The organism is Thalassospira sp. (genome assembly GCF_030690045.1).
In the GTDB taxonomy this organism is placed as follows: domain Bacteria; phylum Pseudomonadota; class Alphaproteobacteria; order Rhodospirillales; family Thalassospiraceae; genus Thalassospira.
The window spans coordinates 1-115,343 of sequence record NZ_JAUYHK010000016.1 but is presented as its reverse complement, the minus strand read 5'-3'; the positions used below and the strand labels follow the sequence as shown (position 1 = coordinate 115,343).

103 protein-coding genes, 1 tRNA gene and 2 riboswitches (1 of these 106 running past the window's edge) are annotated in these 115,343 nt (G+C 56.3%); of the genes, 59 read left to right on the top strand and 45 right to left on the bottom strand.

What is annotated here, in order from left to right; all coding sequences use genetic code 11:
* On the top strand, positions 1–1,330 hold the final stretch of the coding sequence (gene gltB, locus Q8O73_RS12190) for a glutamate synthase large subunit (protein WP_305558438.1). The gene continues 3,221 nt to the left of window position 1, outside the view; 1,330 of the gene's 4,551 nt are visible here — the last part of the coding sequence; the start codon falls outside the window, past its left edge; it ends in the stop codon at positions 1,328–1,330.
* Positions 1,331–1,444: 114 nt separating this feature from the next.
* Here the strand turns inward: gltB and Q8O73_RS12185 are convergent, their stop codons facing one another.
* From Q8O73_RS12185 to Q8O73_RS12170, 4 genes are all read right to left on the bottom strand, one after another.
* Entirely contained in the window at positions 1,445–1,681 is a 237-nt protein-coding gene (locus tag Q8O73_RS12185; RefSeq protein ID WP_305558437.1) for a hypothetical protein, read from the bottom strand.
* A gap of 125 nt (positions 1,682–1,806) precedes the next feature.
* The gene (locus Q8O73_RS12180) at positions 1,807–2,013 is read right to left on the bottom strand and encodes a hypothetical protein (RefSeq protein ID WP_305558436.1); all 207 of its coding nucleotides are present in this window, start codon (positions 2,011–2,013) and stop codon (positions 1,807–1,809) included.
* 130 nt (positions 2,014–2,143) lie between these two features.
* The gene (locus Q8O73_RS12175) at positions 2,144–4,501 is read right to left on the bottom strand and encodes an ATP-binding protein (RefSeq protein WP_305558435.1); all 2,358 of its coding nucleotides are present in this window, start codon (positions 4,499–4,501) and stop codon (positions 2,144–2,146) included.
* A 59-nt stretch (positions 4,502–4,560) separates the two neighbouring features.
* On the bottom strand, positions 4,561–6,465 hold the full coding sequence (locus Q8O73_RS12170) for an ABC transporter substrate-binding protein (RefSeq protein WP_305558434.1): 1,905 nt from the start codon (positions 6,463–6,465) through the stop codon (positions 4,561–4,563).
* A 221-nt stretch (positions 6,466–6,686) separates the two neighbouring features.
* Between Q8O73_RS12170 and Q8O73_RS12165 the strand changes: the two genes are divergently transcribed.
* The 4 genes from Q8O73_RS12165 to Q8O73_RS12150 all read left to right on the top strand — a co-directional run bounded on the left by Q8O73_RS12165 (position 6,687) and on the right by Q8O73_RS12150 (position 9,392).
* Entirely contained in the window at positions 6,687–7,904 is a 1,218-nt protein-coding gene (locus Q8O73_RS12165; RefSeq protein WP_305558433.1) for a hypothetical protein, read from the top strand.
* Positions 7,905–8,001: 97 nt separating this feature from the next.
* On the top strand, positions 8,002–8,226 hold the full coding sequence (locus tag Q8O73_RS12160) for a hypothetical protein (RefSeq protein ID WP_305558432.1): 225 nt from the start codon (positions 8,002–8,004) through the stop codon (positions 8,224–8,226).
* A gap of 50 nt (positions 8,227–8,276) precedes the next feature.
* Positions 8,277–8,642 (top strand): TraR/DksA family transcriptional regulator, encoded by a 366-nt coding sequence (locus Q8O73_RS12155; protein ID WP_305558431.1) that lies wholly within the window; start codon positions 8,277–8,279, stop codon positions 8,640–8,642.
* 39 nt (positions 8,643–8,681) lie between these two features.
* Positions 8,682–9,392, top strand: a complete 711-nt coding sequence (locus tag Q8O73_RS12150) for a hypothetical protein (protein ID WP_305558430.1) — start codon at positions 8,682–8,684, stop codon at positions 9,390–9,392.
* 11 nt (positions 9,393–9,403) lie between these two features.
* Here Q8O73_RS12150 and Q8O73_RS12145 read toward each other — a convergent pair whose 3' ends face one another.
* From Q8O73_RS12145 to Q8O73_RS12135, 3 genes are all read right to left on the bottom strand, one after another.
* Positions 9,404–10,051, bottom strand: a complete 648-nt coding sequence (locus tag Q8O73_RS12145; protein ID WP_305558429.1) for a Crp/Fnr family transcriptional regulator — start codon at positions 10,049–10,051, stop codon at positions 9,404–9,406.
* Positions 10,052–10,250: 199 nt separating this feature from the next.
* Positions 10,251–10,928 (bottom strand): response regulator transcription factor, encoded by a 678-nt coding sequence (locus Q8O73_RS12140; protein WP_305558428.1) that lies wholly within the window; start codon positions 10,926–10,928, stop codon positions 10,251–10,253.
* Between the two features lie 27 nt (positions 10,929–10,955).
* A complete protein-coding gene (locus Q8O73_RS12135; RefSeq protein ID WP_305558427.1) occupies positions 10,956–12,368 on the bottom strand; it encodes a cache domain-containing protein in 1,413 nt (470 codons plus the stop codon).
* 429 nt (positions 12,369–12,797) lie between these two features.
* Between Q8O73_RS12135 and Q8O73_RS12130 the strand changes: the two genes are divergently transcribed.
* The 4 genes from Q8O73_RS12130 to glcF all read left to right on the top strand — a co-directional run bounded on the left by Q8O73_RS12130 (position 12,798) and on the right by glcF (position 20,418).
* Positions 12,798–16,265 carry a pyruvate carboxylase gene (locus Q8O73_RS12130; RefSeq protein ID WP_305558426.1) on the top strand — a complete coding sequence of 1,156 codons (3,468 nt, stop codon included), beginning with the start codon at positions 12,798–12,800 and terminating at the stop codon, positions 16,263–16,265.
* 16 nt (positions 16,266–16,281) lie between these two features.
* Complete coding sequence (locus Q8O73_RS12125; RefSeq protein ID WP_305558983.1) at positions 16,282–17,766, top strand: FAD-linked oxidase C-terminal domain-containing protein; 1,485 nt, start codon at positions 16,282–16,284, stop codon at positions 17,764–17,766.
* Between the two features lie 95 nt (positions 17,767–17,861).
* Positions 17,862–19,097: an FAD-binding protein gene (locus Q8O73_RS12120; protein ID WP_305558425.1), complete on the top strand. Its 1,236-nt coding sequence runs from the start codon at positions 17,862–17,864 to the stop codon at positions 19,095–19,097.
* A gap of 1 nt (position 19,098) precedes the next feature.
* A complete protein-coding gene (glcF, locus tag Q8O73_RS12115; protein WP_305558424.1) occupies positions 19,099–20,418 on the top strand; it encodes a glycolate oxidase subunit GlcF in 1,320 nt (439 codons plus the stop codon).
* A gap of 23 nt (positions 20,419–20,441) precedes the next feature.
* Here glcF and Q8O73_RS12110 read toward each other — a convergent pair whose 3' ends face one another.
* Positions 20,442–20,735 carry a hypothetical protein gene (locus Q8O73_RS12110; protein ID WP_305558423.1) on the bottom strand — a complete coding sequence of 98 codons (294 nt, stop codon included), beginning with the start codon at positions 20,733–20,735 and terminating at the stop codon, positions 20,442–20,444.
* 368 nt (positions 20,736–21,103) lie between these two features.
* Between Q8O73_RS12110 and Q8O73_RS12105 the strand changes: the two genes are divergently transcribed.
* From Q8O73_RS12105 to phoB, 6 genes are all read left to right on the top strand, one after another.
* On the top strand, positions 21,104–22,132 hold the full coding sequence (locus Q8O73_RS12105) for a PstS family phosphate ABC transporter substrate-binding protein (protein ID WP_305558422.1): 1,029 nt from the start codon (positions 21,104–21,106) through the stop codon (positions 22,130–22,132).
* Between the two features lie 136 nt (positions 22,133–22,268).
* Positions 22,269–23,651 (top strand): phosphate ABC transporter permease subunit PstC, encoded by a 1,383-nt coding sequence (pstC, locus tag Q8O73_RS12100; RefSeq protein WP_305558421.1) that lies wholly within the window; start codon positions 22,269–22,271, stop codon positions 23,649–23,651.
* Complete coding sequence (gene pstA, locus Q8O73_RS12095; protein ID WP_305558420.1) at positions 23,644–24,990, top strand: phosphate ABC transporter permease PstA; 1,347 nt, start codon at positions 23,644–23,646, stop codon at positions 24,988–24,990. Before pstC ends, pstA begins: the two co-directional genes overlap by 8 nt.
* Position 24,991: 1 nt before the next feature.
* Complete coding sequence (gene pstB / locus Q8O73_RS12090) at positions 24,992–25,795, top strand: phosphate ABC transporter ATP-binding protein PstB (RefSeq protein ID WP_305558419.1); 804 nt, start codon at positions 24,992–24,994, stop codon at positions 25,793–25,795.
* Positions 25,796–25,818: 23 nt separating this feature from the next.
* Entirely contained in the window at positions 25,819–26,544 is a 726-nt protein-coding gene (phoU, locus tag Q8O73_RS12085; RefSeq protein ID WP_305558418.1) for a phosphate signaling complex protein PhoU, read from the top strand.
* A gap of 4 nt (positions 26,545–26,548) precedes the next feature.
* Entirely contained in the window at positions 26,549–27,244 is a 696-nt protein-coding gene (gene phoB, locus Q8O73_RS12080; protein ID WP_305558417.1) for a phosphate regulon transcriptional regulator PhoB, read from the top strand.
* A gap of 51 nt (positions 27,245–27,295) precedes the next feature.
* Here the strand turns inward: phoB and Q8O73_RS12075 are convergent, their stop codons facing one another.
* The gene (locus Q8O73_RS12075; protein WP_305558416.1) at positions 27,296–29,005 is read right to left on the bottom strand and encodes a cation:proton antiporter; all 1,710 of its coding nucleotides are present in this window, start codon (positions 29,003–29,005) and stop codon (positions 27,296–27,298) included.
* A gap of 293 nt (positions 29,006–29,298) precedes the next feature.
* Between Q8O73_RS12075 and Q8O73_RS12070 the strand changes: the two genes are divergently transcribed.
* From Q8O73_RS12070 to uvrC, 4 genes are all read left to right on the top strand, one after another.
* Positions 29,299–30,261, top strand: a complete 963-nt coding sequence (locus Q8O73_RS12070) for a calcium/sodium antiporter (protein ID WP_305558415.1) — start codon at positions 29,299–29,301, stop codon at positions 30,259–30,261.
* Between the two features lie 20 nt (positions 30,262–30,281).
* Positions 30,282–31,052: an SDR family oxidoreductase gene (locus tag Q8O73_RS12065; protein ID WP_305558414.1), complete on the top strand. Its 771-nt coding sequence runs from the start codon at positions 30,282–30,284 to the stop codon at positions 31,050–31,052.
* A 54-nt stretch (positions 31,053–31,106) separates the two neighbouring features.
* Positions 31,107–31,532: a dihydroneopterin aldolase gene (gene folB, locus Q8O73_RS12060; RefSeq protein WP_305558413.1), complete on the top strand. Its 426-nt coding sequence runs from the start codon at positions 31,107–31,109 to the stop codon at positions 31,530–31,532.
* A gap of 437 nt (positions 31,533–31,969) precedes the next feature.
* Positions 31,970–33,889, top strand: a complete 1,920-nt coding sequence (uvrC, locus tag Q8O73_RS12055; RefSeq protein WP_305558412.1) for an excinuclease ABC subunit UvrC — start codon at positions 31,970–31,972, stop codon at positions 33,887–33,889.
* 30 nt (positions 33,890–33,919) lie between these two features.
* Here the strand turns inward: uvrC and Q8O73_RS12050 are convergent, their stop codons facing one another.
* Both Q8O73_RS12050 and Q8O73_RS12045 read right to left on the bottom strand, forming a co-directional pair.
* Complete coding sequence (locus tag Q8O73_RS12050; protein WP_305558411.1) at positions 33,920–34,231, bottom strand: type II toxin-antitoxin system RelE/ParE family toxin; 312 nt, start codon at positions 34,229–34,231, stop codon at positions 33,920–33,922.
* Positions 34,224–34,457 (bottom strand): type II toxin-antitoxin system ParD family antitoxin, encoded by a 234-nt coding sequence (locus Q8O73_RS12045; protein WP_305558410.1) that lies wholly within the window; start codon positions 34,455–34,457, stop codon positions 34,224–34,226. Before Q8O73_RS12045 ends, Q8O73_RS12050 begins: the two co-directional genes overlap by 8 nt.
* Positions 34,458–34,601: 144 nt before the next feature.
* On the opposite strand from Q8O73_RS12045, the gene pgsA reads away from it, so the two are divergent.
* Both pgsA and Q8O73_RS12035 read left to right on the top strand, forming a co-directional pair.
* Entirely contained in the window at positions 34,602–35,153 is a 552-nt protein-coding gene (pgsA, locus tag Q8O73_RS12040; RefSeq protein ID WP_305558409.1) for a CDP-diacylglycerol--glycerol-3-phosphate 3-phosphatidyltransferase, read from the top strand.
* Positions 35,154–35,175: 22 nt separating this feature from the next.
* A complete protein-coding gene (locus Q8O73_RS12035; RefSeq protein WP_305558408.1) occupies positions 35,176–35,634 on the top strand; it encodes a molybdenum cofactor biosynthesis protein MoaE in 459 nt (152 codons plus the stop codon).
* Here the strand turns inward: Q8O73_RS12035 and Q8O73_RS12030 are convergent.
* From Q8O73_RS12030 to Q8O73_RS12015, 4 genes are all read right to left on the bottom strand, one after another.
* Positions 35,631–35,921 carry a hypothetical protein gene (locus Q8O73_RS12030; protein ID WP_305558407.1) on the bottom strand — a complete coding sequence of 97 codons (291 nt, stop codon included), beginning with the start codon at positions 35,919–35,921 and terminating at the stop codon, positions 35,631–35,633. The two genes, Q8O73_RS12035 and Q8O73_RS12030, sit on opposite strands and share 4 nt — an antisense overlap.
* Positions 35,918–36,778: a hypothetical protein gene (locus Q8O73_RS12025; protein ID WP_305558406.1), complete on the bottom strand. Its 861-nt coding sequence runs from the start codon at positions 36,776–36,778 to the stop codon at positions 35,918–35,920. The genes Q8O73_RS12030 and Q8O73_RS12025 overlap by 4 nt, the downstream gene beginning before the upstream one ends.
* Positions 36,779–36,843: 65 nt before the next feature.
* Positions 36,844–37,503 (bottom strand): methionine biosynthesis protein MetW, encoded by a 660-nt coding sequence (gene metW / locus Q8O73_RS12020; protein WP_305558405.1) that lies wholly within the window; start codon positions 37,501–37,503, stop codon positions 36,844–36,846.
* 4 nt (positions 37,504–37,507) lie between these two features.
* A complete protein-coding gene (locus Q8O73_RS12015) occupies positions 37,508–38,668 on the bottom strand; it encodes a homoserine O-acetyltransferase (RefSeq protein WP_305558404.1) in 1,161 nt (386 codons plus the stop codon).
* Positions 38,669–38,813: 145 nt separating this feature from the next.
* On the opposite strand from Q8O73_RS12015, the gene Q8O73_RS12010 reads away from it, so the two are divergent.
* From Q8O73_RS12010 to Q8O73_RS11985, 6 genes are all read left to right on the top strand, one after another.
* Positions 38,814–39,725 (top strand): chorismate mutase, encoded by a 912-nt coding sequence (locus tag Q8O73_RS12010; protein WP_305558403.1) that lies wholly within the window; start codon positions 38,814–38,816, stop codon positions 39,723–39,725.
* Between the two features lie 5 nt (positions 39,726–39,730).
* The gene (gene hisC / locus Q8O73_RS12005) at positions 39,731–40,828 is read left to right on the top strand and encodes a histidinol-phosphate transaminase (RefSeq protein ID WP_305558402.1); all 1,098 of its coding nucleotides are present in this window, start codon (positions 39,731–39,733) and stop codon (positions 40,826–40,828) included.
* A 1-nt stretch (position 40,829) separates the two neighbouring features.
* On the top strand, positions 40,830–41,825 hold the full coding sequence (locus Q8O73_RS12000; RefSeq protein WP_305558401.1) for a prephenate/arogenate dehydrogenase family protein: 996 nt from the start codon (positions 40,830–40,832) through the stop codon (positions 41,823–41,825).
* Between the two features lie 63 nt (positions 41,826–41,888).
* The gene (locus Q8O73_RS11995; RefSeq protein ID WP_305558982.1) at positions 41,889–42,770 is read left to right on the top strand and encodes a DMT family transporter; all 882 of its coding nucleotides are present in this window, start codon (positions 41,889–41,891) and stop codon (positions 42,768–42,770) included.
* 17 nt (positions 42,771–42,787) lie between these two features.
* Entirely contained in the window at positions 42,788–43,348 is a 561-nt protein-coding gene (locus Q8O73_RS11990; RefSeq protein ID WP_305558400.1) for a gamma-glutamylcyclotransferase, read from the top strand.
* A gap of 21 nt (positions 43,349–43,369) precedes the next feature.
* Positions 43,370–44,314, top strand: a complete 945-nt coding sequence (locus tag Q8O73_RS11985; RefSeq protein ID WP_305558399.1) for a DMT family transporter — start codon at positions 43,370–43,372, stop codon at positions 44,312–44,314.
* A gap of 39 nt (positions 44,315–44,353) precedes the next feature.
* Here Q8O73_RS11985 and Q8O73_RS11980 read toward each other — a convergent pair whose 3' ends face one another.
* From Q8O73_RS11980 to ftsE, 4 genes are all read right to left on the bottom strand, one after another.
* Complete coding sequence (locus Q8O73_RS11980; protein WP_305558398.1) at positions 44,354–45,142, bottom strand: 1-acyl-sn-glycerol-3-phosphate acyltransferase; 789 nt, start codon at positions 45,140–45,142, stop codon at positions 44,354–44,356.
* A gap of 101 nt (positions 45,143–45,243) precedes the next feature.
* Positions 45,244–45,972, bottom strand: a complete 729-nt coding sequence (locus Q8O73_RS11975) for a YdcF family protein (RefSeq protein WP_305558397.1) — start codon at positions 45,970–45,972, stop codon at positions 45,244–45,246.
* A gap of 113 nt (positions 45,973–46,085) precedes the next feature.
* A complete protein-coding gene (locus tag Q8O73_RS11970) occupies positions 46,086–46,988 on the bottom strand; it encodes an ABC transporter permease (protein ID WP_305558396.1) in 903 nt (300 codons plus the stop codon).
* 20 nt (positions 46,989–47,008) lie between these two features.
* Entirely contained in the window at positions 47,009–47,692 is a 684-nt protein-coding gene (gene ftsE / locus Q8O73_RS11965) for a cell division ATP-binding protein FtsE (protein ID WP_305558395.1), read from the bottom strand.
* Between the two features lie 206 nt (positions 47,693–47,898).
* Here ftsE and Q8O73_RS11960 point away from each other — a divergent pair, with 206 nt between their 5' ends.
* A complete protein-coding gene (locus tag Q8O73_RS11960) occupies positions 47,899–48,717 on the top strand; it encodes a DUF3426 domain-containing protein (protein WP_305558394.1) in 819 nt (272 codons plus the stop codon).
* Positions 48,718–48,803: 86 nt separating this feature from the next.
* On the opposite strand, the gene Q8O73_RS11955 is transcribed toward Q8O73_RS11960, so the two are convergent.
* From Q8O73_RS11955 to argH, 4 genes are all read right to left on the bottom strand, one after another.
* The gene (locus Q8O73_RS11955) at positions 48,804–51,227 is read right to left on the bottom strand and encodes a DUF4175 domain-containing protein (protein ID WP_305558393.1); all 2,424 of its coding nucleotides are present in this window, start codon (positions 51,225–51,227) and stop codon (positions 48,804–48,806) included.
* Positions 51,228–51,344: 117 nt separating this feature from the next.
* On the bottom strand, positions 51,345–52,610 hold the full coding sequence (gene lysA / locus Q8O73_RS11950; protein WP_305558392.1) for a diaminopimelate decarboxylase: 1,266 nt from the start codon (positions 52,608–52,610) through the stop codon (positions 51,345–51,347).
* A complete protein-coding gene (locus Q8O73_RS11945; protein WP_305558391.1) occupies positions 52,607–52,750 on the bottom strand; it encodes a lipoprotein in 144 nt (47 codons plus the stop codon). The genes lysA and Q8O73_RS11945 overlap by 4 nt, the downstream gene beginning before the upstream one ends.
* Positions 52,747–54,162, bottom strand: a complete 1,416-nt coding sequence (gene argH / locus Q8O73_RS11940) for an argininosuccinate lyase (protein WP_305558390.1) — start codon at positions 54,160–54,162, stop codon at positions 52,747–52,749. Before argH ends, Q8O73_RS11945 begins: the two co-directional genes overlap by 4 nt.
* 38 nt (positions 54,163–54,200) lie before the next feature.
* On the opposite strand from argH, the gene Q8O73_RS11935 reads away from it, so the two are divergent.
* Positions 54,201–54,758: a TlpA disulfide reductase family protein gene (locus Q8O73_RS11935; protein WP_305558389.1), complete on the top strand. Its 558-nt coding sequence runs from the start codon at positions 54,201–54,203 to the stop codon at positions 54,756–54,758.
* A gap of 7 nt (positions 54,759–54,765) precedes the next feature.
* Here the strand turns inward: Q8O73_RS11935 and rbsK are convergent, their stop codons facing one another.
* The 7 genes from rbsK to Q8O73_RS11900 all read right to left on the bottom strand — a co-directional run bounded on the left by rbsK (position 54,766) and on the right by Q8O73_RS11900 (position 60,970).
* A complete protein-coding gene (gene rbsK, locus Q8O73_RS11930; RefSeq protein WP_305558388.1) occupies positions 54,766–55,692 on the bottom strand; it encodes a ribokinase in 927 nt (308 codons plus the stop codon).
* Positions 55,693–55,771: 79 nt separating this feature from the next.
* Positions 55,772–57,259: a xylulokinase gene (gene xylB, locus Q8O73_RS11925; protein ID WP_305558387.1), complete on the bottom strand. Its 1,488-nt coding sequence runs from the start codon at positions 57,257–57,259 to the stop codon at positions 55,772–55,774.
* A 112-nt stretch (positions 57,260–57,371) separates the two neighbouring features.
* Positions 57,372–58,259, bottom strand: a complete 888-nt coding sequence (locus Q8O73_RS11920; protein ID WP_305558386.1) for a 3-hydroxybutyryl-CoA dehydrogenase — start codon at positions 58,257–58,259, stop codon at positions 57,372–57,374.
* 44 nt (positions 58,260–58,303) lie between these two features.
* Positions 58,304–59,239, bottom strand: coding sequence for an electron transfer flavoprotein subunit alpha/FixB family protein (locus Q8O73_RS11915; protein ID WP_305558385.1), 936 nt, complete (start codon positions 59,237–59,239; stop codon positions 58,304–58,306).
* Positions 59,240–59,254: 15 nt separating this feature from the next.
* A complete protein-coding gene (locus Q8O73_RS11910) occupies positions 59,255–60,004 on the bottom strand; it encodes an electron transfer flavoprotein subunit beta/FixA family protein (protein ID WP_305558384.1) in 750 nt (249 codons plus the stop codon).
* 192 nt (positions 60,005–60,196) lie between these two features.
* Positions 60,197–60,775 (bottom strand): cob(I)yrinic acid a,c-diamide adenosyltransferase, encoded by a 579-nt coding sequence (locus tag Q8O73_RS11905; protein ID WP_305558383.1) that lies wholly within the window; start codon positions 60,773–60,775, stop codon positions 60,197–60,199.
* A complete protein-coding gene (locus Q8O73_RS11900; protein ID WP_305558382.1) occupies positions 60,776–60,970 on the bottom strand; it encodes a twin transmembrane helix small protein in 195 nt (64 codons plus the stop codon). It abuts the gene before it with no gap.
* A gap of 250 nt (positions 60,971–61,220) precedes the next feature.
* Here Q8O73_RS11900 and Q8O73_RS11895 point away from each other — a divergent pair, with 250 nt between their 5' ends.
* Complete coding sequence (locus Q8O73_RS11895; RefSeq protein ID WP_305558381.1) at positions 61,221–61,925, top strand: glutathione binding-like protein; 705 nt, start codon at positions 61,221–61,223, stop codon at positions 61,923–61,925.
* 15 nt (positions 61,926–61,940) lie between these two features.
* Here Q8O73_RS11895 and Q8O73_RS11890 read toward each other — a convergent pair whose 3' ends face one another.
* Positions 61,941–63,899 (bottom strand): sigma 54-interacting transcriptional regulator, encoded by a 1,959-nt coding sequence (locus Q8O73_RS11890; RefSeq protein WP_305558380.1) that lies wholly within the window; start codon positions 63,897–63,899, stop codon positions 61,941–61,943.
* A 219-nt stretch (positions 63,900–64,118) separates the two neighbouring features.
* Here Q8O73_RS11890 and Q8O73_RS11885 point away from each other — a divergent pair, with 219 nt between their 5' ends.
* The 6 genes from Q8O73_RS11885 (at position 64,119) to Q8O73_RS11860 (ending at position 70,606) form a co-directional block, all read left to right on the top strand.
* A complete protein-coding gene (locus Q8O73_RS11885) occupies positions 64,119–65,552 on the top strand; it encodes a CmpA/NrtA family ABC transporter substrate-binding protein (RefSeq protein ID WP_305558379.1) in 1,434 nt (477 codons plus the stop codon).
* Complete coding sequence (gene ntrB, locus Q8O73_RS11880; RefSeq protein WP_305558378.1) at positions 65,552–66,382, top strand: nitrate ABC transporter permease; 831 nt, start codon at positions 65,552–65,554, stop codon at positions 66,380–66,382. The genes Q8O73_RS11885 and ntrB overlap by 1 nt, the downstream gene beginning before the upstream one ends.
* A gap of 11 nt (positions 66,383–66,393) precedes the next feature.
* The gene (locus tag Q8O73_RS11875; protein ID WP_305558377.1) at positions 66,394–67,314 is read left to right on the top strand and encodes an ABC transporter ATP-binding protein; all 921 of its coding nucleotides are present in this window, start codon (positions 66,394–66,396) and stop codon (positions 67,312–67,314) included.
* Between the two features lie 37 nt (positions 67,315–67,351).
* A complete protein-coding gene (gene cynS / locus Q8O73_RS11870) occupies positions 67,352–67,792 on the top strand; it encodes a cyanase (protein ID WP_305558376.1) in 441 nt (146 codons plus the stop codon).
* 147 nt (positions 67,793–67,939) lie between these two features.
* Positions 67,940–69,106, top strand: coding sequence for an adenosylhomocysteinase (locus tag Q8O73_RS11865; protein ID WP_305558375.1), 1,167 nt, complete (start codon positions 67,940–67,942; stop codon positions 69,104–69,106).
* Between the two features lie 165 nt (positions 69,107–69,271).
* On the top strand, positions 69,272–70,606 hold the full coding sequence (locus Q8O73_RS11860; RefSeq protein WP_305558374.1) for a ferric reductase-like transmembrane domain-containing protein: 1,335 nt from the start codon (positions 69,272–69,274) through the stop codon (positions 70,604–70,606).
* A 69-nt stretch (positions 70,607–70,675) separates the two neighbouring features.
* Here the strand turns inward: Q8O73_RS11860 and Q8O73_RS11855 are convergent, their stop codons facing one another.
* From Q8O73_RS11855 to ccrA, 3 genes are all read right to left on the bottom strand, one after another.
* Positions 70,676–72,757: a methyl-accepting chemotaxis protein gene (locus tag Q8O73_RS11855; protein WP_305558373.1), complete on the bottom strand. Its 2,082-nt coding sequence runs from the start codon at positions 72,755–72,757 to the stop codon at positions 70,676–70,678.
* Positions 72,758–72,952: 195 nt separating this feature from the next.
* On the bottom strand, positions 72,953–74,641 hold the full coding sequence (locus Q8O73_RS11850; RefSeq protein WP_305558372.1) for an acyl-CoA dehydrogenase family protein: 1,689 nt from the start codon (positions 74,639–74,641) through the stop codon (positions 72,953–72,955).
* 100 nt (positions 74,642–74,741) lie between these two features.
* Positions 74,742–76,022 (bottom strand): crotonyl-CoA carboxylase/reductase, encoded by a 1,281-nt coding sequence (gene ccrA / locus Q8O73_RS11845; protein ID WP_305558371.1) that lies wholly within the window; start codon positions 76,020–76,022, stop codon positions 74,742–74,744.
* A gap of 260 nt (positions 76,023–76,282) precedes the next feature.
* Here ccrA and Q8O73_RS11840 point away from each other — a divergent pair, with 260 nt between their 5' ends.
* Positions 76,283–78,337 (top strand): protein meaA, encoded by a 2,055-nt coding sequence (locus Q8O73_RS11840; RefSeq protein WP_305558370.1) that lies wholly within the window; start codon positions 76,283–76,285, stop codon positions 78,335–78,337.
* A 2-nt stretch (positions 78,338–78,339) separates the two neighbouring features.
* Here the strand turns inward: Q8O73_RS11840 and Q8O73_RS11835 are convergent, their stop codons facing one another.
* The 4 genes from Q8O73_RS11835 to ispH all read right to left on the bottom strand — a co-directional run bounded on the left by Q8O73_RS11835 (position 78,340) and on the right by ispH (position 83,440).
* On the bottom strand, positions 78,340–80,739 hold the full coding sequence (locus Q8O73_RS11835; protein WP_305558369.1) for a bifunctional diguanylate cyclase/phosphodiesterase: 2,400 nt from the start codon (positions 80,737–80,739) through the stop codon (positions 78,340–78,342).
* A 312-nt stretch (positions 80,740–81,051) separates the two neighbouring features.
* Positions 81,052–81,495 (bottom strand): ribonuclease HI, encoded by a 444-nt coding sequence (gene rnhA / locus Q8O73_RS11830; protein WP_305558368.1) that lies wholly within the window; start codon positions 81,493–81,495, stop codon positions 81,052–81,054.
* Positions 81,496–81,507: 12 nt separating this feature from the next.
* Positions 81,508–82,476, bottom strand: a complete 969-nt coding sequence (locus tag Q8O73_RS11825; protein WP_305558367.1) for a homoserine kinase — start codon at positions 82,474–82,476, stop codon at positions 81,508–81,510.
* A gap of 16 nt (positions 82,477–82,492) precedes the next feature.
* Positions 82,493–83,440 carry a 4-hydroxy-3-methylbut-2-enyl diphosphate reductase gene (gene ispH, locus Q8O73_RS11820; protein WP_305558366.1) on the bottom strand — a complete coding sequence of 316 codons (948 nt, stop codon included), beginning with the start codon at positions 83,438–83,440 and terminating at the stop codon, positions 82,493–82,495.
* A gap of 204 nt (positions 83,441–83,644) precedes the next feature.
* On the opposite strand from ispH, the gene Q8O73_RS11815 reads away from it, so the two are divergent.
* The 7 genes from Q8O73_RS11815 (at position 83,645) to Q8O73_RS11785 (ending at position 90,688) form a co-directional block, all read left to right on the top strand.
* Entirely contained in the window at positions 83,645–84,199 is a 555-nt protein-coding gene (locus tag Q8O73_RS11815) for a hypothetical protein (protein WP_305558365.1), read from the top strand.
* A gap of 94 nt (positions 84,200–84,293) precedes the next feature.
* A riboswitch (glycine riboswitch) is annotated at positions 84,294–84,393 on the top strand.
* A gap of 3 nt (positions 84,394–84,396) precedes the next feature.
* Positions 84,397–84,504, top strand: a riboswitch (glycine riboswitch).
* Positions 84,505–84,562: 58 nt separating this feature from the next.
* Positions 84,563–85,675, top strand: coding sequence for a glycine cleavage system aminomethyltransferase GcvT (gene gcvT, locus Q8O73_RS11810; RefSeq protein ID WP_305558364.1), 1,113 nt, complete (start codon positions 84,563–84,565; stop codon positions 85,673–85,675).
* Between the two features lie 47 nt (positions 85,676–85,722).
* Positions 85,723–86,100 (top strand): glycine cleavage system protein GcvH, encoded by a 378-nt coding sequence (gene gcvH, locus Q8O73_RS11805; protein WP_305558363.1) that lies wholly within the window; start codon positions 85,723–85,725, stop codon positions 86,098–86,100.
* Positions 86,100–87,455: an aminomethyl-transferring glycine dehydrogenase subunit GcvPA gene (gene gcvPA / locus Q8O73_RS11800; protein WP_305558362.1), complete on the top strand. Its 1,356-nt coding sequence runs from the start codon at positions 86,100–86,102 to the stop codon at positions 87,453–87,455. The genes gcvH and gcvPA overlap by 1 nt, the downstream gene beginning before the upstream one ends.
* Positions 87,452–88,951 carry an aminomethyl-transferring glycine dehydrogenase subunit GcvPB gene (gene gcvPB / locus Q8O73_RS11795; protein ID WP_305558361.1) on the top strand — a complete coding sequence of 500 codons (1,500 nt, stop codon included), beginning with the start codon at positions 87,452–87,454 and terminating at the stop codon, positions 88,949–88,951. Before gcvPA ends, gcvPB begins: the two co-directional genes overlap by 4 nt.
* A 204-nt stretch (positions 88,952–89,155) precedes the next feature.
* On the top strand, positions 89,156–90,067 hold the full coding sequence (locus tag Q8O73_RS11790; RefSeq protein WP_305558360.1) for a protein phosphatase CheZ: 912 nt from the start codon (positions 89,156–89,158) through the stop codon (positions 90,065–90,067).
* 216 nt (positions 90,068–90,283) lie between these two features.
* Positions 90,284–90,688: a hypothetical protein gene (locus Q8O73_RS11785; RefSeq protein WP_305558359.1), complete on the top strand. Its 405-nt coding sequence runs from the start codon at positions 90,284–90,286 to the stop codon at positions 90,686–90,688.
* An 83-nt stretch (positions 90,689–90,771) separates the two neighbouring features.
* Here the strand turns inward: Q8O73_RS11785 and Q8O73_RS11780 are convergent, their stop codons facing one another.
* Both Q8O73_RS11780 and Q8O73_RS11775 read right to left on the bottom strand, forming a co-directional pair.
* On the bottom strand, positions 90,772–91,254 hold the full coding sequence (locus Q8O73_RS11780; RefSeq protein ID WP_305558981.1) for a peroxiredoxin: 483 nt from the start codon (positions 91,252–91,254) through the stop codon (positions 90,772–90,774).
* A gap of 147 nt (positions 91,255–91,401) precedes the next feature.
* Positions 91,402–93,525, bottom strand: a complete 2,124-nt coding sequence (locus Q8O73_RS11775) for a protein-disulfide reductase DsbD (protein WP_305558980.1) — start codon at positions 93,523–93,525, stop codon at positions 91,402–91,404.
* A gap of 519 nt (positions 93,526–94,044) precedes the next feature.
* On the opposite strand from Q8O73_RS11775, the gene Q8O73_RS11770 reads away from it, so the two are divergent.
* Entirely contained in the window at positions 94,045–94,623 is a 579-nt protein-coding gene (locus Q8O73_RS11770) for a YqgE/AlgH family protein (RefSeq protein ID WP_305558358.1), read from the top strand.
* A gap of 87 nt (positions 94,624–94,710) precedes the next feature.
* On the opposite strand, the gene Q8O73_RS11765 is transcribed toward Q8O73_RS11770, so the two are convergent.
* The gene (locus tag Q8O73_RS11765; protein WP_305558357.1) at positions 94,711–95,520 is read right to left on the bottom strand and encodes a hypothetical protein; all 810 of its coding nucleotides are present in this window, start codon (positions 95,518–95,520) and stop codon (positions 94,711–94,713) included.
* 839 nt (positions 95,521–96,359) lie between these two features.
* On the opposite strand from Q8O73_RS11765, the gene coxB reads away from it, so the two are divergent.
* The 12 genes from coxB (at position 96,360) to Q8O73_RS11705 (ending at position 107,449) form a co-directional block, all read left to right on the top strand.
* Positions 96,360–97,208: a cytochrome c oxidase subunit II gene (coxB, locus tag Q8O73_RS11760; protein ID WP_305558356.1), complete on the top strand. Its 849-nt coding sequence runs from the start codon at positions 96,360–96,362 to the stop codon at positions 97,206–97,208.
* A gap of 11 nt (positions 97,209–97,219) precedes the next feature.
* Positions 97,220–98,809, top strand: a complete 1,590-nt coding sequence (gene ctaD / locus Q8O73_RS11755; RefSeq protein WP_305558355.1) for a cytochrome c oxidase subunit I — start codon at positions 97,220–97,222, stop codon at positions 98,807–98,809.
* Positions 98,810–98,890: 81 nt separating this feature from the next.
* Positions 98,891–99,817, top strand: a complete 927-nt coding sequence (gene cyoE, locus Q8O73_RS11750) for a heme o synthase (RefSeq protein ID WP_305558354.1) — start codon at positions 98,891–98,893, stop codon at positions 99,815–99,817.
* Positions 99,814–99,954, top strand: coding sequence for a hypothetical protein (locus Q8O73_RS11745; protein WP_305558353.1), 141 nt, complete (start codon positions 99,814–99,816; stop codon positions 99,952–99,954). The genes cyoE and Q8O73_RS11745 overlap by 4 nt, the downstream gene beginning before the upstream one ends.
* A 7-nt stretch (positions 99,955–99,961) precedes the next feature.
* Entirely contained in the window at positions 99,962–100,552 is a 591-nt protein-coding gene (locus Q8O73_RS11740; RefSeq protein WP_305558352.1) for a cytochrome c oxidase assembly protein, read from the top strand.
* 71 nt (positions 100,553–100,623) lie between these two features.
* Entirely contained in the window at positions 100,624–101,424 is an 801-nt protein-coding gene (locus Q8O73_RS11735; RefSeq protein WP_305558351.1) for a cytochrome c oxidase subunit 3, read from the top strand.
* Between the two features lie 99 nt (positions 101,425–101,523).
* The gene (locus Q8O73_RS11730; RefSeq protein ID WP_371135082.1) at positions 101,524–101,811 is read left to right on the top strand and encodes a DUF983 domain-containing protein; all 288 of its coding nucleotides are present in this window, start codon (positions 101,524–101,526) and stop codon (positions 101,809–101,811) included.
* A 6-nt stretch (positions 101,812–101,817) separates the two neighbouring features.
* Positions 101,818–102,537, top strand: coding sequence for an SURF1 family protein (locus tag Q8O73_RS11725; RefSeq protein WP_305558349.1), 720 nt, complete (start codon positions 101,818–101,820; stop codon positions 102,535–102,537).
* Positions 102,538–102,563: 26 nt separating this feature from the next.
* The gene (locus Q8O73_RS11720; protein ID WP_305558348.1) at positions 102,564–104,060 is read left to right on the top strand and encodes a carboxypeptidase M32; all 1,497 of its coding nucleotides are present in this window, start codon (positions 102,564–102,566) and stop codon (positions 104,058–104,060) included.
* A gap of 88 nt (positions 104,061–104,148) precedes the next feature.
* The gene (locus Q8O73_RS11715; protein ID WP_305558347.1) at positions 104,149–104,568 is read left to right on the top strand and encodes a cyclic nucleotide-binding domain-containing protein; all 420 of its coding nucleotides are present in this window, start codon (positions 104,149–104,151) and stop codon (positions 104,566–104,568) included.
* Positions 104,569–104,735: 167 nt separating this feature from the next.
* Positions 104,736–106,133, top strand: coding sequence for a threonine synthase (gene thrC, locus Q8O73_RS11710; RefSeq protein WP_305558346.1), 1,398 nt, complete (start codon positions 104,736–104,738; stop codon positions 106,131–106,133).
* A 56-nt stretch (positions 106,134–106,189) separates the two neighbouring features.
* Entirely contained in the window at positions 106,190–107,449 is a 1,260-nt protein-coding gene (locus Q8O73_RS11705; protein WP_305558345.1) for a pitrilysin family protein, read from the top strand.
* 93 nt (positions 107,450–107,542) lie between these two features.
* On the opposite strand, the gene Q8O73_RS11700 is transcribed toward Q8O73_RS11705, so the two are convergent.
* A complete protein-coding gene (locus Q8O73_RS11700) occupies positions 107,543–110,098 on the bottom strand; it encodes a hypothetical protein (RefSeq protein ID WP_305558344.1) in 2,556 nt (851 codons plus the stop codon).
* A 200-nt stretch (positions 110,099–110,298) separates the two neighbouring features.
* Here Q8O73_RS11700 and Q8O73_RS11695 point away from each other — a divergent pair, with 200 nt between their 5' ends.
* Together Q8O73_RS11695 and Q8O73_RS11690 are read left to right on the top strand one after the other, a co-directional pair.
* Positions 110,299–111,204, top strand: coding sequence for an ROK family protein (locus Q8O73_RS11695; RefSeq protein WP_305558343.1), 906 nt, complete (start codon positions 110,299–110,301; stop codon positions 111,202–111,204).
* Positions 111,201–111,899: a copper homeostasis protein CutC gene (locus Q8O73_RS11690; RefSeq protein ID WP_305558342.1), complete on the top strand. Its 699-nt coding sequence runs from the start codon at positions 111,201–111,203 to the stop codon at positions 111,897–111,899. The genes Q8O73_RS11695 and Q8O73_RS11690 overlap by 4 nt, the downstream gene beginning before the upstream one ends.
* A 40-nt stretch (positions 111,900–111,939) precedes the next feature.
* On the opposite strand, the gene Q8O73_RS11685 is transcribed toward Q8O73_RS11690, so the two are convergent.
* The 3 genes from Q8O73_RS11685 to Q8O73_RS11675 form a co-directional block, all read right to left on the bottom strand.
* Positions 111,940–112,014 (bottom strand) — tRNA-Gln (locus Q8O73_RS11685).
* A gap of 57 nt (positions 112,015–112,071) precedes the next feature.
* Positions 112,072–113,034 (bottom strand): 4-(cytidine 5'-diphospho)-2-C-methyl-D-erythritol kinase, encoded by a 963-nt coding sequence (locus Q8O73_RS11680; protein WP_305558341.1) that lies wholly within the window; start codon positions 113,032–113,034, stop codon positions 112,072–112,074.
* Between the two features lie 7 nt (positions 113,035–113,041).
* Positions 113,042–114,763 (bottom strand): tetratricopeptide repeat protein, encoded by a 1,722-nt coding sequence (locus Q8O73_RS11675; protein WP_305558340.1) that lies wholly within the window; start codon positions 114,761–114,763, stop codon positions 113,042–113,044.
* Between the last annotated feature and the right edge of the window lie 580 nt (positions 114,764–115,343).

Below are 115,343 nucleotides of genomic sequence, written 5' to 3'. Positions count from 1 at the left end.
CAAATATGCCGGTATTCCGTGGGAAATGGGCCTGTCCGAGGTCAATCAGGTTCTGACGCTGAACAATTTGCGTCACCGGGTCAAATTGCGCGTCGATGGCGGTTTCAAAACCGGCCGCGACGTGGTGATTGGCGCGATGCTGGGCGCCGAGGAGTTTGGCATTGGCACGGCATCCCTGATTGCGCTGGGCTGTATCATGGTGCGTCAGTGCCATTCCAACACCTGCCCGGTCGGGGTCTGTACCCAGGACCCGGCCCTGCGCGCCAAATTCAATGGCACGGCGGACAAGCTGGTCAATCTGTTCACCTTCATGGCCGAAGAGGTCAAGGATATCCTTGCCGAACTGGGCTATGACAATTTGCAGGATGTGATTGGCCGGTCGGACCTGTTGCAACAGGTGCATCGCGGGGCCAAGGACCTTGTGGATCTTGACCTGAACCCGCTTTTGGCCCAGGCCGATGCGGGCGGACATCCGCGCCATTGCGTGACCGTTGGCCGCAACGAAGTGCCCGACACCCTTGATGCCCAGATGATCAAGGATGCCCGTGCGTTGTTGGAAGACGGCGAAAAAATGCAGTTGCAATATAACATCCAGAATACGCAGCGTGCGATCGGCACCCGGATTTCCAGCCTGATCACCCAGAAATACGGTATGACCGGCCTGAAGCCCAACCATCTTCATGTCCGGCTGCGCGGATCGGCGGGGCAATCTTTGGGCGCCTTTGCGGTGCAGGGCCTCAAGATTGAAGTGCATGGTGATGCCAATGACTATGTCGGCAAAGGTTTGTCGGGCGGGACCATCGTTGTGCGTCCGCGTCCTTCAAGCCCGCTCAAGACCAACGAAAACACCATCATCGGCAATACGGTTCTGTATGGCGCGACGGCGGGCAAGCTGTTTGCCGCCGGTCAGGCCGGGGAACGGTTCTGTGTGCGCAATTCCGGCGCAACGGTGGTGGTGGAGGGCTGTGGCTCCAACGGTTGTGAATATATGACCGGCGGCACCACCGTCATTCTGGGCGCGGTAGGTGAAAACTTTGGTGCCGGCATGACCGGCGGCATGGCCTTTATCTATGACCTTACGGGCACCTTTGAGAATGTCGTCAATGACGGCTCCATTCTGTATCAACGTATTGAAACCAGTTACTGGGACGAACACTGCCGCAATGTGATCGGGGAACATGTCGCCGAAACCGATAGTGGTTTCGCCCGCAATATCCTCGATAACTGGGACCGCGAACGTGATCACTTCTGGCAGGTTGTGCCAAAGGAAATCGTCGACAAACTGGAACATCCCATTCGCTCGATGAGCGAAGACCAGGCAACTGCGTGATTCCCTTTCACGCAGCTTGCGTAAGCTCCCTTGTCCAAACACCCGGACAAACCAACTGGCCCCGTACTTCGGTACGGGGTTCTTTTTTTGTCGGGATTGTCTGGAAAATGCCGGTTACAGCAGAATGTTGAGATAGGAGCCACGCCGGGCGGTATGGTCGATCTGGTCGCTGTCGATCAGATTGCGCAGGCGGGCAAGCTGGGCGCGAATATCGAAATCCGCACTGGGCATTTCAGAACTGGCGCTGACACGCGACCGCACCGCGCCCCCGGCCCGACCGCGTTCGGTGCGGGCCTGTTGTTCGGACACCGGTCCGGTTTGTGACGTGCGGCCAATATTGTTCAGTGCCATGTGTGGCCTGGTCCCCATCCCCATCTGATAATGCGGGATTGATTATAACAGCCAGCCGGGTATTTGTCAGGGCCATAACAAAAAGGGGCGGTCAGCGACCACCCCGAAAGTTGCAGGAGGGAAAATCAGACGGAAAGATTGACGCGCGTGCCGCGCGGGCCGGACGTTTCAAGCGGCTGATGTTCGGTAACAATCGATGCAACCGTGCGCATCAGGCCTTCTGCCTTTTTCATCGAGGCACCGGCCGCACTGAGCGGCATCCCTTCGCGGTTGGTCGGGGTGATGCGGTCTGTCAGGGCCTGTTGGGCGGCGTTCAGGTCAATCGTGCTCATCTCGTCACCATGCCATTTGTCTGGGCCGTTATCTGGCGGGTATATCTGAACCCGGAAAACAATCATACCATACAATAAAGCACCCTGTCAGGAAGTGACAATCGTCACAAGTGGCCTGACATGTGGGTGATCAGACCGGGGTGCGTCTTTCGGCTTTCTGGATCAGGGCCTGCTGGATGGCTTTTTGCAGTTGCGCCGGGCGGAAAGGTTTTTTGACAAAAACATACTGCCCCAGCAGATTTTCAAGTTCCTTGCGCGTGCGGGCCGGATAACCCGACATAAAAACCACCGACAGAGACGGATATTGCCGCAGGGCTTCGATTGCCAGTTGCGGGCCGCTTAAGCCCGGCATCACAACATCACTTAGCAGGACGTCGATTTTGTCGTCTTCGCCACATGCGGCCAGAATTGCAAGGGCTTCTTCCGAACTTTTGGCGGTAAGGGCCGTAAAACCGGCATCTTCGAGAATGATGCTGGCGGTTGTCCGCAGGGCGGCTTCATCATCAATAATCAAGATGCGTTCACCCTTGCCGGGATGGAAAGGGGCGTTGTCCCTGATCGGGGATGCCACGGCCCCTTCCTGACAGCGCGGCAGGTAAATTGAAAAAGTGGTGCCTTCGCCCTCGATGCTGGCGACATCAATGATGCCACCGGCTTCTTCGACCCAGCTGTGAACAATCGACAGGCCAAGGCCGGTGCCCTTGCCCGGTTCCTTGGTTGAAAAGAAGGGTTCAAAGATATTGTCGATAATATCGGGTGAAATGCCGGTGCCGGTATCCTGCACACTGATCACGACATAATCGCCGGGCGGGCAGGCCGGATAGACCATGTCCTCGTCCTGGGGGCGGATGTCTTCGGCGGGGACGGTTTCTGGATAACAGGAAATTTGCAAATTGCCACCCGCAGGCATCGCGTCACGGGCATTGATCGCCAGATTGAGAATACAGGCCGATAATTGTGTTGGATCGACACGGGTAAACAAGGGCGGTTCATTGGCCCAGATTTTCAGTTCGATGCGGTGTTCGAGCATGGTGACAAGCAGTTTTTCCATCTCGAAAATGGTGGCATCGACCTGAACAATGGTCGGTTGATCAATACGGCGGCGCGAAAACATCAACAGCTGATCGGCGACACTGGTTGCACGTTCGCCCAGCGAAATCACATGATCCAGATATTCGCCGACCCGTTCGGGTTCATGGATGCGGGCGCGGGCGACTTCGGCAAAGCTGAGAATACCGGCCAGGCAATTATTGAATTCATGTGCGACCCCGCCCGCCATCTGGCCAACGGCTTCGAGTTTTTGCGAGGTGGCAAGCTGCCGCTGAAGGGTCTGCTGTTCTTCGGCGGCCTTGTATTGGTCGGTGGTGTCGCTGCCGGTGCCGCGATATCCCTTGAAAACGCCATCAATGTCAAAGACCGGTACACCGTTGATCCGGCCATGACATTGCACGCCGTCGTGATCGGTCCATGAAAAGGTGAAATTCTGAAAGGCCTGATGTTCCGCCAGCCGGGCCATCAGGGCATCCCAGCTTTCATCGCCGCTGGCGATCAGGCCAAGATTCCCGAAATTCTGGCCTTGCGGGGTGCCGTGCAGTTCTTCGATCAGTTTGTAAAATTTGTGCGAGGCAAAGGTAATGCGGAAATCGGGGCCCATTTCCCAATACCAGTCGGCCGATGACAGGGTAAAGTCGCGGAAGCGTTCCTCGCTGTCGCGCAAGGCTTCCTGGGCGACCTGATGTTGTTCGGTCCGGCGTTCAAGGCTTTCGGCCATCGCATTCAGGCCGCGTTCCAGTGCGCCGATTTCATCATTCCCCGCCGGTTTGAGGCGCGCATCCAGCCTGCCGAACTGAATGTCGCTGACAAACCGGGCGGCGGTGGTCAGGCGGTGCAGGACGGCATATTGCACGAACCAAAAGATCAGCCCCGATGTCAGAACCAGACACAGGATCGACCCGATCAGCAGCACCGATTGCATCTGTGCCTGACTGGCTTCGAGGCCCAGTGTCGAGACCCTGAGATAGACAAACATAAAGGGTTGATTGGCATTCAGGCTGAACAAAGGGGTGACGCTGACAATGTCGCGGCCAGTGGCATCTTCCACTGTGAACAGATGGGGTTCGATAATGGCCGGACCAAACCAGTGCCCCGGAATATCCGGGCTTTGCGCGATATTGTTGCCGATCTGGTTGGGGTCCATCGCATGATAGATGGTGCCGTCAAAGCCAACCACCATGGCCTGCCGCAAATGCGGGCCCAGCAGGCGTTTCATCTGTCCGGCATCGCTGATGACGGAAAGTTTAAGCTGTTCATCCTGAATCAGGCGACCGGGCGCACTGATCTGTTCTGAGGTCCGCCGGTCAATTTCGGCCCCGAAATACTGGATATAATAGCCGCCGAACAATCCAAGAAAAATGGTTTCGACAATGACAATTGCGACGCCAATCTTGAACGCCAGACTGCGAAACAGCCGGTCGAACAGTTTCTTCACGTTACCCTCTGCCCTGATGACTCGCCAGCCTGTCCGGGGACGGGCCGCGTTTGTCGCTTTTATTCAAGGTAATACTGGCTTGGATTGGTGGGGGCTGGTGTAACAAAGCTCCACGCTGCCGGTATGACCTTGGGCACATTCCTGAAATTCCTTGCCACAATCCCCTTGCGGTTCGGTGGCAACGCGATTCCCATAACGTAAAACTGATCTACGCTAATGTCGAGTATTGCGCGCATAAGTTCATTTTGTTCGGTGCTGTTCGCGGTGCGTTTGAGGCGATCATACAGGGCAAGCTGTTCCTGAACTTGGGCCGGGGGGATGATGGCATCCAGACTTTCGGGGGACAGATACCATTTTGCCCAGCCCGGTGCGAACCAGGAATCCACAGACACGGGCAGATAATTGATCGGGATCAGCATGCCATCAAGCCCGCCATCGCCGCCCCATGCGGTGGCGTCATGGGCGTTTTTTTCGCGCAACTGATAAAAACCATCACGCGACAGATCGCGGGCGGTTACATCCAGACCGATATCGCGCCAGTAATCGACGACAACGGCCAGCATGTCATAGCGGCTTGATCCGACGGTATCGATATGAAATGAAATCCGCCTTCCTTGCGCATCGACATAAAACCCGGCCGAATCCTTGTCGGTTAGTCCGGCGCGTGCCAGGGCATCCATCGCCAGACCGGGATCATAGGCCAGATATTGGCGGGCCAGAATGGTGTGATAAAGCGGGCTTTCGGGGCGTGGGGCGGCCTGATGGGGCAAGGCACCGGGGATGAAACGGTCAATGATGGCATTGCGGTCAATGGCATGTGACAGGGCGATCCGGAAATCCTTGTCGCCAAACAGGGTGCGCAATTCCGGATTTTGGTGATTGAGGTTCAGCGACAATGTCAGTTTGTTCATGTCGCTTTCAATCAGGGTGAAAGACGACAAGCCGGGATTTCGCGACAGAATTTCATCGGCAAAGTCGCTGACATGGCGGTCTTGCATATTGACGCCATTGGTGATGGCAATCCGCACGGCTTCGGCCCGGTCGGGCACCAGTTTGAAGGAAACCTGATCAATATAGGGCAATTGCCGCCCGGCCGGATCGATTTTCCAGTAATAGGGATTGCGTGTGGCAATCAGCGGATCATCCTTGCCGTAAACGCCGGTCAGTTGCCATGCGTTCAGGGTGGGGACAGCAGGGTTTTGCCACCGTGTCGGATGATCAATATTGCCGGGTTGCCCGAAAACCGCGACAAACCGTTCCTGCCAGTTGGCAAAGCCAAGTTCGCGGGAATCTTCATCGGCATTCGGATTATATTCCGGCAGCAGTTTTTTCAGAAAATGTGCCGGATAGGAAACCGGTTCGACCCCTTCGGGGCGGGCAAGAATCATCGGGAAAAGGCCATAGGGATCCGAAAAGCGGAACCGCACCGTTTGGTCGTCGATTTTATCGATTTCGACCAGATTGTCGCCGGTTGTCAGCCAGTCCGGGACAACCGGGCTTAAATCCGGGTTTTTCAGAATGTCTTCGTACCAGAAAACAATATCGTCGGCCCCAAACGGCATGCCGTCGGACCACCGCATGCCGGGGCGCAACCGGAACGTAAATTCGGTGGCATCTTCATTGGTTTGATAGGACATCGCCACATTGGGCATGGTGTCGGTCCATTGCGGCGTCCAGCGCAGCAAGGGTTCGTAACCGATGGTCCGGATCAAAAGGGCATGGTCGCGATCGGCGCGTTGGGCCATATGCCAGGTGCCGCCATAGGTGCCCAGTTTTTCGACCGGTGTCAGAATCATCGGGGTGCGGGGCAGCCGTTCTGCCGCAGGGGGCAGGGTGCCGTTTTCAACCTGTCGGGCAAGGGCCGGGGATTCGCCAAATTCGGCGGTCCGGGCGATATTCACATTGGAAAATACCGCGGCCAGGCCGACCAGAACACAACAGGATTGGATGAAAAACCGACGCACTTTTTACTGACCCCCAAGGTTGGCATTAACAATACCATCAAACGGTATCGGCACAACTATTCCAAAGGGGTGGTTTTTGGAATGGGCGTTGCAAGGAAAAATTCTGAAGGCATGAAATTGCCCTTGTTGTCGATAAAATCCGGACAATCTGAAATATTTTCAGCACTATACCCATCGATCAAAGATCGTTTTTGAAAGAGGATGTCGGGGGCAGGTGGGCAATGATCGATTTTAATCGTCTGATTATTATGCAGTTTTCTGAATATGACGCCGATTATCCGGCGAAGAAAGCAAAATATCTCGATCTGCTGGCCCCGTTTGAGGAAAAACTGATTGCGATCCAGCAGACAGGCAACAGCATGGCGGCATCGGATCAGAACATGATCGAATGCAAATGGCTGATTCTTTATACTGCCGACTGGCTTGCTGTGGAAAAGAGGCTTGATCTTCTGCGCGAGTCGCTGGGTCATCCCGATCAGGCATGGGCCGAACAACAGGTTGCCGCCGATGGATCGTGGGGGCCTTGTTATGATCAATGGTTCCTGAAGGTCGATGCGATGATTGATGCCGTCAATACGCTGGCAGATCAAAATATCGCGCCCTGCTATCCCCTGACTTTTCTGGCACCGATTGGCACCATTCCCGATATGCTGGCATGGCTGGAAGATCACAAGACATCGCAGATTTATCAGGATGGACTGGACCGGCGCGATGCCCTGGGTGCCGTCACGGCGGCCTTGTCGCAAATGTGCTTTAAAAGCGAAATCCGGGATTATTTCCGCAAATATGTCACCGGTTTTGATTTGGGCGATGATTATATCGCGGCCTATAAATCATGGCTGGAGGCTTGGCAAAATACCGAAACCGGTTATTGGGGCGGCTGGTTTGCCACACAGGAGGGGCCGGTTCTGCAAAGCCCGGATCTGAGCCTGACCTTTCATAATATTTCCTATCAGCATGGCAAGGTTGCCCAATGGCCCGCCATTTTTGCCACGACGATTTTGATCCGGGATCAGGCTTATCCGTTTGGCTGGCAACACAATGGCGATTTCAATAATCACAACAATTACGATGTGACCAAGATATTCGCCCTGGGCTGGGATCAGGTGACGGATGATTTGCAGGCACAGGCCCGCGATGACCTTGACCTTGTGCTGAACTGGTGTCTGACATGCTCGATGACCGCAGATGGTGGTTTTGTCGATGATCCGACTTTTTATAATTCGGTTGGCGCGGCTTATTATTACGGTGTCTCGTTTCTGGACGAGGCCGGATATTTTGAAACATCAAAACGGTTCTGGACCGATCAGGATTTCCCCGATGGTCCGGCCCTGTGCTGTAAAATCCAGGCAAATATGAAACAGAACCATCTTGATGATGACGAGGCCAAGGCGGCGATGGAAAAGCTGGTTGCGGCATGTGGTGATTGCGGGGCATAGGATCACATATCTGGCAAGGCAGGCGATTTCCCTTGCTCTTTCCGGTCTTCGGGGGTGACAATATTATCTTGTGCCCCTGTCAGACGGAATCCGGACCATGCCGCATCCCCGCGGTGAAAAACCCAAACCGCCTTTTCCGCGTTATGTGCCGGGTAGTCATCCGGGGACGGCGGAAATATCCGATGGCGGACAGGATGGTATCAGTCTGGCACAGGTTGAAGGACGTATTGACCGGCGCACTGCCACAATGGCGGCCAAACTTGTCGATGCCGCCCCCGAAGAAGCCTTGCGGGTGATCAGAAACTGGCTGCATCAGGATTGATCCTGTTGCCGGCCTGCCTGAAAACACCGCAGCCGTAACGAGGATCCGCCATGAGCCGCCGCACTGATATTGATATTGCCGCCCTGCGCCATCAGCTTGAAGAACGGCGCGACACGCTGTTGAAATTGTCCAACGGGTCAAAAGACATGCGCAAACCCGTCGAACTGGACCAGCAGGCGGTTGGGCGGCTGTCGCGGGTCGATGCCCTTCAGGATCAGGAAATGCATCTGGAACAGGAACGCCGCCGTCATGTCGAACTGGCGCGGATCGAACAAACCCTGTTGCGGATGGAGAATGACGGTTACGGTTATTGCCATAATTGCGGCGAGGCAATTGAAAAGAAACGGCTGGAATTTGACCCGGCAACGCCGTTATGTGTCGATTGCGCCGGGCATGTTTCGCATGGGACTGTCTGAGACGGCTGGATGTCGTTCTTTATGCACAGGAACAGCTATTTGCAGCGAAACGATCTGATTTTCGGTATTGCGCTGGTGTTGGCATGGCTGATGATGTCGGGGTCGGTGATGGCCCAGACGCACATCTGCCGGTTTGGTGAGAAGCCGCCGGTGTCCCTGTCTTTTGTCAACAAGGACCCGCAACTGGACCGGTCGCGTTCGGTGCGCTGGCTTAATCAACGCAGTAACCGCAACAGCCGCTGGATCGTTTCGGGGTTGACGGAATATGAATTGCGGGCGGCGTTCGATATGAAAATCGAACCGGTGGCGGCGGGGAACGGGCTGTATTGTTTGTGGCCCGCCCGGGTTTTGCCCCGGGTCGAGGTCGTCAAACATCTGGTCTATGTCGCCAGCGAACTGGTGCGGGGTACTTGCGAGTATGATGTTGTGTATGCCCATGAGGCCCAGCATGTCGCGATCAACCAACGCATCGAAGACGAGATCAACAAGGCGATGCAGGGGTTGGTGGAAACCATCACCCAAGATTTTGCCGCGATGACCGCCCTTCCGGCATCAATGGTGCAAAACCGGTCGCAACAATTGTTGGCGCGGTATGGGCGGGATTTTCAAAATCTGATTACGCAGGTTGACCGGGCGCGCACCCGCGATCATGCAGCGATTGATACGTCTGCCGAATATGGCCGGATCGCCAGCCAGTGTGGCCCGGATTCAGCCTTTACCACCACCTTGCAGGATGCCATGCGGCGGTAAGGGCCAAAGGTTCAGGCGGCTTCGTCATATATTCCCGCCACCGATTGCAGGGCTTTGCTATCCAGACTGAAATGGCTGCGTGTCAGGGCGGTAACAACCCCGCGTCGGCGAAAGTCGGCGATGATGCGGCTGGCGGTTTCGGTGGTGATGCCCAGCATCGCCCCGATATCCTCGCGCCCCGGCAAAAGGCAGGTGCCGGTTTTGTCATCCCGCAGAAACAGACACAATCGGGCCACCCGTTCGCGGGCCGAACCGGTGGACATTTGTGTCAGCCACTGATCGGAATCAAGGACGGCCTGATGCCAGCGTTGCAAAAGCTGTTGATGCAAATGCGGGCTTTCGCGATCCAGTCTTTCGACCACGGCCACCGGAATCCGGCATAGATGGCTATCCTGTACGGCCTCGGCATAATGGGAAAACTGATCGCTGCACAGGGCCTCAAGGCCGATGGTGCCGCCGGGACGCACAAGGCGGACCACACGTTGCGACCCATCCGACAGATAATGTGTCAGTTTGACCAGACCATGACGCAAGGTATACAGGCTGAGGGCGCGGTCACCTGCGTTATACAGCATCGCGCCCGCATCAATTGAAATATCATCAACGGGCAAATGCACATGTTTGAAATCGTCATCGGTCAGATCGGAAAACAGGGCCATCTGACGGACCCCACATTGCTGGCATCGAACAAGATTGTGACCGTTGGAAAGCGGGATATCCTGGGACACACGTACCCCCTTTTCAGGAAAGTCGTTTGTTTAAAACCGGCGGTTGCCAGAATTATATAATTACTCCAGACACAACTTCAATCTATCGTAATTACATATAAATTCAACCATTACCGGATTTGAAACTGTCTTATCCTGCGGCGGTGTTATCGAGTGTGACCAGACCTTTTTCAATGGCGTAACGCACCAGCCCGGCTGAACTGTCGATGCCCAGTTTGCGTTTGATGTTGCGGCGGTGGGTTTCGACGGTACGGACACTGATATCAAGTTCGCGGGCGACATGCTTGTTGCTAGCCCCCTGTGCCAGAAGGCGCAAGACGGTGCGTTCCCGCGATGTCAGCGGCATGTTGTCGTCCGGTGTTGCCCTGGTGTCGCTCATGGTTTCAAGGCCGGGGCTGTAAACTTCGCCGCCGCTGGCGATGGCCTCGATGGCGCGAACCATGTCGTTTGACGATACGTCTTTAAGAATGAAACCACGCGCACCTGCCTGACGGGCGGTGCGCAGATATTCGGGGTTTTCATGCATGCTCAGGATCACTACCTTGATTTCAGGCAGGGTTTCGCGGAATTTTTCCGTGGCTTCGATCCCGTTCATCACCGGCATTGAAATATCCATCAACACGATGTCGGGGCGTAAATCCCGCGCCTGTGTCAGGGCTTCCTGACCGTTACCGGCTTCGCCGACAATTGAAACATGATCATAACTTTCAAGGCGCGAGCGGACCCCGTCCATGACCAGCGCGTGGTCGTCACACAGCAGGATGCGAATCGGGCGGGCTTTGGAATAGGGGATTGCGGCACGGTTCATTGTCAAAAACCTGATCTGATACGGTTGTTAAAGAATGTCGGGGGCGACAAGTGTATTTGGGCGGCGTATTTCCGGATCGGCGGGGATGCGGGCGGTGATGGTGGTGCCATCATTGGGTTCGGAATTGACCGTCAATCCGCCGCCATGAAATTCCATGCGTTCGCGCATATTGCGCAATCCGATCCCGGCGCGTGGATCGCGATTGCGGATAAAGCGGTTGGTTTCAAAGCCAATCCCGTTATCGGCAATCGTCATGACCACATCCCCGCCGGTCCGGGCAATCTGGATCATGACATGGGTTGCATCGGCATGGCGTTCGATATTGGTCAGGGTTTCCTGCAAGACACGATACAACGTGGTTTTCCTTTCGATATCGAGCACAGCATCCACATTGTCGGATTTGACGACAATCTGCATGCCCGATCTGTCCTGCAATTCCTGACACATGCTTTCGATGGCGGGTTTCAGGCCCAGATCATCAAGGACGGCCGGGCGCAAATCCCGTGAAATCCGACGGACTTCATGAATGGCGTCATGAAGACGCCGGGCGGCTTTTTCCATCGGGCCGGTGGCGTCCGATTTCCCCTGTGCCACCCGGTCGATGGCCAGTTCGACCGAATATTTGGCCGACACCAGAATCTGGCTGATACCGTCATGCAATTCGCGCGACACCCGCAGACGTTCCTGTTCCTGCACATCGACAACCCGGTGGGTCAGTTCTTTCAGCTTGGCATCGGCCAGTTTGCGTTCGGACAGGGTGACAACCGTTCCGGAAATCCCGACCAGCAACACCGCCAGAATGGTCACACCGATGATTGAAATGGTGGTTTCGCGGATATGGGCGGAAACCTCGGTTTCGATTTCCTGAACCTGTTCGGCAATATCGTCGATATAAATACCGGTGCCGATCATCCAGTCCCATTTATCAAGCATCAGCGAATAGCCGATTTTCTCGGCAGGCAGGCCGGTTGACGGTTTTTCCCAGATGAAACGGTGAAAATCACCGCCGTTTTCGGCATTGAAAATCAGGGCCTGAATCACCGAATTGCCGTTGATATCGCGCAAATTCCAGTATGTCCGGCCAAGACGCCAGGGTTGTGGCGGATCGACAAGGGCGGTGCCGTCGCGGTCATAGATAAAGAAATAGCCATCCTCGCCATAGGACAGATCATTAATGATCGCCTTGACCCGTTCCTTGGACACCGCATCGCGCGAACTGGCGACCGAATAAATATGGTCGATCGATGCCATCGCCAGTTCAAGATAGCTTTTCAGTTCGTTTTTGCGGGCCTCGACGATGTTGCGTTCAAAGGTCCTGATTTCGGCCTCGGCAAGGCGTTCGGCCTGGGCAAAGACCAGCCACGAAATGGCACTGGCGGCCAGCACGAGGGGCAGGATCGATAACAACAGAAATTTTAACCGCAAATTTAATTTGGGCATGGCCGCAACGTCTTTTTGTTCCCGGAAAATCCGTGGCAGGGGGATGAATATGCCGCCGACAATACCACATTTGTAACAATTGTCTGCGTCTGATCGCCGGGAAGAAATATCGTTATATTCCGCATCGTGAAAAGAGGCTGGTGGTCAATTCGCACAATTGGTAATACCAATTTCAAATATCTCTTTTGACAGAGGCCCGCTATTGCGCATATACCAAAAGCGTCGCCTGCCCACCAGGCGCCAGGAACAAGGGACCGGATTTGCGGGTTTGCCGCAATTGTCGGTTCGTCATCGTCGCACAAGGTACGGCGTTTCCGGGTTTCCGCACCGGATCGCATTTCAGGATCGTATCGCGACGTTTATCTTGGCTTCCGGCAGGGGTGAACAGGGCCGCTTCTGCCGCAAATATCTGGTAGGAGTCGGTCAGAAATGACACGTCCAGCACCCAAACGTATTCGCAAATTACTGATCGCCAATCGTGGCGAAATCGCCATTCGTGTCATGCGGGCAGCCAATGAACTTGGCATTCGCACTGTTGCCATTTTTTCCGATGAAGACCGTTTTGCCCTGCACCGGTTCAAGGCCGATGAATCATACGGGGTGGGCAAGGGAAACAAGCCGATCCGGGCCTATCTGGATATCGAAAATATCCTGCGCGTTGCCCGCGATGCCGGGGCCGACGCCATTCACCCCGGTTATGGATTTTTGTCGGAAAACCCCGATTTCGCCGATGCCTGTGCCGAGGCGGGCATATTGTTTGTCGGGCCGGATTCCGATGTGATGCGCCTGTTGGGCAACAAGGTCAGTGCGCGCAATCTGGCCGAAACGGCTGGTGTGCCGGTCATGCCGGCATCGGCCGCCTTACCCGATGACATGGACGAAGTCGCCCGCATCGCAGGCGAGGTTGGCTATCCGTTGATGCTTAAGGCCAGCTGGGGCGGGGGTGGTCGCGGCATGCGCGTCATCGAAGGGCCCAAGGACCTTGCCAAACATGTTTTGGCCGCCAAACGCGAAGCGGCGGCCGCCTTTGGCAATGATGAAGTTTATTTTGAAAAACTGATCCGCCGTGCGCGCCATGTCGAGGTCCAGTTGCTGGGCGATACGCATGGGACGCTGGTGCATATGTTTGAACGCGATTGTTCGGTGCAGCGTCGCAATCAAAAGGTCGTGGAACGCGCCCCGGCCCCCTATCTGGATGAAGACCAGCGCACCGAACTGTGCCAGGCGGCCCTGCGTCTGGGCAAGGCGGCGCATTATGTCAATGCCGGGACGGTTGAGTTTCTGATGGATGTCGATACATCCAAATTCTATTTTATCGAGGTCAATCCGCGCATTCAGGTTGAACATACGGTGACGGAATGCGTGACGGGCCTTGATCTGGTCAAGGCGCAGATTCTGATTACGCAGGGCGGGCGCATCGGTTTTCCGTCGGAAACCGGCATTCCGGTGCAGGACAAAATCAAACTGCGCGATCATGCCCTGCAATGCCGGATTACCACCGAAGACCCCGAAAACAGCTTTGTCCCCGATTACGGACGAATCAAGGTTTATCGCGGGGCCAACGGGTTTGGCATTCGTCTGGATGGCGGCACGGCCTATTCCGGGGCGGTGATCACGCCGTTTTATGACAGCATGCTGGAAAAAGTCACCGCATGGGGCAGTACCCCGCGCGAGGCGGTGGACCGCATGGATCGGGCCTTGCGCGAATTTCGCATTCGCGGGGTGGCGACCAATCTGGCCTTTCTGGAAAATCTGATCAATCACCCGAAATTCCGGGCCGGGGAATATACCACCCGCTTTATCGATGAAACGCCGGAACTGTTCAAATTTGCCCGCCGCCGGGACCGGGCAACCCGGTTGTTACGGTTCATTGGCGAAGTCAGCGTCAATGGCAATCCCGAGGTCGAAGGTCGCGCCGAACCAGCCGATTTCCACCCGCCGGTGATGCCAAAATCGATTGATCTCAAGGAAATCCGACCCGGCACCAAACAAAAACTGGATCAATTGGGGCCGGAAGGTTTTTCGCGCTGGATGAAGGATCAGACGCGCGTTCTGATTACCGACACCACGATGCGCGATGCCCATCAATCCCTGATCGCGACGCGGATGCGCACAGCCGATATGCTGGAAATTGCGCCCTATTATGCACATGGCCTGCCCGATCTGTTTTCGATGGAATGCTGGGGCGGGGCGACATTCGATGTTGCCATGCGGTTCCTGAAGGAAGACCCGTGGGATCGTCTGGTCAAATTGCGCGAACGGATGCCCAATATCCTGACGCAGATGTTGCTGCGGGCGTCGAATGCGGTCGGTTACACCAATTATCCCGACAATGCGGTGGATTATTTCGTCAAACAGGCTGCCGAACATGGCATGGATGTTTTCCGGGTTTTCGATTCCCTGAACTGGGTCGAAAACATGAAGGTCGCGATGGAATCGGTCCTGAAAACCGGCAAGCTGTGCGAAGCCGCAATTTGTTATACCGGCGATATTTTCGATGAAAGCCGCCCGAAATATAACCTTGATTATTACGTCAATATGGCCCGCGAACTTGAAGCATCGGGTGCGCATATTCTGGGCCTGAAAGACATGGCCGGGTTGTTGCGCCCGGCGGCGGCCACTGTATTGATCAAGGCATTGAAGGATACGGTCAATATCCCGATCCATTTCCACACCCACGATACCAGCGGCATTTCGGCGGCATCGGTTTTTGCGGCGATTGATGCCGGTGTCGATGCGGTCGATGCGGCGATTGATTCAATGTCGGGCCTGACATCCCAGCCCAATCTGGGGTCGATTGCCCTGGCCTATCGCGGGCAGGAACGCGACCCCGGCCTTGATGAGGCGGCCCTGCATGAAATTTCGACCTATTGGGAGCAGGTGCGCCGATACTATACCGGTTTTGAAAGCGATATCCGCAGCGGCACGTCGGATGTCTATGTCCATGAAATGCCGGGCGGGCAATATACCAATCTGCGCCAGCAGGCCCGTGCGTTGGGGATCGAGGAACGCTGGCCCGAAGTGTCCAAGGCCTATGCCAGTGTCAACAAGATGTTTGGCGATGTCGTCAAGGTCACACCCAGTTCCAAGGTGGTTGGCGATATGGCCCTGATGATGGTGACATCGGGCCTGACGGATGCCGATGTTCTGGACCCGAAAAAGGACATTGCCTTTCCCGACAGTGTGATTTCATTTTTTCGCGGTGAAATCGGCCAGCCGGTCGGCGGGTTTCCGCCCGCCCTGCAACGCAAGGTCCTGAAGGGGGGCGAAGCCCTGACGGACCGGCCTGGCAAAAGCATGAAACCGGTTGATTTTGCCGCCACCCGTGCCGAGGTGGAAAAGAAAACCCATCGCAATATCAGCGATGCCGAACTGGCATCCTATGTGATGTATCCGAAAGTCTTTCTCGAATATGCCGATCATCGCAGCCACAATGCCGATGTGTCGATCCTGCCAACGCCGGTGTTTTTCTATGGCATGACGCAGGGGCAGGAAATTTCGGTGGATATCGAAAAGGGCAAGACGCTGGTGATCCGGTATCTTGCCACATCCGAAGGCGGCGATGACGAAGGCCAGCGCACGGTGTTTTTTGAACTGAACGGACAGCCGCGCACGGTCAAGGTTGCCGACAAGACGCTGGCGGTATCGGGCAAGGCTCGGCCCAAGGCCGAGGACGGCAACAAATTGCATATTGCGGCCCCGATGCCCGGTCTTGTCGTCGAGGTCCATGTGGCCGAGGGACAAAAGATCAAGGCGGGGGATGTCATGTGTTCGCTGGAAGCCATGAAAATGGAAACAGCGGTTCATGCAGAAAAAGACGGGGTGGTGGCCAAAATTCACGCCCCGGCGGGAACCCAGGTTGACAGCAAGGATTTGTTGATCGAATTAACGGAGTAACACCACCATGCTTGGGATGCCTGAGCCAGACCCGTCGGTTCTTGCCCGTCGCGGGGACATTATCGCCACCATGCGCGATATCCTGCCTGCGCCCGGTGCGGTGATTACCGATGCGGACTCGCTCAGGCCCTATGAATGCGACGGCCTGATGGCCTATCGGCAATTGCCGATGATTGTGGTGCTGCCCGAAACGGTGCAACAGGTCGCCGCCATTCTGAAATATTGCCATGACACTAAAATCCGCGTCGTTCCGCGCGGGGCGGGCACCGGTCTTTCGGGCGGGGCCTTGCCGATGGCCGATGCGATTACCATCAGCATGATGAAATTCAACCGCGTTCTGGAAATCGACTGGGACAACCGGGCGATTACGGTGCAGCCCGGTGTCACCAATCTGGGCATTACGCGGGCGGTGGAACATCGCGGTTTTTATTATGCGCCCGATCCGTCCAGCCAGATCGCCTGTTCGATTGGCGGCAATATTGCCGAAAATTCCGGCGGGGTGCATTGCCTGAAATATGGCCTGACCACCAATAATGTTCTGGGTCTGGAAATGGTGACGATCACCGGCGAGATTTTGCGCCTTGGCGGCAAGGCACTGGATGCGTCGGGATATGATTTGCTGGGGATCATTACCGGGTCCGAAGGATTGCTGGGCATTGTGACCGAAGTTACCGTGCGGATTTTGCGCAAACCCGAAACGGCACGCGCCATGTTGCTGGGATTCAATTCCAGCGAGGCGGGCGGCAATTGCGTGGCGCAAATCATTGCCGAAGGGATCATTCCCGGCGGGCTTGAAATGATGGATGCCCCGGCGATCCGTGCGACCGAGGATTTTGTCCATGCCGGATATCCGCTGGATGTCGAGGCGTTGTTGCTGGTCGAACTGGACGGGCCCAAGGTCGAGGTCGATTACCTGATTGATCGGGTGGGTGGCATTGCCGACGGGTGTGGTGCGGTTTATGCGCGGATTTCCGAAACCGAAGAAGAACGGTTGTTGTTCTGGTCGGGCCGCAAAAATGCCTTTCCGGCGATTGGCCGGATTTCGCCGGATTATATGTGTATGGACGGCACCATTCCGCGCGGCCGTCTGGCCGAAGTCCTGACCGGGATGCAGGTTTTGTCGCAACGGTATGGATTGCGGGTTGCCAATGTTTTTCATGCCGGGGATGGCAATTTGCATCCGTTGATCATGTTTGATGCCAACCAGCCCGGTGAACTGGAACGGGCCGAGGAATTCGGGGCCGATATATTGCGGTTATGTGTTGCCGTGGGCGGGTGTTTGTCCGGCGAACATGGCATTGGTGTTGAAAAACGCGACCTGATGCCGGAAATGTTTACCGAAGATGACATGAAACATCAGGAACGCCTGAAACTGGCCTTTGACGAAGACCAGTTGTTGAATCCCGGCAAGGTTTTCCCGGTTTTGCATGGCTGTGGCGAACTGAAAACCCTGCATGCCCGTTCTGTTGCCGACAAGTTTCCCGATATCCCGCGTTTTTAAACCGGCACCGACCCAAAAAAATAACGACCTTGCACCGGCTTTCCCGCAAGCAATCCCGGTGACGAGAGTCAGGAGAGGAAAGAGAGAGAACCGACATGGCGGAAACCATAACCCCGACCAGCCCGGCACAATTGCGCGATGCAATTGTCTGGGCGCAGGAAACGCAAACGCCGCTTGAGATCATCGGACAGGGCAGCAAACGCATCTATGGCCATGCGGTGGCGGCGGAGCATGTTTTGAATCTGTCAAAATTGTCGGGCATTCTGTTTTATGAACCAGGCGAACTGGTGCTGTCGGCCCGTGCGGGAACGCCATTATCCGACATTCATGCCGCCCTTGCCGAAAAGAAACAGCAATTTCATTTTGAACCGGTCGATTTTCCGGTGGTTCTGGACGGGGCGGCAGCGCCGTTGTCCGGCACACTGGGCGGGCTGGTTGCCTGTAATCTGGCCGGGCCGCGCCGGTTGAAGGTCGGGGCGGCGCGGGACCATGTTTTGGGGTTCGAGGCGGTCAGTGGCCGGGGCGAGGATTTCAAATCCGGCGGGCGGGTGATGAAAAACGTTACCGGGTTTGATCTGTCGAAATTGATGGCCGGGTCATTCGGGACGCTGGGCGTGATGCACAGCATCACGATCAAAATCATGCCGTGCGATGAAAAAACCCGCACGGTTTTAGTGGGATGTGATGACCCTGTTTTGGCCGGATCGGCGATGACCGCCGCCCTGACCAGTGAAAACGAAGTGTCGGCGGCGGCATGGGTGCCTGCATCGCACGCGGCGAAAACCGGCGGGGGCGACAGGGTTGCGGCAATGGGCGGCGGTGTGGTTGCCGTCCGGGTCGAGGGACCGGGGCCATCGGTAGCATGGCGGTGTGATGCGTTGCGCAAATTGCTGTCATCCTTTGGCCCGACGGAGGCCTTGCACAGCACCAACAGCCTTGCCCTGTGGCGCGATATTGCCAATGTCGGACCCTTTGCCGGGCGGGATGATATTTTGTGGCGCTTGTCCGTGCCGCCTGCATCGGGTGGGAATGTCGCCCGCCAGATTTGCGATCAGACGGGTGCGGAGGTGATGCTGGATTGGGGCGGCGGGTTGATCTGGGCGCAATTGCCGGGGGATGATGCGGCACAGGCCGACATTGTGCGCCAGATTGCCGTTGGGGCAGGCGGGCAGGCAACATTGATCCGCGCCAGCGCGACATTACGCGCGGCCATCCCGGTTTTTCATCCGCAAGACCCGGCGATTGCCGCCCTGAACGAACGCATTCGGGAAAATTTTGATCCGCGCCATGTCCTCAATCCCGGTCGTCTTGATCCGGCAAGGGGGGCGTGACATGCAAACAAACTTTACCGACCGGCAATTGACCGACCCGGCCATCGCGCAATCGGAAAAAATCCTGCGAAATTGCGTTCATTGCGGATTTTGTACGGCAACATGCCCGACTTTTGTGACGCTGGGGGATGAACTGGACAGTCCGCGGGGCCGAATTTACCTGATCAAGGACATGCTGGAAAATGACAAACCGGCAACTGAAAAGGTGGTGCGCCATCTGGATCGATGCCTGTCTTGCCTGTCTTGCATGACGACCTGCCCGTCGGGGGTGGATTACATGCATCTGATTGACCATGCGCGCAGCCATATCGAACAAACCTATGACAGGCCATTTGGGGATCGCTGGTTACGGGCGATTCTGGCGTGGGTGGTGCCGCGTCCGGCGATATTCCGGCTGGCCCTGATCGGGGCGTCTGTGGCGGCGCCGTTGGCGCGGTGGATGCCGGGGCGGTTAAAGGGCATGATGGCGATGGGCGCACGCGGCGCACAACCGCCCAGTTGGGTGGATCAGCCGCAAGTGATTCCGGCCCGGGGCGTGCGCAAGGGGCGGGTGGCGATCCTGACCGGCTGTGCGCAACAGGTGCTTGATACCGCGATTAACGAGGCGACGGTGCGTTTGCTGACCCGGATCGGGATCGAGGTGGTGGTGGCCAAAGGGGCCGGGTGTTGCGGGTCGTTGGTGCATCATATGGGCCGCGAAGACCAATCGCATCAACAGGCGATTGCCAATGTCGTTGCGTGGTCAGGTCATTTGAAGGATCAGGGTGGCGAGGGGCTGGATGCGATTGTCATTACCGCATCGGGATGTGGCACCACGATCAAGGATTATGGCCATATGTTGCGCCATGATGCGCAGTGGGCCAAACCGGCCGCCCGCATTTCCGCCCTTGCCAAAGACATTACCGAATATCTGGCGGAACTGGATTTTGATTTGCCGGTGACGGCGCAGGATGTGCCGCCCTTGCGGGTGGCGTATCATTCCGCCTGTTCGATGCAACATGGTCAGAAAATCACCAGACAGCCCCGCGATTTATTGAAACGCGCCGGGTTCGAGGTGCTGGAAATTGCCGAGGGGCATCTGTGTTGCGGATCAGCCGGGGTTTACAACATATTGCAACCCGATATTGCCACCCGCCTGCGCGACCGCAAACAGGCCAATATCCGCCAGACGCAGCCCGATATTGTCGCGACCGGCAATATCGGCTGTATGGTGCAACTGGATTGCGATGATTTAAAAGTAGTTCATAGCGTGCAATTGCTGGACTGGGCGACCGGCGGGCCGGTTCCTGACAAGTTGCGGCATCTGGTTCCGCCCTTTTGACGGGTGGGATAATGCGGGCGGGGTTATTTTTGCAGCAGATTGCGGGCGATGCTTTCGGCGACCGGGGTATCGTCATTTTCATCGGAAAATTCGGCGGTTTTATCCCGGATCCAGGCGGCAACCTGTTCTTCGTCAATGTCGATCTTGCGGGCGACGGCGGCGATGATGGCCTCAAGTGCCAGCGTGTGTGATGCGACATTGTTCACCGCGACATGCAGGTCATCAATATGTTTGGCGGCGGCCTGGGACATATCCCCCAGTTCGTGCGAGAGTTTTTGCACCAGTTCGTGAACTTCCTGAATTGCGATTGTCGTCATTTTTGTCTCCTGCACGATGAAGGGGGATCCCTGTTGCCCACAGACTCCCTGTTCTGGTGCGGTTTGTAAAGGGGGCGCGGGGCAAAACCGGTATCGTGTCTGCCCGGTTTTTTACAGGATTGTCACACAAGGCCGTTGGCGGGCCGTGCCGGAAACGGAAATCCGGGATGAAATCCAAGTGTGACGGGAAATGAAAATGTCATTCAATCCATTGAAATATAAAATAAAAACATATGATTTTTACGATACGGATGCGTTGTCACATAACCTTAACAAATCCGACACAATACCGTAAGCACCAGACGCTAGAGTCCGCCTCGCAGATCGTTGCACCGTTCCATCGTGGAACAATCAATGGGGAAATTACCATGAAAAAGACTCTTGCTGTTGCTGCGCTTCTCAGCGTTGCCGTTGTAGGCGCTGCTCAGGCGCGCGACCAGATCCGTATCGTCGGTTCATCCACCGTGTTCCCGTTTTCGACCGCAGTCGCAGAAGAATTCGGCAAAACCACTTCTTTCAAGACCCCGGTCATTGAATCCACCGGTTCTGGCGGCGGTATCAAACTGTTTTGCGCCGGCGTTGGTGAAAACCAGCCCGACATCACCAATGCATCGCGCCGCATCAAAAAATCCGAAGTCGAAACCTGTGCCAAAAACGGCATTGCCGAAGTCACCGAAGTCAAAATCGGTTTTGACGGTATCGTTCTTGCCAATTCCAAAAGCACCGACACCTTCAAGCTGACCAAAGAACAGATTTTCCTGGCTGTTGCCAAAACCGTTCCGTCGCAGGATGGCAAGTCGCTGATCGACAATCCGTACAAGAAGTGGAGCGAAATCGACGCCAGCCTTCCGGATATCGCTATCGAAGTTCTCGGCCCGCCCCCGACGTCCGGCACCCGCGACGCCTTTGTTGAACTGGTGATGGAAGAAGCCTGTGACTCGTTTGACGCGATCAAGGCGATCAAGGACAACAAAGACCAGCACGGCGCAGCTTGCAAAGGTGTTCGTGAAGACGGTGCCTTTATCGAAGCCGGTGAAAACGACAATCTGATCGTTCAGAAGCTTGAAGCCAACCCGGCTGCATTGGGTATCTTTGGCTTCTCGTTCCTTGATCAGAATGGCGACAAGCTGCATGGTTCGATCATTGACGGTGTTGCACCGACCTTTGAAGCCATTGCCGATGCTTCCTATCCGGTATCGCGTTCGATGTATTTCTACGTCAAGAACGCCCATGTCGGCACCATTCCGGGCATCATGGAATATGTTTCCGAATTTACCTCGGAAAAAGCATGGGGCGACGAAGGTTACCTTGCTGACCGTGGCCTGATCCCGATGCCGACTGCGGAACGCGAAGCCGTTCGCAATGCCGCAATGAACATGTCCCCGCTGAGCATGTAACGCGATCTTTCAACCGGTGGCAGCTTTGGTTGCCACCGGTTTCTTTGTATTTTTGCTTTGGTTGATTTATTCTTCGATCCGTCCTAAAGGCCTCCTGACAATTTAACCGGTGCCCAAGGCAAGTGGATTAGACACAATGTCCCTGACGTTTTTGTTGCTCGCGATTGCGCTGTTATGCGCACTTTCATTTTTCTTTGGACGTCAAAGGGCTGTCGGTCTTTCTGGCGGCCGGTACAGCAACCTGCATTCGTTGCCAGTGCATTACGGTGTTTATACAGCACTGTGGTGCGGCCTGCCGGCGCTGTTTATTGTCATGGTCTGGTACGGGTTTCAGGGCACCATTATTCAGGCTCTGATCGTTGCCGATTTGCCCGATTCCCTGACGTCTGATCCGGGGCAGCTTTCGCTGGCGCTGAACAGTATCGGGCTTTTGTCCGAGGGGCGGGGCGCGCATCTGGCCGGGGCGGCACCGGAACTGATTGATGCTGGGCGGCGTCTGGCCAACCTCAAAAGCATTGCCAGTGGCGCGCTGGTGGTGGTGATGGTTTGCGGGGCTCTTTTGGGGCTGATTTTTTCCTATCGCAAAATCACCAAAGACATGCGGGCGCGCAATAATGTCGAACGCATTGCCCGTGGTCTGATGATGATCTGTTCGGCGATTGCCATTCTTTCGACGGTTGGCATTGTCTTTTCGTTGATGTTTGAATCGCTCCAGTTCTTTACCAAGATCAGTCCGCTGGACTTCCTGTTTGGTCTGGAATGGAGCCCGCAAACCGCCATTCGCGCCGATCAGGTGGCGTCCGAAGGCGCGTTTGGCATGATCCCGCTGTTTGTCGGGACTTTGCTGATCACGTTTATTGCCATGTGTGTGGCGGTGCCGGTCGGGTTGTTTTCGGCAATTTATATGGGCGAATATGCCTCGCCGAAATTCCGGGCGGTGGCCAAACCGGCGCTGGAAATTCTGGCCGGTGTTCCGACCGTGGTTTACGGGTTTTTTGCCGCCCTGACGGTGGCCCCTTTTATCCGCAATCAGGGATCGTTGCTGGGCCTTGATGTCAGTTCCGAAAGCGCGCTGGCCGCGGGCCTTGTGATGGGGTTGATGATCATTCCGTTTGTCTCGTCGCTGTCGGATGACGTGATGTCGCAGGTGCCGCAATCGCTGCGCGACGGGTCATACGGGTTGGGCGCGACCAAATCGGAAACGATCCGCAATGTGATTTTTCCTGCGGCCTTGCCGGGGATTGTCGGTGCGGTGTTGCTGGCGGTATCGCGTGCGGTGGGTGAAACCATGATCGTGGTGATGGCCGCCGGTCTTGCCGCCAATATGACGGCCAATCCCTTGCAGGCCGTAACAACGGTAACGGTGCAGATTGTGACCTTGCTGGTCGGCGATCAGGAATTTGACAGTGCAAAAACCCTGTCGGCCTTTGCGCTGGGTCTGGTTCTTTTCCTTGTGACTTTGGGGCTGAATGTCTTTGCCCTGAAGATCGTCAAAAAGTATCGCGAGAAATATGACTGATATGGCATCGCTGATGGAAGACAGAGCAAAACCGGGAACACCCAAGGATCCGCGCAAGCCGGTCAATTGGGACAGCCCGGATATTGCACGGCGCATCAAAAAGCGTTATGGCGCGGATCGCCGGTTTAAAATGTATGGTCTGGTTGCCATTCTGATGGCACTGGCCGCCTTGCTGACATTGGGTACATCGATTGTGTCCAAGGGGTATACGGCGTTCTTCCATACCTATGTTGAACTTGAAATTTTCTTTGACCCGGCTGAAATCGACCCGGATCGCACCAATGATCCGGCGGTGATTGGTCGCGCCAATTTTGACGGCCTGATCAAGCAAAACCTGCGCAATCATTTCCCCGATGTGACGGGCCGGTCCGAGTTGCGCCAGCTTTATGACGTCATTTCGGGCGGGGCGTCCTATGATTTGCGCACCCGTGTCATGGAAAACCCGTCGCTGATTGGCGAAACCCGCAAGGTCTGGCTGATTTCCGGCGATGATTTCGACATGCTCAACAAGGGTTTCATTGATGCCGGGGGCGAAGAAGCATCGCGCCGTCTGAGCGATGCCCAGGTTGGCTGGTTCCAAAGACTGGTGGCGGACGGGGCGGTTGAAAAACAGTTCCACAAACGGTTTTTCACCGGGGGCGATTCCCGTGAACCGGAACTGGCCGGGATTTGGGGGGCGGCTGTCGGGTCGTTCTATACCCTGATCATTACCTTGCTGTTGTCCTTTCCGATCGGGGTGGCGGCGGCGGTTTATCTTGAAGAATTTGCTCCGCGCAACCGGTTTACCTATCTGGTCGAGGTCAATATCAACAATCTGGCTGCGGTGCCGTCGATTGTTTTTGGTCTTCTCGGGCTTGAGGTTTACCTCAATCTGATGCATTTGCCGCGTTCAGCCCCGCTGGTTGGCGGTTTGACGCTGGCGCTGATGACGTTGCCGACCATTATCATTGCCTCGCGTGCGGCGATCAAGGCGGTGCCGCCTTCGATCCGGCAGGCGGCCCTGGGTCTGGGAGCATCCAAGGTGCAAACCGTGACCCATCATGTCCTGCCGCTGGCAATGCCCGGTATCCTGACGGGCACGATCATTGGTATGGCGCAGGCACTGGGTGAAACCGCCCCGCTTTTGATGATCGGGATGGTGGCCTTTATTGTCGATGTCCCGGGCGGTGTGACCGATCCGGCGACGGTTCTGCCGGTGCAGATTTATCTGTGGGCCGACAGCCCGGAACGCGCCTTTGTCGAAAAAACCTCGGCGGCGATTATGGTCTTGCTGGGCTTTTTGATCCTGATGAACGGTTTTGCCGTGTATCTGCGCAAGAAATTTGAACGGAAGTGGTAAAATGGCTGTTGTAACTGCACGTGCAATGACGGACGGAACCTCTGCTCAGGCTCCGAAAATGGCGGTTCGGAAACTCGACCTGTTTTATGGCGAGTCCCAGGCGCTGTATGAAGTTGATCTTGATATCGCCGAAAAACAGGTGACCGCCCTGATCGGGCCGTCCGGTTGTGGCAAATCGACCTTTTTGCGGTGCCTGAACCGGATGAACGACACCATTGATGGCGTGACCATCAAGGGCAATGTGACGCTGGATGATCGCGATATTTACGACAAGGCGATTGACGTGGTGCAGTTGCGCGCCCGGATCGGCATGGTGTTTCAGAAACCCAATCCGTTTCCGAAATCGATCTATGACAATGTTGCCTATGGCCCGCGTATTCACGGGCTGGTCAATTCGCGCGACGAACTGGACGAAGTTGTGATGACCTCGCTGGAAAAGGCCGGGCTGATCAAGGAAGTCAAGGACCGCATGGCTGAACCGGCCACCGGTTTGTCGGGCGGTCAGCAACAGCGCCTGTGCATTGCGCGCGCCGTTGCCGTCAGCCCCGAAGTCATCCTGATGGATGAACCCTGTTCGGCGCTTGACCCGATTGCAACCGCCAAGGTCGAGGAACTGATTGATGAATTGCGGTCGAATTATACCATCGTGATCGTGACCCATTCGATGCAGCAGGCCGCCCGTGTGTCGCAACGCACGGCGTTTTTCCATCTTGGCAAGCTGGTCGAGGTCGGGGACACCGATCAGATTTTCACAAATCCCAAGGATGAGCGGACCAAGGGATACATCACCGGTCGCTTTGGCTGACAGGCCATATGGGAGAAAATGCGATGAAAGAAGAAACACATATCGTTTCGTCCTTTGACGAAGAACTGACCCGGCTTAACAACATCATTTCGCAGATGGGCGGGCTTGCCGAAAGCCAGCTGATTTCGGCGATCCGGGCGGTGGTGAAACGCGATTCCGAACTGGCCGAAAAGGTCATTGTTTCGGATTTGCGTCTGGATAATCTCGAACAGGAAGTTCAGGATTTCGTCGTGCGGTTTCTGGCCTTGCGCCAACCGATGGCCGATGATTTGCGTCAGGTGGTGACGGCCCTTAAACTGTCGAATGATCTGGAACGCATCGGCGATCTGGCGAAAAACATCGCCAAACGGTCGCAGGTTCTGAACCAGGTGCCGCCGATCCGTCCGGTACAGGCCATTCCGAATATGGCGAAACTGGCACAGGAAATCATCAAGGACGTTCTGGACGCCTATATCGAAGGTGACGCAGAAAAAGCCCAGCGTGTCTGGGCGCGCGATCAGGAAGTCGATGAGATGTACAATTCGCTGTTTCGCGAATTGCTGACTTATATGATGGAAGACCCGCGCAATATCACGGCATCGACCCATCTGTTGTTTATCGCCAAAAACATCGAACGCATTGGCGACCATGCCACCAATATCGCCGAAACGATCTATTACCGGATCAAGGGCGAAGATTTGCCGGTGGATGGCCGCCCCAAAAACGACGCCGCGAATTTCGCGGTGATCGAGCCGAGTGACGGAGCATAAGAAGATGGATCCAACGATTCTGATCGTTGAGGATGAAGCAGCGATTGTGACCATGCTGCGCTATAACCTTGAACGCGAAGGCATGCAGGTGGTCGAGGCCGGTGATGGTGACGAAGCCCTGAAAATCATGGCCGAAACCCATGTCGATCTGGTGTTGCTTGACTGGATGTTGCCGGTGATGTCGGGGATCGAAGTTTGTCGCCAAATCCGCCGCAAACCCGAAAGCCGCGATTTGCCGGTGATTATGGTAACGGCACGCGGCGAAGAAGGTGACCGTATTCGCGGCCTTGATACCGGGGCCGATGATTATGTGACCAAGCCGTTTGCGATTGGCGAGTTGCTGGCGCGTATCCGGGCGCTGTTGCGCAGGTCCGGTCCGGTGCAGGCGCAGGGTCTTTTGGGGTATGCCGATATTGAAATGGATCTGGCGGCCCACCGTGTGAGCCGCAATGGCAAAACCGTGCATCTGGGGCCGACCGAATTTCGTTTGTTGCGGTATTTTCTGGAACATCCGGGCCGGGTGTTTTCCCGCGAACAATTGCTCAATGCCGTTTGGGGGCCGAATATTTATGTCGAAACCCGCACGGTGGATGTCCATATCCGCCGCCTGCGCAAGGCCCTGAACGATATCAAGGGCACGCGCGACGTGATCCGCACCGTCCGCGCAGCGGGTTATGCGCTGGACGAAGAAGCGGCCTGATTGATTGCCGGGATATCCGGTTTGTGCAACCCGCCAGCCCGTCTGGCGGGTTTATTTTTTGGGGCCGGGGCGCGGGGCCAGTTCCTGCATCAAAAGCATGTCGGCCCGGCGGAATTTGGCGATTTCGGCGTCGATATCTTCGCGCGGGACATTGCAGGCGCTTAAGACATGGTCGGATAATCGCAATCCGGTTTCCAGAACCTCGGGAATGGCGGCATCCGCCCCGCTGCGCGACAGGGCACCGATATGGCTGATATCCTGGGCGCGGGCAAAAATTTGCAGATGCGGGTAATGTTGACGTAACAGGGCGACGGTTTTTTCGGTTTCATGCGGTGATCCGACGGCAACCACCGCCACATGCGCCAGATCGGTGTGGGCAGCACGGAAGGTTTCCGGGCGTGATCCGTCGGCAAAATAAACCGGCAATCCTTCGGCGCGGCCCCGTGCGACTTGCTGCGCATCGGATTCCAGAACGATAAACGGGATATTGCGGCTTTTGAGCAGCCGGGCCAAAACCCGGCCGACACGACCACAACCAATCACCAGAACATGTTTTTCGACACCTTCGGTATCGGCGCTGATATCGTCCAGATTGTCGCTTTGTTTGGGATGCAGTTTTTCTTCGATCTTGTGACCCAGCGAAATCAGGGTTGGGGTCAGGGCCATGGAAAGGGCGACCACCGGGATCAGGATGGCGGCGATTTCGCCCGAAACCGCCCCGCTGCCCGTCGCGATGGTGAACATCACAAAGGCAAATTCACCACCCGCCGCCAGACTGAGTGCCACCCGGATTGCCGAAATGCGGTTAAAGCCCAGCGCCATCGACAATCCATACAAAACCAGTGCCTTGATGGTGATCAGGGCGACCAGCGCCATCAGGATGGTTATGATTTCGCTGTAAATCAGCCCGATATCGACCGACATGCCGACCGACATGAAAAACAGCGATAAAAACACACCACGAAACGGCGCAATATCGGCCTCGATCTGATGGCGGAATTCGGTTTCGGCCAACATCACCCCGGCAATAAACCCGCCCAGCGCCATCGATAATCCGGCAATTTCTGTTAACATGCTGGCGGCCAGAACGACAAACAGGGTGGCAATGGCGAACATTTCCGGGTTTTTAAGCGCCGCAATAAACCGGAACAGGGGGCGCAGGATAAACCGCCCGGCCAAAAGCAGGATCGCCACCGCACCAAATCCGGACAACATGCTGATCCACGGGCTGGTTTCTGTTCCGGCATTGCCAGCGGCCTCGGCCATGATCAGGAACGGGCCGACAGCAACGTCCTGCACCAGCAAAATCGCCAGGGCGGCCCGGCCAAACCGGGTGTTGAGTTGCCGTTCGTCTGAAAGCTGTTTGAGGATAATCGCCGTTGATGACAGGGCCAGCGCCCCGGCAATCACCAGCGATGCCGGGATGGATTGCCCGGCCAGCCAGATCACACCAAACAGGACAATCATGGTGACGCCAACCTGCAACCCGCCAAGGGCGGCGAATTTTGCGCCGATGACCCGCAATCTTTCGCGCGACAATTCAAGGCCGATCATAAACAGCAGAAACACCACACCCAGTTCGGCAACGCTGGTGATTTGTTCGCCATCCGCCACCAGCCCCAGCCCGAACGGGCCAATAATCAGACCACCCACCAGAAAACCGATGATCGAATTGGCACGCAGCCGTTGCGCCAGGGGAACGGCAATTACGGCGGCGGTCAGGATCACAAACAAATCAAAAAGGACGGTGCCGTGGTGCATGTTGCTCCTGACCGGGTGGGGTGATGGAAGGATAAGGGAACGCTGTTACAAAATTCAAACACCGGTAGAATAACCGGAAAACCGGTAAAATCTCTATGAAAAATCCCGGTTATTTTTCCTAACGCCGTGTTTTATTTTGAAGAATTCAAAATCGCCACCGCTGCGTCAGGGGCTGTCAGGATGCCGGTTTTAACAGTTTGTTTCACAAAGCGATCCCTTGCGTTTATGCCGTTGTAATGCCATGTTCCGCGGGCTTTGATGTCCCCGTTTTCAACCAACAATGCAGGCCTTCCTTGGAACAGTTCATCCCTTATCTGCAAATTGCCGGCGGTTTGATTCTTTTGACCGTTGGCGGCGAATTTATTGTGCGTGGCGCGGTTGGTCTGGCGTTGTTGATGGGGATTTCCAAAATCATTGTCGGTCTGACCGTGGTGGCGGCAGGCACATCAGCCCCGGAATTTGTGGTGTCGCTGAATGCCGCCCTGATCGGATCGGGCGATATTGCGATGGGCAATGTGGTGGGATCGAATATCGCCAATATCATGTTGATTCTGGGCGCTGTTGCGCTGTTTGCGCCGATCCGTTGTTCGCGCACCATGATCGTGCGCGATGGTGGGACCATGTTGCTGGGCACGGTATTGTTTATTGGCCTGTGCCTGTTTGGCACCATTGACCGCTGGGGCGGGGTGGTGATGTTGCTGCTGATTGTTGCGATCTGGTATTTCACGTATCAACATGACAAAAATCATCCTGACGAAGCCACTTTGCTGCATGAACAGGAAGCCGATGAAGTGGCGGTCGCGCCGAAAGGCTGGTTGTGGCCGGTTATTCATACGGCGGTCGGGGTTGGTTTCCTGACGCTGGGGGCCGATTTTCTGGTGGATGGCGGGGTGGTTGTCGCCCGTGAATTTGGTGTATCCGAGGCGGTGATCGGCCTGACGCTGGTGGCGGTCGGTACGTCGCTTCCGGAATTGGCGGCGTCGATGGTGGCGGCGTTTCGTGGCCATGCCGATGTGGCGCTGGGCAATGTCGTTGGGTCCAATTTATTGAATCTGTTGTTGATTATTGGCGGTGTGTCGCTGATTGCGCCGGTGGCGGTTCCGGCCCAGATTGCCGGGTCTGATATGTGGATCATGCTGGCGGTGACGGTTCTGTTGCTGCTGGTCGGGTATTTCCGGCGCGGTATTGGCCGGATCACCGGGGCGGCGTTCGTTACGGCCTATGTCGCCTATATCTGGATGCTGTTTGCAATCTGACCTGCAAGGGAAACAGGGTGATGACAACAGATATACCCAAAACCGCACTGATTACCGGGTCGGCCCGGCGCATAGGCCGGGCTTTGGCCCTTGATCTGGCGGCGCATGGTTTTGATATTGCCGTGCATTGTCATCGGTCCCGCGATGAAGCTGAACAACTGGCGACCGAAATCCGGGGACTGGGCCGCAAGGCCTGTGTGATGGTTGCGGATCTGTCATCGGAATCGGGCATGGGCCGTCTTGTTGCCGATACGGTCGATGCGCTGGGGCCGGTCGGGCTTCTGGTCAATAATGCCTCGACCTTTGAATATGATCATGCGGGGTCGGCCACACGGCAAAGCTGGGATTTGCATATGGAGGCCAATTTGCGTGCCCCCTTTGTGCTGTCACAGGAATTTTCCCGTCTGTTGCCGTCCGATGCGGCGGGGCTGATTGTCAATATCATTGATCAGCGGGTCTGGAACCTGACACCGCATTTTATGACCTATACCCTGTCGAAGGCCGGGTTATGGACCTTGACGCAGACATTGGCGATGGCGCTGGCACCGCGCATACGGGTCAACGGGGTCGGTCCGGGGCCGGTTTTACCCAGTGCGCGGCAAAGTCAGGATGATTTCGACCGGCAATGCGCCGAAACCCCGTTACAGATCGGTACATCACCGCAAGAGATTTGTGACGCGGTTCGGTTTTTCCTTGCCGCACCTGCCGTCACCGGGCAAATGTTAGCGCTGGACGGTGGGCAGCACCTGAATTGGGCACCTTATGGTGATCAGGCGACCCCGACGGAATAAAGGCCGTTATGCCGGATATTCCGGCCGTTTCATACAAGACAGGGAATTTGGCGTATGACCGCAGGTCTTAAACAGGACGACAATATTACCGCACTGCCCTATGTCGATCAGGCAGGCAGTTTGCGGCGCGTCTTTGTGCGCGACATGGTGATTGCCACCTCGATCGGTGTCTATGATTTTGAAAAACAGGCGCCGCAACGTGTCCGCGTCAATCTTGATCTGTCGGTGATCGAGGGCGAGGGACCCAGAAACGACGATCTGGCCAGCGTGCTGTGTTACGAGGAACTGGTCAAAGGTGTTCGGGCGATCTGCGATGATGGTCATGTCAATCTTGTCGAAACCCTGAGTGAACGGATCGCCGATATGTGTCTGGCCGACCGGCGGGTGCGCAAGGTGTGCGTCAGGGTTGAAAAGCTCGATGTGTTCGACGATGTTGGCTCGGTCGGGGTGGAAATCGAACGCTTTAATCTCACCCGTTAGTCGAACGTCTTTTTTGTGTGAATGGCCCTCCTTTCGGACGGGTATCGCGGTGATCCTTTGATTCCCTTGGGGCGAATCGCCATCGGCATTTATTCACAAGCATTCTTGCGCTGCAAAACAAAGGGAAAAATTCGTTTTTGACGATAGGGTTACAAAAAGTTTTCAGGTTGACACAATTTTTGTACTTAAAAATCAATAACTTAGCATTTTTGCTCAAAAATTGGGCAATTCATAGAACGTTAAGACTCTCAAGGGGTGCAGACAACAGCCCCCGCATTACCCACATACTTATCCACAGGCTTGGTGGACATTTATTCCGGCTTCCCGATTCTGTGATGCCGGGATGTTCTTTTATCGGATTCGCCCTGATCTCAGGGAATCCCGGCTGTGACGACCATCACAACTATCGATTGGTATAGGGACGCGGAGCACGCAGGATGAAGACGCCTGTCTCAATAGACGGACCCACAAAGGAAATTGAACTGACAGAAGATGATTTTGTCAGTGACGGCCATGCTGCGCGCAGTGTTGCGGCCATTCAGGCGGCATTGAAAACCATGCCTTCGACGCCCGGCGTGTATCGCATGATCAATGATCGCGATCAGGTTCTGTATGTTGGCAAGGCCAAGAACCTGAAAAAGCGCGTCACCAGCTATACCCATATCCTGCGCCTGCCGTTGCGGATTGCGCGGATGGTGGCGCAAACGGCGCGGATGGAAATCATCACCACCCATACCGAGGCCGAGGCGCTGCTGCTTGAATCCAACATGATCAAGAAGCTCAAGCCGCGTTACAACATCCTGCTGCGCGATGATAAAAGTTTCCCCTATATCCTGATCACCGAGGATCATACCTATCCGCGCATTGTCAAACATCGCGGGGCGCGGACAAAGGAAGGCAGTTGTTTCGGGCCGTTTGCCTCGGCCTGGGCGGTCAATAATACGATCAACCATTTGCAGCGCGCCTTTTTGCTGCGGTCCTGTACCGATGCGGTGTTTGCCAATCGTTCGCGGCCCTGTTTGCTGTATCAGATCAAACGCTGTTCCGCCCCCTGTGTGGATCGCATTTCCAAACCGGACTATGACGGGCTTGTGGATATTTGCCGCGATTTCCTGTCGGGGCGCAGTCAGGTCATTCTCAAACAGCTTGAATCCGACATGCTGGCGGCATCCGAACAGATGGATTTTGAAAAGGCCGCGATGTTTCGCGACCGCATCCGGGCGCTGAGCCAGATTCAATCCCATCAGGATATCAATCTGGATGGGCTGGAAGAAGCCGATGTGATCGCCCTGCATCAGGAAGGCGGGCAAAGCTGTGTTCAGGTGTTCTTTTTCCGTAGCGGGTCGAATTATGGCAACCGGGCCTATTTCCCGCGCCATGAACAAACGGCGGAAATTGCCGAAATCCTGTCGGCCTTTGTCGGGCAGTTTTATGCCAACAAACCGGCCCCGCGCCTTGTTTTGCTGTCGCACGAGGTCGAAGGCCACAAACTGGTTGAAGAAGCCCTGACCCTCAATAACGACCGCAAGATCGAATTGCAGGTGCCCAAACGCGGTGGCAAGCGCAAACTGGTGGAACATGCCCTGACCAATGCGAAGGATGCGCTGGGTCGTCGCATGGCCGAAAGCGCATCGCAACGCAAACTGCTTGATGGGCTGGCCGATGTGCTGGACCTTGACGGTCCGCCATCGCGGATCGAAGTCTATGACAACAGCCACATTCAGGGAACCAATATGGTCGGCGGCATGATTGTCGCCGGGCCGGAAGGTTTTATCAAAAACGCCTATCGCAAATTCAACATCAAGGGCGATATCGCACCGGGCGATGATTACGCCATGATGCGCGAAGTCTTGACCCGCCGCTTTGCCCGGGCGCGCAAGGAAGACCCGGACCGCGAAAACGGGACATGGCCCGATTTGTGCCTGATTGACGGCGGATTGGGGCAATTGGGCGTGGCACAGGAAGTTCTGGAAGAGCTGGGGATCGAGGATGTGGCGCTGGTGGGGGTTGCCAAGGGGGTTGATCGCAATGCCGGTCGCGAGGTCATTCATATTCCCGGCAAGGCCCCCTTGCGGCTGGGCGAGAAGGACCCGGTGCTCTATTTCATCCAGCGCCTGCGCGACGAGGCCCACCGCTGGGCGATTGGCGCCCATCGTGCCCGCCGGTCCAAACAGATCGGCAAAAGCCAGCTTGATGACGTGCCGGGCATTGGCGGGGCACGCAAAAAGGCATTGCTGCACCATTTCGGATCGGCGCGCGGGGTTGCCGATGCCGGGTTGAAGGATCTGGAGGCGGTGGATGGCATCAATGCGTCCCTTGCCCGCAAGATTTATGATCATTTTCACGGGGATGGATAAGATAATAATGAAACAGGAAAACCAAGAGTATTAATCCTGCTTTTCCGGATTACTCATATGTCGCGATGCATCCATGGCCTTGTGAAGGATGCGGATCACGAAAATCCCTGTATCTTCAATCAGATAATATATGACATGTTCCGCATGGGGATGGCAGAAAAGCCCGATATGCAGGAAATCAACAGCACAGCCGATACGCGGATTATCGGCCAGATTTTGCAGAGAATCCCGAAGCGACAGAAAATAGGTTTCGCCCTGTGCCGCGCCAAAAAATTTGCAGGAATAAACATATATGCCATCAAGATCGGCATCCGCCCTGTTGGAAAGGACGTAATCAGCCATTGTTGGCCCGGGTTTTGGCGGCTGCCATGATATCCTCGGCCTTGCGCGGGCTGCGACCGCTGTTCAGTCCTTCGGCAAGTGCAGCTTGCAATTCTTTGTGACGTCTTTGCTCGTGGCGGATCAGGTCGCGGACATAATCGCTTGAATTGGCGTATTCGCCGCTTTTAACCCGGGTTTCAACCCATTCCCGCATCGGGTCGGGCAAGGATACATTCATCGTTGCCATCTGGAAGGCTCCTGTTTAATGACAGATGGCAAAGTATGCCAAAATTTGTCATCGAATGCCAGCTTGTGATCGGCGCGTGCACCCTTTAATACTTGGGCGATAACCATATCAGTCAATTGCCACCCGCAAACAGGCCCAAACCAAATGATGAAACAAATCCCCAATCTGCTGACATTGTCGCGGATCGTTGTGATTCCGGCGCTGGTGGCGTCGTTCTATCTGGATGGGCCCTTGTCGAACTGGCTGGGTTTTGCCCTGTTTGCCTTTGCCGGGGTGACGGATTTCTTTGACGGCTATCTGGCGCGCAGCATGAATGTGGTGTCGCCGATGGGCCGGTTTCTGGACCCGATTGCCGATAAATTGCTGGTCGCGGCCGCCCTGATGATGATGGTGGCGTTTGATCGTATTTCGGGTCTGACGGTTCTGCCTGCCGTGATCATCATGTGCCGTGAAATTCTGGTGTCGGGCCTGCGTGAACATCTGGCGGAACTCAAGGTGCCGTTGCCCGTGACCGTTCTGGCAAAATGGAAAACCACCGCCCAGATTTTGGCGATTGGCTTTTTGCTGGTCGGTGAGGCATCCCCGGCACTGATCCCGTCGATTCTGATTGGCGATGTCCTGATGTGGCTGGCCGGGCTGGTGACGGTGCAAACCGGGTATATCTATTTGCGGACCGGCCTGAAACATATCGGCTGAATGGCGGCAAAAGGGTTTGGCGATGCCCCGCATCACAGTGCAACAGCATGATTTCGATCCCGGTCAGGAACTGGCCGCGATGACCGATGGCCGCACCGATATCGGGGCGGCGGTCAGTTTTGTCGGGCTGGTGCGCGATGTGGCGGGGGATGCGGCGGTTTCGGCGATGACGCTGGATCATTATCCCGGCATGACCGAACGTGAACTTGAAAAAATCGCAGATGAAGCCGCCGGGCGCTGGCCGCTGGACGATGTGCGGATTGTCCATCGTTACGGGCGGCTGGCACCGGGGGACCGGATTGTTCTGGTGATCACCCTGTCAGCCCATCGCCGGGCGGCGTTCGAGGCCTGCGACTTCATCATGGATTTTCTGAAAACCCGCGCACCTTTCTGGAAACGGGAAGAAACGCCGGACGGCGACAATTGGGTGGCATCGAAAGACTCCGATGATGCCGCTGCCGGTCGCTGGCAAAAATCCTAAAGCACAAATTTCGCAAGAATCGACACAAAGCCGGTCAGCGCGGTCTGAATCTCGGCGGCATTGTCGATCCGTTTTTTCAAATCGGCCATTTGCGCAATGTCGTCATCGGTAATGGCCGAAGCATTTTGTTTAAGCTGCCGCGTCTGCAAGGCCACCAGCTGGCTGGCGACCTGATCGCGTTGCGGGGCCATCGCGACTTTGGCATTGATATCGGCGGCCTGATAGGCGGCCTCAATAGCGACGAAGCTGTTTTTTGCAGTTTCGATCAATTGGTCGAGGTTGCTCATAGCGGGTCTCCGGTGCCGGTGGCGGTATTGATCAGGGCGCTGCCTTGTGTGATCAGTTCCTCGGGGCTGAGGTTATGGATGTGATCGACAAGGGATATTCCCTGTGCGGCGGCGGCCATCAGGGCGGTCATGTCAAGCTGTGCATAGGCATCAATCCGGGTTTGCAGATGTGCGCCCAGTTCGGATGCCGTCAGAAAACTGCGCAGCGTATCGGCCTGTAATGTCTGTTCTGCCGCCATCAGGGCCTGCCAGTCCTGCCACCAGATTTGCAGATGCAGGGATTTGGCATTGTCGTTGTCATGCGATGCGGTGTTGATTTGATTGAGTTGCGCAATCAGGGCCCCGCGCCGGACCAGATATTGCGGACCATTCTGTGCCAGATCGGCGGCGATGGCATCAAGTTGCCCGCGCAGTTTTTCAAGGATCGGGCCGGATTCCTTAACCGCCTTGGCACCCAGCGCCGATCCGTCACCGATCCGGGTGAAAATCGCGACAAAGGTCTGATACTGATTGCGCAGATCGCGCAGGGTATTTTGCCATTGCTGTGTGACCGCCGGATCAATCCGCACCGCATCGGGGTCCAGCAAAACCGGCAGGTTTTCAGGCGTGACGGTGCCGATAAACTGTTCGATATTGGCCATAAAATCCGCCTGCCGGGCCGATATGGATTTGGGGACGGGGGCAAATTGCGCCGTGTGGGCATCGCCATAGGCGTCAAAGGCCGTTTCGGTTGCCGTGCCAAACTGATGCACCGAAAGACGCAGGGCTTCGGCCTTTTGCGAACAGGCGGCAAGGCCGCCCAACAGGGTCAGTAAAACCAGAAACCGTAAAAAACGGTGAAATGAATGCCGGCGCATGGACAAATCCCCCTTGGGTTGGGTGGTGTCTGTCCTGACGCCGGGCGGCGGCAAATGTGAAAATTTTAGCGGCGCAACATAAACAGGCCCTGATTGCCAAACAGATTGGCAAGGATCGAATGACTGCCGAGGCTGACTTTGGACCCATATTCATTGAGAACCATCGACCGTTCGATATTCACACCCAGTTCCTCGCACAATTCGACGAAATCGCGCACCGTGCAAAAATGGATGTTCGGGGTTTCATACCACATGATCGGCAGATTGGGGTTTTGCGGCATGCGTCCGCGAAACATCAGGTCAAACCGGGCGCGCCAATGGCCGAAATTGGGAAAGGACACAATCGCCTTGTGCCCGATGCGCAGCAATTCGCCCAGAACGTCCCTGGGCCGCTGGGTTGCCTGCAAGGTCTGGCTGAGGATGGCGTAATCAAACGCCCCGTCCGGGTAATCTTTCAAATCGCGGTCGGCGTCGCCCTGCATGACAGGCAATCCTTGCGCCACGCAATTGCGCACCCCTTCGTTCGACAGTTCCAGCCCGCGCCCATCGACCCGTTTGGTGCGTTTGAGATAGGCCAGCAATTCCCCATCGCCGCACCCGATATCAAGAACACGCGACGCCGGCGCGACCATCTCGGCGATCAGTTGCAAATCGACCCGGATACGGTCGTTTGAACCGGTGGTATTGGCGATGACGGCAGTGGTGGCAGGGGTAATATCGGTCATGGTGTTATTTCAATCCCCGGCTTTCGGCGGCACCGGTAATGAAACCGCTCAGCACCATGTGGAAATCAGGTTCATCGAGCAAAAAGGCATCATGGCCCTTGTCGCTTTCGATTTCCACACAACTGACATTGCACGATGCGGCATTCAGCGCATGCGCCAGAATGCGGCTTTCCGCCGTGGTAAAGCACCAGTCGCTGGAAAAGGAAATGACGCAGAACCGGGTTTTGCTGCCGGTGAAGGCTTCGGCCAGTCGCCCGTCATATTCGACCGACAGATCAAAATAATCCATCGCCCGGGTGATATACAGATAACTGTTGGCGTCAAAACGATCGACAAAGGCTTTGCCCTGATGGCGCAAATAGCTTTCGATCTGGAAATCATGGTCGAAGCTGTAGGTGATGGCACCGCGATTTTGCAATTTGCGGCCAAATTTGCGGTGCAATGCCTGTTCGGACAGATAGGTGATATGCGCCGTCATCCGGGCCACGGCAAGGCCGCGTGCCGGTTTCTTGCCTTCCTGCAAATAATTGCCGCCGCACCAGTCCGGATCGGCCATTACGGCCTGTCGTCCGACTTCGTGAAAGGCGATATTTTGCGCGGAATGGCGAAAGGATGTGGCAATCGGGGCGGCGGCAAATACCCGGTCCGGATAACTTTTGCACCATTCGAGAACCTGCATGCCACCCATTGACCCGCCAATTACCGCAAACAGGCTGTCGATGCCTATATGATCGATCAGCATCGCCTGGGCACGCACCATATCGGCAATCGTCACCACAGGGAAATCCAGCGCCCACGGCTTGCCGGTGACCGGGTTGGTGTCCTTGGGGCCGCTGCTGCCCATACAGCCACCAATGACATTGGGGCAGATGACATAATATTTGTCGGTATCGACAATCTTGCCCGGCCCGACAATTTCCCGCCACCAGCCTTCCTTGCCGGTGATCGGATGCACATCATCGGCAACATATTGATCGCCGGTCAGGGCGTGGCAAATCAGGATGGCGTTGGATTTGTCGGCATTCAGGGTGCCATAGGTCTGATAGGCAAGGATGAAGGGGCCAAATTCGATGCCGCTGTCAAGGCGCAGCCTGTCGGTTTCGCCCAGAACAATCTGGTGTCCCGGCAAGATGCGGCGTTGATCGGTGCTGGCAGCAATCAGCATGAAGGGTGCTTTCTTCTGGTCGGGCCAAGGGTTGGCAAAAATCTATTGGTTCTAGCTATGGATGCCCCTGCATTTAGTCAATCTTTTCTTTGCTTTTCAACCGCTGTGTCCTAATACTGGGCGCCGTTTGGCAAAAGAGCAGATCATGGCGCAGATCGACACAAAACCGGCACATCCGGACCTTGATGACCTTCGGGCGGAAATCGATGATATCGATCAGGCGATTCAGGCGCTGATCATTCGGCGTACCGCCGTGGTGCAACAGGTTGGGGCCTTCAAGGACCGGCAGATTGCCGCAGGCGGAAAGGTCCGCGTACCTTATCGTCCGGCGCGCGAAGCACGGATCATGCGGACCCTTGTGGATCGCCATCAGGGGGCCTTTCCCAAAACGGCATTGATCCAGATCTGGCGCGAAATGATTGCGGCGGGAACCCGCCTTGAAGCGCCTTATACCGTGGCACTGTGCCGCAATGCCGACGGGGTGGATTGCTGGGAACTGGCGCGGCTGAATTTTGGCTGTTTGAACGACATCATCGAATTTGATACTGCTCTTGAGGCCTTTCATGCCCTTGAAGAAGGGCGGGTTGCGGTTGGTGTGTTTCCCAAACCCGTGCCGGGCGAAGATCATCCGTGGTGGCGGTTGCCCGGCGATCACAGCCGGGTGAAAATCGTGTCGAAATTGCCGTTTGGCGGGCGTCCGGTCGGGCGCGGACAGGATACCGAAGGCTTTGTTCTGGCCGCGATTGATCTGGAACCCAGCGGCGATGACCGCACCCTGTTTGTGGCGGAGATTTCCGCCGGTATTTCGCGCGATACCGTTCATAAAAAAATTGCGCAGGCCTGTCCGGATGCCGAAATTCTGGGCGATGTGCGCGATGAGGATCATGATCGCCGCTTTGTTCTGATCGATGTACCGGGCTTTGTATGTCATGAATCCGGCCCGTTTGCGCAATCGCTGCATAAAACCGGACTTGACGTGACCGGGATTCAGGTGATTGGTGCCTATGCCGTACCTGTTTCCAGCACGGCCCTGACCGAAGACCACATCCAGGAGTAACCCGAATGACTGCGCCCATCCCCCGCCCCGGTATTCTTGATATTGCCCCCTATCAGGGTGGTAAATCCAGCAGCAAGGGGGCAACCCGGATCATCAAGCTGTCGTCGAACGAAGGCGCATTTGGCCCCAGCCCCAAGGCGATTGAGGCCCTGCGCAAATCGGCGGACAAGCTGCATCGTTATCCGGATGGCGGTTGTGATGCGTTACGCCAGAAACTGGCAGAAAAATACGATCTTGAAGCCGGTCAGATTGTTTGTGGTGCCGGGTCCGATGAACTGATCACGCTGTTGATCCGGGCCTATGCCGGGCCGGGTGACGAGGTTCTGTATTCGCAGCACGGATTCCTGATGTATCCGATCACCGCCAAGGGCGTGGGTGCGGTGCCGGTTACGGCGGCCGAAACCCATATGACCACCAGTGTCGATGCATTGTTGGCGGCGGTGACGGATAAAACCAAAATCGTTTTTGTCGCCAATCCGAACAACCCGACCGGCACCTATATCACCAGTGCCGAAATGGCCCGCCTGCGCGCCGGATTGCGCGAGGATATCCTGTTGGTGATTGATGCGGCCTATGCCGAATTCATGACCGGGCAGGAAGATTACACCGCCGGGATTGAACTGGTGCGGGCGGGCAAAAATACCGTGATGACGCGGACATTCTCCAAGATTTACGGTCTGGGGGGGATTCGTCTGGGCTGGTGTTATGCCCCGGTTGATGTGGCCGATGTTTTGCAACGGTTGCGCAATCCGTTCAACGTCGCCCTGCCGACACAGGAAGCCGGTCTGGCCGCCCTTGACGACGATGATTTTGTCGATGCCTGTGTGCGCCACAATACCGAAACCCGTGAATGGTTCCGCGATGAAATCGGCAAATTGCCGGGGCTGATTGCCCATCCGTCCTATGGCAATTTTGTCATGGTTGAATTCCCGCGTGAGGCGGGCCGCGATGCCGATGCCGCCAATGATTTCCTGATGGAACGCGGGGTTATTCCGCGCAAGATCGGGGCCTATGGCCTGTCGCAAATGTTGCGGATTTCCATCGGGACGCAGGAAGAAATGCAAATCTGCCTGCAAGCGATCAAAGACTTTGTGAATTCATGAAATGACCTTATCTGCATCGGCACCGCTTTTTGAAAATGTTGCTTTTATCGGCATGGGCCTGATTGGCTCGTCGCTGGCACGCCGGATGATCCGCGATGGTTTGGCGGGCAAAATCACCTGTGCGGTGCGCAGTGAGGCAACCCGTGACCGGGTTCTGGAACTGGGTATTGCCAATGCGGCCTGTTGCGACATTAAAACAGCGGTCAAAGATGCCGATCTGGTGATGATCTGCGCGCCGGTCGGGGCCAATGAAACGATTGGCGCGCAATTGACCGGAAACCTGAAAAAGGGTGCGATTGTTTCGGATGTCGGATCGGTCAAACAGGCCGTCATTCGCGACATCGCCCCGCATCTGGATCAGGGGGTGCATTTCGTGCCCGGCCATCCATTGGCCGGGACCGAACATTCTGGCCCGGATTCGGGTTTTCCGGAATTGTTCGAGGGACGCTGGTGCATTCTGACGCCGATCCCCGGTGAAAACACGGCGGCGACCGAAAAAGTCCGGGCGTTGTGGGAAGCCTGCGGCATGATGGTGGAATGCATGGATGCCGACCATCATGATCGCATTCTGGGCATTACATCGCATTTGCCGCATCTGATTGCCTATACCATTGTCGGGACGGCGACCGATCTGGAAGATGCCCTGCGTCAGGAAGTCATCAAGTTTTCGGCAACGGGGTTTCGCGATTTCACCCGTATTGCCGCATCTGATCCGACGATGTGGCGCGATGTGTTTCTGAACAACCGCGAGGCGGTTCTGGAAGTTCTCGGCCGCTTTCAGGAAGATTTGATGGCCCTGCAACGCGCCATTCGCTGGGGCGAAGGGGACAAATTGTTTGATCTGTTCACCCGGACCCGCGAAATCCGGCGCGGTATTGTCGATGCCGGGCAGTATTTCACCAGTTTTTCGGCCGAAGGCGAGGCCCGCCAAAACGCAGGCAATGCGGTCAAGGTCGCACCGGCCGACAATCAGACTGAAACACTCAAAAAAGACTGAGGGTGACGGCGGGCGCAGGCCCCACCTTGCCGTGTCGTCCCCGTCCCTGACAGGAATATGATGATGTCCGCCACCGATCACCCGGCTTTTGGCCGGATCATGCCCTTTGTTTTTGTGTTTCTTTGGAGCACCGGCTTTGTCGGGGCCAAATTCGGCCTGCCTTATGCCGAACCTTTTACCTTTCTTCTGATCCGGTTTTTGATCGTCATTGTTCTGATGGTGCCGGTTGTTTTGATGATGGGGGCGCGCTGGCCCAAAAGCTGGCGCGAGGCCGGGCATATTGCCGTGGTCGGGGCGCTGGTGCATGGCATTTATCTGGGCGGGATTTTTGCCGCCATCGATACCGGTCTTCCGGCCGGTCTGGCCGCCCTGATTGCCGGGTTGCAGCCGGTTCTGACGGCATCGGTTGTCGGGGCCTTGCTGGGCGAACGGGTGACGGGACGGCAATGGCTGGGTCTGGTATTCGGTCTGGCGGGCGTGGCGATGGTTTTGCTGCCGAAAATTGATGCCGGGGTTGGCATTACGACGGGCGGGTTGGCCCTGGCGGTGTTTGGATTGTTTGGCATATCGGCAGGCACGATTTACCAGAAACGGTTCTGCACCGGCATGGATTTGCGCAGCGGCACCGTCATTCAATATGTGGCGGCCAGTGCGGTGGTGGCGATTGGGGCCTTTGCCCTTGAAACCCGGCAGGTTGACTGGACCACTGATTTCGTGTTGGTGATGGCGTGGCTGGTTCTGGTGTTGTCGATTGGTGCGATCATGCTGTTGATGGCTCTGATTCGGCAGGGCGAAGCCACCCGGGTCGCCAGCATGTTTTATCTGGTGCCGCCAACAGCGGCGATGTTTGCCTGGCTTTTGTTTGATGAACAGCTTGGCGTTTTGGGGTTTGCCGGGTTTGGTATTGCCGCCCTTGGGGTGGCAATGGTGATGGGCAAACGCTAAGCCGGACGGAGGATAAGGTGACGCAACAAGACGACAAATGGGTCTTTGGCTATGGTTCGCTGTTATGGCGGCCCGGCTTTACCTGTGAGGAAAGTGTTCAGTCGCTGTTGCGGGGCTATCACCGGTCTTTTTGCATTTATTCCCACCATTATCGCGGGACACCGGAAAATCCGGGACTGGTTCTGGGCCTGTCCGGGGGCGGGGAATGTCATGGTATGGCGTTTCGGATTGCTGCGGCGAACTGGCCGATGGTCAAGGCGTATCTTGATGAACGTGAACTGGTGACCAATACCTATATCCCTGTCGATGTGCCGGTGGAATTTGCCGATGGCCGCACCGTGATCGCCCATACCTATGTCGCCGATCCAGCCCATCCGCAATATGCCGGCAATATGCCGTTGCGCCAGGCGGCTGAAATCATCACGGCGGCACATGGCAGTATCGGCCCCAATCTGGAATATCTGGAAAATACCGTCTGTCATCTGGATCAGATGGGGATTGTTGACCCGCCGCTGCATGATCTGATGGCGCTGGTGCGGCGGGAATATGGCGTGCTGAATATGGGTGCCGGGATTTAACCGCACCGAGAGGAAATCGTTTTGCCAAAAGAATTGACCCCGGCAAGAAACAGACAGACATCCCTGACCGTCGCCTATCTGATGCTGATTGGCTGTGCGCTGATGTGGGGGTCGAACCATGTGGTGGCGCGCGGGGTTAATGAAACCGTGCCGCTGGCGGCCCTGTCCTTCTGGCGCTGGGTGGTGGCGGTGTTGTTGCTGTTGCCGGTTTGCGCACGGCATTTACGGCACGATCTGGTGGTGATGCGGGCGGCATGGCGGTCGATGTTTCTGATCGGCACGGTGGGTATTTTCATGTTCACCATCATGATTTATCTGGCGGCCTATAACACCACGGCGGTCAATACCGGGCTTTTGAATGCGACCACGCCGGTCTGGGTATTGTTGTTTGCGGCCTTGCTGACAAAGGACAAACCGGGATTGCGGCAATGGGTCGGGGTTCTGGTTGCCGGAATCGGGACGGCGGTGATTATTGCCAAGGGCGATTTGTCGGTGATCCTGAAAATGGATTTTGTTTCAGGCGATCTGTTTGCCCTGGTCTCGGCGATGATCTGGGCGGTGTATTCGATGCTGCTGAAAAATGCGCCCAAGGGGGTTAATCCGCTGAGCCTGGTGTTTGTGTCCGCCCTGATCGGGCTTGTGTATCTGGCACCGTTTTATGTCTGGTCGGTTCTTGTGGACGGGCAACCTTTTTTCACCCGCCTTGACCCGGCATGGCCGGATTTGCTGAAAATTTTCTATATCGGCGTCGGTCCGGCCTTTTTGGGATATTTGTTCTGGAACCGGGGTGTGGCGGCGGTGGGGCCTGCCAATGCCGGGGTCTTCCTGTATCTGATGCCGGTTTTCGCAAGCGGGCTTGCCATCGTGTTTCTGGGCGAACAATTGCATCTGTTTCATCTGGGTGGCATTGCCCTGATTGCCCTTGGCATCTGGCAGGCAACCAAACGCCCGAAACGCGCCGTTTGAAAAAGCCGGGCGGATATCCTTCTCCCCGGCTTTGCTGGATCAGTCTGCTGTTTTTTGGGCGTCTTCGATCTGTTCCTGTTCGGTCTGACGCGGGGCAGGCAGATTGAATTCGATCTGGGCGGATTTTTCCAGTTCGCGGGTTCGGCCATCAATCCGTGATTTGATTTCAGTCATAAAGGTTTTGCGGTCCAGCCCCGGCTTGACGGGTTCGAGATATTCCAGTGTGACCTCGCCACCATATTTCATGAATTTGTGACGGCCCCAGAACATGCCGGAATTCAGCGCAATCGGGATCATCGGCACATCGGGAAAGGCCCGGTACAGGGCATAAATCCCCGGATGATAAGGACGATCAGTGCCCGGTGGGGTGCGGGTGCCTTCGGGGAAGATCACAATTTGCGCACCACGTTTCAGCGCCTTGTCAACGCCGGTGATCATGCCTTTCAGGGCGGATGCACCGGCGGAACGGTCCACGGCGACCTGTCCGGAATATTTTAAAAACAGGCCAAACACCGGAATATTGATCAGTTCTTTTTTCAGAACATAGGCCGGGTCGCGCACCAGTGTATGAAAGGTCAGGGTTTCCCACGCCGATTGATGTTTTGACACCAGAATGCACGGTCCGTCGGGCAAATTCTGGCTACCAAGGATGCGCGGACGCATATTGACGGTGTTGCGCAATAAAAATTGAACCCAGTGGCACCAGAACCGTCCGGTCAACTGGCCGGTTTTGGGGCCAAAACATAATAATGGCCATAAAAACAGACATTCCAGCGTCGTGCCGCCAAAAAACAGGATATTGAAAATCAACGCCCGCAGAGAAGCCATTCCGGATTTCCTTCAAACACGCTTTTTCGTTGCGCCGGTTGTATCGCATCCCGGTTTTGTAACAGCAAAGTCATAAATGCAATATGGTTGTGATCGCGACCCTAACCTTGCGCCGGGTTCACAATCGCGGTGTGGCGGGTTGCGGATGATAATTTTTCGTTCGGGGGTTGGGCCGGTAATTGACGAAAAGGGTCCGTATCGCCGGGCATCCACAGCATGATTTCGTTGCGCAGGGCGGCAAACAGAAATTTGTTATATTCACTGGTGATCAGTGCGGCACTTCCGGGCCAGCGCCACCAATTGTCGATCATGACATGTTCCGGAAAAACCGGATGGGCCACCAGTTCGACATCGGGCATCACCGACCGGAATTCCAGCAAGGATCGCGGCATATGATAATTGGCCGTGACCACCCGCAAACTGCGATAACCCTCTTCATAGACCCACAAGGCGGTTTCGAGCGCATTGCCACGGGTGTTTTCGGCAACATGACCCAACACAACACAACAGGCGATCATATTGGGATCGGCCTTGCCGGCACTCAGCAATTCATTGACCTCGACCCCGCGATAGACGCCGGAAATAAACAGTTTTTTTGCCAGATGGCGTGATAGCAACCGGCGTCCTTCGCTTAACCGCTCGCTACCACCGGTCAGAACGATAATCGCGTCTGTTTGCTGATCGGGGTTCTCGACCACATCCGGGATTTTTCCGACATACCACATCAGGCCCGCCGCCCAGCCCAGCCCAAGCAGAATCAGTACCGCCAGCAAAAACCGGAAGCGGCGAAACCGGCGTCGGTTCTGTACGGAACGCGGCGGTCTTCTCATGAAGACATACTTTGGCGACGATGGTGGGCAGGCAACATGGGAAGACTCCCGGTCAGAGAAGGCAGGCCTCGGAACAAACGGGCATTGTTTTTTGTTTGCATGCCCTTATAGCCTTATAACATGCGTCGAAGGACCTTCAAGACCGTTCGGCTTGCCGTTATACGGGCGACCAGTGCCACTAATACCGGGACAATCATAATCAGCAGGGCGAACCACGGGCTGTAAATACTGCCGGGAATGTCCCATCCGGCCCGAATCCCCAGATACCCGATCAACCCGGAAACCGGCAGGGCAATGCCCATCCCCAATATTCCGCCCCAGAATGCCATGCGCATGCTGTGCCGGGCGAATTGCCCGGCGATATAGGTATCCTGCGCCCCCATCAGATGCAGTAATTCAATGATATTGCGGTGGATCGAAAGCCCCGAGCGGGTGGCAAACACCACCGACAGAATGGTGGCCCCAAACAGCACGGCAATCAGGGTGATCAGGGCAAGTTCGACCGAAAAGGCGACATCGCTGATGCGTTCGATCCAGATGCGGTGATCATCAAGGATGGCCTCGGGCGCGGTTTCGGCCAGCAGGGTTTCCAACTGGTCAAAATTGAAACCGGTTGTCGGCGTGATTTCGATGATGCGCGGGATCGGCAATTCGCTGATGACTTCATTGGGACCCAGCCATGGTTCCAGCAAGGCCGCCATGGTTTCGGGGCTGAGTTCCTCGACCCGGGAAATCCCCGGTGCATCGGCCAGGACATCCAGAATCTCATCGACCCGGACGCGCAATTCATGATCGCGATCCTCGGGCGACAAATCGGCAGAGGCATTGGGCGGGATTTGCACCGTCAGGCTGCCTTCAATCTGCCCGGACCAGCGCCCGACAGCATCTTGCAATACCGTCAATCCGACCAGCGCAAAGGTCAGCAGCGCAACCATAAGGGCCACAATCGCAGGCAGAAAGCGGCTTGAAGAATCGCTGTCCAGCGGCAAATGGGACTGGCGGGGACGAAAGGCCATAATGCTGTTTTTTCCTGCGATCAGGCGCTGTTGGTATTGGTGACATCAATAACCGTGCCGCCCTCAAGAAGCCATTGTATATGGCCGAAACGGCGAACCAGTTGGCGGTTATGGGTGGCGATCAGGACCGTCGTGCCCAGTTTGTTCAATTCTTCAAACAGGTATAGCAGGCGCATGGCGATGCGGTCATCGACATTTCCGGTCGGTTCATCGGCCAGCAACAGGGCTGGTCGCCCGATGACCGCGCGGGCAATTGCCACACGTTGTTGCTGCCCGCCAGACAGACGCGACGGAATGGCGTTGATCTGATCGCCCAGCCCCACCCATTCCAGCAATTCGGTCACATTTTTGCGAATTTGCAAATCATCAACGCCAGCCACCCGCAACGGCAGGGCGACATTTTCAAAGGTGCTAAGATGGTTGATCAGGCGGAAATCCTGAAACACCACCCCGATCTTGCGGCGGATCGCCGGAAGATCTTCGCGTGGGACACGGATGTTATCGCGGCCAAAAATGCGAATTTCGCCGCGTGTCTGGCGCAAGGCCAGATATAACAGCTTCATCAATGTCGATTTTCCGGCACCCGATGCGCCGGTCATAAAATGAAAACCGCCGCGATGCAGCGTGAAATTAAGGTCACGCAAAATCTCCGGTCCGGTTTCATATCGGACCCCGACATCCCGGAAACTGACGACTTCTGTCAACTCTGCGCTCCTTGCGTCAGCCTGTCTGGCATTCATTATTTGTCCTTAACGGCACAGCTTCTGTTATCTCTGCTTAACAGTCTGTTAAATCGGCGCTATTTACATATAGTATAACAGATCACAAAACAGGGGAGATTGTGGCTCCCTTGCTTTATAACAAACCACGCCCGGGTTCACGCCCCTGACACCGACATGCCAGGCTTGCAATGATTATAACTTGCCCAGAATGTTCCAAGAAATACTCTGTGAAAACGGAGGCAATTGGTCCTAAAGGCCGGACTGTGCGCTGCAAAAACTGTGGCAATAGCTGGCATCAGGACCCGCCGGGAATCAAGGCGTCCTCGCCTGCATCGGATGAAAACCGCCTGCCGCCGCCCTTTGACCAGGACGGGGCGCTGGGCGCGGATTTCAACGCCGATCAGATGGGCGGCGGCTATGTCGATCCCGGTTTTGAAGGGGCTGACCGCATTCCCGACCCGCCGCCGATTCCGCAACAATTGATCCGCCCCAATGAACCGGCGGGCAAGTCGAAGAAAGGCCTGATTGGCTGGCTGGTGTTTTTGGTGCTGGTTGGCGGTGTCGGTGCGGGTGGTTATTTTGCCAAGGATATGGCGATCAATGCCTGGCCCCCGATTGCCAAACTGTATGACATGATCGGGCTGGATGTTCCCCATATTGGCGAAGGCCTTGATATCCGGGAATTGCCACCGACTCGTGAAGACGAAGATGGTGTTGATGTTCTGGTGGTACGGGCTGAAATCATCAATGTCAGCGATATTGAACGGGTATTGCCCTATTTGATGGTTGAATTGCTTGATCCGCTGGACCGGGTGGTTCAACGCAAAAAAGTGCCGCTGATTTATGGCGAGGAAGCGGCGGGCACCAGTGCCGAAATGCCGATGACCGATCAGATTTTGCCCGCAGGGGAAACCCTGACTGTGGAAACAAAAATCCGCAGGCCAAATCCGACGGCCACCCGGTTGCAGATTACCTTCCTTGATCCGCGTCAGGCGCTTGAACCCTGATTTTCGGGCCCTGATTTTTCGGGAATGGGGAAAAGACAATACAGGGCGGCATTGTCAAGTGACGGTGCCGCCCTGTCCGTTTCAGATTAGAACCGTTTTAACAGCCGGTCGATATAATCATGTTCGATTTGCGGCCGGTCCGGGTCGCCGGACCGGCGGCGCAATTCCTGCATGATGCGCCATGCCCGTTCCAGATCATCGGCTTCGGGGATTATTGTTTCCCCCGATCCGCCGACCGGACGCCCCAACGGGTCGCGTTGCCCGCCGGGCATCAGATCATCAAGCATCGGGGCCATCTGGCTGAGACCGTCCAGCGCACGGGCCAGTTCGTTCATGCCCTGTTGAAGGCTTTCCAGCGCCTGTTGCTGCTGTTGCAGGGCATCATGTTGCCGGTTACGGTCCAGCGCACTGGCGGCGTTTTCCATCGCCGTGATGGCGTCCCGCAAATTGCCGATATTGCCATATTGTTCAAATTGCGCGTCGTTGCCCAGAAGATCGGCTTCGTCGGCCAGTTGTTGCTGGGCGCGGGCGCGATCCTGGCCGTTGGGGGCCATTTGCGGGTTATTGGCCGAATTCATTAATTCCTGCTGGCGGCGGGACATATCGCGCAGATTGTCGATCATATCGCGCAGGGCCGATGTGATATCCCCCCCCTGTTGTCCGCCGGTTGTGATCCGCATGTTTTCGACCAGTTCCCGCAGCCTGTCGATCAGGGCGCGGGCCTGATCGCGGGCTCCGGCCCGCATCAGGGCATCAATCTGATCGACCACACGGGCCAGATCCTGTTGTTCGATGACGGTTTCCGGCCCGCTTGCCGGTTGTTGTTGCTGCCGGGCCGGGTCTTGTGCCAGAGCGGCAAGATATTCCTGCAAGGCTTTGCGATAATTTTCAATCAGATCGGATAATTGTGTTTCGGTAATATCGGGGTTCGACAGGGCGTCCAGCAGGCGTTCCTCGGCCTCGATCAGATTGCGTTCGGCGATGCCAAGGCTGCCGCGTTCAATTTCTTCGGCGATATGCCATAACAGTCCGGCGACCTGTTGATGCATTTCAAGATTGTCCGGATGGTTTGACAACCGGGATTCGGCCACGGATAACGCCAGAAAAACCCCGATATCGCCATTGAAGGCCTGAGGTGCATTCATCACCGGGATCAGGGCATTGCGCATTTCGCGTGATCTTTCGGGATGACGCAACAAAATCTGCCGGATGGTGATCAATTTGCGGGCCACCGGGTGGTTGAAATCGCGTTCGGGCAGCTGGATCGAAATGGCTTCGCTGCGGGCGATCTGACCGGCATTGTCACGGGCCACCAGTTCCAGCCGGACCGGCAACCCGGCCCAGGGATGCGATACCAGATCAAGGAAATGCGGGCCTTCCATTCTGGTGGGAATATCGCTGGCATTCCGGGTCTGGCGCAGATCAACCACAATGTCCTCAATGCTGCCAAAGGCGCTGGTATCGCCATTTTCGGCCATCGGGCTTGCATGCAGTTCCAGTTGTGACAGGCCGTAATCATCCTGTGCGGTGAAATCCAGCCGGATATGGTCGCGCCGGGTGGTGCCGGGCGGCGCGGTAAAGGCCAATACCGGCGGTTTGTCGGCAATTATCCGGACATTCAGGGCAAGACGGTCGGTTCCCCAGACCGCAATGGTCCATGAACCATCCTGATCAAGGGGGGTATTGATGGCAAATGTATCGCGGCCGCTTTCGACAATCGGGCGAACACCATCCGGCGCGGTCAGGGTCGGTGTCCAGATGCTGCTGATATTCCCGGCCAGAACCGATCCGGCAGGTACGTCAAGGGATATGGGCGGGCTGCCTTCATCCGCCGGAAGGCTGCCATCATTGTTGCTTCCGGTTTGCGGGGTGTTGGTCATCTGGACAACACGCGGAACCTGTCCGGTGTAGGAGGGTGGCGTGATCCACAGACTGGCACTGAAATTTTGCATGCCAAGACGTTGTAACGGGGTGAAGGCCTTATAAAGCCGTTCCCCGATATGATCATGTCCGGCCATAATCCCGATAAACAGTAACAATACCGGGATCACTGTCAGGCCAAACCGGTCATGGCGGCTGATAAGCGGGCGGGGGCGCGGCAGGTGCAACCGGTCAAGGGTGGCGATATTCAGGCGCAATTGCCGCTGCCACAACCAGGATGTCAGGGCATCGTCATTTCCGGGGATGTCGTCGTCAAGGGATTGTAACGGGGTATGGTGCAGATGATTGTCCCGTTCGATCCGGGCGATAACATCCTGTCGGGTCGGGCGTTTGAAACCGCGCCACGGCAGGGTGACGGCGACCAGACCCGCCACGACAAAAACCGACAGGGCGACAATATGAGCGGAAGGCGGCAGCAGATCAAAAAAACCGGCAAGGGCAAGCCCGGCGACCATCGCGACAACCGCCAATCCGGGCACAAGCCGGGGCCATATGCGTTCCCATGTCATGATCTGACGGGCAAACTGCAATTGTCGGTCCAGCTTGGGATAGGGCGGTATGATCGTCATGAGTTTCAGTTTGGCCTGCCGTGGCCAATGGTCAAGTAAAGAACAGGCGAGGATGCATAAAAAAGGGGCTGCCTGCATGACAGGCAACCCCAAAACAGCCTCAAACGACCGTCAGGATCACTCCATCCAGTCCGGGATGCGATCCAGCGCGATCAATTCATCAATCGACTGGCGCGGGCGGATCACCGCAAACTGATCCTCGCGCACCAGAACCTCGGGTGCCAGTGCGCGGGTATTATAGGTGGACGACATCACCGCGCCATAGGCCCCGGCCGAACAGATCGCCACCAGATCACCCGGTTTGATCGCGTCGGGCAGGGGGCGGTCCTTGCCAAAGGTATCGCCGGTTTCGCAGACCGGGCCAACCACATCGACAAGGGCGATTTTGTCATCCTTGCCCGGTTGATCAACCGCGATGATTTCGTGATAGGCATTGTAAAGGGTCGGGCGGATCAAATCATTCATCGCGGCATCCAGAATGACAAACCGTTTGGCCTCGCCATCTTTGACATACATGACACGCGATACCAGAATGCCGGCATTGCCAACAATCAGGCGACCCGGTTCCAGTGTGATATGGCATCCCAGATGCCCGACCGTTTCGCGCACCATCTGGCCATAGGCATCGGGCAATGGCGGCGTTTCGCCCTGATAGGCAATGCCAAGCCCGCCGCCCAGATCCAGATTGCGGATATCGATGCCTTCGGCACGCAATTGTTCCACCAGCCCGGCAAGACGGGTAAAGGCCTCGCGGAAGGGGGACAGATCGGTCAGTTGCGATCCGATATGCATGGCAATGCCGGTAATTTCGATGCCATCCATTTTTGCGGCCTGACGATAGATTTCAATCGCCCGGGTCCAGTCGATGCCGAATTTGTTTTCGGCCTTGCCGGTCGCAATTTTTTCATGGGTTTTGGCATCGACATGCGGGTTGATCCGCAAGGCAATGCGCGCCTTTTTACCCATATCAAGGGCAACCCGGTTCAATTCTTCCAGTTCGGGCACGGATTCGACATTGATCTGCGCAATATCGGCCTCAAGCGCCTCGCGCATTTCGGCATCGGCCTTGCCCACGCCGGAAAAAATCAGTTTGGATGGCGGCACACCGGCACGCAGCGCCCGGCGCATCTCGCCGACCGATACCACATCCGCCCCGGCCCCCAGCCGCGCCAGTGTTTTGATCACGGCCTGATTGGAATTGGCCTTTAACGCATAACATACGGTGGCATCCAGCCCCGTAAAGGCATCGGCATAAACCCGGTAATGCCGTTCCAGCGTTGCGGTGGAATAGCAGAAAAACGGCGTGCCAACCTTGTCGGCCAGTTTGGGGATCGCAATTCCTTCGGCGTGCAGAACGCCGTCGATATAATCAAAATGGTTCATTTGTTTGGATACGTCCGTGGATAGGATTTGCCGTCTTCGCTGGGTGGTTCAAGCGGGCCTTTTTTGCCGCAGGCGGCAACACCAAGGCCCAGCATGATTGCCAGGGCGATAATGGGGAGGCGTTTTGACAATCGGGTCATTTCAAAAACCTTTTGCGTGCTTCTTTTACCGCTTCGGCGACCCGTTCGGGGGCGGTGCCGCCAAAACTTTTGCGGGCCGCAACCGATGCCTCGACCGTCAGAACCGCATAGACGGCATCGGTGATTTTCGGTTCAATCGCCTGCAAATCGGCAAGCGGAAGCTGATCAAGATCGCAGCCCTTGCTTTCGGCCAGTTTCACGGTGGCACCCACCACATGATGGGCATCGCGGAACGGCATGCCCAGTTCCGATACCAGCCAGTCGGCAAGATCGGTTGCGGTGGTGTATCCGGCCCCGGCAGCCGCACGCATGCGGTCGGTAAAGACCTTCATATCGGCGACCATGCCGGTCATGGCGGCAACGCACAGGCCCAGATGGTCATGGGCGGCAAAAACCGGTTCCTTGTCTTCCTGCATGTCCTTGGAATAGGCCAGCGGCAATCCCTTCATCGACAGCATCAGGCCGTTAAAACAGCCGACAATCCGGCCGATTTTCGACCGGATCAGTTCGGCGGCATCCGGGTTGCGTTTTTGCGGCATGATCGAACTGCCGGTGGAAAACTTGTCGGACATGCCGATGAATTTGAACTGGGCCGAACACCAGATCACCATTTCCTCGGCCAGTCGCGACAGATGCATGGCGGTGATCGATGCCGCCGACAGATATTCCAGCGCAAAGTCACGATCCGACACCGCATCGAGAGAATTGGCCGTCGGGCGGTCAAACCCCAATGCGCTTGCGGTCATATGACGGTCAATCGGATAAGGTGTTCCGGCAAGGGCGGCAGAACCCAGCGGGTTTTCATTGATCCGCACCCGGCAATCGGCAATGCGGCCCCGATCCCGGCCAAACATTTCGACATAGGCCAGCATATGGTGCCCGAACGTCACCGGCTGGGCAGCCTGAAGATGGGTAAAGCCCGGCATGATGGTGGCAACATGTTTTTCGGCCTGATCAATCAGGGCTTCCTGAAGGCCGCGCAGTCCGGCTTCCAGATCGGTCAGGGCAACATCGCGCACCCATAATTTGAAATCGGTCGCCACCTGATCATTGCGCGACCGTGCCGTATGCAGGCGACCCGCCGCCGGGCCGATCAGATCGCGCAGGCGGCTTTCGACATTCATGTGGATGTCTTCAAGGGCGGTCGAGAAGGTAAACTGGCCGCTCTCGATTTCTTGAAGAATCCGGTCTAGACCTTGGGCGATTTTATCGCCATCTTCTGCGGCGATGATGCCTTGCCGGACCAGCATGGCGCAATGGGCCCTGGATCCCTGGATATCCTGGGCATAAAGGCGTTTGTCAAAACCGATGGAAGCATTGATTTCTTCCATGATGGCAGAAGGTCCGGCGTCAAAGCGACCGCCCCACAGGGCGTTGGCATTTTTCGGATCGGCAGAATTTTGGTCGGTCATCGTGTTCCGCGTGGGTTTGGTTTGCAAAGGTGATGGATGTGACGGTTGTGTTGAATTTTCTGAAACTGGGCGTGATTGTCGTCATATCGGCCATTTATGCAAGCCCTGCCTTTGCCGATTTGCAATTGCCGTCCGAACTTTCCAGACTTGATACCCAAACCGACGGCGGAAAAATGCCGGAACCGGCCCTTTTTATCGAAACCGATGGCCGCGAACGCGACCTGCGTGACCTTGAAGGAACCGTGCTTCTGGTCAATCTGTGGGCGACATGGTGCGCGCCCTGTATCAAGGAAATGCCGGAACTGGACCGGTTGGCCGCCGCCCTTGACGGGCAGGATTTCCGGGTGCTGGCGCTGAGCCAGGATCGTGGTGGTGCGGATGTGGTGGCAAAATTTTATGCCGATAACGCGATTGAGAATCTTGATATCGTTCTGGACCCGCGCGGGGCAACGGCACGGGCCTTTGGCGCACGCGGTCTTCCGACCAGTTTTGTCATTGATGCCGATGGTCAGGTTGTCGGGCGGCTGGAAGGGATTGCCAAATGGGATGATCCCGATGTGATTGCCTGGTTGCGTGATCTGGCGACAGGACCATGAGGCTGATTTAAGCGTGGCTGTTGTTTAACAGGGTTTCGACCTGATGCAGATAGGGGGCGGAACTGGCCGCGCCAAATTCGGTGGTGGCCAATGCCCCGGCAGCACAGGCAAACCGGACGGCCTTGGCAAGGTCGTTGCCGTTTTTCAGGGCGACGGCCAGACCGGCATTGAAACAATCCCCGGCAGCGACCGTATCGACCGGTACGACCTGAAACGGCGCAATCTTGCCATTGCCATCGGGCGCACTGTACCAGGCCCCCAATGCCCCCATTTTGATGATAACAGTCGGGCACCCCATTTCATGCAGGATATCGGCAGCCTGTTGTGCGGTTGCGGCGTCTTTGGGGATGATGCCGGTCAGGGCGGCGCATTCGCTGCTGTTGGGGGTGATGATATCGGCCAGCGCGATCAAATCGCGCATCACCACTCGGTCAAGCACCGGTGAAGGATCAAGGATGGTGGCAATGCCTTCTTCACGGGCGTATTTGAGGGCGCTGGCAATCGCCACCACCGGGCATTCCAGTTGCACCAGCAAACAGGTGCACCCCGACAGGAAATCATAATGGTTGCGGATGTCTTGCCGGGTCAGGGTCATATTGGCCCCGCCTGCCACCGTGATCATGTTTTCGCCCTTGCGATCCACGGTGATCAGGGCGATGCCGGTCTGAATATCGGTGCCCTGAATGATATGATCGGTATCAAGGCCTTCATGTTGCAGGGCGGCCAGCAAATTTTTGCCCATCGTATCATCGCCAATTTTCGCGATCAGCCGGGTTTTGGCGCCCAGCCGGTGCACCGCAATCGCTTGATTGCACCCCTTGCCCCCCGGGCCGGTTTCACAGGAATCGGCCAGAATGGTCTGGCCGGGTACCGGCAGATCTGCGGCACGGGCCGCAATATCCATATTGGCGCTGCCGATGATTGCGATACTCATGAAATACCTGTCAAAGCTGTTTTATAGCTTCTTCTGATATTGGAATGGTTTCAGGGTTTTGAAGGGGGGTAGCGCACTTTTATCTGTGCGGTGTGACCGAATCCTGATTTTGGAATTCATCGCGCAAGGCCGTGTAAAGACGGCGGAATTTTTGCAAACGCGGCAGATAGGCCTCATGACGGTCAGGATCGGGGGTGACGATTTCCTCGATCTGCGGGGTGCGGCAGACATCCTCTATCGCTTCGCGGTCCACCGCCAGACGTGCCAGACGGGCGGCCCCAAAGGCCGGACCCTTGGTGGCCCCTTCATACCTTGCCAGGGGGGATCCCATGATATCAGCGATGATCTGAATCCAGTATCGGCTGCGGGCACCGCCGCCAATCACACCGGGCAAGGGGCAGATTGTATCGGCGGCTTTCAGACAGGCCTGCGCATCGGCAAGGGCAAAGCCGACCCCCTCCAGAACCGCCTGAATCATTGTTTCTGGCCGGGTATCGCCACCCATGCCAAAAAACACCCCGCGGGCATGGGGGTCGTTATGCGGGGTGCGTTCGCCGCTCAGATAAGGCAGGAAAATCACCTGTGACGGATGATGATGTTGGTGTTCGGTACGGCGCAAAATATCGCCAATGTCGGTTGCACCCATCATTTTTGCCGCCCATGCCAGACAACTGGCCCCATTCAGCAAGACCGCCATCTGAAACCAGCGCCCCGGCACGGCATGGGCGAAACTGTGCAGCAATTCCTTGGGTCGCGGGCGATAACGGTCGGTGGCGACAAAAAATTGCGACGACGTACCCAGCGAAATAAACCCGTCGCCATTGGTCACCGCCCCGACCCCGATGCCCCCGGTTGCCGCATCACCGCCGCCACCCGCGACAATGACAGACGCCCCCATGCCCCAACGGGTGGCCAGTTCCGGGCGCACAATGCCCGTGGCATCGCTGCCTTCGGCAAGGGCGGGCAATTGGCCGGGTTCAAGGCCGGTTGCGGCAATGGCGGCCAGATTCCAGCTTCGGCTGCGTTGATCGAGCCATAATGTCCCGGCGGCATCGGACATTTCGGTGATTTTTTCGCCGGTCAGGCACAGGCGAATATAATCCTTGGGCAACAGGACGGTGCGGATGGTGTTGAAAATGTCGGGTTCATGTTTGCGCAGCCACATGATTTTGGGCGCGGTCATGCCGGGCATGGCAACAACACCGGCCTGATCGGGCAGGCCGGGCAAAAGCGATTCGATGTCATCGCATTCGGCCGTGGCGCGCCCGTCATTCCATAATATTGCCGGGCGCAAAGGCCGGTCATCATCCCCCAGCAACACCGCCCCGTGCATCTGGCCTGACAGGCCGATCCCGCGTACCGCCGACAGGGCCGCCGGGTTGTGGTGGCGAAGCTGTTCCATTGCGGTTTGGGTGGCCGCCCACCAGTCGTCGGGGTTCTGTTCGCTCCAATACGGATGCGGATTGCTGAGTGTCAGCGGCACGTCGGCTTCGGCAATTGTGTGCGAGTCCGCATCAATCAAAAGGGCCTTGACGGCAGATGTGCCAATATCAATGCCAAGAAACATGGGGACGACCTCCGACGGTTCTGATTTCCGGTTGCAGGAATGCTAACAGGGCAAAACAAAACAGGCCACCGCAACAATGCGGTGGCCTGAAGAATGATCGATGCGGATGCAATCAGCGGGTCGGGACCGGCTCGTCACCGCTATAATCATAGAAACCGCGACCGGCCTTGCGGCCCAGCCATCCGGCTTCGACATATTTGACCAGAAGCGGGCAGGGACGATATTTGGTATCGGCCAGACCATCATGCAGTACATGCATGATCGCCAGACAGGTATCCAGACCGATAAAATCCGCCAGTTGCAGCGGCCCCATCGGGTGATTGGCCCCCAGACGCAAGGCGGTATCGATGGATTCGACATTACCCACACCCTCATACAGGGTATAGATCGCCTCGTTGATCATCGGCAACAGGATGCGATTGACGATAAAGGCCGGGAAATCTTCGGCGCTGGCCGTATCCTTGCCCATCTTTTTCGTCAATTCGTGGATGATGCGATAGGTGTCTTCGGCGGTGGCAATGCCCCGGATCAGCTCGACCAGCTTCATCAACGGCACCGGGTTCATGAAATGCATGCCCATGAACTTGTCCGGGCGGTCGGTATAGGACGCCAGACGGGTGACCGAAATCGAGGATGTATTGGTCGCAATAATCGCATCGGGACCCAGAACCGGGCACAAGGATTTGAAGATCTGTTTTTTGATCTCCTCATTCTCGGTCGCGGCCTCGATCACCAGATTGCATCCGGTCAGAAAGGCATATTCGACGCCGGTGGTAATCCGCGCCAGGGCGGCGGTCTTGTCGGCTTCGCTGATCAGGTCTTTTTTGACCTGACGGTCCAGATTCTTGTCGATCGCGCCCAGCGCTTTTTCAAGCGCTGCCTCGGATACGTCAAGAAGGCGAACATCATACCCGGCAAGGGCGGCAACATGGGCAATGCCATTGCCCATCTGACCGGCACCGATCACCCCGATGATTTTGATATCTTCCAGTGACGCCATTTTCTCCCCACTCGTCCTTTCAAAGGAACCGTATCAAGGACCTGTTATTTGTCCAGTTCGCTCGCCAGAGCGGGAAGGGCCTCGAACAGGTCTGCAACAAGTCCGTAATCGGCGACCGAAAAGATCGGCGCTTCTTCGTCCTTGTTGATCGCCACGATGACCTTGCTGTCCTTCATGCCGGCAAGATGCTGAATAGCACCTGAAATGCCTACAGCAATGTATAGCTGCGGTGCAACAACTTTGCCGGTCTGGCCAACCTGCCAGTCATTGGGAGCGTATCCGGCGTCCACGGCGGCGCGTGATGCACCAATGGCGGCCCCCAGTTTGTCGGCAATCGGTTCGATCAGGTGGAAATTCTCGCCCGATCCCATACCGCGCCCGCCGGAGATGACAATACTGGCCGCCGTCAGTTCCGGGCGTTCCGACTCGGTCAGTTCCGACCCGACAAAGCCCGATTTACCGGCATTGGCAACAATTGCCACATCTTCAACCGGTGCCGATCCGCCGTCGCCTGCCACCGGATCAAAGCCGGTGGTGCGCACCGTAATCAGTTTCAGGGCATCGGACGATTGCACCGTGGCCATCGCATTGCCCGCATAGATCGGGCGGACAAAAGTATCGGCACTGACGACATCGGTGATGTCGGAAATCTGTGCGACATCTTTCAGGGCGGCGACGCGCGGCATGAAATTTTTGCCGGTGGTCGATGCGGTGGCCAGAATATGGCTGTAATCCCCAGCCAGTTCCGATACCAGCCCGGCCAGGTTTTCGGCCAGAAAATGCCCATAGGCGGCATTGTCGGCGACAAGGACCCTGGCAACACCGGCGATTTTGGCGGCGGCATCGGCAATGGCGCGGCAATTTTCACCGGCCACCAGAACGGTAATATCGCCACCGATTTTTTTGGCGGCGGCAACCGTGTTCAAGGTTGCGCCCTTCAGTTCGGTGTTGTCGTGTTCGGCAATAACAAGAATGCTCATTGGATCGGCCCCCGCTTAAATGACTTTGGCTTCGTTGCGCAGCTTGTCGACAAGTTCTGCAACACTGCCGACTTTCACACCTGCCTGACGGGTGGCCGGTTCGGACACTTTCAGGGTTTTCAGGCGCGGCGCGGTATCGACACCCAGATCAGCCGGGCTGAGGGTATCAAGCGGCTTTTTCTTGGCCTTCATGATGTTGGGAAGCGACGCATAACGGGGTTCGTTCAGGCGCAAATCCGACGTCACAATCGCGGGCAAATCAATGCGGATGGTTTCAAGGCCACCATCAACCTCGCGGGTGACGTCCAGCTTGCCATCGGCGGCCACAATCTTGGAGGCAAAGGTGCCCTGCGGCCAGTCCAGAAGGGCGGCCAGCATCTGGCCGGTCTGATTGGCGTCGTCATCAATCGCCTGTTTGCCAAGGATCACCAGATCGGGGTTTTCCCTTGCCACGACTTCTTTCAGAAGTTTGGCAACGGCCAGCGGCTGCAATTCATCGTCGGTTTCAACCAGAATGCCGCGGTCAGCCCCCATCGCAAGGGCGGTGCGCAGGGTTTCCTGACACTGTTTGACACCCAGCGATACGGCGACCACTTCGGTCGCGGTTCCGGCTTCTTTAAGGCGCACGGCCTCTTCAACGGCGATTTCGTCAAACGGATTCATGGACATCTTGACGTTGTTCAGTTCAACGCCGGACTGGTCCTGTTTGACACGGATCTTGACGTTGTAGTCCACAACGCGCTTAACGGCGACAAGAACCTTCATGACAGACCTGTTTGTTATTGTGTCGAAGCAATGAATACAGCGCATATGCCAAGTCGGGCGCGGTTGTATCCGGTTTTATTGGTTTCCCCGCGTCGCACAATAAGGTGCTGTTACGGGGTTGTCAATTTACGTAAAGAGGTTGACGTTAACGATAACCTGATTCCCTGAAAACAGGGGAATTCAGGGGCAAAACTATAAATCTCGTGTCAGGCCCGGCTTCCACAAAACATCGGCCTTGCCGCCCTCATTGGCGTGGCGGGCCAGAACAAACATATGATCCGACAGACGGTTGATATAGCGGACACATTCCGGATTGATATCCTCGATCCCGGCCAGTTCGACAATAAGACGTTCGGCCCGGCGCGACACGGTGCGCACCATATGCAACTGTGCCGACAGGGGGCTTCCGCCCGGCAGGACAAAGGATGTCAGTGGGTCAAGCCCGGCATTGACCGCATCAATTTCGCGTTCCAGCCGTTCGACCTGATCGGCGGTAATGCGCAGCGCCGGGCGTTCCGGGTCGTCATCAACGCCATTGCCCGGCGTGCATAAATCAGCGCCCAGATCAAACAGGTCATTCTGGATGCGCGCCAGCATCGCATCGGTTTCGCCATTGGCATGCAGGCGGGCAACACCGATCACGGCATTGGTTTCATCCACCGTGCCATAGGCGGCAACGCGAATATTGTTTTTGGCAACCCGTGTGCCATTGCCAAGGGCGGTTTTGCCCTTGTCACCGGATTTGGTGTAAATGCGCGTCAGTTGAACCATCTATTTGCCCAATGCCATCAGCGACAGGATCACCAGCAACAACAAGGCAACGGCCTGTGCGACAATGCGCAATTGCATCAGTTTGTTGGATTTGCGGGCATCCTTGCCCCGCGCCATGGTGATGATGCCCATCACCAGAACAAGGCCAACGGCGGCCATGGCGATCAAAACGCCGATCTGCAAAAATGCAGCCATAAAACGGATGTCTCCCATTCTGTCCGGTCGGCCCGGACACCATGATATTTAATAACGATACGGCAAGGCGCAATACGGGGGCGTCATGCTGCGTCAATATGTCCGGCGGGGCAAGGGGGCAGGGCCAGATATTATGCTGTATGATGCTGTTTTTTGTCGATTGGGGCATTTTGTCATAAGGGTTGATCCGCCCGGCTGAAATCGCGATGGTGGTTTTTCAACTTTTGACTCATTTCAGGGCGAGGCTTTGATGGCTGATCTTTCCCCATTTGCAATTACCAAACGCTGGCCGGCACAGCATCCGGACCGGTTGCAGCTTTATTCAACCGCGACCCCGAACGGGGTCAAGGTGTCGATCATGCTGGAAGAAACCGGGCTGGCCTACGAGCCGCATTTCATTGATATCGGCAAGGATGAAACCTGGACCCCGGCATTTTTGTCGCTTAATCCCAATGGCAAAATTCCGGCGATTCTGGACCCGGATGGACCGGGCGGCACGCCGTTTGGCCTGTTTGAGTCGGGTGCGATTTTGCTGTATCTCGCCGAAAAAACCGGAAAATTCCTGCCGCTTGATCCTGTGCGGCGGATGGAAACGATCCAGTGGGTGTTTTTCCAGATGGCGGCTGTCGGGCCGATGTTCGGACAGCTTGGCTTTTTCCATAAATTTGCCGGGCGCGACTACGAAGACAAACGCCCGCGCGACCGCTATGTCAACGAGTCCAAACGCCTGTTGGGGGTGCTGGAAACGCGCCTTGCGGATCGGACATGGATGATGGGCGATGATTATACCATCGCCGATATCGCGCTTTTGGGCTGGGTCCGCAATCTGGTCGGGTTTTATGATGCCGGGGAATTGGTTGATTATGCCGCCTTGCGCCATGTTCCGGCATGGCTGGAACGGGCGCTGGCGCGTCCGGCGGTTCAGCGCGGGCTGGAAATTCCGGCGCGGCCATAGATCGGGATCAAATGATCAGTCCCGGCCCGCCGGGTCGGGGCTGAAATCGCGCCGGTCGATTTTCAGTTTCTTCATGCGCGATGTCAGGGTGGTGGGTTTGAGGCCCAGTAATTCCGCCGCCCCGTTTGCGCCAAAAACCTTGCCCTTGCTGCTGCGCAGGGCGGCGGTGATGTTTTGCCGGTCCATCTGGCGGCGGTCATCCTCGGTCAAAAGAATGTTGCGCGGGTCGTCACCCCTATGTCCGGCGGTGTCCTTGGTGTCATCGGGGTGCGGGTGCCTGTCACGGTGACTGTCGGGAAGGTCGATGTGCAATTTGCCATTCCGGGCCAGAATGGCGGCACGTTCAATGGCATTTTCCAGTTCGCGGGCATTGCCCGGCCATGGGTAATTTTGCAGGTCGCGTACTTGCCCCCTGGTCAGTTTGAGTTGTGCGATGTTCAGCCTGTGACAGATATTGCGCAGGAAATGCGCGGCAAGGGCCGGGATGTCGTCGGGGCGTTCGCGCAAGGGTCGGCATTCAATCGGAAATACATTCAGCCGGAAATACAAATCCTCGCGGAAACGTCCATTGCGGACTTCCTGTTTCAGGTCACGGTTGGTGGCGGCAATCAGGCGGACATTGACCTCGCGGGTATGTTCCTCGCCAATGCGTTCAAATTTCTGATCCTGCAAGACCCGCAACAGCTTGCCCTGCAACTCAATCGGAATTTCCCCGACTTCGTCCAGAAACAGGGTGCCGCCATCGGCCAGTTCAAACCGGCCGACCCGGTCGCGGATGGCCCCGGTAAAAGCCCCCCTGGTATGGCCGAAAAATTCGCTTTCAAATAATTCATGGGGGATGGCGGCGCAATTGACGCGCACCATCACCCGGTCCCGGCGGTGGCTGGCCTGATGGATGGCGCGCGCAATCAATTCCTTGCCGGTGCCGGATTCGCCGGTGATCAACACATTGGCATCGGTGGGCGCAACCAGATCAATCTGTTTTAACGCACTTTGAATGGCGGCGGATTGGCCGATGATTTCGTGATGATTGTTGGTGGAAAGAATTTCTTCCTGCAAATAGGCATTTTCCAGTTCCAGCCTTTCGCGCAGGCGGTCAACCTCGGCCAGGGCGGCATGCAGTTTTTCTTCGGCCATTTTGCGTTCGGTAATATCGCGAAAGACAATCACCGCGCCAACGACCAGGCCATGATCGCGGATCGGGGTGGATGTATATTCAACCCGCATCGGTTTGCCATCGCGCCGCCAGAAAACCTCGTCGTCAATGCGGCGCACCACGCCATCGCGAAAGGCATTGTAAATCGGGCAATGCTGCGCGTGATAGGGTTCCCCATCGACATGGGAATGATGGATAATGGCGTGAATTTCCCGGCCGACCAGTTGATCGGCGGTCCAGCCCAGCATGCGTTCTGCCGCCGGATTGACAAAGGTGGTTTTGCCGTCGCCATTGACACCATAAATGCCTTCGCCCGCGGCCCCCAAAATCAACTGGTTCTGTCGTTCGATTTCATGGAAAAATCGTTCCACCCGACGCCATTCGGCAATGCCACCCCGCAGATAATTGTCGGCCTCGGAATCAACTTCGCGGCGGTGGCGGGCCTCCAGATCGGCGATGGTGATGATCAGGTAATCCTCGCCCTCGTGGCGCAGGGCGGTGGCGTGATGTTCATTCAGGATTTCCACCCCGTCAGGGCGCGTTAGATTCAGGCTGCGCGTCCATGCCGTGCCGTTATAAAGGGCGGCCTGACTGAAAACCACAAGGCCGGGGACCTGTCCCTTGTGCAGAAGGCTCATCGGGGTATTGCGCAAATCGTCAATGCTGCGCCCCAAAAGATCGGCCACGGCCTGATTGGCGCTGACAATGCGATCCGTGACCGGATGGACCAGAAGCATCGGCTGACTGTTTTCGACAAAGGCCCGCTGATACAGAAAATCTGTATGTGCGGCCGCCTGATGCAGGGATGCCACATCCATACCAAGTCTTTCGGTTTCTACGATATTTCGTGAAATTTAATACGAAATATCGTGATTAACGAAATATCGTAGTGATTACCTTGCGCCGCGACCTTGCGAAAGTCCAGCCTTTCCGGCGAAAATATCGCAATGCACAAACTGGCATGCCTGTTGCTTTTACCGCTCTGAATATCTGGCGTCACAGATACCGGTGACGAACTTGAAACAGGGGGTGACCACATGTCTTTCAAAAGTCTGGGCGATCCGTTTAACGGGGATAGTGATTTGCGGCATGGCAAGTCGTGCGCGTGCACGGCATGTTCCACGGAACACGGCCATTTTGATCTGGCCACTGCGCCAGCCCATAGCGATCAAAGGGCCGGTTCTTTTGGCAATGCCATGCCACAAAGCAGTGAACAAATTCTGGAACGTGCGATTGAAAGCGCGGTGGTCCGGTCGGTGTTTGGTCACAACGATATTTCGCGGCGGTCTTTTGCCAAGATGGTTGGGGGCGGGACCATGGCGGCGGCACTGGCCTCGGTGATGCCGCTTGATAAGGTCAAGGCGGCGATCCTTGATGATCTTGGCACGCCGGAAAAATCCAGACTGAATATCGGTTTTGTGCCGATCACCTGTGCGACGCCGATCATCATGGCGCAGCCCATGGGCTTTTATGAAAAATACGGGCTGGAAGTCGATGTGATCAAGACGGCAGGCTGGGCGGTGGCCCGCGACAAGTCGTTGAACAATGAATATGACGCATCGCATATGCTGACACCGATGCCGCTGGCGATTTCGATGGGGGCCGGATCGACCGCCACACCTTTTCTGATGCCCGCCGTTGAAAACATCAATGGTCAGGCCATCGTGCTGCATAACGACCATCTTGATAAACGCGACCCCAAACAATGGAAGGGATTCAAGTTCGGGGTGCCGTTTGAATATTCGATGCACAATTTCCTGTTGCGCTATTACGTTGCCGAACATGGACTTGACCCGGACAAGGACATCCAGATTCGTGTCGTACCGCCGCCCGAAATGGTTGCCAATCTGCGGGCGGGCAATCTGGATGGCTATCTGTCGCCGGACCCGTTCAACCAGCGCGCCGTCTGGGAAAAAATCGGTTTTATCCATACCCTGACCAAGGATATCTGGGATGGTCATCCCTGTTGCGCCTTTGCCTGTTCCAAGGCGTTTGCCGATGAATTTCCCAATACCTATGGCGCATTGTTGAAATCCATTGTCGATGCGACGCAATACGCATCGAAATCCGAAAACCGCAAGGAAATCGCCGCAGCAATTGCCCCGGCCAATTATTTGAACCAGCCGGTTCCGGTGATCGAACAGGTCCTGACCGGGCGGTATGCCGATGGTCTGGGGGCGATTCAGGATGTGTCGGACCGAATCGATTTCGATCCGTTCCCATGGCATTCGATGGGGGTCTGGATTCTGACCCAGATGAAGCGCTGGGGCTATATCGATGGCGATGTCGATTACAAGAAAATCGCCGAAGAAGTCTATGTCGCGGCCGATTGTGCCAAGGTGATGAAAGACCTTGGTTATGAAGCACCGGGATCGACCTATGAAAAATATACCATCATGGGCAAGGTTTTCGATCCGGATCAGCCCGATGCCTATGTCAACAGCTTTCCGATTGGTAAAGGGACAAGCTGATGGTGACATCCCTGAATGCCAGGGCTGTTTTGTTGTCGGTGGTGATTTTGGCAGTCCTTCTGGGATTCTGGGAGGCTGCCACCCCGAAACAACAGCTTGCAGCCGAACTGACCGAATATGAATTGCTGATGGGTGGCGGCGAGGCAAAGGCTGCCGTGCCGCCACCCTCGGCGGTATTTGCCAAGGCATGGGAAGAACTGAGCGACCCGTTTTACGATGCCGGACCGAATGACAAGGGCATTGGCATTCAGATCGGCTATTCGCTGTATCGGGTTTTGACCGGTTATTTCCTTGCCGCCGCCATTGCCATTCCGGCGGGTTTTCTGATCGGAATGTCGCCGCTGATGTATCGGGCGCTGGATCCTTTCATCCAGATATTGCGGCCGATTTCGCCGCTGGCGTGGATGCCGCTGGCGCTGTTTGTGATTCAGGACAGTCAGGCTTCGGCGATTTTCGTGATTTTCATTTGTTCGATCTGGCCGATGCTGATCAACACGGCCTTTGGCGTTGCCGGGGTGCGCAAGGATTGGGTCAATGTGGCACGCACCCATGAACTGGGCAGTTTGAAAACCGCATGGATCGTCATTCTTCCGGCTGCTGCTCCGACCATTCTGACCGGGATGCGGATTTCAATCGGCATTGCGTGGCTGGTGATTGTCGCGGCCGAGATGCTCGTGGGGGGTACCGGCATTGGCTATTACGTCTGGAATGAATGGAACAATCTGGACCTGACCAGCGTGATTTTCTCGATCCTGATGATTGGTCTGGTCGGGATGCTGCTTGATACCGCTTTTGCCTATTGTGCCCGTCTTGTGCAGTATCAGGAATAAGGACCGCCATCATGCCAACCCCTTTCCTCAGCCTGCAAGGATTGTCAAAACGCTTTCCCGCCCCCAAAGGCGGCGAAGCCCTGACGGTTTTTGAAAACGTCAATCTGGGTATCGAAAAAGGTGAATTTGTTTGCATCATCGGCCATTCCGGCTGTGGCAAATCGACGATCCTCAATATTCTGGCCGGTCTTGACGAACCGACGGACGGTGCCGTGATCATGAATGGCAAGGAGGTTTCCGGCCCCAGTCTTGATCGCGGCGTGGTGTTTCAAAACTATTCGCTGTTGCCGTGGTTGTCCGCGCTTAAAAATGTCACCTTTGCCGTTCAGGCCCGCCATCGGTCATGGTCGAAAAAACAGGTATTGGAGCATTCGCAAAAATATCTTGATCTGGTGGGGCTGAATGGCGGGGCGGAATTGCGCAAACCGTCGCAATTGTCCGGCGGCATGCGACAACGGGTATCGATTGCCCGCGCCTTTGCCATCCAGCCGCAATTATTGTTGCTTGATGAACCGTTCGGGGCCCTTGACGCCCTGACAAGGGGCAGCATCCAGGATGAACTGATCCGGGTGTGGTCGGGGTCCGATCAGACGGTTTTCATGATCACCCATGATGTGGACGAAGCCATTCTGTTGGCTGACCGCATCCTTCTGATGACCAATGGCCCCTATGCCAAGGTGGCGGAATCGGTCGAAGTCGGCATCGACCGCCCGCGCGCCCGCGCCGAAATCATTCATCACCCCGATTATTACGACATCCGCAATCATCTGGTGGAATTCCTTGCCAAACGATCTCGCGAACTGGCGGGCAAGTACGGGGACGGCAGCCTGACACAGCCCAAAACAGTGCGATTTGGGGCGAACGGGGACATTGCCGCGCCCGCCAAGGATATCACAACCCCGCGCCCCCGATTGGTCAAGGGTGCGGAATAACCCTTTTAAAACAACGACCTTACGATGGAGAAATGCTGTGAAAAAAGCAGACGTCAAGGAACTGATCCTCAGCGCCAAGAAAGCCAAGGGCCTTGGCTGGGAAGAAATCGCCTCGAAAATCGGTATGTCACCGGTCTGGACAACCTCGGTTTGTCTGGGCATGAATTCCGCACCCAAGGAAAAGGCCGACATGCTGGTCGCCCTTCTGGCCCTGCCCGAAGAAGCATCGGCGGTCATTCAGGAATGCCCGAACAAAATCTGGGAACAGGCGGTGCCGACGGATCCGGCGATTTACCGGCTTTATGAAATTGTCGGCGTGTACGGCGAAACCGCCAAGGAACTGATTCACGAAAAATTTGGCGATGGCATCATGAGCGCCATCGACTTTGAAATGACCATCGAGAAAAAGGAAAACCCCAAAGGCGACCGGGTGGTCGTCACACTGGATGGCAAATTCCTGCAATATCGCGCCTGGTAGAATTTTGAACCCGGCGCAACGCCCGTTTCGGGTGGTTGCGCCGGGTTTATTTTATCAGGGTTGCGATAAAAACTTTCCAACCGGTCAGGTCGCGATTAACAAAAGGGCAGTTTGTAAATTGCCCTTTTGTCATATGAGGCCGACACCATGAACAGCCGGATCAAAAACGCAGCACTGGCCGCCCAAATCACGGATGAAACCCTTGCCTGGCGCGAAGTGATTTGCCCGGTGACCGCCCGTTTCGGGCGCGAGGTCGTCAGCCGCGATTATCGCGGCAAAACCATCGTCAGTTTCCAGCATGTTCTTGAAGACACCATCCCCACCCTGTTGCCGTTTGTCCGGGCCGGGGCGACGGTAAAGGTCGGGGCGTGCAACCCTGACAGCACCGATGATGCGGCGGCGGCCTATCTGGCGGCCAACGGGGTGGAGGTTCATGCCTTTTCCGGGATGACGCCGGACGAATATGCGCAAAGCATCGATATCCTGTCCGATGCCCCGGCCGATATCGTTGCTGATATGGGCGGCGAACTGATCGAGGCCTTTGTGAAAAAGGGCCACAAGGTCGGCGGTGCACTGGAAGCCACCACAACGGGCATTCACCGGGTCAATCGCCTGACGCTGGGTTTTCCGGTTTATAACTGGAACGATATCGCGATCAAGGATCGCCTGCATAACCGCCATCATGTGGCGCAGGAAATGTGGCCGGTTTTCTCCAATGTCACCGGTCTGGCCCTGTATGGCCGGTCGGTTCTGGTGATCGGGTTTGGTCCGGTCGGGCGCGGGGTGGCCGAACGGGCGCGCCATCTGGGCGCGGTGGTATCGGTGGCGGAACGCGACCCGGTGCGCGCATTGGAGGCGCAACATCACGGATGCCGGGTGGTGACGCTGGAACAGGGTCTTGCCGAATGTGCAATTGTCATCACCGCCACCGGCCTGTCGGGCATTGTCGGGGCCGATCAGATTGGTTTGCTGCGCGACGGGGCGATTTTGGTCAATGTCGGCCATTCCAATACTGAAATTGATGTGGCGTGGCTCGATACGCAGGACCGCACCCGGATGCGCCGCCATATCGAACGCTTTACCCTTGGCGATGGCAAACAGGTTTATCTGCTTAATCGCGGCAGTTTGTTGAATCTTGCGACCGGCATGGGCGGGTCGGGCAAGGATCTGTTTGATCCGTTTTCCGCCATTCTGATCCGCGGGATCGACTGGCTGGCATCGGGTGGGGCCGATGGACAGGAACCGGGATTTTTTGCCTATCCGGCCGATCTTGAACGCGATGTTGCGAACGCCGTTCTGCAATCGCACAGTTAGGGTGCGGCCCCTGAACACAACGACCGCATTTGGGCCCTGATACAGATTGATACAACTATGTGCTGTATCGGGCATAATTCTGAGACGCCTGTTTGATTAACTCCGGATAGAGACCGATCCTCACAAGAGGAGGGCAATCGGTCTCTATGCCGATAGGAGTTGGTCATGAGAAAAATTACGCAGTTGTTTTGGGGATTTCTTGGCGGGTTGACAATCCTGTGGTTGTTCGCGACCCCGGAAATCCTGAATATCAGTAATTTTTTTGAGTTGCGTCACGCGATGGTGCAGTATTCCGGCGTCATCGCGATTGGGTCCATGAGCCTGATCATGCTGCTATCCACCCGGCCACGGTGGATGGAAAATTTCGTTGGCGGGCTGGACAAGAGTTATCGTCTGCATAAATGGCTGGGTATTACAGCCCTGAGTGTTTCGATACTGCACTGGTTGTGGTCGAATGGCCCCAAATGGGCGACCGGTCTGGGGCTGATCCAGCTTAAAAGACCCGCCCGGCCAGCGCAGGACGAGTTCGGGGTGATCCAGTCTTTCCTTGCGTCGCAACGTGGTTTGGCCGAGGGGCTTGGTGAATGGGCCTTTTATGGTGCGACTGCACTGATGGTTCTGGCCCTCATCAAATGGTTTCCCTATCACTGGTTTGCCAAAACCCACACAATATTGGCCGGTCTCTATCTGGTGCTGGCGGCGCATGCCTTGGTGCTGTTTGATTTTGCCGACTGGCTCCAGCCGCTTGGTGTGATGATCGGCGTGATGCTTGTTATCGGAAGCCTTTCGGCCCTGATCGTTTTGTCAGGCCGTGTTGGCAAAAGCAGCCGGGCGGGGGGAATTGTTGAAAAGGTGCACTATTTCCCGGAAATAAAATCCCTTGAAATCACGATCCGGCCCGATGGCGCATGGAAGGGGCATCAGGCCGGACAGTTTGCGTTCATCTCCTTTGACAGCAAGGAGCCACCGCATCCCTTTACCCTTGCATCGGCATGGACCAGGGATGTGCCACGTTTGACTGTGATTGCCAAGGAACTGGGGGATTATACGCGCAAATTGCCAGGACTTTTGAAACAGGGACACAAGGTCATTTTGGAGGGTCCTTATGGTGCCTTTTCCTTTAACGATTCCAAACAGCGCCAGATATGGATCGCCGGAGGGATCGGCATGACACCGTTTATGGCCCGTCTTGAACAGCTTGCACAAAACCCTACGCAGCAGACGATTGATTTCTATCAGACCGGATCGTCCCATGATCCGTCAATGATCGGCAAGTTGCGTGATCTTGCGGTAAAAGCGGGCGTTAACTTGCATGTTTTGTGCGATGATACAGACGGCTTTCTGACCGGTATGCGATTACGCACAGAGAATCAGGATTGGCTGTCAGCGGGCATATGGTTCTGCGGACCAGATGGTTTTGCAAAAATGATCCGGCAAGACCTTGTGAACAAGGGTCTTTCTCCCGATGATTTTCATCAGGAGCTGTTCTCTTTCCGCTAGAAACCGGGTAATGGCACACAGACAAAGGCCCGAAAGACAGGGCCTTTGTCATGTTTTAAAGGGGTGTTCCTAGCCGCGATAGCCGACGCGCAAATTGCCCCAATGTTTGCCCTGCACCATGATCGGCACGTCGCATTCTTTCATGAACACCACCTCGGACCCCATGTCTCGGAAATAGGTTTGCAACAGCACGGGTTTGATATTGCGTGCCGCCATCAACCCGGCGCGGTCATCAAACACCCGGCGATTGCGGCAATTGCCGGTGTTCCAGGCGGTTTCGCCGGGGCGTTGCGGCTGGCTGTATTTTTTGTTGTGGGTCGGCAGGAACCCGTTGCGATCCACCCCGGCGGCAAAGACGATCTTGCTGTCTTTTTCAAGGATGGCTTCTTGCAGCGGGGTAAAATTCTGATCGGTGAAGGCCACAAACGGCGTCAGGAATTGTTGCGGGTCGGTCCCCTCGATCGGGGTATAGACCGGCCCCATCAGATCATTCATCGCCAGCGTGCCGTTGCGCACCGCCTCTTCCAGCAATTTACCCATCCGGTCGGCCAAGGGTTTGCCCAGTTCGGCGATCTTGCTGTCATGTTCGCGGGTTTTTGCCAACAGGCCCTTGATCACATTGGTGACTTCGGGGGTCAGTTCATCAAACTGGATATGCGACCCAAGGCCGGAAACCACCTTAAGCACACCATGCAGGCGCGTATTGCCATCCAGCAGGATCGAAACGGCTTTGCCGGCGTCCTTTTCGGTGGCCTTGATCCGCGCCAGAAGGCCAACCACCGACATGTCGGCGGTTACACCTTTGCGGATGTCGCCCTTGCCGAAATCCAGTTCGATATCGGCGGCAATCGGCACCCGTTCGTGGGAATCCCCGTCGCGGGAATCGGTGGTGCGCAGCACGACCCGGAACCGTTTTTCCATCTCGTCAATGTCGCGGCGGATATTGGCGGCGAATTCTTTCAGGCTTTCGGCGGTATCAAGGGCATTTTGCGATTTGACGCGGGCCGCCTGAATATCGGCGGCGATTTCCTTGGTATGTTGCGAAACTTCCTGTGCGCTGGTGCTGATTTCGGCAATCGCGGCGGTTTGCTGTTCGACCGAGGCGGAAATATCGGCTGATAGCTGGCTGACTTCTTCAATCGCGCCGCCAATGCCTTCAATCGCCTCGACCGCATTCGATGTGGCGTTTTGAATGGCAAGGATTTGCGAATTGACGTCCTGAATGGCTTTTTCGGTTTGCGATGCCAGATTTTTGACCTCGTTGGCGACCACCGAAAATCCCTTGCCCGCTTCACCGGCGCGGGCTGCTTCGATGGTGGCGTTCAGGGCCAGCAATTTGGTCTGATCGGAAATGCGTTTGACGATATCGACCACCTTGCCGATTTCCAGCGCGGTTTCCGACAGGCTGTTCATGGTTTGGGATGTTTCATGGGCGCGGGTCACGGCATTGCCGGCGATTTCGGTGGTTTTATGGACCCGCGCTGCGATTTCCCGGCTGGAGGCTTCAAGCTCTTCGGTGGCCGAGGCCACGGTGGCGACATTGCTGCTGCTGATATTGGTGGTTTCGGTGATGCGTTCGACCAGCGCGCTCAGTTCGATGGAATCGGTTTCCATGCTTTGGGAAACGTCATTCATCCGCCCGGCCTGAAACCCGACTTCTTCGATGATATTGTCGGTTTCGCGTTCGACAATTTCCGACATTGCCTGAATTTCGGCGCGTGCCCGGTTGCCACCGCCTTGCGATGAACCACCCCCGGCCAGAACCACCCCCATATCGGCGAAAATCACCGTGGCGGCGGCATCGGTCAGGGCCTGAATATCCTTGCTGTTGCGGCGGCTGTCTGCAATGGCGTGTGCCATGGATCGCATGGCTTTGGCATAGGCATCGGCAATTTTGGCGGCGGGCACGCCTGCGGCAGGTTTTACCAAAGGGCTGGCCGGTAACAGTCTGGCAAAATCATCGGATTTTTCGGCCCCCAAAAGGCTGGTCCAATGCCGGGCCTGCGCCTTTTGCAAGTTGTCGTCCTGATCACCGAAAATCTGTTTGAGGAATGTCCCTGTAATCTGATCGAGTTGCGGCACAATCAACGCAAATGCCGACTTTGCATCAGAAGACGCCGGTTTTTCCTGCGTTCCGAACCCGAAAGCCATCCGAAATTTCTCCCTGTTACAGACCCCATTTTATTCCATTTTGCTGGAATTCGGTGCTGTTTTATTGTTGCGTTAGTACAGACAGTAACACCATCCGTATAGGCGAAGCATTTCATACTTTAGATTTACATAAAAAGAAGGCCCGCCACACGGGGCAGGCCAGTTGGGCCACGAGGGCCACGGTTGGGGTGAAAATTACCGGTTGGCAGGGCCACCCGACCGGCCCAAAAGGCCGCGTGTGACCACCTGTGCCTGAATTTCGGCGGCACCTTCAAAAATATTGAGAATGCGGGCATCGCACAAAACCCGGCTGATCTGGTATTCAAGGGCATAACCATTGCCGCCATGAATTTGCAGGGCATTATCGGCATTCGACCACGCCACCCGTGCGCCCAGCAATTTCGCCATGCCCGCCTCGATGTCACAGCGAATATCCTGATCCTTTTCGAGGGCGGAAAAATAGGTCAGTTGCCGGGCAATCATGGTTTCAACCGCCATCCAGGCAATCTTGCCATAGACCCGTGGAAAGGCAAAAAGCGGCTGGCCGAATTGCACGCGGTCTTTGGCATAACGCATGCCGATTTCCAGGGCATTTTGTGCAACACCAACCGCCCGGGCGGCGGTCTGGATGCGGGCAGATTCAAAGGTCGCCATCAATTGCTTGAAACCCTGACCTTCATCGCCACCCAGAAGGTTTGCGGTTGGCACCTCGAACCCGTCAAAGCTGAGTTCATATTCCTTCATGCCGCGATAGCCCAGAACGCCGATTTCCCCCCCCGACATGCCCTTGGCCGGAAACGGATTTTCTTCGGTGCCACGCGGTTTTTCGGCCAGTACCATCGACAGGCCGCGATATCCGGCTTCGTCCGGATTGGTGCGGACCAGAAGCGTCATCAGGTCGGACCGGGCGGCATGGGTGATCCATGTTTTGTTGCCGGTGATTTTATACGTGTCGCCATCGCGCACCGCACGGGTCCGCAAATGCGCCAGATCGGACCCGTTATTGGGTTCGGTAAAAACCGCCGTCGGCAGGATTTCGCCCGATGCCAGTTTCGGCAGGTAATGTTCCTTTTGCGCCTCGGTGCCGCCAAGGCGGATCAGTTCGGCGGCAATTTCGGATCGCGTCCCCAGTGACCCCACCCCGATATAACCGCGTGACAATTCCTCGGTCACGACGCACATCGCAGTTTTGCCCATGCCAAGACCGCCGAATTCTTCGGGGATCGTCAGGCCAAAAACACCCAGTTCGGCCATTTCGGTCACGATTTCCATCGGGATCAGTTCGTCGCGTTCGTGCCAGCCATGCGCATACGGGGCGACTTTTTCGGCGACAAAGCGGCGGAACTGATCGCGCACCAGTTCCAGCGTGTCGTCTTCAAGCCCGCCTTCGCCAAACCGGCCGGTATCAAGACTGTCGGTGATGTGGCGGGCGATGGCATGGCGGGCGGCATCGCTGTTGCCGTTATCGATCAGGGTGGCAACCGCCGGATCATTGCGGAAAGCCGCACTGATTTCCGTCGGAACGCCAAGGGTTCCAAGACGGATGATTTCGCCTTGCGACATCGCAATGCCGCCGGAAATTTGCGCCAGATATTCGCCAAAGGCAACTTGCAGGATCAACTGTTCCAGCGCACCAAACCTGCCCTGATTTTCAAGGCGGATCGACCATGCCCGCATCTGTTTAAGGGCGGTGACATAGGTTGCCAGCCACGCAAGGCCGTGGGCGGAAAATTGTTGCTGGTCGAACCGACCGGCATCAATGCGACCGTCAACAGAAACGGCGTCCTGCACGGCCTGTTCGGCGGCATGATAAACCGGGTCCAGCGCCACCAGCGCCCCGTCGCAACGGGTGCCAAGATCGGTCAACAAGGCGGTTTCGGTCATTTTTACATTCCTTTGGGCATTTCAGAAAAGGCCGGTGGCCTCGACGCAGAACGGGCGGGAACGCATCAGGGCCACCGGCGGCCAGTCGGGCCTTGTGGGGTCAGGCCTCGACGGCTTCTTCCAGTGTGCGCATGCCCGGTCGTTTGGCCTGCACCAGAACCGCCATGTTTCCCGGTTTGTGTTCGTTGCGCATCATTTTCATATGGGCACGCGGAATATCATCCCATGAAAACACATCGGACATGCTGGGGTCGATACGCCGTTCAATCACCAGTTTGTTGGCCTGGGCGGCCTGTTTCAGATTGGCAAAATGGCTGCCCTGAATGCGTTTTTGCCGCATCCAGACAAACCGCGCATCAAAGGTCAGGTTAAAGCCGGTGGTTCCGGCACAAAACACCACCATGCCGCCGCGTTTCACGACATTGCACGATACCGGAAAGGTCTGTTCGCCCGGATGTTCAAAAACGATATCGACATCCTCGCCCTTGCCGGTGATATCCCAGATCGCCTTGCCGAATTTGCGGACTTCTTTCATGTAATCGCCAAATTCCGGGCCATTGACGGTCGGCAACTGGCCCCAACAATTGAAATCCTTGCGATTGATGACGGCCTTGGCCCCCAGTCCCAGCACAAAGTCGCGTTTGGATTCATCGGAAATCACGCCAATTGCATTGGCCCCGGCGGTGGTGATCAGCTGGATCGCCATCGACCCCAATCCGCCCGACGCCCCCCAGACCAGAACATTATGGCCGGGCCGCAAAATATGCGGACGATGCCCGAACAACATGCGATAGGCGGTGGCAAGGGTCAGAGTGTAACACGCACTTTCTTCCCATGTCAGATGTTTGGGGCGCGGCATCAATTGTTGTGCCTGAACATTGGTAAATTGGGCGAAAGACCCATCAGGGGTTTCATATCCCCAGATGCGCTGGGTCGGTGACAGCATCGGGTCGCCGCCATTGCATTCCTCGTCATCGCCATCATCCTGATTGCAGTGAATGACGACTTCATCGCCGACTTTCCAGCGTGTAACCCGCGATCCCACCGCCCAGACAATGCCCGACGCATCCGATCCGGCAATGTGATAGGGCTGGTCATGAACATCAAACACCGAAATCGGTTTGCCCAGTGCCGCCCAGACGCCGTTGTAATTGACCCCGGCGGCCATCACCAGAACCAGAACCTCGTGCGAATCCAGAACCGGAACATCGACGATTTCGCACTGCATGGCCGTATCGGGTTCACCATGCCGTTCGCGGCGGATCGCCCAGGCATACATATGGCGCGGCACATGGCCCAGCGGCGGAATTTCGCCGATTTCGTATAAATCCTTGGTTTCGTTGCCGCCCCGGAACGCGACAATTTCAGCAGCAGTGTTCATGGCCTTCACTCCTCTGTCGGTTGGGACCGAATCGCAGGTAATAAAATTACCCCCTGTTGCGGTGCGGTCTGCGATCTGTCTGTTCCCGGTTTTCCTTGGGTCTTGCAGGAAAATTACGGAACAGGATTGCGTTTTTGCTTTTACTGCGTTGCACAAATTGTTATATAATTACCTAAAGAATGTCCAGTGAGTAATTTAAGAACCAAAAAACGTAATAAATGGAAAGCCTTCCGGTAATAAACATACGCGAGGTCGTGACGATGCCAGAAAATAAACGCACCGCAGCAACGCCGGAACGGGACGCTCCGTGGTTGATTCGCACCTATGCCGGGCACAGTTCGGCGGCCGCCTCAAACGCGCTGTATCGCCAGAATCTGGCCAAGGGTCAGACCGGCCTGTCGGTTGCTTTCGATCTGCCGACCCAGACCGGCTATGATTCCGATCATGTTCTGGCGGCGGGCGAGGTCGGCAAGGTTGGCGTGCCGGTATCGCATCTGGGCGATATGCGCGCCCTGTTTGACGGCATTCCGCTGGATCAGATGAACACATCGATGACGATCAACGCCCCGGCGGCGTGGCTGTTGTCGCTGTATATCGCGGTGGCGGAAAAACAGGGCGCACCGCGTGACAGCCTTTCCGGCACGACACAAAACGACATCATCAAGGAATATCTGTCGCGCGGGACCTATATCTTTCCGCCCGCGCCCAGCCTGAAACTGATCACCGATGTTGCGGCGTTCACCTATCGCGAGGTCCCGAAATGGAACCCGATGAATGTCTGTTCCTATCATTTGCAGGAAGCCGGGGCGACGCCGGAACAGGAACTGGCCTTTGCATTGGCAACGGCAATTGCCGTTCTGGATTCGCTGCGCGATTCCGGGCAGGTGCCCGCGGCCGATTTTGCCAAGGTGGTCGGGCGTATTTCGTTTTTTGTGAATGCCGGGATTCGCTTTGTCACCGAAATTTGCAAGATGCGGGCCTTTTGCGAATTGTGGGATGAAATCACCCGGGATCGGTACGGCATTTCTGACGAAAAATATCGCCGGTTTCGCTATGGCGTGCAGGTCAATTCGCTGGGCCTGACCGAACAGCAACCTGAAAACAATGTTTACCGCATCCTGATTGAAATGTTGTCGGTGGTGCTGTCGAAAAATGCCCGCGCCCGTGCGGTGCAGCTTCCGGCCTGGAACGAGGCGCTCGGCCTGCCGCGCCCGTGGGATCAACAATGGTCGCTGCGCCTGCAACAGATCATGGCCTATGAAACCGATCTTCTGGAATATGACGATCTGTTTGACGGCAACCCGGCAATTGATCGCAAGGTCAATGCCCTGATGGAGGGTGCGCGTGCCGAACTGGCGAAAATCGATGCGATGGGCGGGGCGATTGCCGCTGTTGACAGCGGCTATATGAAACAGCAACTGGTGGGGTCAAATGCCCGGCGGCTGGCCGATATTGAAAACGGGCTGACAAAGGTGATTGGCGTCAATGCCTTTCAGGAAACCGAACCCTCGCCCCTGACGGCATCGGGGGTCGATGCGATCCTCAAGGTCGATGATATGGCCGAACAGGAACAGATCGGAAAATTGCGCCACTGGCGCGATCAGCGCGACGGTGCGCTGGTTCGGGCGTCTTTGACAGAACTGGAACGCGCCGCCCGCGAAGGCCGCAATATCATGGAATGTTCGATTGCCTGTGCCCATGCCGGGGTGACGACCGGGGAATGGTCGGAAACCCTGCGCGATGTGTTTGGCGAATATCGCGCCCCGACCGGCATTACATCCCTGATCATTACCGGGGATGATGACAATATTATCGCCCTGCGCGCCCGGGTGGACGAGGTTTCGGAAAAACTGGGCGAACGGATGAAAATGCTGGTCGGCAAGCCGGGGCTGGATGGTCATTCCAATGGTGCGGAACAGATTGCGCTCAAGGCGGGCGAGGCCGGCATTGATGTGCAATATGACGGCATTCGCTGGACGCCCGATGCGCTGGTGCAATCCGCAATTGACTGCGGGGCGCATGTGATCGGCCTGTCGATCCTGTCAGGGTCGCATGTGCCGCTGGTGCGGGATGTGGTCAATGGCCTGCGGGCGGCCGGGGCCGGGCATATTCCGGTGGTGGTGGGCGGTATCATTCCCGAAAACGACATGCTTGTACTGCGCCAGATGGGGGTGGCGGCGGTCTATACACCCAAGGATTACCAGCTTGTCGGCGTGATTTCGGAAATTGTCGATCTGGTGGCGCGGCGTGCCGGGGAAAACGGCACGCCGGTCATGCCCGCCATTGATCCCAAAACCCAAACCACATTTTACTGAGATTACAGGTTGGTCTTGGCCGGTTCGCGACCGGTCTGTTGGCGGTCCATGACCCATTTCTCAAAAACATCGGCAGGCAAGGGTCTGGAAAACAGGAAGCCCTGAATAAAGTCACAGCCCTTGTCGCGCAGATATTCATGCTGTTCGATTTCTTCGACCCCTTCGGCCACGACTTCAAGATTGAGGCTGTGGCCCAGCCCGATCACCGCATCGACAATTGCCTTGTCGTCGGGATCGACATGAATGTCGCTGACAAAGGACCGGTCGATCTTGATCGAACTGACCGGGAAACGTTTGAGGTAATTCAGCGATGAATAACCGGTGCCGAAATCGTCAATCGCGATGCGGACACCCAGCGCCTTAAGCTCGTTCAGGGTTGAAACCGCCTTTTCGGGATTGTTCATCAGGATCGATTCGGTGATTTCCAGTTCCAGCGTGCCATCGGGCAGATTGCTGCTATTGATACTTTGGGTGACGGCATTGACCAGTTCGGCATCCTGAAACTGTGCCGGGGACAGATTGACGGCAATCCGCAGGCCCGGCAGGGTGCCTTCGCGCCACAGGCGGGTTTGTTTGCACGCCTCGCGCAGGACCCACGCGCCCAGCCGGTTGATCAGGCCGCAATCCTCGGCCACCGAAATAAACTCGCCCGGCAGGATCAGGCCGCGATCGGGATGGTTCCAGCGGACCAAAGCCTCGGCACCGACCACTTTTTCGGTCTTGCAGTCGATCTTGGGCTGGTAATAAAGCTCCAGCTGCCCGTGATCGAGGGCATTGCGCAAATCTTCTTCGATGGTTTTGCGTTCCTTGACCCGTTCATGCATGGAGGGCAGGAAAAACCGGTAATTGTTGCGGCCTTCGGCCTTGGCGGCATACATCGCCATATCGGCATTTTTGACCAGTTGTTCCGGGTTTTCGCCGTCTTCGGGAAACAGGGTGATGCCGACCGATGCGGTGGAATGCAGGCGAATGCCCCGGCAATCAAAGGGCAGGCACAATTCATCAATGATGCGTTGCGCCAGAACAATGGTGTCTTCGATGTTTTGCACATCGGTCTGGATGATGGCGAATTCATCGCCGCCAAGGCGTGCCGCCGTATCAGAATCACGGATGATCCGCGACAGGCGTTGCCCCATTTCCTGAATCATCAAATCGCCGACATCATGCCCGAAATGGTCGTTGATATCCTTGAAACGGTCCAGATCGACAAACAGAACCGTTACGCCGCGCTGAAACCGGCGGGCCGACAGCAAGGCCTGACGCAACCGGTCCAGAAACAGGGTGCGGTTGGGCAGGCTGGTCAGCACGTCATGCACGGCGAGATGGCGCATGCGGGCTTCGGTTTGTTTGCGTTCGGTAATATCGGTATAGGTCGCGACATAACCGCCGCCGGGCATCGGATTGTGATCAACCTGAACCACCCGGCCATTCGGGCGGGTCCGTTCCATGCGATAGGGTTCGCGCCGCCGGGCAATTGCCACCCGGTCGGAAATCAGGGCCTGAATACTGACATCGCCATATTCGCCGCGTTCAGCGTTATAGCGCAGAATATCCGAAAGCGGGGTGCCTTCCTTGACCATATCGCGCGGCAGGTTCAGCAATTCGATATAGCGTTCGTTCCAGATCATCAGGTTCAATTCCTGATCAAACAGGCAAATCCCCTGGCCGATATTATGCAGGGTGGCTTCCAGAAGCGCCTGTTTGCGTTGGGCTTCTTCCTGCGACTGGCCCTGCAAGGCGACCATTTCGTTATATTCGCGAATAAGCAGGCCCAGTTCATCGGAACTGTTCCATTCGACCGGGCGGCGCAACCGCCCATGTTTGGTCATGCGAATGGAATGCAACAGGCGCGATAGCGGTTCCTTGATCGACCGTTTGTTGGCGATCAAAAGGCTGGCCGTTACCACCGAAATCAACAGGGCAAACAGCACCAGATCCAGAATGATCCGGCGCATCAGCAAATCCTGAACACGGGCTTCGGTGAAATAGATCACCAGTTCGCCGACATCATGACGGACATTGTTGCGTTCAAAAAACACCCGGCGCGACAGACGCAGGGTGTTTTGAACCTCGTTCTGGGCGGCACCGGTGCGGGCAAATTCGGTATCATCGGCACCCAGCGCCTGTACGGCAACGATATCACGGTCACGAATCATGGCTTTCAGGGCCGATTCGATATTATCGACATCCAGATACCAGAACGGTGTGGCAAGAACGCGGGCGTTAATATCGGCAGTCTGTTCGATCTTTTCGGTCAGGTCATCGCGCAAGACCTTATAGCTGACATAGCCAAAGACCATGAACAGCACCAGACAGGACAGGGATACCAGCGGCAAGGCGATAAACAGCAAACGGCTGCTTAGCGACTTCCGTTGTAAAAAGCCGTAAGACCCACGCGACAAACTCTCCCTCCTGACCGTATTTGGTATTTTCCAGCCCGACAGATCGTCCCCAAGACCGTTCCCCGTCAGGCTTTCAGGAATATTGTTGGCAATATCTGAACCTTGAAACACGTCTAAGTGCAAGGATCATTTTGCTTTTTTGTCTTTCAGGCCAGCATAAAAACACAAATTCTTTCCAAAATGGCATTTTCTGTAGTTGTAACAAAATAATGACGCAAAATCAGGGCTCCGGGCGGTCATAATACCATTTTTCCGGTTGCGTTATATTTCTATCTTGGGCGTGTCGTTCGGGGGTTCAAGGTGCCCGCAGGCTTATCGCGGGATCGCCTCACGGGCAAGCTGGTCGCACCGTTCGTTTTCCGGATGCCCGGCATGGCCCTTGACCCAGTGCCATTCCACCGTATGGGGTTTCAGGGCTTCAAGCAGGCGTTGCCATAATTCGACATTCTTGACCGGTTTTTTATCGGCCGTTTTCCAGCCGCGTTGCTGCCAGCCGAAAATCCATTTGGTAATGCCATCGCGGACATAGGTGCTGTCGGTATAAATATCGGCAACGCAGGGGCGTTTCAGCGATTCAAACGCCGAAATCGCCGCCATCATTTCCATGCGGTTGTTGGTGGTGTTGGCCTCGCCGCCCGATAATTCCTTTTCAACGCCGCGATACCGCAAAATCGCGCCCCAGCCACCGGGGCCGGGATTGCCGCTACAGGCGCCGTCGGTGAAAATGGTGACGCGGTTGGTCTTGGTCGATGTCATGTCAGGATATGCTCAGTTCAGGCCATAGGCCGCCGCGGTTTCGACCTTTTGGTGGAAACGCAGTTTGTTGATATATTCACGCGGATTTTTCGGCGTGACCAGCGCCCCTTCGGGGGTGTTGAGCCAGTCATAAAGCCTTGTCAGCAAAAACCGCAAGGATGCGCCGCGTGCCAAAACCGGCAAGGCCTGCAATTCATCATTGCCCAGCGGCCGTACCTTGTTATAGCCCGATAAAAGATTGCGCGCCTTGGTGACGTTAAAGCTGTTATCGGGTTCAAAACACCATGCGTTCAGGCAGATCACCACGTCATAAACCAGCAAATCATTGCAGGCGAAATAAAAATCAATCAGCCCGGAAACATGGTCTTCGCCCGGAAAGAAAAACACATTGTCAGGAAACAGATCGGCATGAATAACGCCTGATGGCAAATTGCCCGGCCAGTTGTTTTCCAGAAAATCCAGTTCCCCGGCAATCATCGACTGCAAACCCGGCATCACCGTATCGGCCCGGTCCTGACAGCTTTCAAACAAGGGGCGCCACCCGGTCACGGTCAGGGCATTGGCCCGGTAATTGTCAAAATCCTGTCCGGCGACATGCAATTGCGCCAGTGCCTCGCCCACACCTGCGCAATGATGGGGCAGGATACGGCGGGGCGACATGCCGTTCAAAAATGATGTGATGGCCGCCGGGCGTCCGCACAGGCGGCGCAGGGCAACGCCATCCTTGCCATGAATGGGTGTCGGGCAATTCAGGCCACGCGCCGAAAGATGGTCCATCAATCCCAGAAAAAACGGCAAATCATCAGGATTAACGCGCTTTTCATACAGGGTCAGGATATAGGGTGCCCGGTCGGTCTGAAGCAGGAAATTGGTGTTTTCGACACCTTCGGCAATGCCCTTGAACGAAATCACCTGTCCGATATCGTATTCGGACAGGAATGCCGCAATGTCTTCATCGGAAACGTCGGTATAAACGGCCATCGGTATCTTGTCTTTCTCAGCTTGCAAGTTGCCGGGGCAGTTTGAAGGTCACGGTTTCTTCGGCCAGCGTCACATTTTCGATGGTGACGTTATAACGGGCACGGCAGGCATCAAGGACTTCTTCAACCAGAATTTCCGGTGCCGACGCCCCGGCGGTGACGCCCAGCGACGTTATGCCCTGCAATTGCGACCAGTCGATATCGGTGGCGCGTTCCACCAGCACGGATTTTTGGCACCCTTCGCGCTGTGCGACTTCAACCAGCCGGTTGGAATTGGACGAATTGGGCGCGCCCAGCACCAGAATGGCATCAACCTTGCGGGCAATTTCCTTGACTGCATGTTGCCGGTTGGTGGTGGCGTAACAGATGTCTTCCTTTTTCGGCACGGCAATTGCCGGAAACCGTCTTTGCAGGATGGCGATGATTTTTGCGGTGTCATCCAGCGACAATGTGGTCTGGGTGACAAAGGCCAGATTGTCGGGATTGGCAACCTCCAGGGTTTCGGCATCCTGTTCGGTTTCAATCAGGGTCATGCTGCCCGGCGGCAATTGGCCCATCGTGCCAATCACTTCGGGATGTCCGGCATGGCCGATCAAAAGGATATGCTTGCCATCGGCATGGTGGCGTTCGGCACCCCGATGCACCTTCGATACCAGCGGGCAGGTCGCATCAAGATATTGCAGGTCGCGCCGTGTGGCTTCTGCCGGGACGGATTTCGGCACACCGTGGGCCGAAAAAATCACCGGTACGCCATCCGGGACGGCATCCAGTTCCCCGACAAAGATCGCCCCCTTGGCGCGCAAACTGTCCACCACAAATTTGTTATGAACGATTTCATGACGGACATAGACCGGCGCGCCATATTTTTCGATCGCCTTTTCAACGATTTCAATGGCGCGATCCACCCCGGCGCAAAAGCCGCGCGGATTGGCAAGTACGATTCTGAGGTTGGCTTTGTCGGGCATGCTGTCCGTCCACAAAGGGGGCTGTCAGTTTTGTCTGTCTGGTGTGTTACATAACCCGCCCGCCGATCCCGCGCAATGCCCCGGTCTGGCAACGGACCTTTCGCCGGGTGCGGAACCGGGTTGTGCGATGGCAGGCAAAATCATAGACTGCGCCGCGTTGCCGGGCCACCGGCATGACAGATGATTTATGCGATAGGGGCTTTGATGGTTTTTGCATGCGGATTGCGGCGTGTTGCGATGTTTGGATCGGTGGCGGTGGCCGGGTTGCTGGCCGCATGCGGCAGCAGTTTTTTTGAAGAGCCAGTCATTCCGGCCTGCCCGCGTGCCTTTTTGCCCAGCGACACCGCCAGCCTGACCGAATTTAACGGGGCCGGACGCGATCTGACCGATGTGATCGTTCAGGCCGATTTTGACGGCTATAACGGTAATTGCGCCTATGACCTTGATGACAAGGTCGTTGAAATCCTGATCAGTCCGGTGATTCTGGCCGAACTTGGTCCGGCAGCGACGAACCGCAACGCCAGCCTGCAATACTTTGTCGCCCTGAAAGACCCGGATGGCAATTTCATCGAAAAATCGGTGTTTGATGTTGCCTTGGTATTTCCGAATAATCTGAATCTGGTGCGCTACCGTGACGAGGAAGTGACGCTGAAACTGCCGCTGGATGATGTCTGGGCCGGGCCGGATTATGAAATATATCTGGGGTTTCAGATGTCGCGCGATCAGCTTGATTATAACCGTCGCCTTGGCGGGAACTGACCCACGTTTTAAATTGTTTTGATCATTGGTCGCGGACCGCATGTTTTGGGCTGGTGCTGTCTGCGACAAATCCGTATAACAGCCCGATACCCAAGTGATCCCCGTGGGAGAGTGCCACGGTCATAATTGATTGCGCGGACGCCGAAGGAGCAACCACCCCGGAAACTCTCAGGCAAACGGACCGCGGGGAGATGGGACTCTGGAAAGCAGGCGGCATGATCTTCATATCATGTGCGTCTCGCCGAAGATGTAAGCCAAGGGCCGGTGCCTGACCTTTGGTGATTCTTTCAGGCTCCAAGACAGAGGGGGATGTGGTTGGCCACTGGTCGGCTATGTTTCGCAATGACTGTCTCGGAGACTTTGATGGCCGATCATCAGACTGAACTTCTCAGAACACCTTTATATGATTTGCATGTCGAACTGGGTGCCAAAATGGTGCCGTTCGCGGGCTATGACATGCCGGTGCAATATCCGCTGGGCGTTAAGGGCGAACATCTTCATACCCGCGCCCGCGCCGGCCTTTTTGACGTGTCTCATATGGGGCAGGTCCGGCTGGTGGGCGAACATCGTGTTGCCGAACTGGAAAAACTGGTTCCGGGCGATGTCGCGGTTCTGAAACCCGGTCGCACCCGTTATTCCGCCTTTACCAATGATGACGGCACCATTCTGGATGATCTCATGATCACCAATGCCGGGGACAGCCTGTTTCTGGTGATCAATGCCGGATGCAAGGATGACGACATCGTTCATATGCGCGCCAATCTGGATCATGGGGTGTCGCTGATTGAACTCGATGACCGTGCCCTGATGGCGTTGCAGGGGCCCGATGCCGCCAAGGTTCTGACGCGATTTGCCCCCGAAGTCGCCGATATGAAATTCATGTCCTTTGCCGAAATTCCGGTGGCGGGCATTCCCTGTTTTGTCACCCGGTCGGGCTATACCGGCGAGGATGGCTATGAAATTTCCGTCCCTGGCGATCAGGCCGAAAAACTGGCCCGGTTGCTTTTGGCCGAGGACGAGGTCGAGGCGATTGGCCTTGGCGCCCGCGATTCGCTGCGCCTTGAAGCCGGTCTGTGCCTGTATGGCCACGATATTGACACGACGACGACCCCGGTCGAAGCTGATCTGAACTGGATCATCAATAAACGGCGGCGCGAAGAAGGCGGTTTTCGCGGGGCCGATGTGATTCTGGATCAACTGGCAAACGGGGCTGATCGCAAACGTGTCGGGATCAAACCCGAAGGCAAGGCACCCGCCCGGGAACACACCCCGGTTCTGGACGGGGATGGAAACGAAATTGGCGAAATCACCAGTGGTGGTTTTGGCCCGACGGTCGATGCGCCGGTGGCGATGGGGTATGTGGATATTGAATTTGCCACCCCCGGCACCCGTGTTGACCTGATGGTACGCGGCAAGGCCCGCCCGGCGGAAATCGTCGCGCTGCCTTTTGCCCCCCATCGTTATTATCGCGGTTAATTCCGCCCGTAACACCGACATAAACGATCACGCAGGGAATTTTCAAAATGGCTAAATATTTCTCCAAGGAACACGAGTGGCTGGAACTTGACGGCGATGTCGCAACCGTTGGCATCACCGATTATGCCCAGCAGGCATTGGGCGACATTGTGTATGTCGAATTGCCGGAAGTCGGCAAAAAGCTGGTGAAGGATGGCGATGCGGCGGTGGTCGAATCGGTCAAGGCGGCCAGTGATGTGTATGCGCCGGTTGATGGTGAAATCCTTGAAACCAACGAAATGCTTGAAGACAATCCGGGGCTGGTAAACGAAGACGCCGAAGGCGAAGGCTGGTTCTTCCGCGTCAAGATTGACGACGAATCGCAGCTTGAAGACCTGATGGATCAGGAATCCTATAACGACTTCATCGAAGGTCTGGAGGACTGATGCGTTATCTTCCGCTTACCCCGGCTGACCGGACCGCGATGCTTGAAACCATCGGGGCTGCGTCGGTTGATGATCTGTATTGCGATGTGCCGTCCGGTGCGTTGCTGAAAGAACCGGTCGATCTGCCTTACCATCAGGGTGAAATGCAGGTTGAACGCGAAATGGCGGCCCTTGCCCGCAAAAACACCGGCACGGCGTCGGCAGCCAGTTTTCTGGGTGCCGGGGCCTATCGCCATCACGTGCCTGCCACGGTGGATTATATCATCCAGCGCGGCGAGTTTCTGACGGCCTATACCCCCTATCAACCGGAAATCGCCCAGGGCACCTTGCAATATCTGTTTGAATTCCAGACGCAGGTTGCCTCGATCACCGGGATGGATGTTGCCAATGCCTCGATGTGGGACGGGGCAACCTCCTGTGCCGAGGCGGTCCTGATGGCCTGCCGTGCGACCCGTCGCAAAAAGGCGGTTCTGTCGGGCGGTTTGCATCCGCATTACCGCGAAGTCACCGAAACCTATTGCCAGTATAGCGACACCGAAGTTGCCGGGCGTGATGGTCACCCCGAACATCAGGCAACCACCGGTGAACTGGATGATCTGATTGACAATCAGACCGCCTGCGTTGTGGTGCAATATCCCGATATTTTCGGTCGTATTCAGGACCATACCAAACTGGCCGATGCCTGCCATGCCAAGGGCGCGCTTTTGATCGTGGTGTTTACCGAGGCCGTGGCCTTTGGTGCCATCAAATCACCGGGCAGTTTTGGCGCAGATATCGTGTGCGGCGAAGGCCAGTCGATCGGCAATGCGCTAAGTTACGGCGGGCCCTATGTCGGACTGTTTGCCACCACGTCGAAACTGGTGCGTCAGATGCCCGGACGTCTGTGCGGCGAAACCGTCGATCAGGATGGCAAACGCGGTTTCGTGCTGACCCTTTCGACCCGCGAACAGCATATCCGCCGGGAAAAGGCGACCTCGAATATCTGTACCAATTCCGGTCTGTGTTCGCTGGCCTTTACGGTGCATATGAGCCTGCTGGGCGAAGACGGCTATCGCGGGCTGGCGGCGATCAATCATGAACGCGCGGTCAAAACCGCCGATGCCCTGGCATTGGTGCCGGGCGTTTCGGTGGTCAACGAGACCTTCTTTAACGAATTTACCGTCCGCCTGCCCAAATCGGCGGCGGGTGTGGTCGAAGCACTGGCGGCCAAAGGCGTTCTGGGCGGGGTGCCGTTATCGCGCCTCTATCCCAACCGGGATGATCTGGATGCGTTCCTGCTGGTGGCGGCGACCGAAACCAACACGGATGACGATATCGCGGCCTTTGCGTCCGCATTGAAAGAGGTGCTGGCATGAGCTTTCAAACCCATACCGGCAATCGCGGCCTTGTGCTCGAAGAAAAGCTGATTTTTGAACAGGGTGAAGCCGGGCGTTGCGGTGTTGACCTTCCCAAACCCGATGCGGTCAAAAGCCGCCTTGGCGGTCTGGAACGCGACAGCGATGTCGGCCTTCCGGGCCTGTCGGAACCGCAGGTGGTGCGCCATTATACCCGCCTGTCGCAGAAAAATTTCGGCATTGATTCCGGCTTTTTCCCGCTGGGTTCCTGCACGATGAAGCATAATCCGCGTCTGAATGAAAAAGTTGCCCGGATGCCCGGCCTGGCCGATTTGCACCCGATGCAACCCGAAAGCACGGTTCAGGGCGCACTGGAACTGATTGATAGCTGCGCACACTGGCTGATGGTTCTGACCGGAATGCCTGCGGTTGCCATGTCCCCGGCATCGGGTGCACAGGGCGAATTGTGTGGCATGATGGCGATCCGCGCGGCCCTTGATGCGCGGGGTGAAAACCGGCGGCGTGTTCTGGTGCCTGAATCGGCACATGGCACCAATCCGGCAACGGCGGCGGCCTGTGGCTTTACGGTGGATTCGATTCCGGCAACGGCCGATGGCCGGGTTGATCTTGCGGCGTTTGAGGCAAAACTGGGCGATGATGTCGCCGGGATCATGTTGACCAACCCCAATACCTGCGGGTTGTTTGAACGCGATGTGCGCAAGATCGCCGATCTGGTGCATGCGGCGGGCGGTTATTTTTACTGCGATGGTGCCAATTTCAACGCCATTGTCGGGCGGGTGCGCCCGGCCGATCTTGGCATTGATGCCATGCATATCAATCTGCATAAAACCTTTTCCACCCCGCATGGCGGCGGTGGGCCGGGTTCGGGGCCGGTGGTGTTTTCCGATGCGCTGGCACCGTTTGCACCGCTTCCCTATGTCCTGCACAAGGACGGCAAATTCCATCTGGTGGAAACTGCCAGCGAACAGGATGGCAAAAAGCCGTTCGGTCGCCTGAAAGGCTTCCACGGCCAGATGGGCATGTTCATCCGGGCTTTGACTTATATGAAAAGTCACGGGGCGGATGGTTTGCGTCAGGCATCGGGCGATGCGGTTCTCAATGCCAATTATCTGCTGGCACGTCTGAAAGACAAGCTCAGCGTGGCGTTTCCCGGCTATTGCATGCACGAAGCCCTGTTTGACGATGAATTCCTCAAAGGCACAGGTGTTTCGACACTGGACCTTGCCAAGGCGATCATCGACGAGGGTTTCCACCCGATGACCATGTATTTCCCGCTGGTGGTACATGGCGCCCTTCTGGTGGAACCGACCGAGACGGAAACCAAAGAATCCATCGATCAGTTTTGCGATGCGGTTCTGTCTCTGGTGGCAAAAGCCGAGTCCGGGGATGCTGAATTTTTCAAAAATGCGCCTTATCTGACACCCCGTCGGCGTCTGGATGAAACGGCGGCGGCACGTAATCCGGTTCTGCGCTGGGTGCCAAAAAACGCTGAATAAACAGGTGGTTAATCCCGTTTTTCAACACCCCGGTTACAAGGCCGGGGTGTTTTTTTTCAAGGGCTTGGCATTGAAACCGATTGGACTTGTTGCAATTTGGAACATTATACTCGGTAACATATCGTTTTGCGGGGTTCGCACCGCAGCATCAGGATTTTCAGGGGGATCGGGTTTTACCGCCCGTTTCGGAGGTTAAGCATACAAATGACGCGTCCCGTGCAGAAAGTATTCACCGCAGAACGACGTCTTAAGGAACGCCTGACAGGGATTGCCGAACCGGGCGAGGACTGGTCAGAGTCGTTTTTCGATCCAACCCTTGAAAGCGGGATGGGGGGCGGCGCGGCAGCATTGCCCAATCCCGGTGCTGCCACGGGTCAGGCATCCGGGGATACCCAGACCATTCTGGACGAAGTCCGTGCCCTGCGCCGCGAAGTATCGCAATTGCGCGACGCAGTGAAAACCGGCGGCGGTTCGGCCCCGGTTGAAGATGCCTCCCCGGCCACCGAAGAAGCGATATTTGATCTGCCAACCCCGGTCAGCAGCAATTTCACCCACAGCAACCGCCCGGGTGCCAGCGAACCGGACAAGGATGATCTGGAACTGATTCGCACGCAAATTGCCGAAATGAATGAACATATCCACAAGGCCAAGGTTCAGATCGCGTCCTTACGCCATCCCAAGGCCGAGGATGACCGACTGATTTCCGCCACCACCGAACTTGACGCGATCGTCAAGGATACGGAAATGGCAACCCATACCATTCTTGAATCCGCCGAACAGCTTGACGATCTGGCGATGGCGCTGAAAAATTCATCGCCCAATGATTTCATCACCCAGAATGTCGAACAGATGGCCTTTCTGGTCACCAAAATCTTTGAATCCTGCAATTTTCAGGACATCACCGGCCAGCGCATCAACAAGGTTGTCCGTACGCTTGAATTTGTCGAGGAACGTGTCCACAACATGATTCTGATCTGGGGCGAGGATGCCTTCAAGGATCTACCGGTCCACGAAGATGAGGATGAGGCCAAAAACGAGGATGACGATCTGTTGAACGGGCCGCAGCTTGAAGGCGAAGGCATCAGTCAGGACGATATCGACAAATTGTTTAACTGATCGCGTCTTTCCTGAAACTGATGTATAGTAAGGCCTGTTAGGTCTTGCGCCATTTGTCATGGCGATGGCAAATAGGGACGCCGTACAGAATATAAATGCTGTTAACCGGCAATTTACATACGGCTGTTACTTTTTATAATCAAAAGAATCAATTGGGATGCGTTGGGGTGCGTGTGACATGGGGATGCGCGCATTTTGACATGTCTGGAGGATGAAATGGGATTTTGGTCACTCGGCGGTTTGCGCCAACCCAAGGCACAGGATATCAAGTGGCGCAAAAGTCCGCGCGGCGATTATTACAAGCTGTTCATGCTTGATGATATCGCCGATCTCAAGCTGGACGGTGTCGGCGGCGTTTATCTGATCTGGCATGGCGGCCTGAAACCGGGCTGGTTGACGGCAGGTGCAACAGACGACCTTGGCGAAAGTTTCCGCGACGCGCGGAGCAACCGCGAAATCCGCAATTATGACGGGCGCGGCGGTGTCTTCATCAGTTGGTCGCCCATCGTTGATGATTACCGCGACGGGGTGGTGCATTTCATCGAAAAGCACACCAATCCGGCCTTCGATTGCGATTATGACAAAAGAGAAGAACCGATCCCGGTCCTGTTGCCGCGATAGGATCACTCTGGCGTATGTGCAGCAAAAAGCCCCGACCGGGACGGTGCGGGGCTTTTGTGTTTTCGGATCGTATGCTGTGAAACTTACAGCGCCTTGAGAACGGCCTCAGCACTGGAAACGTCAAATTCACCGGGGCCTTCAACGGCCAGATGGGTCACCTTGTTGTCATCGACAACCATGACATAGCGATTGGCACGCATGCCCAGACCGCGTTCACGCAGATCCAGTTCAAGGCCGGTGGCGCTGGTGAAATTCAGGCTGCCATCCGCCAGCATGGTAACGCTGTCGCCGACATTTTCCGATTTGGCCCATGCCTGCATGACAAAAGCATCGTTGGACGCCAGACAGAAAATTTCATCAACACCTTTGGCCTTGATTTCATCGGCCTTGCCGACAAAACCCGGCAAATGTTTGATGGAACAGGTCGGGGTAAAGGCCCCCGGCACGGCAAACAGCACGACCTTGCGTCCGGCAAACAGGTCTTTGCTTTGAACGGCTTCGGGGCCGTCTGCGGTGGCGCGGTGCAGGGTCACATCGGGAAGGGAACTGCCGACAGCAATCGTCATCATGTTTCTCCGTTTTCTGAACGCGGTGAGGGTGCGTTATGCATTATGTGATCTCACGTCATGGCATAACATAGGCCTTTGTCAGGCAAATTGCTGCCGCGAATCATGGAATTTTTCAAAATTTCCCGATTGTGTCACGCTGTTGCGTCACTGTGTCTGTTGGGCAATCACGCTTTTTGCGCCGCCTGCCTGCCGGATGGCTGCCTGAACGGCAGAGGCACTCAACAATTCCGACAACACAATGCCATCGGGGGCATCTGGCCCATACACAATGTTAAACGGAATGCCATAACGGCCAAAACCGGCCAGATAGTGCGATATGACCGGGTCGGGTCGGGTCCAGTCGCCTTGCATCAGGACAACATCTTGCAACACATCAACAATGTCGGCGGTTTCCAGAACCAGCTTTTTGTTGACCTGACAGGTAACGCACCATTCGGCAGTAATATCGACAAACACCGTTTCGCCATTGGCAACACGGGCGGCAATGGTTTCGGGTTCAAAAGCCTGCCATGACAGGGGGCCGGTGGCGGATGTAGGGGCGATGTCGGGCCGGGGGGTAAAGCCCGGTGCAAACAACGCCACCAGAACCGCCAACCCGGCAAGGGCCGTCAGCCGGGGCTTGTGCCGGTTGTCGGGCTTGCTGTGCCGCCATGCCAGAACCAGCCCGGCCAGCATCAGCGCCCCGCCGATAATCCCCACCCCGGTAAGGCCGATCTGTACGGCCAGAATGCCCAGTAACCAGATCGCGGTGCCAATCAGGGCAAGGCCCAGAACCGCCTTGAAAATACCCATCCAGCGTCCGGGACGCGGCAGGATGCGGGCCATGCCGGGCCAAGCGGCAATCGCCAGATAAGGCAGGGCAAGACCAACCCCCAGCAGGGTGAAAATCCAGAAAATATCGATATAACGCCCGGCCAGCGCAAAGCCGACGGCGGTGCCAAGGAACGGTGCCGAACAGGGTGTTGCCAGCAAGGTGGCAAACATCCCGGTCAGGAAATGCCCGCCCAGATGATGGCCGCCCTGTTCCTGACGGCGGATGGCCTGATCGGCCTGATCATCCAGCCGCCCCGGCGTGCCAATGTCAAACAGGCCCCACATATTGAAGGCAAACAGCGCAACAATGATGGTCATCACCGTCAAAAACAGGGGCTGTTGAAACTGGATGCCCCATCCGATGGCCCCACCTGCCGCCTTGATCGCCATCAGGGCAAGGGCCAGCAACCAGAACGACACCACAATGCCCGCCGCACTGGCCAGAAAACCGCGTCTTATATCGCCCTGCGCCTGACCACTGGCCTTGACCGCCGCCATCACCTTCATCGACAAGACAGGCAAGACGCACGGCATGAAATTCAGGATAAACCCGCCCAGCAGCGCCAGCGCCCCGATCAGCCACAGGCTTTGCCCGGCATTCCCCGTCACGGCGCCTTCCGGCGGGGCTGTGACGCCGATGGATTGTTCAATCGCCAGCGGCCCGGCAATCACCGTGACCGTCACATCAGACCCGGTCAGACTGCCACCATCGGCAAGGCCATGAATCGCCAAAGAATAAACCGGGTTCCGCTTCGCATCCAGACCGGCAGGCATCGGCGCACCAAAGGCAAGCCGATCCCCGGCCTCGATCAGGATTTCCGGTTTTGTGTCGGGTTCCAGCCCGGCAAGGGCGACATGCAGGGTGGCCTCTTTGGAACCGGTCTGTGCGTCCTGCCACAGGGCGCTGACCGTCAGGGGTAAATTGTCCCCCCGTAACGGAACTTTGGCGGCAAATTTTTCAATGGAATGGGCAAAATTGCTGATTGCGCTGTTATCGGCGGGCAGATCAAGGGTCAATTGGGCGGTGGCGGGCACGCAAATGTCGCTACAGGCCAGATAATCGACCGCCAGATTGATGTGGGCGGCGCGGGTCGGGTCGGGGATGGCAACATCAATTGGCAGGATCACATGATCTTCATAGCCGAATGTCTCCATCCCCAGAATCGAAAACCGGTAGGGCGCCGGCCACAAGATGGTGGCATCCCCGATATTTTCCGAACCCTGCCAGTCGGGTTGGGGGGGGAAACCGGCATCACCCGGACTGCGCCAGTAAATTTTCCAGTGCGACTGTAACTGAAATTCCAGACCAAGGCGCAAAATGTCGGTATTGGCAACGCCGTCGCGCGCACTGATCAGGCGCACCGAGGCAAAATCCTCGTCCTGCCAGTCACTGGCGGCGGGTGCCGCAACGGCAAGATGCGGCATCATGATCAATAACAGCAAGGAAAGCAGCATCTTTGGCACGGCGGTATTCCTGACAGGCGATTCGGATAAGGGCAGACTTAGGGTTCGGCCCCATAAATATGACCGCAATGGTCGATCAGATTTGTGCGGATACGCGAAGCGAAATTGCGGGAAGATATATATCTTTCAAGATTTCGCGACAAAGTAGCCCGTGCAAATCTGACCGATCCGAAGGACACCTGATATGACAGCGAACTCCGGCGTCAAATCCCTTGACCGGGATCGCACCCGCTCTGCGGGCTTTTCCTTGGATTTCGCTGTCATATCAGGTGCCATTACGATCATATTTATGGGGCCGAACCCTAATCGGGAGGCGGCATTTGTGCAAGCCACGACTATGTTACCGCAATGTGGGTGTTGTCGGGGCTTTAACGGCACCATATTAAAACAATCAGGGTCGGTGAAAATTGATCAATGTCGGGTTTTGGGGATTTTTTGGCTGTGCAGCATGGTATCGGGAACCTATTCGCGCTAGGCTGGGAAAACGACAGGCGAAAGAGAGTATGAGTCATGGGTGAACATCACAGCGACGCGGAATATCTTGACGGCAAATTGCTGATTGCCATGCCGGGCATGCGCGATCCGCGCTTTTCGCACAGCGTGGTTTATCTGTGTGCCCATAACGAGGATGGGGCGATGGGGCTGGTGGTCAACCGCCTGATCGATTCCATCACTTTTTCCGATTTGCTCGATCAACTGGGCATTGCCCGTCCGGCCCCGACCATTGCCGATGTGCAGGTGCATTTCGGTGGGCCGGTGGAATCGGGCCGGGGTTTTGTCCTGCATACCGCCGATTTCGCCAGCGATGCGACGCTCGAAGTCGATGCCGGTATTTCCGTCACGGCGACGGTGGATATCTTGCAAAGCATCGCCCTTGGCAAGGGACCGGCGCACAGCATTCTGGCGCTGGGTTATGCCGGATGGCGCAGCGGGCAACTCGAAAGTGAAATTCGCGCCAATGGCTGGCTGCATGTCGATGCCGATATCGATTTGCTGTTTGACATGGATTGCGACGATAAATGGCAACGCGCCTTTGCCAAGCTGGGCTTTTCGCCGGAATTGCTGTCGGGCGAGGCGGGTCACGCCTGATGGGCAAGCACAGGATTTGAAAATAACAGGGGCCTGTATCATGCGATACAGGCCCCTGTTGTTTGCGGCGTGTCGCAAAATTGTTGATCAGTCAAACAGCGCGTCGATTTCCGCCTGCGAGAAAATCTGGTCGATTTCGTCCTGCGCCACCTTTTCGCGGTTTTGCGGGGCGCGGGTGACGGTTTTATCCAGATTATCAAGGCCCTTGGGATCGGCCGGAATGTCAAATTCGTCGAAATCCTCGTCACCCCAGATTTCGATGACCTTGTTGACCCGTTCTTCGATATATTTCATCGTATTGACGACTTTGGTGATGCGTTGCCCGGTCAGATCCTGAAAATTGCAGGATTCAAAAACCTTGACCACCAGATCAACAATGTCATCGGCCAGCCCCTGGGTATAATCATCGGGGGCGGCAGACCGGATATTGTGGGCGACACCATCAATTTTTTCGACGGTTTCAAGGATATTGGCGGTGGCTTCTTCGGTGGCTTCGACAATCGAATCAAGTTCGCCCTTGACGATGTTCAGGCGGGTGCCGCTGGTATCATCGGGTGATGTATAAAGGGCGGCAATTTCCTTTTTGGTCTGCTGGATCGAATTGGCCAACGCCCGGATTTCGGTTTTCAGCAGCCGCAATTCGGCTTCGGGGCCTTCCTGATCGACAGGGCCCGCCAGTTTCTTCTGCTCTTCCATCATGATTTTGATGTCGGACAGAAGTTCCAGCTTCAAATCCTCGATGGCGTTATGCAGGCTGGAAAGATCAGGGGCAGCACCGCCCCCTTCGGACGGGAAGCTGGCCGGATCAGGCAGGGCAACCATGTCGCTCATGGTTTCAAGCTTGTTCAGAAGCCGCAATTCTGCGGTGAAAACTTTCTTATGATTCTGACGGGCCATGGCCGAACCTCAATCTTTCAATTTCGTCCACACTATACACAAAGGTCCCAAAACGAAACGATTGTATAGAAATATTCTCGTCGCAATTTGCTCGCCAGTCAGACGTTTATGTATTTTTTCCAGATATTGGGTCCTGCGCGCCGCAAGTAAAGCGGTGATCGCAAATTGAGCTGAATTTCCCCAAAATTTAAGGGTTTTCGGGGACGGGGCGGTGGTCGGCACCCCCAAACCCGATATCTGCAAGCATGTGCCTGCCGGGATTGCAGGCGGCGATGATGCGATTCGGTTTGGCCGGAAAGGAATATTTTACATCATCCCAAAGGTAATTTGCGATGAATGTCCCTTTGATCACGGAAAATCATGATCCGGTGACGGTCGCCGGAAGTTTTTTTCGGCCCTGAATTTACCGGAAAATACCCTGTTGTCGGCTGATCTTCCCGCACGGCAAAATATCGGGTCTGCGGCGTTGCGGTTGTGTTTGAATATTTCAATAAGACCTTTTAATCCAAGGGCTTGTATTTTGAAAAAGTTCCAGAAGCGGGCAAAGCCCATGATCTGATTGTGATTATTTTGTGCGACGCAGCAAGATTTTTTCTGGAACCGCATGAGAAGATAGGCTATTTGCCTGCCTTACCTGTGTGCCACGGTACATCTGGACAATAGAATTAGGGCTACCTAATGTTGAGTTTGAGTTGATGTTCGTGCCGATCCCCGGTTCGGATGTCACGGCGCGTCTTTTCGGTGAACGGGCAGTCCTTGATGCCCGTATATGTCTCACGAACGGATATAGCCGGAAAAGGCGTAATGCCTTGAGTTGTAATGCGAGGGGGCAGATTCGCATGTCGATCAAGATGCTGTTTCCCATAATCATGCTGGGATTGGCAGTTCTGACGGGACTGAATGGTGCTGCACTGGCCAATGTTGGTCAGCCCGCACCTTGGCAGCTGGGCCTTCAGGCCCCGGTGTCACCGGTTGCCGTACAGGGCCATGAATTTTTTATTCTGATTACGTGGCTGATGGTTATCATTACGGTAATCGTTTTGCTGTTGTTGCTCTATGTCCTGTTCCGCTTTAGCCGGAAACGGAATCCCGTACCGTCCAAAACCACCCATCACACGTTGCTGGAAGTCGTCTGGACTGTGGTGCCGGTGCTGATTTTGCTGGTTATCGCCATCCCCTCGTTCCGTTTGCTGTATTTTGCAGACCGGGTCGAAGATGCCGATATGACGCTCAAGATCATTGGCAAGCAGTGGTACTGGACCTACGAATATCCCGATAATGGCAACTTCACGTTTGATTCCCTTATGATCGACGAAGAAACGGCTGTTGCCGAAGGCAAACTGCGCCTGCTGGATGTGGACAATCCCGTTGTCCTGCCGGTGGATACCAACATTCGCCTGATCATGACGTCCGATGATGTGATCCATAACTGGGCCATGCCGTCGATGTTTATCAAGCTTGATGCCGTACCCGGTCGTCTGAATGAAACATGGACCCGTATTCCGGGCGAATATGCCGGTCAGACTTTTTATGGTCAGTGTTCGGAATTGTGTGGCGTCAATCACGCCTTCATGCCGATCGCGGTCAAGGCCGTGACCATGGAAGAATACGAAGCATGGGTTGAAGAAGCCCAGCAGAAATTTGCCGCGGTTGATATGCCGTCGGTAACTGTTGCTTCGGCAGAGTGAGGGAGAGGTTTATGGCTCACGCTGATACACACGCACACGACCATGATCACGTTCCCGGTTTCTTTACCCGCTGGTTCCTTTCGACGAACCATAAAGACATCGGTACGCTGTATCTGATTTTTTCGGTTATCGCCGGTTTGATCGGGGGTGCCTTTTCGGTCTGGTTCCGTATGGAACTGGCCCATCCCGGCACCCAGATCATTGAAGACCACCATTTCTTCAACGTGCTGGTCACCGCACATGGCATGATCATGGTGTTCTTTGTGGTCATGCCCGCCCTGATCGGCGGTTTTGGCAACTGGTTTGTGCCGATCATGATCGGCGCACCGGATATGGCCTTCCCGCGCCTGAACAATATTTCGTTCTGGCTGCTGGTTCCGGCATTCGCCCTGTTGCTTCTGTCGGCGGTTGTCGGCAGCGGGGCGGGAACCGGCTGGACGGTTTATCCGCCGCTTTCGGCGTCGCTTGGCCATCCGGATGCGTCTGTCGATCTTGCGATCTTTGCCTTGCACCTTGCTGGTGCCAGCTCGATCCTGGGTGCGGTGAACTTCATCACCACCATTTTCAACATGCGTGCGCCGGGCATGACCCTGCACAAAATGCCGTTGTTTGCGTGGTCGATGCTGGTGACGGCGTTCCTGCTGCTGTTGGCGGTTCCGGTTCTGGGTGGTGCCATCACCATGCTGCTGACCGACCGTAACTTTGGCACGGCGTTTTTTGATCCGGCCGGTGGGGGTGATCCGATCCTGTACCAGCACCTGTTCTGGTTCTTTGGCCATCCCGAAGTCTATATCATGATCCTGCCGGGCTTTGGCATCATCAGCCACATCATCGCCACCTTCTCGCGCAAGCCGGTTTTCGGCTATCTCGGGATGGCTTATGCGATGGTTGCGATTGGTGTTGTCGGCTTTGTCGTGTGGGCGCACCACATGTACACCGTTGGCATGGACGTCAATACCCGCGCCTATTTCACGGCGGCCACGATGGTCATTGCGGTTCCGACCGGGGTGAAAATCTTCTCGTGGATTGCCACAATGTGGGGCGGTTCGATTGATCTGCGCGCTCCGATGTTGTGGGCGATTGGCTTTATCTTCCTGTTCACCGTTGGCGGTGTGACCGGTGTGATGCTGGCCAATTCGGGTCTGGATTTGCCGATGCACGATACCTATTTCGTGGTGGCGCATTTCCATTATGTGTTGTCGCTGGGGGCCTTGTTCTCGATCTTTGCCGGTTTCTATTACTGGTTCGGCAAAATGTCGGGTTACGAGATTTCCGATCTTGGTGGGAAAATCCATTTCTGGCTTTTCTTCATCGGCGTCAATCTGACCTTCTTCCCGCAGCACTTCCTGGGTCTTGCCGGCATGCCGCGTCGTTATGCTGATTATCCCGACGCATTTGCCGGCTGGAATCTGGTGTCGTCTTACGGTGCCTATCTGTCCTTCGCCGCGACGATCTTCTTCCTCGGTGTTGTTGCCCATGCCTTTATCCGGGGCAAAAAAGCGGCTGCAAACCCGTATGGCGAAGGTGCCGATACGCTGGAATGGACCGTCAGTTCGCCGCCGCCGTTCCATACCTTTGATGAACTGCCGCGTATCAAGTAACTGACCGATCTTTGTTCCCCGCCGGATGTCCGGCGGGGAACATCCCGAATACCGACCCAGAGAGAAAAGACAGTACCCGTCATGACCAGGCCCGCACTTGATCAGACCCTGACGATGGAAAATATCGCCGCTCTTCCGGTGTCGGATGTGCGCGATTATATTGCCTTGCTCAAACCGGGGGTGATGACGCTGGTGGTGTTTACCGGTGCTGTCGGCCTTTTGATTGCGCCGGGTTATATCCATCCGTTTCTGGCACTGGTGGCGATTGGCTGTATTGCCGTTGCCAGCGGGGCGGCGGCCTCGATCAATATGTGGTATGATCGCGATATCGATCTGCATATGAAACGCACGCAAAACCGCCCGATTCCGGCGGGGCGCGTTCCGGCCGACGAGGCATTGACGCTGGGCATTGCCCTGTCGATTCTATCGGTGACTGTGATGGCGACCGCCATCAATTTTGCGGCGGCGGCGTTGCTGGCCCTGTCGATTGCCTTTTATGTTTTTGTTTATACGATGTGGCTGAAACGCCGCACGCCCCAGAATATTGTGATTGGTGGCGCGGCGGGTGCCTTTCCGCCGATGATTGGCTGGGCGGCGGTAACCGGCGGTGTCGATCTTAATTCCATTGCCCTGTTTTTGATTATTTTCATGTGGACCCCGCCGCATTTCTGGGCGCTCGCCCTGTTCCGGTGCGGGGATTATGCCAAGGTCGGGGTGCCGATGATGCCGGTGGTCGCGGGCGAGGCGGCAACGAAAAAACAGATGATGATCTATACCATCCTGTTATTGCCCGTTACCCTGATCCCCTATGCCACCGGGCTTTTGGGTGTTTTCTATGCGGTGACGGCGGCCTTGACCGGGGTGCTGTTCCTGCGTCACGCTTGGCGCGTCTTGCGCAATGCCGATGACAAGGCACCGCAAAAGATGTTCGGATTTTCAATACTGTATCTGTTTGTTCTGTTCGGGGCGATGGTCGCCGATGTCTGGCTGCAAGGATATCTGGCATGAGTGACGATCCCAAAATGACCAAAGAAGAACTGGACGTTTTCTATCGCAGGCGTCGCGCCAAGAACTGGGTGTTTCTGGTGATTCTTGGCGGGCTTGCCGCCCTGTTTTTTGCGATTACCATCCTGAAAATGAGTTGAGTTTGTCATGATTCAGCAGAACGATCCGGATAGGGTTAAAAAGCGCAACCGTCGCACCTTGTGGACCTGTGCCAGCGTTGTGGTCGGCATGGTCGGTCTGTCCTATGCGTCAGTGCCGCTCTATCAGTTGTTCTGTCAGGTGACCGGTTTTGGCGGCACCACCCAGGTTGCGGAATCCGCGCCGGTGGAAATTTCGGACAAAACCATTCGCATCCGCTTTAATGCCGATATCAACGGGCAATTGCCGTGGAAATTCGCCCCGGAACAGCGCGAAATGACCGTGCGGCTGGGCGAGGATAATCTGGCATTTTATATGGCGGAAAACCTGACAAATGCGGCGATTACCGGACATGCGATTTACAATGTCACGCCGTTAAAGGCCGGGCAGTATTTCAACAAGATTGCCTGTTTCTGTTTCGATGAACAAACGCTCGAAGCAGGCCAGACGGTGGATATGCCGGTCAGTTTCTTTGTCGATCCGGCGATTGCAGAAGACCCGAATACGCAGGATGTGAAAACAATTACCCTGTCTTACACCTTTTACCGTTCCGACAATGCGGTTGAGGCAAAGACCGGGGATGACGAACAAGGGGGCTGATCCCGTACGGGATGGCTGACCATGATGAGTATTTTTGGCATTTACTTTTACAGAACTGAGGGGGGCGAGGAATGAGTGATCACGCTCAGAAACATCCGTTCCATCTGGTAGACCCAAGCATTTGGCCGCTGGTTGCGGCAACTTCTGCGGGTCTGTTCACCGGTGGTATGGTGATGTTTATGCATTCGGACCGGGCACCGGCCGATTTTTGGCTGGCGGCAGTGGGGCTGGCGGGTATCCTTTTTGTGATGTTCCGCTGGTGGGCGTCCGTGGTCCGTGAATCAAAAATCTATCACAACAAGGTGGTGCAGATCGGCCTGCGTTATGGCATGTCGCTGTTCATTGCCTCCGAGGTGATGTTCTTTGTCGCGTTCTTCTGGGCGTTTTTCCACAATGCCTTTGTGATCTTCAGCCCCGGCGTGACCGAATGGCCGCCCGCAGGCATCGAAGTCCTCGATCCGTGGGATTTGCCGTTTCTCAATACCCTGATCCTGCTTCTGTCGGGCTGCACCCTCACATGGGCGCATCATGGCTGCCTTGAAGGCAAGAAAAAGGACATGGTTCAGGGGCTTGCCCTGACGGTTGGCCTTGGCGTCATCTTCCTTGTCTTGCAGGCCTATGAATACAGCCATGCGGCCTTTGGCTTTACCGATGGTATCTATTCCTCGACCTTCTACATGGCGACCGGTTTCCACGGTTTCCACGTTTTTGTCGGGACGGTCTTCCTTGCGGTGTGCCTCTATCGTGCCACCCGCGACGAATTCCAGCCGGATCACCATTTCGGTCTCGAAGCTGCCGCCTGGTACTGGCACTTTGTGGACGTGGTCTGGTTGTTCCTGTTCTTCGCCGTTTATATCTGGGGCGGTCAGTAACATGGCGCTTCTGTCTGAATGACCGAAGATTATTACCCTGCACTTTCCCCCGTCCGTACCGGCCTTGCCTGCAAGTGTCCGCGGTGCGGCGGGGGAAAGTTGTTTGAGGGCTATCTGACGGTCCGTGCGTCCTGCGATCATTGTGGCCTTGACCTGCGCGGTCATGATGCCGGTGATGGCCCGGCGGTTTTCATCATTTTCATTCTGGGTTTTCTGGTGGTGCCGGTTGCCCTGATGGTGGAACTGCATTATCAGCCTCCCTTGTGGCTGCATGCCCTGTTGTGGTTCCCGACCGTTCTGGGGGTAACCGCAATCTTGCTGCGCCCGCTCAAAGGGATCATGATCGCCCTGCAATACCGCCACCGATCGACTTCCGAACAGGACTGACCCCATATGCCGCTTTTGTTGCAACGCCCCACATTGCCGATGAAAATTTGCGCCGGTCTGGCGCTGCTGATCCTGCTTGGGCTTGGCACATGGCAGGTGGATCGCCTGTTCTGGAAAGAAGCCATCATTGCCGAACGTCAGGCGCAATCCGGTTTGCCGCCAATCCCGGTGCCGGTTGATGGCAATCCCGACCCCGCACTGGCCTTTCATGCGGCAACGGCAACGGGGCATTTCCTGCATGATCAGGAAATGTATCTGATGGCGCGGACCCAACGCGGCAATGTCGGTTTTCATCTGATCACACCGCTGGAACAGGCGGACGGCCGCATTATTCTGATCAATCGCGGCTGGGTGCCGCAAGAAAACCGCGACCCGGCCACCCGCCCCGAAAGCCTGGTCGAAGGCGAGGTCACGGTTTCCGGCCTCCTGCGTCTCAGTCAGGAAAAACACTGGGCGCAGCCGGAAAACGATCCGTTGCGCAATCAATGGTTTTTCATTGATGTGGTGGCAATGGGCGAAGATACCGGTGCCGACCTTGCCAGCCTTTATTATCTGGAAGCCGATGCGACGGAAAACCCCGGCGGTTTGCCGATTGGCGGACAGGCCAAGGTGGATTTGCCCAACAGCCATCTTGAATATGCCATCACCTGGTACAGCCTTGCACTGGCGCTGATTGTGGTGTTTGTTTTCTTTCATCGCCGCCCGGCCAAAGACGGCGACCGTTAAAACCCGCCCTCCTGATCGGAACCCCGATGACCAAAGCCTATCACGCCCTTGAAGCCCGTTTTCGCCGGATCAATGTCCTGTCGGATATTGGGGGTATGTTGCATTGGGACATGGCGGCGATGATGCCCGACGGGGCGACGGCATCGCGGTCCGAACAATTGGCGACCCTTGAGGTCATGGGCAACGAGCTGATCAATGATCCGGCCCTGCCTGATCTGCTGGCCGCCGCCGCCGATGAAAACCTCAATGACTGGCAACGCGCCAATCTGTTTGAAATGCGCCGCGAATGGGTGCATGGCACTGCCGTTCCCGTCGATCTGGTGGAAAAACAGTCGCGTGCCGGAACCGCCTGCGAAGTGGCATGGCGGACGGCGCGGGTCGACAATGATTTCGCGGGCCTGTTGCCGAAATTGCAAACCGTGCTGGATCTGTCGATCGAGGCCGGGCAGGCCAAGGCGGCGGCACTGAATTGTTCGGTTTATGATGCCTTGCTCGATCAATATGATCCGATGATGTCCTGCGCACGGATTGATACGCTGTTTGCCGAACTTGAAACTTTCCTGCCCGGTTTTACCGCCGGTGTGATCGACCATCAAAAATCCGAACCCGCCCCGGTGCGGCCACAGGGGCCGTTCCCGGTTGAGGTGCAAAAACAGGTCGGGCTGTATTTGATGGCTGCGGTCGGGTTTGATTTTGACAATGGGCGTCTGGATGTCTCGCACCACCCGTTTTGCGGCGGCACGCCCGATGATGTGCGCATCACCACCCGCTATGACGAGGATGATTTTACCTCGGCGATCATGGGGGTTTTGCATGAAACCGGCCATGCCATGTATGAGCGCGGTCTGCCGCTTGACTGGCGTTTGCAGCCGGTCGGCAAGGCACGCGGCATGACCCTGCATGAAAGCCAGTCCTTGCTGGTGGAAATGCAGGCTTGCCGGTCGCAGGATTTCCTGACATGGGCCGGGCCGGTCTTCAAGAATGCCTTTGGCGGTGCGGATGGCGCATGGTCGGGGGACAATCTGCACCGGCTTTATACCCGTGTCGAACCGGGTTTTATCCGCGTTGATGCGGACGAAGTCACCTATCCGGCCCATGTCATGATGCGTTACCGTCTGGAACGCGCCCTGATCGAGGGCGACATGAAACTGGCGGATTTGCCCGGCGCATGGCGCGAGATGATGCAAAAGTTTCTGGGCATCACCCCGCCCGATGACCGCACGGGCTGTTTGCAGGATATTCACTGGCCGTCGGGGGCGTGGGGATATTTCCCGACCTATACATTGGGGGCGATGTCGGCCGCACAATTATTTGCTGCCGCACGCGATGCACTGCCGGATCTGGGGGCCAATCTGGCGTCGGGGGATTTTGGTCCGTTGATGGCATGGTTGCTGCGCCATGTGCATGGTCTGGGGTCCAGCCTTTCAACCGATGAAATCCTGATGCAGGCAACGGGCAAACCTTTGGGCACGGATGCCTTTATCGCGCATCTTGAAACGCGCTATGGCGCGAAATCAGGTTGAAAACATCCGGCCTTCTGTTAGCCTTTTCAGGATGATTCCATAATCAGGCCGAAGTCACCGGGGCCGATAGCAGCAAAAGAAATTCAAAATGTCGGCAATCGGAAAAAATACAAAGGTTTTGGACCGGCAGGTATTTGCCGCCGATCAGATCATCTTTCGCGAAGGCAAGCCGGGCAGTGCCGCCTATGTGGTGCAGGAAGGCCGGGTCGAAATCTATAAAACCCTGAAAGATAATGCCGAAGTCGTTCTGGGCGAGATTGAGGCCGGTGGCCTGTTTGGCGAACTGGCCCTGATTGATGACGAACCCCGCATGGCATCGGCCCGGGCCAAGGACCGTACCGTGGTGATTGCAATTTCCCGGCGGCAGTTTGAACATAAAATGCAAAGTTCCGACCGCTTCATTCAGGCGATCTTGCGGATTTTGTTATCAAATTACCGCTCTGTCGTGCGCCGCGCGGCCAAGGTCGAAGACAAACTGCAAAAAAGCGGTATGCGGCTGGACGATTGATTGCGGCCCATGTGGCCAAAATCGCCTCTGTTTTGCAGATGTTTTGCAGGATTGACCCTTGACTAAGCAGGCGGAACGCCCCACTAACGCAGGTTTGGGGTGTGTCCGGGTGCACGGGTATCTGGCATGTTCCCCAAATGATGTGATGGTAATTCAGGAGCAGGGTCGTGCGGTATATCAGCACGCGGGGAAGCGCCCCCGTTTTGCAGTTTGACGATGTCCTTTTGGCCGGGCTGGCCCGTGATGGCGGCCTTTATGTTCCCGAAACCTGGCCGGCCTTTTCCGCCGATGACATCCGGGCGATGCGCGGCCTGTCCTATGCCGATGTCGCCTTTCGGGTGATCCAGCCTTTTGTGGCCGGAACCATTGATGACGCCGCGCTGAAAACCATTCTGGACGATACCTATCACGGGTTTGGTCATGCCGCCGTTGCGCCGCTCAAACAACTGGGTGCCAATGACTGGGTGATGGAACTGTTTCACGGCCCGACACTGGCATTCAAGGATTATGCGCTTCAGGTGGTCGGGCGGCTGTTTGACCATGTGCTGACCAAACGCGGCCAGAAAATCACCATCGTCGGGGCGACATCGGGCGATACCGGATCGGCGGCGATCGAGGCCTGCCGGGATCGCGCCAATATCGATATTTTCATCCTCCATCCGCAAGGCCGGGTGTCCGAGGTGCAGCGCCGTCAGATGACGACCATTCTGTCCGATAACGTCCATAACCTTGCGGTTGATGGCTCGTTCGATGATTGTCAGGATCTGGTCAAGGCGCTGTTTAACGACCATGATTTCCGCGATGAAGTCGGGTTGTCGGCGGTCAATTCGATCAACTGGGCGCGGATCATGTGCCAGATCGCCTATTATTTCTGGGGCGCGGTTCAGTTGGGCGCGCCCGAACGTCCGGTATCGTTTTCTGTGCCGTCGGGCAATTTCGGCAATGTCTATGCCGGTTATGCCGCCCTGCAAATGGGATTGCCGATTGCGCAATTTGTCGTCGGGTCCAACAAAAACGATATCCTGACCCGGTTCTTTGACACCGGCATCATGAAAATGGACGGGGTTTCCCCCTCGATCAGCCCCTCGATGGATATTCAGGTCAGCAGCAATTTTGAACGCCTGTTGTTTGATCTTTATGATCGCGATGGCGCGGCGATTGCCGATCTGATGACGACCTTCCGCCAGACCGGGGTGATGGAAATGTCGCAGGGCTGTTTTGACCGGGCCCGTCAGAATTTTGACGGCTATCGTCTTGATGATGACGAAACCCGTGCCGCCATTCGCGCGGTATATGACACCACCGGCGAACTGGTGGACCCGCATTCGGTGATCGGCATTGTGGCCGGGCGCAAATGCAACCGCGATGTCACCATCCCGATGGTCGCCCTTGCCACCGCGCATCCGGCAAAATTCCCCGATGCCGTCAAACAGGCCAGCGGCATTTACCCGGACTTGCCACCGCGCCTCTCTGACCTATATGACCGGACAGAAAAAGTCGAAACCATGCCCAATGATATCGCCAGCCTGATGGCGCATGTCCGTGCAAAACGGCATGCGGCCTGATGTCTGGCGATGATTTTTCGGGCCAAAAGATGTTATGAAAACAGGAGCATATCCATATGACAGTCGAGCTAACCCGGCTTGACAACGGGATGATCGTTGCCACCGACCGCCTTGAACATGTTCAATCGGTCGCGCTGGGGGCGTGGGTTGATGTCGGGGCGCGTCACGAAACGCCCGACATCAATGGCATTTCCCATATGTTGGAACACATGGCGTTCAAGGGCACGCGCAAACGCACCGCCCTGCAAATTTCCGAAGAAATCGAGGCGGTCGGCGGGCAGATGAATGCCTATACCTCGCGCGAAAACACCGCCTATTATTGCAAGGTGCTGCACGAAGACCGGGCGCTGGCGATTGATGTGATTGCCGATATTCTGCAAAATTCAACCCTTGATGCCAAGGAACTGGAACGCGAACGCCAGGTGATCTTGCAGGAAATCGGTCAGGCGATTGATACGCCCGACGACATCATTTTCGATTATTTTCAGGAAGCCGCCCTGCCGGATCAGGCATTGGGCCGGTCGATTCTGGGCACGCCGGAAAATGTATCGGGGATGACGCGCGATCATTTGTTTGATTTCATGTCGCGGCGTTACAGCCCGCACCGCATGGTGTTTTCGGCATCGGGCAATGTCGAACATGCCGAAATCGTCGATCTGGTGGCGGCCCAGTTTGACAATCTGCCCGCCCACGAAGACCACGATATGGAAGCCCTGAAATATGGGGGCGGGCAACGCATCGAACATCGCGATCTGGAACAGGTGCATGTGATTTTCGGCCTGCCCACCGTGTCCTACACCGATGACAGTTTTTATGACCTTCAGGTGTTCAACACCCTGTTGGGGGGCGGCATGTCATCGCGGCTGTTTCAGGAAATCCGCGAAAAACGCGGGCTGGTCTATTCGGTGTACAGTTTTTCATCGCATTATGTCGATGGCGGCCTGTTTTCGATTTATGCCGGCACCGGGCCGGATGATGTCGCCGAATTGATGCCGGTGATGTGCGATGAACTGGTCCGCGCCACCGTCGATCTGACCGAGGACGAGGTCAAACGCGCCCGGGCACAGCTCAAGGCCTCGGTTTTGATGAGCATGGAAAGCAATTCCGGCCGCTGCGAAACACTGGCCCGGCAAATCCAGATTTTCGGTCGGCCGCAAACCACGGACGAAATCATCGCCCGGATCGAGGCCGTCGATCTGGAACGGGTCCGCGCCTCGGGCCAAAGCCTCCTGACCGGCGCACCGACCCTGACCGCCCTGGGCCCGGTCGGCAAAATGCCCGATCTGACCAGCCTGTCGGGCCGCCTTCGGGCCTGACATGTGATGATGAAATGACCGAAATGGCGATTATTCCAAGCCCCGGAATGATCGCCATTTTTGTATAGAGCGCATAACATCGGTGCGAATCATTCAGGATTCATTGCGCAGTATGGCATCGGCATAAGCAACAGCATGATCCAGTGTGAAGGATTGCCTGTTCATCTCAACGAGGATCATGTCACCTCCAAATTTTTCAGCCAGAATCTCCAGTCGTTGATGCATCGCCTCTACACGGTCCAATTCACCGTCTTTCCCGGCATTAATGGTGATATTGACAGCGGCATTTGCCTGCATCAGTGCGATTTCGGCGTGATCGGGGAATCTGGTGCCAAGGGCATCCAGACGTGCAAGCATGTCGTCAACACGGCCCCAGTCTCCAATTCCTCCTGCATGATTGGTGATATTGACAGCGGCCTTTGCCTGCATCAGTGCGATTTCGGCGTGGTCGGGGAAACGGGTGCCAAGGGCATCCAGACGTGCAAGCATGTCGTCAACACGGTCCCAGTCTCCAATTTCTCCGGCATCACTAGTGATATTGACAGCGGCCTTTGCCTGCTCCAGTGCGATTTCGCGGTTGTTGGGGAATCTGGTGCCAAGGGCATCCAGACGGGCAAGCATGTCGTCAACACGGTCCCAGTCTCCGTTTTCTCCGGCATGATTGGTGATATTGACAGCGGCCTCTGCCTGCGCCAATGCGATTTCGGCGTTTTTGGGGAACCGGGTGCCCAATCCTGAGAGGGCATCAATGAAATCGGTGGCGGCGTCGGGAGTATTTACCCGATAGCACATGAAAATCCAATCCGGTGCCATTCGTGCGTAGGAAAGGGCGGCTGTTTCGTTGGTGCAGGCCGTCATTGCCGCCGGAATATCAATTTCGGCGGTTTTTTGCGGGAAATCCTGCAAGAGACGTAAAAGAGTGATCAACGGTGCGATGTTATCGTTGGCTCGTTTGGCCAGCGCACCGTTCAGAAAGGCATGGCGATCCTTTGGCTTTGGGAAGTCTTTCAGCAGGCATTGAGCCAGAAAAAATTCCCCCATGATATCGGGTTCCAGCGGCGGCAGGAATGTGCCGGTGCCGCCAAGGGCATTGATCAGGCCTGAATGATGATCCGGTGGTGGATCGGGCAGATATCGGGCAAGGGGGCCGTAATCATCGTCTTTGGTTTCAAGATCGAAAAGGTCAAGCCCTTGGCTGAGTGTCGCCAGCGCCAGCGCAACTTTATAGCGCCGCAGGGTGCGGTCATCATCATTCGGGGCCGTGATGCACCAGCGCTTCTTTTCTTCGCGCTGTAACATGCCTTGCAGGACGTCTTCCTGATTTAGATCTGCGGCGATTTGGCTGAAATCCGCCGGGGCCGGTCTGGGGGCTGTGGCGATCATGGATTCTGCGGTGGCAAGGGCAAAAAGCGGGCGGGGCGGGGCTGCGCCATTTTGCCGGGGATCAACCCTTTTCGCCGCGCCCAGAAGGATTTTGTCATGCGGCGGCGGATGCTCGACATTGGTAAAACGGGCGCGCATCAGGTCAATAATCGCATTTTCGGTCACAGGCGGGATTATGCGCCCTTTTTCATCCTTGTGTCCGAAAATGTGATCCATCACCATCGGCTTGTCGCCATCTTCCGGAAGCATTTTCGCAAGCCAGTTTTCACCGGCATTGCGTTCCAGCAGCAAGAGCCGCACCGGAAAATCATATTGTGCCGCCTGACGGGCAAAAATACGCATAAGGTCGCCGGTTTTTTCCGGTTGCCCGCTGACATAATCAATGACGATAAAGGTCGGCTGACGCGGACGCCATTTTTCAAGATTGTTGAAATCTTGCAAATCCTTGACCAAAAGGCGACCGGCATCCCAGACATTCGGGTGCAAATGTTTGCGCGTAAAATCATAGGCAAGTCGCGTTTTGCCCGTGCCGCCATCCCCGGTCAGCAACATCCAGCGAAAATTGAATATCCGCCCGCACAGCGACAAATCGCCTGCAAATTGATGCAAAAGGCTGATTTCGGCTTTGCGCCCATACAGTTCATCAAGGCCGGATGTATATTTGACGCGATCAAACGCGCCAAGCGTGTCGGGGGAATGTTCTTCTGTGGGCCAGGAAAGGGACGGGGCGACGATATCCTGAAAAAGATTCCGGATATCTGCGCGCAATGTGTTGATCAGTGTGGTGGTGTGCTGGTCAAGCCCGGTCAGGACCTGATCAAAACCCCGGATATTATGCAGCGCCAGCAACACCTCAAGCGATGTGGTTTCATCGGTCTTGATTTCGTCGATCTTGATGGGGTTTCCATTACGGATGGCCTCAAGGGCCTTGTGTTTAAGGGTGTCTTTGGTCTGTTCGCCATGCCGGATATTGATCAGCCGTTGCAACAGCCCGGCCAATGCCGGGGTGCGGTCAATAAAGGCCTTAAGGCGTGAAGCGATTGCTTCACCAAGGAATTTTTCGGATTTGCCTGCTGCGGCAATGATCAGGCGCAAAACGACATGATGCAAAGGGGCGGGGACGCCAAGCTCCCGAATTTCGACAAGCAATGATGCCTTTACTTCCGGATCGGCCAGTAAATCGGACAGAAGGCCGAACTGTGCCAGTGCATCTTTAATGCCTTCGGCGTGTTGCCCGCCGTTGGGAACGTCATCCGTATCCGGCATCTGTGTTTCCCTGTTTCACGCCCTGCCGGAAATATACAAGGCAAGGTTGTCGATGGTATATCAAAATGCGCAAAAAGAACCGAAACATGGATATTTAAGGCGGCGCACCGGATTCTTTTTGCGGGCTGTGGCGTGTTGGTGTATCGCCTGCGATCAGAAAGACTTGTCCAAAACACCCCAACGCAACGGGACCGGCTTGCATGAAATATGCCTTTGATATCGGCGGATCAAAGATTGAATTTGGCGTTTTCGCCGGGGATCACAGTCTGATCGCACAACACAAAATCGCCACCCCGGCGACGGACCTTGATGCCTTTATTGCCGCCCTGTCCGGTTTGGTCGGGGCGGCGGACCGCGAAAGCGGATTGCGCCCCGATATCGGCATCAGTTTTGCCGGGGGGATTGATCCGATGGATGGGGCGGTGATTACCGCCAATGTCCCGGCGCTCAAGGGCTGGCCGATTGCAGCGGAATTATCCCGGCTGTTTGACCGCAAGGTTGCCATCGCCAATGATGCCGATTGTTTTGCCCTGGCCGAGGCGCATCTGGGTGCCGGGCAGGGATGCCGCACCGTGTTTGGCATCATTCTGGGCACCGGCGTTGGCGGCGGCATTGTGGTCGATGGGCGTTTGCTGGGCGGGCGCAGCGGCATTTGCGGCGAATGGGGGCATGGCAACGACATGTCCGGGGCCTTGGCCCGCCACGGGCTTGCTGCGCATCCCTGTGGCTGTGGCGGCGCGTCCTGCCTTGATCCGTGGGGGGCGGCGCGGGGCCTTGAACGCATTCATGCGCAATGTCACGGCGTCCCCCTGCCCAGTCATGACATCACCGCCAACTGGCGGGCGGGCGACCCTGCCGCAACCCGCAGCATGGATATTTTCATCGATCTGCTGGCGGGGCCGCTGGCCGGGATGGTCAATGTGCTGGACCCTGATTGCGTGCCGGTTGGCGGCGGGCTGGCCAGTGAAACCGCCCTGATCGACCGGATTGATCAGGAGGTCCGCCGCCGTGTTCTGGGCCGCTATGACGTGCCGCTGGTGGTGCCCGGTGTTTTCTACCGCGATGGCGGCTTGCGCGGGGCGGGGCTTTTGGGGGACCGGGCATGACGGCGATTACCCTTGAAATCTGCGTTGAAAGTTTTGACGATGCCTTGATGGCCGTGGCACACGGGGCGGACCGGATCGAATATTGTTCGGCCCTTGCCGTGGGCGGCCTGACGCCGACACCCGGTGCCATGATGCGCCTGCGCGATATTGCGGCACCCTGCATGGTGATGATCCGGCCCCGTCCGGGGGATTTTGTTTATGGTGCGCGCGATATCGCGATGATGCGCGATGAAATTGCGCTGGCACGCGATGCCGGGGCCGCCGGGGTGGTGTTTGGGGTCACGGATGCCAACGGCGCACTCGATGCCGATCATCTTGATCTGCTGTGTCAATCCGCAACCGGGCTTGAAAAAATCCTGCATCGCGCCTTTGATGGCACGCCCGATCCCTATGCCGCACTGGAAACGGCAATCGATCTTGGCTTTGACCGTATCCTGACATCCGGGCAACAGGCGGATGCCTTGCAGGGGGCAGACCTGATTGCCGGTCTGATCACCCGTGCCGCCGGGCGGATCGGGATTTTGCCGGGATGCGGGGTGGGGCCGGAAAATGCGGCACGGATCCTGCACCGCACCGGGGCAACGCAAATCCATGCGTCCTGCAAACGCCCCGTTGACGATGCGGGCTACGCCGCAGGCCGGACGGCGGTGGATGGAGGGCTGGTGCGGGCATTGAAAGATGCCATCCGCGTTTGAAAGAAAAACCCCCTGAAGTAAACTTCAAGGGGTTTTGTCTTGGCTGGGGCGGTAGGATTCGAACCTACGGTACACGATACCAAAAACCGATGCCTTACCACTTGGCCACGCCCCATCAGCGTGATGTGGCGCGGAAAATAGCGTCGTCCGGGCCGGAGTGCAACCCCCTATTTCAGGCATTTTTGTCTGGCAGGTCCGGCATTTGCTTTTTAAACGTTTCCCCGGCCAGTCGCCCGGCGACAACCCACCAGTCCGGGTGGGCCTCGTTAAGGGTTTTTGCCGCTTTTTGCGCCGCATCATGGGTCCCGTAAAGCCCAAAACAGGTGGCCCCGCTGCCCGACATCCGGGCCAGCAAACAGCCTTCCTCGGCCCCCAAAGCGGCAATCACATCGCAAATTTCGGGGGATAATCCGATTGCCGCATAGGTCAGGTCATTGCGGCAATCCTGCAAGGCGGTTACCAGATCCCCGATTGTGTCAAAACGGGCATCGCGGTCCCAAAGGTCATTATCGGTAAATTCCCCGGCGCGGGCGGCGAAAATCTTGGGGGTCGATACCGCCGTTCCGGGATTGACCAGCACAATCGGGAAATCGGGCAGGGGGGGCACGGGATGCAATATTTCGCCAATGCCCTGCATCAAAACCGTGCCGCCGACCAGACAGACCGGCACATCCGCCCCCAATGTCAAAGCCATGCGGCCAAGGTCAAGCGGATCGGGTGTAATTTCCCACAACCGGCACAAAAGCCGCAAGGCCGCCGCTGCATCGGCAGAACCGCCGCCAATGCCCGATGCGACTGGCAAATTTTTGTGCAGGCGCAAATCCGCCCCGGCACTCACCCCATAATGATCCTGCAACAGGCGGGCGGCACGCATGACCAGATTGTCCTCGGGGGCGAGATCGTCCAGCCCGTCTGCCCCCAACGCGCCTGCCCCCAATGCACTTGCCATCGGGCCGGTCAGGCGACAGGTGATGTCGCCATCCTCGCGCAGGCGGCCCTCCAGACGGTCACCGACCGAGGCAAAACAGACCAGACTGTCGAGAAGATGATACCCGTCGTCGCGCTGACCGGTGACATGCAGAAACAAATTCAGCTTGGCCGGGGCGTTTTCAACAGAATCAAATACCGTCGTCATCACATGCTCAGTTGTTGGCGGCAACAGATGCCGGTTCGGGCGTCGCCCCTTCCAGTTTGGCAAGGACCGTCGCCCGCAATTCATCATCCGGGCTGAAAGACAGGGCCCGATGCCACTGGAACCGGGCTTCGTGGAACCGCCCGGTCTGCCAGAACGCATCGCCAAGATGATCATTGATCGTCGGGTCGTCGGGTTTCAGTTCAACGGCACGTTCAAGTTCGCGCACCGCATCGTCAAACCGGCCCAGTTTGTAATAAACCCAACCCAGACTATCAACGATGTATCCGTCTTCGGGTTGCAGGGCGACGGCGCGTTTGAGCATGTCTTCGGCCTGATCGAAATTCTTGCCCTGCTCGACCCAGCTATAACCCAGATAATTCATGACATAGGGTTGTTCGGGTTCCATTTCCAGCGCCTTGAGGAAATCGGCCTCGGCCTTGTCCCATTGTCCGGACCGCTCATGGGCAATGCCCCGACGATACAGCAACATCCAGCTGACCTGATCCGGGCCACCCAGACGTTCAATCGCCTGATCATAGGCGGTTGCGGACGCGCCGAAATCTTGGGTGAGGCGCAGGGTATCGCCCAGCTGGATCAGGGCATCGGACCGGTCGCGGCGTTCATTGACCATCGGTTGCAACAGGGCAATGGCCGCCTCACTTTGCCCGGTTGCCTCAAGGCTGGCCGCCGCCCGCAGCCGGGCGTTCCAGCTATGCGGCGAGGTCACCGGAATGGTGTCATAAATGGCAATCGCGGCAGGATAACGTTTCTGGATTTCCATCACTTCACCGACCAGAAGACGGGTAATGTCATCATCCGGGCGCAGCGACAGCGAATACCGCGCCATCAGCAAGGCCGGGTCCACCGCATTTTCCTGACTGAGCAGGGTGGCAATATCCAGATAGGCCTCGGCCAGGCCAGAGGCAGGCGTAACCGCTGCGCGCACCGGTGCCCCCCCTTCTTCCAGCCGTTTCAGGTGAAACGGCATGGCCAGCGATTGCGGATGGCGGTCCATATAGGATTGATACAGCAGGGCGGCCTTTTGCGGCTGTCCCCGGCGTTCATAAACGGCACCAAGGGCCTCGGCGGCACGCAAGGGGGCATCGGCCGGGTCGCCATAGGCACGCGAAAACGCCATTTCTGCCGCCGCCAGATCGCCGAAATAATCCAGAACCAGCCCGCGATGATATTCCGAAAGCGGGCTGAGCGACGCATTGCGTTGCAATCCGTCAAGGGCGTCAAGGGCGTCTTGCTTGCGGTCCATCGCGGTATAAAGCCATGCGGCGGCAAGCGGGCGGATCAGGGTGTTGATGCCCCGGTCCGGCAAGGCCATGACGATGGACAGGGCCTGTTCATAATCCCCGCCCCGGATATCGGCATCCACCACCGCCAGGGCGGCAAAAAGATCGGCAGGTTGTTCCGCCACCAGTTGCCGGGCAATGGTTTCGGTGTCGCTGACGCGGCCATCGGCAATCAGGGCCAGAAAGGTCCGCTGGCGCAAATCGGGGTTGTCAGGGTCCAGTTCCTGCGCACGTATCAGATATCTGGCCGCTTCCGACATGCTGTAATCGCTTTGCGCCACTTTGCCCGCCAGAAAATTGCCGGCAAAACTTTCGCTTTGCGGATACTCAAAGCTGTGCCGGGCAACAGGCGACGTTGCCGTCGTGCCACACGCAGACAGGGCAAGGACGGAAACCGGCAGAAGGATATGCAACAGATTGCGCTTCAAGGACTTTTCCTGTGTTTTCGGTTCGCAGGATGCATCAGGACACATGATGCCGCCCGCAAGGACAAACTGACCTAACCCTAACTACTCGGCAATTATAAGGCAAAGCATTTGCCGGGGGCATCTGAATTGCGGCATCTGAATTGCGTCGGGCCATAAAGGGCACCCCCGCCAAAGCCCGCCTTCCCGGTCATGACCACAGGACACCGGACAGCCGCCGGGCTTCCACCGCCGGGCCTTCGCCCCGATCACACCGGCCCCGCCGCACCATGTCCCCGTTTTCGGGGTTGTGTGCCTTGTCATTTCAATAATCATACCCGATCAATGAAATCAAACAACCTGGCGTCGCCGACTCGCTTTCAGTAATCAATCCTGATCCCTGAAAACAACCGCTAAAGTTGCTGCACCACACCCCTCCGCCCCGGAAAACCGCCAGATAACGGCTGTGACGGCCCCCGAATCGCCAACCCGGCAGGACCGATGCACACAAGACGGACTACCCCCGTGGGACTTTGGCGAGGCTCCATCAGGGGTACTTGATATGGCGCCCATACCCCCGTCTGCCTCACAAGCCGCATCCGAA

Bases quoted from the DNA above. Each gene is read 5' to 3' on its own strand.
- Q8O73_RS12185 (WP_305558437.1), bottom strand. From the start codon at position 1,681: ATGGCACTGAACAATATTGGCCGCACGTCACAAACCGGACCGGTGTCC.
- Q8O73_RS12180 (WP_305558436.1), bottom strand. From the start codon at position 2,013: ATGAGCACGATTGACCTGAACGCCGCCCAACAGGCCCTGACAGACCGC.
- Q8O73_RS12165 (WP_305558433.1), top strand. From the start codon at position 6,687: ATGATCGATTTTAATCGTCTGATTATTATGCAGTTTTCTGAATATGAC.
- Q8O73_RS12160 (WP_305558432.1), top strand. From the start codon at position 8,002: ATGCCGCATCCCCGCGGTGAAAAACCCAAACCGCCTTTTCCGCGTTAT.
- Q8O73_RS12155 (WP_305558431.1), top strand. From the start codon at position 8,277: ATGAGCCGCCGCACTGATATTGATATTGCCGCCCTGCGCCATCAGCTT.
- Q8O73_RS12145 (WP_305558429.1), bottom strand. From the start codon at position 10,051: ATGGCCCTGTTTTCCGATCTGACCGATGACGATTTCAAACATGTGCAT.
- Q8O73_RS12140 (WP_305558428.1), bottom strand. From the start codon at position 10,928: ATGAACCGTGCCGCAATCCCCTATTCCAAAGCCCGCCCGATTCGCATC.
- Q8O73_RS12135 (WP_305558427.1), bottom strand. From the start codon at position 12,368: ATGCCCAAATTAAATTTGCGGTTAAAATTTCTGTTGTTATCGATCCTG.
- Q8O73_RS12130 (WP_305558426.1), top strand. From the start codon at position 12,798: ATGACACGTCCAGCACCCAAACGTATTCGCAAATTACTGATCGCCAAT.
- Q8O73_RS12125 (WP_305558983.1), top strand. From the start codon at position 16,282: ATGCCTGAGCCAGACCCGTCGGTTCTTGCCCGTCGCGGGGACATTATC.
- Q8O73_RS12120 (WP_305558425.1), top strand. From the start codon at position 17,862: ATGGCGGAAACCATAACCCCGACCAGCCCGGCACAATTGCGCGATGCA.
- glcF (WP_305558424.1), top strand. From the start codon at position 19,099: ATGCAAACAAACTTTACCGACCGGCAATTGACCGACCCGGCCATCGCG.
- Q8O73_RS12110 (WP_305558423.1), bottom strand. From the start codon at position 20,735: ATGACGACAATCGCAATTCAGGAAGTTCACGAACTGGTGCAAAAACTC.
- Q8O73_RS12105 (WP_305558422.1), top strand. From the start codon at position 21,104: ATGAAAAAGACTCTTGCTGTTGCTGCGCTTCTCAGCGTTGCCGTTGTA.
- pstC (WP_305558421.1), top strand. From the start codon at position 22,269: ATGTCCCTGACGTTTTTGTTGCTCGCGATTGCGCTGTTATGCGCACTT.
- pstA (WP_305558420.1), top strand. From the start codon at position 23,644: ATGACTGATATGGCATCGCTGATGGAAGACAGAGCAAAACCGGGAACA.
- pstB (WP_305558419.1), top strand. From the start codon at position 24,992: ATGGCTGTTGTAACTGCACGTGCAATGACGGACGGAACCTCTGCTCAG.
- phoU (WP_305558418.1), top strand. From the start codon at position 25,819: ATGAAAGAAGAAACACATATCGTTTCGTCCTTTGACGAAGAACTGACC.
- phoB (WP_305558417.1), top strand. From the start codon at position 26,549: ATGGATCCAACGATTCTGATCGTTGAGGATGAAGCAGCGATTGTGACC.
- Q8O73_RS12075 (WP_305558416.1), bottom strand. From the start codon at position 29,005: ATGCACCACGGCACCGTCCTTTTTGATTTGTTTGTGATCCTGACCGCC.
- Q8O73_RS12065 (WP_305558414.1), top strand. From the start codon at position 30,282: ATGACAACAGATATACCCAAAACCGCACTGATTACCGGGTCGGCCCGG.
- folB (WP_305558413.1), top strand. From the start codon at position 31,107: ATGACCGCAGGTCTTAAACAGGACGACAATATTACCGCACTGCCCTAT.
- uvrC (WP_305558412.1), top strand. From the start codon at position 31,970: ATGAAGACGCCTGTCTCAATAGACGGACCCACAAAGGAAATTGAACTG.
- Q8O73_RS12050 (WP_305558411.1), bottom strand. From the start codon at position 34,231: ATGGCTGATTACGTCCTTTCCAACAGGGCGGATGCCGATCTTGATGGC.
- Q8O73_RS12045 (WP_305558410.1), bottom strand. From the start codon at position 34,457: ATGGCAACGATGAATGTATCCTTGCCCGACCCGATGCGGGAATGGGTT.
- pgsA (WP_305558409.1), top strand. From the start codon at position 34,602: ATGATGAAACAAATCCCCAATCTGCTGACATTGTCGCGGATCGTTGTG.
- Q8O73_RS12035 (WP_305558408.1), top strand. From the start codon at position 35,176: ATGCCCCGCATCACAGTGCAACAGCATGATTTCGATCCCGGTCAGGAA.
- Q8O73_RS12030 (WP_305558407.1), bottom strand. From the start codon at position 35,921: ATGAGCAACCTCGACCAATTGATCGAAACTGCAAAAAACAGCTTCGTC.
- Q8O73_RS12025 (WP_305558406.1), bottom strand. From the start codon at position 36,778: ATGCGCCGGCATTCATTTCACCGTTTTTTACGGTTTCTGGTTTTACTG.
- metW (WP_305558405.1), bottom strand. From the start codon at position 37,503: ATGACCGATATTACCCCTGCCACCACTGCCGTCATCGCCAATACCACC.
- Q8O73_RS12015 (WP_305558404.1), bottom strand. From the start codon at position 38,668: ATGCTGATTGCTGCCAGCACCGATCAACGCCGCATCTTGCCGGGACAC.
- Q8O73_RS12010 (WP_305558403.1), top strand. From the start codon at position 38,814: ATGGCGCAGATCGACACAAAACCGGCACATCCGGACCTTGATGACCTT.
- hisC (WP_305558402.1), top strand. From the start codon at position 39,731: ATGACTGCGCCCATCCCCCGCCCCGGTATTCTTGATATTGCCCCCTAT.
- Q8O73_RS12000 (WP_305558401.1), top strand. From the start codon at position 40,830: ATGACCTTATCTGCATCGGCACCGCTTTTTGAAAATGTTGCTTTTATC.
- Q8O73_RS11995 (WP_305558982.1), top strand. From the start codon at position 41,889: ATGTCCGCCACCGATCACCCGGCTTTTGGCCGGATCATGCCCTTTGTT.
- Q8O73_RS11980 (WP_305558398.1), bottom strand. From the start codon at position 45,142: ATGGCTTCTCTGCGGGCGTTGATTTTCAATATCCTGTTTTTTGGCGGC.
- Q8O73_RS11975 (WP_305558397.1), bottom strand. From the start codon at position 45,972: ATGAGAAGACCGCCGCGTTCCGTACAGAACCGACGCCGGTTTCGCCGC.
- Q8O73_RS11970 (WP_305558396.1), bottom strand. From the start codon at position 46,988: ATGGCCTTTCGTCCCCGCCAGTCCCATTTGCCGCTGGACAGCGATTCT.
- Q8O73_RS11960 (WP_305558394.1), top strand. From the start codon at position 47,899: ATGATTATAACTTGCCCAGAATGTTCCAAGAAATACTCTGTGAAAACG.
- Q8O73_RS11955 (WP_305558393.1), bottom strand. From the start codon at position 51,227: ATGACGATCATACCGCCCTATCCCAAGCTGGACCGACAATTGCAGTTT.
- lysA (WP_305558392.1), bottom strand. From the start codon at position 52,610: ATGAACCATTTTGATTATATCGACGGCGTTCTGCACGCCGAAGGAATT.
- Q8O73_RS11945 (WP_305558391.1), bottom strand. From the start codon at position 52,750: ATGACCCGATTGTCAAAACGCCTCCCCATTATCGCCCTGGCAATCATG.
- argH (WP_305558390.1), bottom strand. From the start codon at position 54,162: ATGACCGACCAAAATTCTGCCGATCCGAAAAATGCCAACGCCCTGTGG.
- rbsK (WP_305558388.1), bottom strand. From the start codon at position 55,692: ATGAGTATCGCAATCATCGGCAGCGCCAATATGGATATTGCGGCCCGT.
- xylB (WP_305558387.1), bottom strand. From the start codon at position 57,259: ATGTTTCTTGGCATTGATATTGGCACATCTGCCGTCAAGGCCCTTTTG.
- Q8O73_RS11920 (WP_305558386.1), bottom strand. From the start codon at position 58,259: ATGGCGTCACTGGAAGATATCAAAATCATCGGGGTGATCGGTGCCGGT.
- Q8O73_RS11915 (WP_305558385.1), bottom strand. From the start codon at position 59,239: ATGAGCATTCTTGTTATTGCCGAACACGACAACACCGAACTGAAGGGC.
- Q8O73_RS11910 (WP_305558384.1), bottom strand. From the start codon at position 60,004: ATGAAGGTTCTTGTCGCCGTTAAGCGCGTTGTGGACTACAACGTCAAG.
- Q8O73_RS11905 (WP_305558383.1), bottom strand. From the start codon at position 60,775: ATGGTTCAACTGACGCGCATTTACACCAAATCCGGTGACAAGGGCAAA.
- Q8O73_RS11900 (WP_305558382.1), bottom strand. From the start codon at position 60,970: ATGGCTGCATTTTTGCAGATCGGCGTTTTGATCGCCATGGCCGCCGTT.
- Q8O73_RS11895 (WP_305558381.1), top strand. From the start codon at position 61,221: ATGGCTGATCTTTCCCCATTTGCAATTACCAAACGCTGGCCGGCACAG.
- Q8O73_RS11890 (WP_305558380.1), bottom strand. From the start codon at position 63,899: ATGGATGTGGCATCCCTGCATCAGGCGGCCGCACATACAGATTTTCTG.
- Q8O73_RS11885 (WP_305558379.1), top strand. From the start codon at position 64,119: ATGTCTTTCAAAAGTCTGGGCGATCCGTTTAACGGGGATAGTGATTTG.
- ntrB (WP_305558378.1), top strand. From the start codon at position 65,552: ATGGTGACATCCCTGAATGCCAGGGCTGTTTTGTTGTCGGTGGTGATT.
- Q8O73_RS11875 (WP_305558377.1), top strand. From the start codon at position 66,394: ATGCCAACCCCTTTCCTCAGCCTGCAAGGATTGTCAAAACGCTTTCCC.
- Q8O73_RS11865 (WP_305558375.1), top strand. From the start codon at position 67,940: ATGAACAGCCGGATCAAAAACGCAGCACTGGCCGCCCAAATCACGGAT.
- Q8O73_RS11860 (WP_305558374.1), top strand. From the start codon at position 69,272: ATGAGAAAAATTACGCAGTTGTTTTGGGGATTTCTTGGCGGGTTGACA.
- Q8O73_RS11855 (WP_305558373.1), bottom strand. From the start codon at position 72,757: ATGGCTTTCGGGTTCGGAACGCAGGAAAAACCGGCGTCTTCTGATGCA.
- Q8O73_RS11850 (WP_305558372.1), bottom strand. From the start codon at position 74,641: ATGACCGAAACCGCCTTGTTGACCGATCTTGGCACCCGTTGCGACGGG.
- ccrA (WP_305558371.1), bottom strand. From the start codon at position 76,022: ATGAACACTGCTGCTGAAATTGTCGCGTTCCGGGGCGGCAACGAAACC.
- Q8O73_RS11840 (WP_305558370.1), top strand. From the start codon at position 76,283: ATGCCAGAAAATAAACGCACCGCAGCAACGCCGGAACGGGACGCTCCG.
- rnhA (WP_305558368.1), bottom strand. From the start codon at position 81,495: ATGACATCGACCAAGACCAACCGCGTCACCATTTTCACCGACGGCGCC.
- Q8O73_RS11825 (WP_305558367.1), bottom strand. From the start codon at position 82,476: ATGGCCGTTTATACCGACGTTTCCGATGAAGACATTGCGGCATTCCTG.
- ispH (WP_305558366.1), bottom strand. From the start codon at position 83,440: ATGCCCGACAAAGCCAACCTCAGAATCGTACTTGCCAATCCGCGCGGC.
- Q8O73_RS11815 (WP_305558365.1), top strand. From the start codon at position 83,645: ATGGTTTTTGCATGCGGATTGCGGCGTGTTGCGATGTTTGGATCGGTG.
- gcvT (WP_305558364.1), top strand. From the start codon at position 84,563: ATGGCCGATCATCAGACTGAACTTCTCAGAACACCTTTATATGATTTG.
- gcvH (WP_305558363.1), top strand. From the start codon at position 85,723: ATGGCTAAATATTTCTCCAAGGAACACGAGTGGCTGGAACTTGACGGC.
- gcvPA (WP_305558362.1), top strand. From the start codon at position 86,100: ATGCGTTATCTTCCGCTTACCCCGGCTGACCGGACCGCGATGCTTGAA.
- gcvPB (WP_305558361.1), top strand. From the start codon at position 87,452: ATGAGCTTTCAAACCCATACCGGCAATCGCGGCCTTGTGCTCGAAGAA.
- Q8O73_RS11790 (WP_305558360.1), top strand. From the start codon at position 89,156: ATGACGCGTCCCGTGCAGAAAGTATTCACCGCAGAACGACGTCTTAAG.
- Q8O73_RS11785 (WP_305558359.1), top strand. From the start codon at position 90,284: ATGGGATTTTGGTCACTCGGCGGTTTGCGCCAACCCAAGGCACAGGAT.
- Q8O73_RS11780 (WP_305558981.1), bottom strand. From the start codon at position 91,254: ATGACGATTGCTGTCGGCAGTTCCCTTCCCGATGTGACCCTGCACCGC.
- Q8O73_RS11775 (WP_305558980.1), bottom strand. From the start codon at position 93,525: ATGCTGCTTTCCTTGCTGTTATTGATCATGATGCCGCATCTTGCCGTT.
- Q8O73_RS11770 (WP_305558358.1), top strand. From the start codon at position 94,045: ATGGGTGAACATCACAGCGACGCGGAATATCTTGACGGCAAATTGCTG.
- Q8O73_RS11765 (WP_305558357.1), bottom strand. From the start codon at position 95,520: ATGGCCCGTCAGAATCATAAGAAAGTTTTCACCGCAGAATTGCGGCTT.
- coxB (WP_305558356.1), top strand. From the start codon at position 96,360: ATGTCGATCAAGATGCTGTTTCCCATAATCATGCTGGGATTGGCAGTT.
- ctaD (WP_305558355.1), top strand. From the start codon at position 97,220: ATGGCTCACGCTGATACACACGCACACGACCATGATCACGTTCCCGGT.
- cyoE (WP_305558354.1), top strand. From the start codon at position 98,891: ATGACCAGGCCCGCACTTGATCAGACCCTGACGATGGAAAATATCGCC.
- Q8O73_RS11745 (WP_305558353.1), top strand. From the start codon at position 99,814: ATGAGTGACGATCCCAAAATGACCAAAGAAGAACTGGACGTTTTCTAT.
- Q8O73_RS11740 (WP_305558352.1), top strand. From the start codon at position 99,962: ATGATTCAGCAGAACGATCCGGATAGGGTTAAAAAGCGCAACCGTCGC.
- Q8O73_RS11735 (WP_305558351.1), top strand. From the start codon at position 100,624: ATGAGTGATCACGCTCAGAAACATCCGTTCCATCTGGTAGACCCAAGC.
- Q8O73_RS11725 (WP_305558349.1), top strand. From the start codon at position 101,818: ATGCCGCTTTTGTTGCAACGCCCCACATTGCCGATGAAAATTTGCGCC.
- Q8O73_RS11720 (WP_305558348.1), top strand. From the start codon at position 102,564: ATGACCAAAGCCTATCACGCCCTTGAAGCCCGTTTTCGCCGGATCAAT.
- Q8O73_RS11715 (WP_305558347.1), top strand. From the start codon at position 104,149: ATGTCGGCAATCGGAAAAAATACAAAGGTTTTGGACCGGCAGGTATTT.
- Q8O73_RS11705 (WP_305558345.1), top strand. From the start codon at position 106,190: ATGACAGTCGAGCTAACCCGGCTTGACAACGGGATGATCGTTGCCACC.
- Q8O73_RS11700 (WP_305558344.1), bottom strand. From the start codon at position 110,098: ATGCCGGATACGGATGACGTTCCCAACGGCGGGCAACACGCCGAAGGC.
- Q8O73_RS11695 (WP_305558343.1), top strand. From the start codon at position 110,299: ATGAAATATGCCTTTGATATCGGCGGATCAAAGATTGAATTTGGCGTT.
- Q8O73_RS11690 (WP_305558342.1), top strand. From the start codon at position 111,201: ATGACGGCGATTACCCTTGAAATCTGCGTTGAAAGTTTTGACGATGCC.
- Q8O73_RS11680 (WP_305558341.1), bottom strand. From the start codon at position 113,034: ATGACGACGGTATTTGATTCTGTTGAAAACGCCCCGGCCAAGCTGAAT.